Source organism: Streptococcus sp. KHUD_012, from assembly GCF_052588255.1.
In genome coordinates this window covers 1972698-2088040 of sequence record NZ_CP159355.1, presented here as the reverse complement: position 1 = coordinate 2088040, position 115343 = coordinate 1972698, and the positions used below count along the sequence as shown (strand labels likewise).

Sequence of the window (115343 nt, the reverse complement as noted above, 5' to 3'; positions counted from 1 at the left end):
ACAGATCCTGAAATCGCAGGGTATTCACGTCCGTCACGTGTAAAGAGTTTGAAGCGTTGGCTGCTAACGACCATCGGATTCCAACCTCCGATTGGGACAACACGGAAAGTTCCGTCAGCTTTGATTTCGCTGATCATAAAACCAACTTCGTCCATGTGGGCAGCTACTAAGATACGAGGAGCATCGGCTGCTGTTGAGTGTTTCACCCCAAAGATCCCACCGAGACCATCTGTCACGATTTCGTCCACATGAGGGGTCAATTGTTGGCGCAAATAATCCCGTACAGGAGCTTCATGACCTGAGATAGCAGGGATTTCAGTTACTTCTTTGATTTTAGAAAATAAATCAGTCATAGGTTACCTTCTTTCTGATGCTATTTTATCACTTTTTATACAAGGATGGTAGCGTTATTATGGAAATCAGTCCCAAAAAGCAGAGGGAGAGATCCAGCTTAGACCGTTGTCCCTCTGCTTATTTTGTGTTACAATAGGCACTATGAAAGCTAAAAAAATTATTTTGTCTAGTCTGGCTCTAGCAAGTGCAGGAGCTCTTGCGGCCGGTGTTTATAAAATTGCCAAAGATCAAAAGCGTCTTCGTACCCAAGAAGAATTGGTAGCAGAAGTACGGGAGCAAATGGAAGCCATGGGGACGATTGCGACTCTGTATGTGGAACTCTACGAGTCTAGTGAAGAGCGCTTAGTAGGTGGTGTCATTTTTGAAGATGAGCGCCATTACCGCTTTGTCTACGAGGACGGTCTCTTGCATTACGAAGAGGAAAAACTATGATTATACCGAGTTCTATAGAAGAAATTGCTTCATATGTAGAGCAAGATGGCAAGAAAGTGTTTGTCTTTTCAGCAGATTGGTGTGGGGATTGTCGTTACCTCAAGCCTTTTTTGCCGGAGATTGAGACTGAAAATCCTGAATTTACCTTTATCTTGATTGACCGAGATGCCTATATGGATCTGGCGAAAGTCTGGGATGTTTATGGGATCCCTAGTTTGGTTGTTCTGGAAAAGGATAAGGAAATCGGTCGGTTTGTCAATCGAGATCGGAAAACTAAAGCCCAGATTACAGCATTCTTAGCAGGATTAAAATAGGAGAAAATCATGATTGTAACATACAACAAAGAACAAGTCGGCGATGTCTTGATGCTGACCTTGAAAAATAGTGGAGATGCAAAGCTCGCGGTGGAGAGAAAAGGGAAAGTGGCACGCGTTTACCGTGAGGACAAGCAAGAAACCGTTGCCTGGAATATCTTTGATGCCTCATCTTTCTTCGCCATCGAAGGCAAGGGACAAGTCTTTTTGACAGATGAGCAAGTGGATCGTTTGAACCAAGAATTGGAAAAAGAAGGCTTCGCAGAACGTTTGGTCAATGATCGGGAACCAAAATTTGTGGTGGGAGAAATCCTTGAAATGGTAGCCCATCCAGATAGTGACCACTTGAATATCTGCCAAGTAGCAGTTGGACCAGATAAGACGGTTCAGATCGTAGCAGGAGCTCCAAATGCGCGAGTGGGTCTCAAGACCATTGTCGCTCTTCCAGGTGCCATGATGCCGGATGGTAGCTTGATTTTCCCAGGGGCCCTTCGTGGAGAAAAAAGTTATGGCATGATGTGCAGTCCGCGTGAATTGCACTTGCCAAATGCTCCTCAAAAACGAGGCATTATTGAATTGGATGATGCAGAAGTAGCAGGGACACCTTTTGATCCTGCTCGTCACTGGCATGAATAAAGAGAAGAATCTAGGATGTTTTGGATCCTAGATTTTTTTGATTTTGGTTTGTCACCTCCATTTTTTAAAATTTTTTCGAATAAATAGATAGGAGGTAAATGATGTATAATAAAGTTATTTTAATCGGTCGCCTGGTGGCGGCTCCAGAATTGCATAAGACCAGCACAGACAAATCCGTTGCCCGAGTGACCGTTGCGGTCAATCGTCGCTACAAGGACCAAAACGGGGAGCGAGAGACTGATTTTGTCAATGTCGTTGTCTGGGGGAAATTGGCTGAAACCATGGCTAGTTATGCCAGTAAAGGGAGCTTGATCTCTTTGGATGGAGAGATTCGGACACGCCGCTACGAGAAAAATGGGGTCATGCAGTATGTGACAGAGGTCCTCTGCCAAAGTTTTCAGTTGCTAGAGAGCCGCGCTCAGCGAGCGATGCGTGAAAATGGTGGAACGGGAGATTTAGCCGATATCATCTTAGAAGAGGAAGATCTTCCTTTTTAGAAACAAAAAAGAAAGCTGGTTCGTTTATAGACCAGCTTTTTTGATATTTGGTAGGGATTTCATTCGGGAACGACTCATTTAAAAATAAATCAAAAATATGCATCTGTACAATAAAAGCCAGCACTTTTCTTGAAAAAGTAGTAAAATAAAGTAATATATATTCAAAATTTTCAGAAAAGGAACGGAGTTTGAAGGGGAAAGAAGAAAGAAAAGAACGGTTGAAATGGCTGATAAAACGGGTTTTACTGGTGATTCCAGTGGCCTGCATCCTCTTGTGGATCTATGCCGTTTGTCAAACCAGTAGCATCAAGGATCAGACCAAGATCGGTGTCACCTATATGACCATGAACAATGAGTTCTATAAAAGTATTCATTCGGAAATTAGTCGGATTGCCGATGAGAAAGGGGCTCTTGTATCTGTCCGAGATCCAGAATTGGACGAAAAAAGGCAGAGCCAGCAGATCGATGATTTTTGCGCTCAAAAGGTAAATGTGATTGTGATTAATCCGGTCAAAGGGGATAGTCAGCCCATTTTAAGAGCTCTTAAAAAAGCTAGAAAACAAGGAATTAAGATTATTGCAGTTGATACCCAGCTCAAGCATTTTAAGCCGGATGCCAGCATTGTCTCTGATAACTACCAAGCAGGAGTCTTGATTGCGAAAGAGTTGATGAAACGCTCTTCAAATGCTCGTATTTTGCTCTTGGAGCATAAGGGGACTGTTTCGGCAGATACGCGGATACAGGGATTTAAGGATACCATCAAAGGACATGGCTCTTATCAGATCATCTCGGAACTAGAAACCAAGGGGCAGACGGAGATCGCTATGCCAGCTGTCCGTAAGTTCTTGCAGTCAGGGGGGAATGTCGATACACTAGTTGCCCTAAATGACCGCTCGGCTATAGGAGCTTTAGCGGCCATCAAGGAACAAGGAATCACCCATCCCATTGCGATCTATGGGATTGATGGCTCACCAGATATGAAAGCCTTGCTGCACTCGACCGATGATGTTGTAGGAACCGTTGCCCAGTCTCCGTTGAAGATGGGAGACCGCGTGATGGAGGTCATCCAAGATATGACGGCTGGGAAAAGCTACCAAAAAGAGATAACCATTCCGGTTCAAATGATGACAAAGGAAAACATCGATCACTTTGATGTGAATGGGTGGCAGTAATGAGAAAATTTAGAGGTGTGAGATACAGTTTGGCCATTCTGATGGTCGTGAATTTTATCGCTGTGATGCTCAACAGTATCATCTATCTTCAAGCAACCAACTATATCATTGCCCAACGGCAAGCTTCCCTATTAGTAGAACGCTTAGAGCGTATTCCTTTTGCGCCTTCTACAACTTTTTGGTTGTCTGCACTCTTATTTGCTGGGATTGCCTTGATCTCCATGAGTCGTTACCGGTCTCAAACGAGTCGATGGTCCATTTTTGATCAGTGGAACATTCTGGAGATCCTCCTGATGTTGCTCTTGATGTGGGTCCAAAATGTAGCTTATAACGGGCTCATTCTCTTGGTTTTTGCGGATATCTTCTATGGTTCTAAAGAGTTGAATACCAAGCGAGACCGCAGGTATTGGTTTGCGTTTATCCTAGTAAGTTTCTTGATGCTTCTTGTGACCAATTCAGACGTCTTTTCGCTTTTCTTTCCGATACCTTCTCTGGATGTCTATATTCATTTTTACCCCGCCTCTATTCGGATTCTGGCCTTTTTCTTAAAGAATTCCCTCTATGCCTTGAATATGGTGCTCTTCATTATTTCGCTTTTGTTCTATATTATGAATGTTCTTGCGGAAAACCACGAAGTAGAAGAAGAGTTGGCTATGGTTTCGAAGGTCAATACGGAGTTGAACAACTATATGGCCTTGTCTGAGAAGATTGCAGAGGATCGAGAGCGCAAGCGGATTGCTCGGGAGATTCACGATACCTTGGGACACGCGCTAACAGGGATCTCGGCCGGCTTAGATGCTGTTGGGGTCTTGATTGATATCGATCCCAATCGGGCAAAAGAGCAGGTAAAAAGTGTATCAGAAGTGGTTCGTGAAGGGATCCAGGATGTGAGAGGCTCTCTCAACCGCCTCCGTCCAGGTGCCCTTGAGGGACGAACCCTCAAAGATGCATTAGAAAAGATGATCCGCGAGTACCAGACGCTTTCCAACTTGCAGGTTGATTTACACTATGAATGGGTCGATGTCGATATGGACGTCATGATTGAAGATACGATCTTTCGTGTGATCCAAGAGTCTATGACCAATGCGGTTCGCCACGGTCATGCCAGTCAGATGAGCCTTCATTTTTTTGAGGATGAAGAAGATTACCTGATCGAGTTGCAGGACAATGGGGTTGGGTTTGAAACCTTGACCTATGGTTATGGGCTCAAGCAGATGATGGAACGCATTTCCATCCTAGGAGGACAGCTTCAATTTGAAAGCCGCGATGGATTTTTCACGCGCGTCAGTTTACCGAAATATAAAGAAGGGAGATAGAGATGGTGATAAAAGTAATGGTGGCAGATGACCAGGCCTTGATTCGAGAATCTCTGAAAATTATTTTGTCAGCCCACCCCGATATCGAAGTGGTGGCCACAGTGGAAGATGGGAATCACGTCTTATCTAGCATTCCACAGACACATCCTGACCTGATCTTAATGGATATTCGGATGCCAGGCATGGATGGGGTTTTGGCGACAAAAGAAGTCAAAGAGCACTATCCGGATATCAAAATTATTATTTTAACGACCTTTGACGATGATGAATTTATCTATAGTGCACTCAAGTATGGTGCTTCAGGTTATCTTTTAAAGGGAGCTTCGACAGAGGAACTCTATGAAGCGATTAAGGTGGTGTATCAAGGCGGAGCCATGATCAACCCGAATATCGCTAGTAAAGTCTTTCAAATTTTCTCACAAATGGCCAAAACCAACTTCTCTATTGCTGTGGATGAGGACAATGTCAAGGATTTGAGCACGACGGAATGGCGCATTATCCAAGAAGTCGGCTATGGGGAGTCCAATAAAGAAATTGCGGCCAAACTTTTCTTATCAGAAGGAACCGTGCGCAATTACTTATCAACGATTTTGGCGAAATTAAACCTACGAGATCGAACGCAATTAGCGATCTGGTCAGTCCAAACAGGAGTGACGAGACGTGATTTTTCTAAAGGAAATACAGAATGAAATTGAAGCGAAAGCATCTTTGTTGGGGGATCGGTCTCCTTGTTGTGCTCTGTACGAGCGCGGGTTTCTATTGGTGGAAACAGCAACCGACCGTACTCCATATCGGCGTTTATGCAGGTTCTAGCTGGGATGTGCCGACCAGTCAACGTTCCCATGCCTTGGATCGTGCGATTGAAAAATTTGAAAAGTCCCATCCCCACGTCCGTGTAGAGTATGAAAACGGGATTCCGCAGTCAGATTATTCAGACTGGCTCTCTGAAAAGATTGTCTCAGGAAAGACACCGGATGTCTTTATGGTCTCTGAGCAAGATCTTTCCTTATTAGCAGCGCGGGGCGTATTAGAAAAGTTAAACGGCTATATGGATCGAAAAGATCAAGCTGCCTTTTATCCCGTTGCCTTTGAATCCGGTGTCTATCTGGGGCAAACCTATGCCTTACCTTATGAAAGCAATCCGATTTTGATGTGTGTCAATAAAGATCTCTTGGATAAAGAAGGCATCGCGGTTCCCAAAGAAGGCTGGACCCTTGAAGAGTTCTATACGATTTGCAAGAAACTAACCAAAGATACCAATGGAGATGGGCAATTGGACCAATTTGGAAGCACAGAATACACCTGGAAAGAAGCCTTGGCGGCAAATGGAGGTCATCTCTTCCAAGGTGGCATGCTCAAGCTGACAGCTCCAGAAGTGAAAGAGTCTTTGACTTTTCTGCAAAAATTGGAAGATCTAAATAAAAATTACAAGGTGAGCTCTAAAGATTTTGACCAGGGGAAAGTCGCCTTCTATCCCATGACCTTGGCCCAATATCGGACCTATAAACCTTATCCCTACCACGTTTCAAAATATTCAAACTTCACCTGGACCTGTATCCCGATGCCTGCTAAGTCAAAAACGACCAAGGCAACCTTAGTCACGACGACTTCTTTTGCTATGTCAGCTCGGAGTTCTCATTCCAAGTTGGCTTGGGAATTGATGCAACTCTTAACAGAGGATCCAGAAATTCAACAAACCCTCTTTGCTCAATCCCAAGGGATCTCTGTCATGCCACAGGTCGTCAAGAGTCGCTCTAGTAAAGACCTTCTGCAGGTGGATGATTTTGGAACAGATTCCTTGACCAATCAGACCTTGAACCGCATCATGGAACAAGCTGTTGAAAGTAGTCCGAAAAATGTCTCAAAAGAGGTGTTAGAAAAGCTAGACTACTTGATTGGTAATGCCTTGCGCGATCAGGATGTCGAGAACCGCTTGCCTCAAATTCAGAGGGAGATTGAGAGTAGTCTACAGGTAGGAGTTTAGAGTAAAATAAGATGGCATTTTGTCAAGTGACAGATGTCATTTTTTTATTGCTAAATGTCATATTAGGAATGTGACATTTGACAATGTAAAAACGCTTTCAAATAATCTACAATAGAGTCAAATAAAGGAGGCGTAGAAAAATGAAATACCTCGTTTTGGTCAGTCATGGCGGACTGGCAGAAGGTCTAAAAACATCACTAGCCATGTTTGCTGGTGACAAGTTGGATCAGGTCATCGCAGTTGGACTCAAAGAAGGAAAATCGGTCGATGACTTCGCAGTTGATTTCAGAGAGAGCATTTCAGGATTGACAGCTGATGATTCTGTTTTGGTCTTGGCAGATATCGTAGGTGGTAGTCCATTAACCACTGCAGCCACGGTTCTAGAAGAAGCTGGAAAGCTCGATGGAGCCTTGATCCTTGGTGGGATGAACCTTACCATGGCCTTGACGGCAGTTGTGATGAAGGATGTGTTGGATGGAGACGATTTGTCAGCCACCATCTTATCAGAAGCACGATCTGCACTACAGCCTTTTGAAGTTTCAGCCACTGGTGCTGAAGAAGATGATGACGATATTTAATAGGGAGGTACCTTATGGTAGTAACATTTGTACGGATTGATGACCGCATGATTCACGGTCAGACAGTCACACGCTGGGCAAAGGAAAAACCATGTGATGGTTTGATTGCCGTAAACGATGCAGCAGCATCAAACAAGGTTTTGATTCAAGCTTACAAAGGCGCATCCGACAAGAAAACCTTTGTATGGACAAAGGAAGCCTTTAAAGAAAAATCAGCAAAAGTAACAGAATCAGATAGTCGTTACTTCTTGATCACCAAAAATCCAATCGATATGAAGGAAATTTTGGTCGACCAAGGGTTTGTCCCAGGTGATGTCAAAGAAATCATTGTTGGCCCTGCAAATGATCGTCCTGGAGCTGTGAAATTGGGGAATAACCAATCCATCACTCAGGAAGAAGCAGAAGCCTTCCAAGCCATTCAAGCAGCAGGCTACAAGGTGAAATTCCAATTGTTGCCAGATGTTTCCATCGGTTATTGGGATGATTTCAAATCAAAATTTGGTTTTTAAAACTAACAGTCTTATCTGTTAGGTAAATAAATTTACAAACAAAAGGAGCGTTTGTTATGACAATTTCATGGATTCAAGCAATCTTGCTTGGTATTTTCGCCAGCTTGTCTTCAATGCCTGGTATGGGAGGTTCCAGTATCGGGAACTATACACTCGGTCGTCCTTTGATCGGTGGGTTGATTTCAGGTTTAATTCTTGGAGATGTGACAACCGGTATTATGGTCGGGGTTGCCCTTCAAGTCGTTTATATCGCCTTGGTAACACCTGGTGGTACCGTATCTGCCGATGTGCGTGCCATCTCTTACATCGGTGTTCCTCTTGCTATCTTGTTTGTGCATGCTAATAACATCACAGATGAAGCTGGAATCGCCGCAGCTGCAGCTCCAATCGGTGCAGCCGTTGGGACAATCGGTACAGTTCTTTTCTACGGTACCGCTACTATGAACTTGGTTTGGCAACACATTGGTTGGAAAGCCGTTGAAGAAGGAAACTTCAAAAAACTCTACGCAGTTGACTGGGTTTACCCTTGGATCTCTCACTTCCTCTTCTCTTTCCTTCCAACAATGATTATCACCAAATACGGTGAAAACATGGTTGATTTGATGAAACAATACCTTCCTATGGATGGTTACTGGATGAAAGCCCTCTTTACAGTCGGTGCTCTTCTCCCATGTGTCGGTATTGCCATCTTGTTGAAACAAATTGTTACAGAAGCAACTGACTTCATTCCATTCTTTGTTGGATTTACCTTGGCAAAATCTCTCGGATTGAACTTGGTATCCAGTGCCGTTGTTTCATTAATCTTTGCAGTAATCTACTATGAACTTGAAGTGATCAAATCGATGAAAGCTGCTCCAGCCGGAGTGGTGGACCTAGACGATGATGAGGAGGATATTTAAAATGGCTGATAGAAAGAAAATTTCAAAGAAAACATTAGCAAAAGCATTCCATCATTGGTATTATGGTCATTTGACTTGTTTCTCTCAAGAACATATGCAAACCTTCGGGTACTTGACTTCTATGCTTCCAATCGTAGAAGAAATGTATGACACCAAAGAAGAACAAAAGGATGCTATGCAAACCTATACGGCCTTCTTCAACACTGAACCACAACTTGGATCTCTTGTTGTAGGGATCACAGCTGGTTTGGAAGAAGCGCGTGCAAACGGAGATGCAGTAGATGGCGAAACCATCAACGGTATGCGTGCCGGTTTGATGGGACCAATCGCTGGTATTGGTGACTCATTGGTCGTTGGTACCTTGATTCCAGTTCTCTTGGGGATTGCCCTTGGACTTTCTAAAGGTGGTAACGTCGCTGGTGCTCTCTTCTACATCGTCGTATGGAACCTCTTAGTCTACTTTGGTATGCGCTTTGCCTTCTTCAAAGGTTACCAATTAGGGGATAAAGCCGTTGAATTCCTTGTAGGACCAAAAGGACAAGCTCTTCGTAAAGCGATCAGCGTTGTCGGTGGTATGGTTATCGGTGCCGTAGCAGCTACTTGGGTATCTGTTACAACAGCCCTTCAATTCAAGAATGCTGAAGGAAAAGTCTTCTTGAACATCCAAGAAAAGATCGATGGTGTTTATCCAGGTCTCTTGACAGCAGCCTTCATCACTCTTTGCTGGTGGTTGATGTCTAAGAAAAAAATTTCACCAAACAAAGTCATGTTACTTCTCGTTGTAGTGGCTTTGATCGGTGTTGCCCTTGGTATCTTTGATCCACATCTTAAATACTAAGGAAAAGAAAAAACAAATTTGCTAGTAGGAGTTTTTGAGAATGAAGTGAATTGACCTCCTTTACTTGCACTTCATTCTCAATTTTTATCAGGAGGAATCCCATGGTTACAAAACAAGAACTTGTCAATGGATATGAAACAGAAATCAACTACCAACGCCACATGCTTGAAAACCTTGGTCGTTGGTTCAGCTTACTCTTTATCATTGCCAGTATTGGTGTGGTATTGATCTATCTCTTTCACAAAAGTTTCCTCCCACTCTTGATCCTCGGGATTTTACTAGCCTTGGTTGGAATTTTAGGCATGATTGTTTTTGGATATGGCATCTACCGCGGGCGGATCAATCTTCAAAAAGTGATCGATGATTTCAATCAAAAATTGACAATTTTAAATTGAAATTTTAGAAACATCTCATCTCTTTTTGAGGTGTTTTTTTCTTGACTATTTCTGACCAAGTGATACAATAGAAACATAAGTTAGCACTTGAGTATGAAGAGTGCTAAAAACACGTATGGAGGAATAAACATGTTAAAACCATTAGGAGACCGCGTGGTCTTAAAAATAGAAGAAAAAGAACAGACAGTTGGTGGCTTTGTCCTCGCAGGTGCGAGCAAGGCTGATACAAAAACAGCTGAAGTAGTGGCCGTTGGTGAGGGTGTGCGTACCCTAAGTGGTGAACTGATTGCCCCAGCTGTGAAAGCAGGAGATCAAGTTTTGGTTGAAAGCCATGCAGGAATTGAAGTTAAAGATGGGGAAGAAACCTACACCATCGTTGGAACATCAAACATTCTTGCAATTGTAGAGTAAGAGAAGAAAGAGGTAAGAGAAATGGCAAAGGATATTAAATTTTCATCAGATGCACGTTCTGCAATGGTTCGTGGTGTCGATGTCTTAGCAGATACAGTGAAAGTTACGTTGGGCCCTAAAGGACGCAATGTGGTTCTTGAAAAATCATTTGGTTCGCCTTTGATCACAAATGATGGGGTGACCATCGCCAAAGAAATCGAATTGGAAGACCATTTTGAAAATATGGGTGCCAAATTGGTATCAGAAGTGGCTTCTAAGACCAATGATATCGCAGGTGACGGTACAACGACTGCGACTGTTTTGACCCAAGCTATCGTTCGTGAAGGGATCAAAAACGTCACTGCAGGTGCTAACCCAATCGGCATCCGCCGTGGGATCGAGACTGCTGTTGCAACAGCAGTAGAAGCATTGAAAAACACTGCGATTCCAGTGTCCAGCAAGGAAGCCATTGCTCAAGTAGCTGCTGTGTCTTCGCGTTCTGAAAAAGTTGGTGAATATATCTCAGAAGCCATGGAAAAAGTTGGCAAAGATGGGGTCATCACCATTGAAGAGTCTCGTGGAATGGAAACCGAGCTTGAAGTGGTTGAAGGCATGCAGTTTGATCGTGGTTACCTCTCACAATACATGGTGACGGATAATGAAAAAATGGTAGCCGATCTTGAAAACCCATATATTTTGATTACTGACAAGAAGATCTCAAATATCCAAGAAATCTTGCCCTTGTTGGAAAGTATTCTTCAAAGCAACCGTCCGCTCTTGATCATCGCAGATGATGTGGATGGCGAAGCTCTTCCAACGCTTGTCTTGAACAAGATCCGTGGTACATTTAATGTTGTAGCTGTTAAGGCACCAGGATTTGGAGATCGCCGTAAAGCTATGCTAGAAGATATCGCCATCTTGACAGGTGGTACAGTCATTACAGATGATCTTGGTTTGGAATTGAAAGATGCAACCATTGAAGCACTTGGTCAAGCAGCTAAAGTTTCAGTTGATAAAGACAGTACCGTCATTGTCGAAGGTTCTGGTAACCCAGAAGCGATCGCTAACCGTGTGGCGGTCATCAAGTCACAAATCGAAACCACAACCTCTGAATTTGACCGTGAAAAATTACAAGAACGTTTGGCTAAATTGTCTGGTGGCGTTGCCGTAATCAAGGTTGGTGCTGCAACAGAAACAGAATTGAAAGAAATGAAACTCCGTATCGAAGATGCCCTTAATGCGACTCGCGCAGCCGTTGAAGAAGGGATCGTTGCCGGAGGTGGTACAGCTCTTGTCAATGTCATCTCTGCAGTCGCAGCCCTTGAATTAGAAGGGGATGAAGCAACAGGACGCAATATCGTTCTTCGTGCTTTGGAAGAGCCAGTGCGCCAAATTGCCCACAATGCCGGTTACGAAGGATCTATTGTGATTGATCGCTTGAAAAATGCCGAAGTCGGAACAGGTTTCAATGCTGCAACAGGTGAATGGGTGAATATGATTGATGCAGGAATCATCGACCCAGTTAAAGTGAGCCGTTCAGCCCTTCAAAACGCCGCTTCCGTAGCGAGTCTGATCTTGACGACCGAAGCAGTCGTAGCCAACAAACCAGAACCAGCAGCCCCAGCAGGACCAGGAATGGATCCAAGCATGATGGGTGGGATGATGTAACCTGATACCAATGATTGGTGCTAAAGCACCGAATCATTGGACGGTAGCCGCTATGTTGCGGCCTACCTAATCATCTTACTAGCTCAAAGGGAGGAAAATATCGTTCCTCCCTTTTCACGTCGTAACCCCTTGATTAATTGATCAGGTGCATTTATTGTTATGGCAAGCACCATGGTGCCTTGCCGAAGTGTCTTACTAGCTCAAAGGGAGGAAAGTATCGTTCCTCCCTTTTCACGTCGTAACTGTTACACGATTGAGGTTTTGCCTTTAATCATTTGACGCCAGCCGCTATGTTGCGGCCTACCTAATCATCTTACTAGCTCAAAGAGAGTGGGACAGAAATCGGTAATTCGTTAGAATTCGATTTCGTTGTCCCACCTCCGCACAGTTGAGTAGGGCTGTAAAAGCTGATGAAATCAGCGTAGTAAAGCCCACTCAACCACTGCGTCTTGCTCGGCAATCCAAAAATAATTGAGAGGCTAGGACTTTTGTCCCAGCCTCTTTTTATCGTGCTTTGGGATTTTTATTTGTTATGGAATAATATTTTTATTTTAAATTTTGTAACAGAAATGATAAATACTAATTAAAGAGGACTTGTGTAGATGCTTGGGAATCAAGCGTTTGTGATGTTTTCAGGCGGAGGAATATTTGCCAACAAATTGCAATACAAATTAACTGATTTTGTAATAATTCTAGTGTATACTAGTAAGAGTAGATCACAGGTCTACAATTGTTGCAAGGGGAGAACTTCCCACATACATGTCTATTGACAATAAAACTTGATCGTAATATCGCTGTTAGTAAAATGAGAGTTTGAACATAGCATAGATTTTATCGACCTTTTTCATATTAAAAAATATTTTTCAAATTCCCCTTGCGCAAGCTCTTCCGGATTCCTCCGGGAGAGTTTTTTTGTTAAGGAGAAAAGGTAGAAGGGCTATTAAGTCTCTTTTGAAAGAGTGGCTCAGCAGGCATCATTTATGGTAAAATAGAACATATTCGTAGAGGGGAAGGAGTGAGGACTTTGTTGAAGATTTTTGTGTTAGAAGATGAATGGATCCAACAATCGCGTATCGAAGCGGTCTTGCAGGAACTGATTACTCAGAAATCCTTGCAATGCAAAGCGCCAGAAGTGTTTGGGAAATCAAGCCAGTTGCTAGATGCTATCACAGAGAGAGGCGCTCATCACCTATTCTTTTTAGATATCGAGATTAAAGGTGAGGAGAAAAAGGGTCTGGAGATTGCAAAAGAGATTCGTAAGAAAGACCCCCATGCGACCATTGTCTTTGTCACCACTCACTCTGAATTCATGCCCATTACCTTTCAGTACAAAGTAGCCGCTTTGGATTTTGTCGATAAAACGCTGGGTGAGGAAGAGTTCAGAGAGAGAATCAGCTCAGCCATCGATTATACCTTGGAGCAAGCTGGGACCACGATTGCACAAGATGCTTTTACATTTGAGAGTGCGATGGCGCGTGTACAAGTTCCCTTTAATAAGATTTTGTATGTTGAAACGTCTCCAACTATTCACAAGGTTATTTTACACACCCAGGATGAGCGCTTGGAATTTTACGCTAGTATTGCCGATATCGAAAAAGCAGATCCCCGCTTGTATCGGTGCCACCGCTCCTTTGTGGTGAATCCGCAAAATATTACGAAGATTGATAAAGAAGCCAAGAAAGCTTTTTTTGAAAATGGGGACAATTGCTTGATCTCACGGACCAAGTACAGAGGCTTACTGGAAGCTTTGAAAAAATAGAAGGGAGAAAGAATTGCTGTTAGATATTCTAATGTCCTACCTAAAGTTCTTCGTCAGCATGCTGATCTATCGTCATATCAGTAGACAAGAGTTCACCTTGCGCTGGCTCTTTTTGTGCCCCTTCTTCTTTGCAATTATCTTTACCCTTGTGCCACCGGTAGGCTTTTTTGGCTATTTCTTAGTATTTATTGCCTATAGTTTCTATCGAAATCGTAACATACGACACCTTTTGAATATTTTTTACGGGCTCTACCCGGTTGTCATGGAGAGTCTCATTGGGCGCCTCCTAGCCTTTTATGTCTTTCCAATGCTAGGGATCGTACTTGTTCATGAGGCATCTGTCAGCTGGTATGATGCTCTACTTGAATTGCTGGTCTTTCCTGTTTATATAGGAATCACTAAATTGTTAAAACTAGATTTTACAGATCTAAAAGTAGGATTTCAGCGGCAGTATTTTAATCGTTTCTTACTCCCAATGGATCTTTCCATGTTTGTGTATTTGCTCAGTGTTGTAGGTCTGGTGGTTTTTGAGGATATTATTCCGCATGCAGATGCTTTGCGGAAACAGTTAAATAGTATTTATTTGATTTTGTTTTTTGTGATGCTCTTGTATTTCAATGCAGTGTCCAAAGAACGATTGAAACAAGAGATTCTGGAACAAAAAGATAGGCAACTGCAGGAGTTAGCCACCTATAGCCAACACGTCGAAATGCTCTACGGGGAGATTCGTGCCTTTCGTCATGATTACCTGAATATTTTAACCAGTCTCAAATTAAGTATTGAGCACGAAGACCTCAATGCGATCAGGGAAGTCTATGAGAATGTTCTTCGAGAGAGTGGCCAGCAATTTTACAATAGTAAGTTTGATATTGCCAAACTCAGTCACATCGAAAATCCAGCTGTAAAAAGTGTTCTGTCCGCAAAATTATTGGAAGCTCAAAATAAAGGGATTGGGATCTCTGTCGAGATCGATGAACCAGTTCGTGATTTATTCATCGAGGTTTTAGATTTCATCACCTTCTTATCCATCCTTTGTGACAATGCTATCGAAGCGAGTCTTGAATCAGAGGACCCCCAGCTGACTCTTGCCATGCTCCAGGAGGAAAACTCCCTCATCTTAATAGTTGAAAATAGTACAAAAGCTGAAAAAATAGATCTGGCGAGAATTTTTGAAAAGGGCTACTCGAGTAAAGGAGATGGCCGCGGTCTTGGCTTGTACAAGATCCAACAATTACTGGAAAAGTATCCCAAAACGACAGTGTCTACCAAGAGTTCAAACTACCGATTTACTCAGAGTCTGACCTTTTGGAAGGAATAATAGAAGAGAGAGTGGGACAGAAATCGGTAATTCGTTAGAATTCGATTTCGTCGTCCCACCTCCGCACAGTTGAGTAGGGCTGTAAAAGCTGATGAAATCAGCGTAGTAGAGCCCACTCAACCACTGCGTCTTGCTCGACAATCAAAAATAATTGAGAGGCTAGGACTTTTGTCCCAGCCTCTTTTTTGACCATTCACGACGATTTTCTGACCGATTCTGACAGAGAGCTACAAAGACTGTCCCTTTGAAGTATACTGTATACAAGATCAATAAGAAAAGAGGGATCGTATGTTTCAGGTAGCATCTATTACAAAATCATTTAAGGAGAAAGCTGTATTAAAGGGAGTGTCCTTTTCGATAGAAGAAGGAGACAAAATTGCCTTGCTGGGAAATAATGGGGCAGGTAAAAGCACCCTGTTCAATATTATCGCTGGACAGCTCCAGGCCGATTCGGGGACGATAAAGACTTCGCTTGATTTTCAAAGAGAAATTGGGATGATGCCTCAGGGGGATCTGCTCATCGAGGATCTAACCGTTGCTGAATTCGTCGAATTAAAAAGCCGGATGAATCAGCTGAAGCAGGCTGATATCAATGGACTCTTAGAAATGGTCGAATTAAGAGAATCAAGAGAGCAGATGGTGGGAAGTCTTTCCGGTGGTCAAAAGAGACGCTTGTCCTTGTTGTTAACTATTTTGAATCATCCAAAGTTGATTTTTTTAGATGAGCCAACGACTGGCATGGACTTGGAAGCAGTGGATAACTTTTGGAAACTACTGGAGCAGCAAGAGTTTACATCTGTTGTGGTGACCCATGATTTTAACCAAATCGATGCCTTTTTTACAAAAGTCCTGATTTTAAAAGATGGTCGAATTGCTGCCACAAAGACTGTTGAGGACATTCACCAGGCTGGTCAAACCATTGAGCAGTATTTCCGGGAAGAGATGAATAAAGGAGGGGAACAAGCATGAAAAAGATTCAATTAAAACAAGTTTTACGAAATAAGCGCTTTGTATTATTCACCATTATTTTACCCATAGGCTGGTATATCTTCTTTTATCAGCTTCAAAAAGGGGTTTCGCCAAGTATTTTATTAGGTATTGCCGTATTTATCGGGGTCATTGGCAATAGCCTTGCAACTTTTAGTAAGCGAATCGCCTCAGATATCGGGTTTTATTCTTTTGAATCCCACTTTACAAGCTATAGTGTCAAGAACTATTTATGGGATCAATCGATTGTACAACTGATTCTGAACAGCTTGATCTTTTTAGCGGTGCTAGTTGTTGCTGTCCTAGGTTTTCACTTTCCAGTGACGACTAGCCTGTTGGTACAATTTTTCCTCTTATCCTTGATGGGGATCTACTTTAGTGTGATTGGCTTTGTACTTGGGGTGAGGGTAGATGCCAAGACGATTGATACCATTGGCTTTCCTGTTATTATTTTAGCCGCCATGACCATTATTCCCTTTGATACGCTTGGCGCAAGTGGAGGATTTATGGACTTGGTTGGCAAGCTACAACGGGCTTTCCCAGGCTATTATTATACAAAGCTGATCCAAGATTTGACCGAGAAACAAACGATCGATGCCACCCAATTAGGACTCTTTGTTGCCGTATTTGGATTGAATTTGCTATTTTTCTATCTGCTCGTACCCAAAGGAAAAATGGGGAACTAAGAGCAGATAAAAAAGAGAGTGGGACAGAAATCAGTAATTCGTTAGAATTCGATTTCGTCGTCCCACCTCCGCACAGTTGAGTAGGGCTGTAAAAGCTGATGAAATCAGCGTAGTAGAGCCCACTCAACCACTGCGTCTTGCTAGACAATCCAAAGAAAAAGAGGCCAGGACTTTTGTCCCGGCCTCTTTTTCTTTGCTACAAAATGGTTATTTGGTATTCGTTCGTCAAGTGCTTGGAAAGATCTTGCTATTCTAAAGTTCTAATGGAGAGCTTTTTTATTACATGCTAATAGAAAAAATCAATGCCGTAGTTTTCTTTTAGATAGGTCGCTAACTCGGCTTTTTCTTCCTCTCTAAATCGACAGAGGCTAAGGGCGAGACGCAATTTCAAGGTGCTTGTATTGATGATGATGTTTGACTTAGAAATATCTTCTAGCTGGGTGACTTCTCTGAGGTTAAAATCTAAATAGCAAGCCTTGCTGTTGACATGATCAGGGTCGCTGACGTCCACTTCAACATACGATGCTCGCAACAATTCTTCTTTGGGAATGAAGATTTCTTTTGAGAAGAAGAGTCCGGGATAGACCTCAATACCTTCAAAGGTGAATTCAAAGGAGACTCTGTGGCTAGTCAGTCTTTTGATGCCTGCAATTGTTGCGTAGATAGCAGCGAAAAAGAGGACGGTTGGAATCACAGTGAGAAGATTTAGTTGAGAAAAGTCGATCAATCCATGTAAGAGAAGAAAGAAAATTTGAATGAATATAGCCGATGCAAAGAGTAGATAGCCACCACCGACATATTTTGAATAATAGATTTTCATTTTGGACTCCTTACATTTTAAATGCTATGAAAACTCGGAATTTCAAGTACCCTTATCATAGCGGATTCAGGCAAGAACTGTCAATTGTTTGGTAGGGTTCAAAGCTGGTTTTTATTTTAAATGGAATAACAATGGTGTAGAATGATTTAACTTCGTAAGCTACATTATAGTATATAAAAATATGAGCCAATGCTTTTGAAATAAGCAAAAAGCCTTGGTTTTCAAGGCTTTTTGTGCATAAAAAATGCCCCCTACAGGGCTCGAACCTGTGACCCATAGATTAAGAGTCTACTGCTCTACCAACTGAGCTAAGGAGGCAAATATAAAAAGCTGTATTGGTGCCGAAACTTCACGATTTGTATTGAACCCGCGCAATTAAGCAGGTGGGCAACTCGCTCTGACTTAGCTGCTTCCGCGTGAAACGGCCTGCATACTGCCAGAAGTCTTTTGTTTCCCTAATAATACAAAAAATAGTCGGTCAACACTTAAGTGTGAGTTCGTACACCACAGCGTTTCTATATGTATATGATACCACATTTTGGAAATATTTCAAGAAAAAATCTCATTTTTTTGAAACCGATGTCACTTTTTCTTGAATTGATCAATCTTCTCCTTGGTAGCTCCGAGAGCACGCTCGTACTTGCCGTTTTCATTGGGAATAAAGTAGGACGCGTGTTTGAGCTTGTCTGGCAGGTAGTCCTGCTTGACCCAGTTGCCGGGGTAGTTGTGGGGATATTTATAGTTTTGTGCATTTCCCAGTTCCTTGCTTCCAGCATAATGACCATCGCGGAGGTGGCGAGGAATGGGAAGGTTGCCAGATGTCCTCAGATCAGACAGGGCCTTGTCTATGGCAACATAGGCTGAGTTGGACTTAGGCGAAAGGGCTAGATCGATGACGATGTTGGCGATGAGAATGCGAGCCTCAGGGAAGCCGATGCGCTCAGCGGCTTGAAGGGCTGTTACGGTATGAATCTGCGCATCTGGATTGGCCAGACCGATATCCTCATAAGCGATGACAGTCAAGCGACGAGCGAGGCTGGGTAGATCTCCGGCTTCGATCAAACGAGCGGCGTAGTGGAGACTAGCATCGACATCCGAACCACGGATAGACTTTTGTAGGGCAGAGAGCACATCGTAGTGGCCGTCTCCATCTTTGTCCATGGTGATGTAGCTACGCTGGAGGCTGTTTTCCATGATCTCTAGCGTAATATGGCGAATCCCTTCTGCATTTTCAGAAGTTGACAACACCGCCAGATCGAGAGAATTAAAGGCAGAGCGAAGATCTCCATTGGTTGAGGTAGCGATGAAATCCAAAGCGTCCTCATCGAGCACGACTGGAAAGTCAAAGCCACGGTCGGGATCATCCAGCGCCGTTTTTAGAGCTTGCTTGACCTCCTCTGTCGTCAACGGTTCCAGCTCAAAGATTTGTACCCGGCTACGAATAGCGGGTGTGACAGAGAAAAAGGGATTTTCAGTCGTTGCACCGATCATGATGACCAGACCACTTTCGAGCAAAGGCAGGAGAAAATCTTGTTTAGTTTTATCGAGGCGATGGATCTCGTCCAAAAGCAGGACCAAGCCGCCAGAAAATTTGGCTTCCTCTGAGATTTCTTGTAGGCGTTTTTTACTGTCAACCGTTGCATTAAAAGTCCGAAAGGCATACTTGGTCGTTCCTGCGATCGCAGAAGCAATACTGGTCTTTCCGATCCCCGGAGGTCCATAGAGAATCATAGAGGACAGACGATTGGCCTCGACCATGCGACGAATGATTTTGCCTTCTCCAACCAGGTGCTGTTGACCGATGACTTGATCGATCGTCCGTGGTCGCATACGGAGTGCGAGATTGTCGGGCATTTCCTTCTCCTTTCTAGCTTTGTCTCCTTTCAAAGAGGCGGTTTTTATGGTAAGATTGTAGTAACTATTGTATCATATTCCGCTCTAAGAGTGGGAAATTAGAAAGAGGACGCTATGTCTAAATACGGATTTTTGGATGTTTTAGAAGAGGAGATGGACAAGGTTTTTCCTTTTGATTTTGAGATCAATTGGGATAAGAAAAACCATGCGGTAGAAGTGGCTTTTCTCTTGGAAGCGCAGAATACGGGAGGGGTTGCACTGGTTGATGAAGCTGGCGAAGAATCTGACGAGGATATCTTCTTTGAAGAAGCCGTGCTCTTCTACAATCCAGCCAAGTCTCATGTGGAGGAAGATGCCTATTTAACAGCGATTCCTTATGAGCCTAAAAAAGGCTTGTCTCGTGAGTTTCTAGCCTATTTTGCGACTTTCCTCCGAGATACAGCCGAGCTGGCCTTGGATGAGCTCATGGATTTCTTAGCAGACGAAGAAGCAGAGAGCTTTGAGATCGTCTGGAACCAAGAAGTTTTTGAAGAAGGCAAAGTTGGCCTAGATGAAAGCACCTTTTATCCTTATCCGAGATACTAGGAGGGAAAGCTCATGCTTGAGGATTGCTTAGAAGCACGATTCGAATTTACGGGTTGTAAAATTGCCTTGATTTGTGAGGGGCAAATTTTGACCATCTTGCGCGATGATAAAGAAACGATTCCTTACCCCAATATGTGGGACTTGCCAGGTGGTGGTCGGGAAGGAAATGAGACACCTTTTGAGTGTGTGGCGCGTGAGGTTTATGAGGAATTGAACATCCAACTGTCGAAAGATGACGTCATCTGGTCTGGGATCTATCCTGGCATCTTGGATGAGAAGAAACAGTTTGTTTTTCTAGTTGGCAATCTAGCCCAAGAAGAGTTTGATCGCATCGACTTTGGAGATGAGGGACAGGGCTATAAGTTAGTGAGCTTTGAAGAGTTTTTAACTTCAGATCGAGTTGTTCCCCAATTGCAAGAACGAGTACGTGATTATGTGGAGGAAAGTGTATGATAAGACTTGAGAAAGCAGGAGCAGAGGATTTAGAAACCATTATTGCCATTCAAAGAGCCAGTTTTAAGGCAGTTTATGAAAAATACCAGGATGAATATGATCCTTATCTGGAGGACCGTGAACGAATCAAATGGAAACTGGCAGAGCGTCCCAATAGCTATTACTACTTTGTAAAAAAAGATGAAGAAAACATCGGATTTTTACGAGTTCAGACCAATGAAGAGTTAACGGAAGCTTGGTTGGGGACCGCAGCGATTCTGCCTCCGTATCAGGGAAAAGGGTATGGATCTGAAGGATTGCGCTTGCTAGAAGAGGAATTTTCAACCGTTAGACAATGGGATTTGTGTACGGTGTTACAGGATGCAGGCATGGTCGCGTTCTACGAGAAGAATGGCTACCATCAAACCCATATCGAGCCTGAAAAAGAAGGCATGGATATGGTCTACATGAAAAAATTGATAGAGAAATAGAAAGGATGGTTCGGTTAAATTTCTAAACTGAACCCGCCCTAAACACTGTGCCAAAAAGATAAACTTCTCCTAGACACAAGTGTCTTCAGAGAGTTTCCTATTTTGGCTTTGTGTTTTACGGGCTTGGTATCTTAATGATGGAAACATGGCAAGAGTTAAAAGTTACAGTGAAGCGTGAGGGTGAGGAACTAGTCTCCAACCTCTTGATCGAGTTAGGTGCCCAAGGGGTCGCGATCGAAGATAGCATGGACTATGTGGGCAACGTGGACCGCTTCGGTGAGATTTTTCCTGATGTCGAGCAGCAAGAAGAAATCGTGGTGACCGCCTACTACCCGGAAACGGTTGATGTAGCAACAGTTGAAGCGGATTTGCAGGATCGCTTAGCAGAATTGACGGATTTTATGGATCTAGGAGAGGTCAAGATGGGCACGACTGCCTTGGCTGAGGAAGACTGGGCCGACAACTGGAAGAAATACTATGAACCAGCTCGCATCACTCATGACTTGACCATCGTGCCGTCATGGACGGACTATGAGGCGACTGCTGGAGAAAAGATTATCAAGCTGGATCCTGGTATGGCCTTTGGAACAGGAACTCACCCGACCACTAAGATGAGCCTCTTTGCCTTAGAGCAAGTCCTTCGTGGCGGGGAGACAGTGCTAGATGTGGGGACAGGATCAGGCGTCCTTTCTATTGCTAGCTCGCTTCTAGGTGCCAAGGAAATCTTCGCCTATGACTTGGATGATGTAGCAGTTCGCGTCGCTCAGGAAAATATTGAGCTCAATCCTGGTATGGAAAACATCCATGTGGCCCCAGGCGATTTGCTCAAGGGTGTGGAGATTGAGGCAGATGTCATCGTGGCTAACATCTTGGCGGATATCCTTATCCATCTGACAGATGATGCTTATCGATTGGTCAAGGACGAAGGTTACCTCATCATGAGTGGCATTATCAAGGACAAGTGGGACATGGTGCGTGAGTCGGCTGAATCGGCTGGATTTTTCCTTGAAACCCACATGATCCAAGGGGAATGGAATGCCTGTGTCTTCAAGAAGACCAAGGACGTCTCCGGTGTGATTGGAGGCTAGCATGCAGCAGTATTTTGTAAAAGGTTTGGCTAGCTCACCTGTCACCATCGAGGACAAGGAAACCAGCAAGCACATGTTTCAGGTCATGCGCTTAAAAGAAGATGATGGGGTGACTTTGGTCTTTGATGATGGGATCAAGCGCTTGGCGCGCGTGGTAAATGTAGAAGCTCGTCAATTGGAGCTGGTTGAAGAATTGGCTGACAATGTGGAACTACCCATCCAAGTGACCATCGCATCGGGCTTTCCCAAAGGAGACAAACTGGAGTTCATCACTCAGAAAGTGACGGAACTGGGTGCTAGCCAAATATGGGCCTTCCCTGCAGACTGGTCGGTTGCCAAATGGGATGGCAAAAAATTGGGTAAAAAGGTCGAAAAATTAGAAAAAATCGCTCTTGGAGCAGCCGAGCAAAGCAAGCGGAATCTGGTCCCAAGTATCACCCTTTTTGAGAAAAAATCTGACTTTCTAGCTCAACTCGATCAGTTTGACCGCATCGTGGTGGCTTATGAAGAGTCAGCTAAAGAGGGAGAAGCTGCTGCTCTCTTGCAAGCAGTTACTGGACTCGAGAAGGGAGCTAAATTGCTCTTTATCTTTGGACCAGAGGGTGGCCTCTCTCCTGCAGAAATTGAAAGTTTTACAGCTAAAGGAGCAGTCCTTGCAGGACTTGGGCCTCGCATCCTACGAGCAGAAACAGCACCACTCTATGCTCTCAGCGCCGTGAGTGTTGTTACAGAATTAATGAACTAACGAAGTGAAGGAATCGCTTCGTTATTTTTTTACAAAAAACTGTTACGAATGATGAAAGCAAGGTGGATCCCAGAATGATTTTCGAGAAGTATCCGTATATTAAAGTAGCTTCATTGGTTCCCATCTGCTTCTAAAAGTGTTAAAATAGTATCCAAGAAACTGGAGAAAATACATGCCGAAAGAAGAGAATTTAACAGGGGACCAAGTCGTTGCCCTTACAAAAAAATATTTATCACCTGAAGATGTTGCTTTTGTGCAAAAGGCTTTGGTCTATGCGGTTGATTGCCATAATGGACAATTCCGTCAGTCAGGTGAACCTTACATCATTCATCCTATTCAAGTAGCAGGAATCCTTGCTAAGCTAAAACTGGACGCTGTGACGGTCGCCTGTGGCTTTTTGCATGATGTCGTGGAGGATACGGATGCAACCTTAGATGATTTAGAGCGCGAATTTGGTCATGACGTGCGTGTGATCGTCGATGGGGTGACCAAGCTCGGGAAGGTCAAGTACAAGTCCCACGAAGAGCAGTTGGCTGAAAATCATCGCAAGATGCTCATGGCCATGTCTCAAGATATTCGTGTAATATTGGTCAAATTAGCAGACCGTTTGCATAATATGCGTACCCTCAAGCATTTACGCAAAGATAAGCAAGAACGCATTTCGCGTGAGACCATGGAGATCTATGCACCACTGGCCCATCGTCTCGGGATTTCCAGCGTTAAGTGGGAACTTGAGGATTTGTCCTTCCGTTATCTGAACGAAGTTGAATTCTACAAGATCTCCCATATGATGAAGGAAAAACGTCGCGAGCGAGAAGAGTTGGTCGAAGAGGTTGTCCACAAGATCGAGACCTATGCTGGGGAACGCCATCTGCATGGGAAAATTTATGGTCGACCAAAGCATATCTATTCGATCTATCGCAAAATGCAGGATAAGAAGAAACGCTTCGATGAAATCTATGACTTGATTGCCATCCGCTGTATCCTGGATACTCCAAGTGATGTTTATGCTATGCTAGGCTACATCCATGAGCTCTGGAAGCCAATGCCAGGGCGTTTTAAGGACTATATTGCCAACCGGAAGGCCAATGGCTATCAGTCCATCCATACGACTGTATACGGCCCTAAAGGACCGATTGAGTTCCAGATCCGAACCAAGGAAATGCACGAGGTTGCTGAGTATGGGGTTGCGGCTCACTGGGCCTATAAAAAAGGAATCAAGGGTCAAGTCAACAGCAAGGAATCGGCTATTGGGATGAACTGGATCAAGGAGATGATGGAACTCCAAGACCAGTCAGGCGATGCCAAAGAATTTGTTGAAAATGTAAAAGAAGATATCTTGGCAGAAGAAATTTACGTCTTCACACCAGATGGAACCGTGCGCTCGCTTCCGAAAGATTCTGGACCGATCGATTTTGCCTATGAAATCCACACCAAGGTTGGGGAAAAAGCGATTGGTGCTAAGGTCAATGGCCGGATGGTGCCCCTCAATACCAAACTTCGGACGGGAGATCAGGTGGAGATTATCACCAATGCCAACTCCTTTGGTCCGAGTCGTGACTGGCTGACCCTTGTTAAAACTAGCAAGGCGCGCAACAAGATTCGTCAGTTCTTTAAAAATCAAGACAAGGAATTATCTATTAACCGTGGTCGGGACCTCTTGATGGCCCAATTCCACGAGCATGACTTGGTAGCCAATAAGTTCATGGACAAAAAGCACATGGACAAAGTGCTACAAAAATCAAGTTACAAGACAGAAGAAGCCTTGTTTGCGGCGATTGGTTTTGGAGAGATTGGGGCTATTACCATCTTTAACCGCTTGACGGAGGATGAACGCCGGGAAGAAGAACGGGCTAAGGCACGTGCAGAAGCAGAAGAGCTAGTCAAAGGTGGCGAGGTCAAGGTTGAAAATAAAAAAGATACCTTGAAGGTCCGTCACGAAGGTGGCGTGGTTATCCAAGGCGCTTCTGGGCTCTTGATTCGGATTGCTAAGTGCTGTAACCCAGTTCCAGGTGATGAAATCGTCGGCTATATCACCAAAGGACGCGGTGTTGCGATTCACCGTCAGGACTGTATGAATCTCCGAGCTCAAGACAACTACGAGCAACGCTTGATTGATGTAGAATGGGAAGATAACAACACGACCAAAGACTATATCGCCCACATCGATATATACGGACTCAACCGTGCCGGACTTCTGAACGATGTACTACAAGTCCTCTCCAATACAGCTAAGATGGTCTCAACCGTCAATGCCCAACCAACCAAAGATATGAAATTTGCCAATATCCACATTTCCTTTGGAATTCCAAACTTGTCTATGTTGACAACGGTTGTGGATAAGATTAAGAGTGTGCCGGAGGTGTACTCTGTTAAGCGTACCAATGGCTAGTCTTCTGCGAAAATCGACTTCATACTGCGTTAGTTTCGACTGGCCTAACTACAGTTATGCCTGCGTCTCACTGCCTTGTCTGATGTCGATTTTCTTTGAAGAAGCTAGGATGTGCTCAGAACTCTTTTATTGCTTGGTTAGCTCGCCTTGCCGTACTTCAGTACTGTCTTCGTCTCGCTGCCCCGCACTAAAAGTAACTGAACAGCCTTTACTTTTCAGATAATATACCTGCGTCTCACTGCCTTGTCTGATGTCGATTTTCTTTTAAGGTCAGCAGTGAATGCTCAATAGATTTATAAAATAGGATAATAAAATGAAATTAGTAATTCAACGGGTCAAGAGTGCCTCGGTTTCCATTGATGGCCAAGTTTACAATGCGATCCAGCAAGGCTTGCTGCTCTTAGTGGGAGTAGGGCCTGAGGATGACCAGAAGGATTTGGAGTATGCAGTCCGCAAGGTATCGCAGATGCGTATTTTCTCAGATGAGGAAGATAAGATGAATCTTTCGGTCAAAGATATTCAAGGAGAAATCTTGTCGATCTCTCAATTTACCCTCTTTGCGGAGACAAAAAAAGGCAACCGTCCTGCTTTTATAGGGGCTGCCAAGCCAGATATGGCCAGTCAATTATATGATGCCTTTAATGATCAATTAGAAAAAGAAGTCCCTGTCAAACGAGGGATCTTTGGAGCCGATATGGCGATTGAATTGATCAATGATGGTCCGGTGACGATTTTACTAGATACAAAAAATCCATAAGTAAGAAAACATGCAGTCGGGTTAGACTGCATGTTTTTCGATATAGAGTTGTTGGGCGATCACTTGGTTGATAGAAATTTCTTGTTCATGGATAACTAAGTAATAGAGGCCTGTGTAGTCATCATACCGTTGAAACGCGATGGTATCACCAATTTGGAGATGGATCTGATCTAAGAATTTTAACAATTCATAGGTGTCATAGACTCTTTGCAGAATATACAGACCAGGCTCAGTCGTTTCACTGAGACGGTCTTGGTAGGCTTCGACAAGCCTTTCACCTTTCTTTGGAATTGTCCCACCATGAGGACAGGTCTTAGGATTTCCAAGCATGTGATCCAGCCGGTCGATGAAATGTTCAGAAACGGTATGCTCGAGAACTTCTGCCTCTTCATGGACTTCTTCAGTTGTGTAGCCAAGATTTTTCAGCAGAAATACTTCGATCAAGCGGTGCTTGCGGTAGAGATCAGAGACCAATTGCGAGCCCAGATCTGTTAGTAGATAGCCATGGGTCTTATTTTTCACCAAGAGACCCTCAGAGATCATGCGCTTAATCATCTCGGTCACAGCGGGTGGAGAGACCTGCATGCGACTGGCAATTTCTTTATTACTGATTTTTTCTACTTCTGTGCCAATTTCGTAAATGCACTTGAGGTAATCTTCTTTGTTTGGTGTCATGCTTTCCTCTTTTCTTCGCTCACTTCTAGTATATCAAAAAAATCCTCAAAAACGCTAGTGGAGTAATGAGAATTGTCTCAAGCTCCAAAAGATGGTAGTATAGTAGCATAGAAAGGACAGCATCATGAACAGACGGGAATTAGCGAGACTAGGCTGGAGAGAAAATAGTTTAGCCTATCTAGAGAAGCACTTGCAGGTATACAAAGATCCACAAGCCTACCAAGAACAATACCAGTCTGTCTTTTTCTTTGCCAGTCCTCTGTTTCAAAACATGTGGTTTCAAGAGATCAAGGATCTAACGGAAACTGCTGCCCAAGACTTGCTGAGGGGCGTCATGAAAATTCTCCTAATGCCAAGTGACCTGTCTGGAACTTGTGAAGAAACAGCCTTTCTTCTGAGTAGAATGGCTCCAGATTGTCCACCAGGTTCCGACTTTTGGACGGCTTTTTCACGCGTCGTGCAGGTCGCCTTTGAAAGGGATCCCTTGGCGGATCAGTCGGGAGACCAGCTCTTGAAACGCCAGGTTCACCAGTTGCGCTACCTACTTTCAAGTTACCAGGCACAATGGATTCGGACGCATGAGGCCAGAACTGGACAGACTGACGAGGAGGCCTTACAAGCTTACCTACAGGAGGCTAGAGCGGTCACGGTGGATGCTTATGCGGCTGCTCGTCTTCATAACAAGGTCTCCCTAAGGCCAGATGGTCACCTTCATTATCCATCAGGGGCCTCCCAACAAGTTAATTTCAAGGTCTTGTTAAATTTTCATACGGAGTATATCCTCGATCAAGCTGGGCATTTCCTCAATGAAGTCGATCCAGTAGAAGTTTCTGAAAATGGCATTGTCAATGGTGCCAGTTTTAACTACGGGTTGGCTAGGGGCCGGACCCATAAGGACTTAGATATTGACCCCGTCAAAGCGTGGGACCCAGCCTTTCGCAAGCAGGTCCTCTATCAGCAAGGTGTTCGCTATCTAGCTCCGAAGAATGACCGAGGAGAGCAAGGTTATTGGAGTCGAAAAGGAGTTTTTGCACAGGGAGGTAAGAGCTATAAGCAACAAGTGGCAAAGCGCGTGCGAAGCTTCCTACAAGGCATCCCTCGCTTACGCTGGCGGGTCCTCCTCCAAAATGGGCTCCATCGGATTTTATAGCAGACAAAAAGAGGTCTACGACCTCTTTTTATGTTTATCCAAGTGCTTTGACAGCTTCGATTGCAGCGTCATAATTGGGTTCGCTGTTGATGTTGTCTAGGTACTCAACGTAAGTCACCTTGTTGTCTGCATCTAAGACCAAGACAGCGCGCGCAAGCAAGTGCCATTCATTGATCAAGAGGCCATAAGCCTTCCCGAAGGAATGGTCGTAGTAGTCTGAGAGCATGATAGCATTGTCGAGTCCTTCAGCAGCGCACCATTTACCTTGAGCAAAAGGAAGGTCGACAGAGACCGTCAAGACGACAGTGTCTTCCAAGTCCGATAAGGTCTTGTTGAAGTGACGTGTTTGCATCGAACAGATCCCTGTGTCGATGGATGGGATGATGCTGAGGACTTTTTTCTTGCCAGCAAAATCAGCTAAAGATTTCTTCTCCAGAGCTGGAGTGATCAATGAAAAATCATGAGCCATTTCCCCTACTTGCAGTTGAGATCCGGTAAAGGTAACAGGGTTTCCTAAAAATGTTGTCATAGCAAAGACTCCTTTTTTCTTTTCATTGTACATCAATGAAGGGGGAAGGGCCACTGATTTGTTTAGAAATCTGAAGGGGCTACTGACTCAATCCTTCTGCGATCTTGTCTAAGTTCCATTTCATCATGCTGTAGTAGCTATCGCCCTTTTCTCCTTCTTTGGCAATGGAATCAGTGAAGATCTTTGCATAGATTGGGATGTCGGTATCTTTAGACACAGTTTTCATAGGACGTTCATCGACACTGGATTCAACAAAGAGGGCCGGCACCTTGGTTTGACGGAGCTTTTCTACCAGCGTTTTGATTTGGTCAGGTGTGCCTTCTTCTTCCGTATTGATTTCCCAGATATAGGCAGATGGGACGCCATAGGCTTTGGAGAAGTACTTGAAGCAGCCTTCGCTGGTTACGATCATCTTCTTGTCTGCTGGGATGTTATTGAATGCTTGCTTGGCTTCTTGGTCTAGCTTGTTGAGTTTTTCAGTGTAGGCTGCTAGATTTTTTTCGTAGAAGTCCTTATTTTTTGGATCTTTTGCGATTAATTGTTTGGCAATGTTTTTAGCGTAGATGATTCCATTTTCGAGATTGAGCCAAGCGTGAGGGTCTTCTTTTCCAGCTTGGTTTTGGCCTTCTAGGTAGATGACATCGACTCCCTCGCTAACTGCGAAATAGTCCTTGTTTTCTACTTTATTGGCATTTTTGACCAATTTAGTGAACCAAGCATTGCCACCGGTTTCAAGGTTGATCCCGTTGTAGAAGATCAGGTCTGCTTGCGAAGTTTTTTTGACATCTTCTGGTAGTGGTTCGTATTCGTGGGGATCTTTGCCGACGGGAACGATACTGTGCAGTTCGATCTTATCCCCAGCAATATTTTTGGTCATATCTGCAAGGATCGAATTGGTGGTGACCACTTTCAATTTACCAGAAGCTCCAGAAGAAGAACCCTTGCTACAGGCTAGAAGGCCAAATAAGAGCGCTACAAAGAGGGCGAGGACAGAAGCGATTTTTTTCATGTGTTTCTCCTTTAATGAGATGAAAGAGCGTGCTTGTTCTTTCTCTGCTTAGGAGCGATAAAAAAGCTGATGAGAAAGAAGACGGCAGAAGTGAGGACAATACAAGACCCAACGGCGATGTTCAAACTATAGCCAATAAAGAGTCCCAGAACGGATGCAAGAGCGCCTAGGCTAGAGGACAGGAGCATCATGGACCAGAGGCTATTGGCATAGAGATAGGCTGTCGCAGCAGGTGTGATGAGCATGGCGACGATGAGAATGGTTCCGACACTTTGCATAGCAGTAACAGAAACCAATGTCAAAAGCACCATAAGGAGGTAGTGGTAGACCTTGACCCGGACGCCCATGGATTGAGCCAAAACCGGATCAAATGAAGTGAGAAGCAAGGGGCGAAAAAGCAGGACAATCACCAGCAAGACTGACACCCCAACACCGATGGTCATCCACATATCTTGGTCTTGCACGGCCAGGATATTCCCAAAGAGGATGTGGAAGAGGTCGGTGGAACTTTTTGCGACTCCAATCAGAATGACTCCTAAGGCGAGGAAAGAAGAGAAGGTAATCCCAATAGCAGTGTCGCTCTTGATGATGGAGTTGCTCTTGATATAAGTGATAAGGATGGAAGCTAAAAGTCCAAAGACAATGGCGCCAATAAAGAAATTGATGCCCAGGATAAAAGACAGGGCCACCCCCGGAAGGACCGCGTGTGAGATGGCATCTCCCATGAGAGACATGCCTCGCAAAATGATAAAGCATCCAACAGCTCCAGCGACAATCCCGATGGCAAGAGCGGTAATGAGTGCATTTTGTAAGAAGTGGAATTGCTGTAATCCATCGATAAATTCTGTAATCATCCGACGCCACCTCCTATAAAGAGTTCATGCCCATAGGCTGCATGCAGATTCTCCTTGGTAAAGGTTTCCTCTGTTTTTCCAAAAGCGATCAGCTTGCGGTGAAGGAAGAGGACCTGGTCGAAATAAGCTGGGACCTTGCTAAGGTCGTGATGGACGATCAGGATGGTCTTGCCTTCTTTTTTCAAGGTCTGAAGGGTCTGCATGATAATGTCTTCGCTGACGGAGTCAATCCCTGCAAAGGGCTCATCCAAAAAGATGACCTCTGCTTCTTGGACCAAGCAGCGGGCGATTAGGACCCGTTGGAATTGCCCTCCTGAAAGCTGACCAATCTGGCGATCTGCTAGATCAAGAAGATTGACAAGTTTCAGGGCATTTTCCACCTTTTGGAGATCTTCTTTGCTTTTTCTCTTGAAGATAGAAAGATGGGGATAGAGACCCAGTGAGACACACTCCCGCACCGTGATGGGGAAGTGGAAATCAATTGCGGATTTCTGTTCGACGTAGGCCACTCGTTGAAGAGCTTGGCCGAGATCTTTTTGATCGAGCAGGACCTTTCCCGAATGAGGGAGAAGTCCTAGCATGGCCTTGATCAGGGTTGATTTTCCAGCTCCGTTGGGTCCAAGAATGCCTAGGATGGTTGGACCCTGGATGGTGAGGGAAAGATCCTCCAAGGCCAGTGTTTGCTGGTAAGCAACACTTAGATGTTCAATTTGAATCATGATTTTGCTCCTTTACTATTAATATACATAAATAAAAAAATTAAGTCAAGTTAATTTTTAAAATGATTTAGATTAACTTACTTGTAATCATTGAAAAAAGTTCCTATTTTTGATAAGGTTATTAGAAAAGAATGAAAGCGAGAAGATCATGGTACGTTTACAAGATGATTTTTATGATTACGTCAATGGGGAATGGGCTGAGACAGCTGTGATTCCTGATGACAAACCGTCAACTGGTGGTTTTATGGACTTGATCCAAGATATCGAAAACTTGATGTTGGATATCACTGGAAAATGGCAACGGGGAGAAGAGCTGCCTGAAGACAGCATTCTGCAAAACTTCGTCAAATACCACAAAATGGTGGCAGATTTTGATGCGCGAGAAGCAGCCGGTGTCGCTCCAGCTATGCCTTTGATCAATGAAATTAAGGCTCTGTCTTCTTTTGAAGACTATACCAGCAAGTTGGGTACCTATGAACTAGCTGGCAAACCAAATCTCATGCCATTTAGCGTGTCACCAGACTATATGAATGCTCAAATGAATGTCTTGTGGGGAGAAGCGCCGGCTCATATCTTGCCAGATACGACCTACTATGAAGAAGGCAACGAAAAAGGACCAGAATTGCTGGCTATCTGGCGCCAAATGATGGAAAAACTCTTACCTAAATTTGAATTCTCAGAGGCAGAAATCAAAGATATCCTGGATAAGGTCATTGCGTCGGATGCAGAATTGGCCAAATATATCTTGTCAAATGAAGAAAGATCCGAGTACAACAAACTCTACCATCCTTATGAGTGGGCAGATTTCAAGGCCTTGGTTCCAGAATTGCCACTCGATACTTTCTTTACAGAAGTGATCGGACAAACTCCGGATAAAATCATCGTTCCAGAAGAGCGTTTCTGGAAGGAATTCGCACCAACATTCTATTCAGCAGCCAACTGGGAAACTATTCATGCAAGATTGAAACTCGGTGCAGCCGTAGATTGGACTTTATTCTTGACCGAAGAAATCCGTGTCTTGGCTGGTGAATATAGTCGTACGATTGCAGGTGTTCCAGAACCTCGTCCAAAAGAAAAGGCGGCCTTGTCATTAGCAGAAGTACCATATAGCCAAGCGCTTGGACTCTGGTATGCGGGAGAAAAATTTTCACCAGAAGCAAAAGCAGATGTAGAGCATAAAGTAGCGACCATGATTGACGTCTACAAGGAGCGCTTAGAAAAAGCAGACTGGCTCGCTCCTGAAACTCGCGAAAAAGCCATTGTCAAACTTAATGTCATTACACCGCATATTGGCTACCCTGAAAAATTACCAGAAACATACGCCAAAAAGATCATCGACGAGAGCAAGACCTTGGTGGAAAATGCTCAAGCCCTTTACGAAATTTCCATTGCCCATACTTGGAGCAAGTGGAACCAACCGGTTGATCGAAGCGAATGGCACATGCCAGCCCATCTGGTCAATGCCTACTATGATCCGCAACAGAACCAAATCGTCTTCCCAGCAGCGATTTTACAAGCACCTTTCTATGACCTTCACCAATCATCATCAGCCAACTACGGCGGAATCGGTGCAGTCATTGCCCATGAAATCTCCCACGCCTTTGACACCAATGGAGCATCCTTTGACGAGCATGGTAGCTTGAAAGACTGGTGGAAACCAGAAGATTACGAAGCCTTTACCGCTCGGACTCAAAAAGTCATCGATCAGTTTGAAGGACAAGACTCTTACGGTGCCAAGATCAACGGGAAATTGACCGTTTCTGAAAACGTAGCAGACCTCGGTGGTATCGCTGCAGCCCTTGAAGCCGCTAAGAAAGAGGAAGATTTCTCAGCAGAAGAATTCTTCACCAACTTTGCTCGCATCTGGCGCATGAAAGCTCGGACAGAGTACATGCAACTCCTCGCAAGTGTCGATGTCCACGCACCAGGAAAACTCCGCACCAATGTCCAATTACCAAACTTTGACGAATTCTTTGAAACCTTTGATGTCAAAGAAGGCGACGGCATGTGGCGCGCACCAGAAGATCGTGTGATCATTTGGTAAATCAAGATACTAAGCCCGTAAAAAAAGCGAGAAGAAAATAGGAGATTGACCATGTGGGCCATGCCCACCAGGCAATCTCTCTTTTTCTCGACGGTCGTAAAAAAATAAAAATCCCCAAAGCCAAGTTTCAATCTACTGAAACTAGTTTTGGGGATTTTTGAGTGGATTAGAAATAACAGTGAATGTCATGATCTAAAAAAACTTGCTGGTAGTCATATAAATCTTCTGGATGCAGGGCTTTTATTCCTTCCATTTCATAGCGACGTCCTAAAAGCTTGTATTTGTTTTCTCCAAACTGGTGAAATGGGAGAAGTTGTACTTCATCGATGTTGAGAGAATTAAAAAGGGAAGCAAATTCTTCAGCATCAGTTAAAGAGTCATTGAAATTAGGAATGACTGGAATACGTAAAACGATTGTTTTGTTTTGAGCAAAGGCATAATGAATATTTTTAATAATCAGATGATTGTTGACTCCGACAACCTTCTTATGTTTAAGTGTATTGTAATGTTTAAGGTCTGTATAAATAAAATCAACATACTGAATAAGATCGACAAATTTCTCATGTTCAACAAAAGCTGTCGTTTCGATTGCAGTATGAAGTCCAACTTCTTTCGCAGCTTTTAAGATAGCTTTGGCAAATTCAAATTGAGCGAAGATTTCTCCACCAGACAGGGTAAGGCCACCACCAGATTCTTCGTAGAAGTCAACGTCTTTTAAGACATCATCTATGATCTCGGTAACTGTTTTTTCTTCTCCTGTGATGGTTTCCTTTTTAGTAACAGCATCCAACATTTTTTCAGGATTTGCACGCTGGGATTCAGGATTGGAGCACCATGGACAACGTAGGGGACATCCTTTTAAAAATACAGTAGTTCGGATTCCAGGGCCATCATGGATACTAAAGTGTTGGATATTAAAGATTATGCCGCGATTTTGTTCCATATTTTTGCTCTCCTATCAATCTAGTAAGTCCATTATACATTATTTAAGAAACTAATTCAATTACGAACGAAAGTTTATTTTGTTTTGAATTCACTCGAAAATTTGCTAAAATAGAGAAGAGGTAAAAACAATGCAACGTTTAGATGAAATATTGAAATTAGTATCGGAATTTGAAAAGATTGATGTTAATAGTTTGTCTGAGAAATTACAAGTCTCTAAAGTGACCATTCGAAAGGATTTGGACAAGCTAGAATCCAAAGGATTATTGCATAGAGAACACGGCTATGCTGTTTTAAATAGTGGAGATGATATCAATGTTCGACTGTCCTTTCAATATGATACCAAGAAAAGAATAGCCAGGGAAGCTGCTAAATTAATTAAGGATAACGACACGGTTTTGATTGAATCGGGCTCTACATGTGCCTTGCTAGCGGAAGAAATTTGCCAAACAAAAAAGAATGTCAAGATTGTGACAAATTCTTACTTTATTGCAGATTATATTCAGGAATATGATTCTTGTAAAATCATCCTACTTGGTGGTGAATTTCAAAAAGAATCGAGAGTGACTGTAGGTCCGCTTTTGAAAGAATTAATCCGCTCTTTTAGAGTTCCCTTTGCTTTTGTAGGGGTAGACGGATATGATGACGAACTTGGCTTTACTGGGAAAGATATGATGAGAAGTGAAGTTGTTCAAGCTATGTCCGATGTTTCTAAAGAAGTGATTGTCTTAACAGATTCAAGTAAATTTGGGAAATGTGGAACTGTCAGACGATTTGCACTTTCACAAGTTTCGAGAGTCATAACAGATAAGAATATATCTCAAGAAGCGAAAGAAAAACTTGAGGATTCACAAACAATTTTAACTTTAGTATAAGAAGGAGAAGCCAATTGAAAGATGAACGGAAAAAGTTACTTGCTAAATTAGCCTATCTATACTATGTTGAAGACAAAAGTCAATCGCAAATCGCAGCAGAAACTGGAATCTACCGTACAACTGTCAGCAGAATGCTAGCAGAGGCCAAGAAAGAGGGCGTAGTAAAAATTGAAATCGAAAACTTTGATACTCGCCTCTTCCATTTAGAAAATTATATCAAACAAAAATATGGCTTAAAAGCTATCGAGATTATACCGAATCTAGTTGATGAACCTCGAGAAAGCCTTGAAAAGCGACTGGCGCAAGCAAGTGCGGTCATGCTTCGTAATTTGATTGAAGATGGAATGACAGTCGGATTTTCATGGGGCAAGTCTCTCAGATTAATGGTAGAACAAGTTGGAACGAAGCGCTTGGATGGTGTACAGTTTTATCCCCTAGCTGGAGGTCCCAGTCATATTCATGCTCGCTACCATGTCAATACGCTGATCTACAGTATGGCGAGTAAATTTCATGGGGAATGTCATTTTATAAACGCGAGTGTCATTCAAGAAAATTCTGAGGTGACGGAAGGCATCTTATCTTCTAAGTATTTTGAGGATTTGAAAGCTAGTTGGCGTTGTTTGGATGTTGCGGCTGTAGGGATTGGTGGCTATGCAGATAGCAAGAATCCTCAGTGGTTTGATATGCTGACATCAAATGATTTTAAGAAATTGGAGTCAGAACATGCTGTAGGAGAAGTATGCTGTCGTTTCTTTGATCAAGAAGGTATCCCCGTTTATCCTGAATTACAGGAAAGAACAATATCTATCACATTGGAGGAATTGAGAGAGGTACCAAACACCATCTCTTTGGCCTACGGTGATCAGAAAGCAAAAGCACTTTTATCGGTTTTGAAAGCCAACTATATCAATCATTTAGTCACAGATGAAGCAACGATCTTAAAAGTCTTAGAATTAGATGGTGATCAGCAATTTACTAAAAAATAGGACAGCAGGAATGCAGTCCTTATTTTTTTGAGTTGAATAGCACAAATGTGCAAAAAACAAAAACAATAATCAAATGTTGTGATTTTTATTGACCGGCAAAAATATAAATGGTATATTGACAATAGAAAAAGCGCTTTCAGTAGATTGATAAAGGAGTGTAGTGCACATGGAAATAATTGTTGCAGACCAAATTATTATGGGATTGATTTTAAATGCGGGTGATGCTAAACAGCATATTTACCAAGCTTTATCATATGCTAAGGAGGGCGATTTTACATCTTCTGAAGACGAAATTGCGAAAGCAGATGCAGCATTGCTAGAAGCGCATAACTTGCAAACACAATTTTTAGCCCAGGAAGCAGGTGGGACAAAGACAGAGATTACAGCTTTGTTTGTGCACTCACAAGATCACTTAATGACTTCAATCACAGAGATTAACTTGATCAAAGAAATGATTGACTTACGTAAAGAACTTTCAGCGAAACAATAAGGAGGAAAAGAAGATGAAAATTGGATTGTTTTGTGCAGCAGGATTTTCAACAGGAATGTTGGTAAATAATATGAAGGTGGCGGCTAAGGAATTAGGGATTGATGCTGAAATCGATGCCTATTCTCAAGCGAAATTAGCAGATTTTGCTCCTGAAATCGATGTCGCTTTGTTGGGCCCTCAAGTAGCTTATACTTTGGATAAATCAAAAGCGATTTGTGAGGCAAACCATATTCCTATTGCTGTCATCCCTATGGCAGATTATGGGATGTTGGATGGTAAGAAAGTACTAAATCTAGCTCTAGAATTGCTAGGAGAAAAATAAGGAGGCTTCCCATGTCTAATTTTAATTCTCAGAAAATTATCGCTCCAATCATGCGGTTTGTAAACTTGAAAGGAATTATTGCTCTTAAAGATGGGATGTTAGCGATCCTTCCATTAACGGTAGTTGGTAGTTTGTTCCTGATTATTGGGCAATTACCATTTGAAGGCCTTAATCAGGCTATTGCTAGTGTATTTGGCGATACGTGGACAGAGCCATTTATGCAGGTTTATTCAGGAACATTCGCCATCATGGGCTTAATTTCGTGCTTCTCCATTGGTTATTCATATGCTAAAAACAGTGGAGTAGAACCCTTGCCAGCAGGAGTTTTGTCCCTATCTTCATACTTTATCTTGTTAAAATCTTCTTATGTACCAGCTAAGGGAGAACCAATTGGTGATGCCATTGCAAAAGTATGGTTTGGTGGTCAAGGGATTATCGGGGCTATTATTATAGGTCTGGTAGTTGGTGCGATTTATACTGTGTTTATCCAAAGACACATTGTTATTAAAATGCCAGAACAAGTACCTCAAGCCATTGCCAAACAATTTGAAGCGATGATTCCTGCTTTCGTGATTTTCTTACTATCAATGATTGTCTATATCGTATCAAAAGTAGTGACAAGTGGCGGTACTTTCATTGAAATGATCTATGATGTCATTCAGGTTCCTCTACAAGGTCTAACAGGATCACTTTACGGAGCGATTGGAATTGCCTTCTTTATTTCGTTCTTGTGGTGGTTTGGTGTGCACGGACAATCAGTTGTCAATGGTGTAGTAACAGCCTTACTACTTTCTAACCTGGATGCCAATAAATCAATGTTGGCAGCTGGGAAGCTATCCGTTGAAAATGGTGCTCACATTGTAACTCAACAATTCCTAGATAGTTTCCTTATTTTGTCTGGATCAGGTATAACCTTTGGTTTGGTTGTTGCTATGTTATTTGCTGCTAAGTCAAAACAATATAAGGCACTTGGGAAAGTTGCAGCTTTTCCTGCAATCTTCAATGTTAATGAACCCGTCGTATTTGGCTTCCCAATTGTAATGAACCCAGTGATGTTCCTTCCATTTATTATCGTTCCAATTTTAGCAGCGATAATTGTTTATACTTCAATTGCTATTGGGTTCATGCATCCATTCTCAGGTGTGACCCTTCCTTGGAGTACACCAGCCATTATTTCTGGATTTATGGTTGGAGGTTGGCAAGGTGCTTTCGTTCAAGTGCTGGTTCTCGCAACCTCGACTGTCGTATATTTCCCATTCTTCAAATTCCAAGATAATCTTGCCTATAACAACGAATTACAAGCTGAAAAATAGTGCGTTTATTAGGAATGCACAGATGTGCGACTAGAATAGAATTTATAGGTATTATCCATAATTCATTGAAATTCGTAAAATTTAATGCTACTATAGTTACGAAAGAAAACAAAATAATTTCAAAAGAAAGGTTTTGAAAAAATGAAACAAGTAGAAGTAGCAAGTACAAGCATTAAAACAGAATATTTTGGAAGCCTCACTGAACGCATGAATAAGTATCGTGAAGATGTCTTAAACAAGAAGCCTTATATCGACGCTGAACGTGCCGTTCTTGCAACTAAGGCATATGATCGTTATAAGGAACAACCAAATGTTCTTAAACGTGCCTATATGTTGAAAGAGATTCTTGAAAATATGACAATCTATATTGAGGATGAATCCATGATTGCTGGGAACCAAGCATCCTCTAATAAAGATGCTCCGATCTTCCCAGAATATACTTTAGAGTTCGTTCTGAAGGAATTGGATCTTTTTGAAAAGCGGGATGGTGACGTCTTCTATATTACGGAAGAAACGAAAGAGCAGCTCCGTAGTATCGCACCGTTCTGGGAAAATAATAACTTACGTGCAAGAGCTGGAGCTCTTCTACCTGAAGAAGTATCTGTCTATATGGAAACAGGATTCTTCGGTATGGAAGGGAAGATGAATTCAGGAGATGCCCACTTAGCAGTCAATTATCAAAAATTATTGCAATATGGCTTGAAAGGTTTTGAAGAAAGAGCTCGCCAAGCTAAAGCAGCCCTAGATCTAACGGATCCAGCTAGCATTGATAAGTACCATTTTTACGATTCTATCTTTATCGTAGTTGATGCTGTTAAGACCTATGCTCAACGATTTGTGGAACTTGCTAAACAACTTGCTGAAACAGCAACTCCTGAACGTAAGAAGGAATTGCTTGAAATTGCAGAGATTTGCTCAAAAGTTCCATACGAGCCTGCAAGTACATTTGCAGAGGCTGTTCAGTCTGTTTGGTTTATCCAATGTATTCTTCAGATTGAATCAAATGGACACTCACTTTCATATGGCCGTTTTGACCAATATATGTATCCATACGTTAAAGCTGATTTGGAAAGTGGACGGGAAACTGAAGAGAGTATTGTTGAACGCTTGACCAACCTTTGGATTAAGACTATTACAATTAACAAAGTACGTAGTCAAGCACATACCTTCTCATCTGCAGGTAGTCCGCTTTATCAAAACGTTACGATTGGTGGTCAAACGCGTGATAAGAAAGATGCCGTTAACCCATTGTCTTATTTAGTGTTGAAGTCTGTTGCTCAAACTCACCTTCCTCAACCAAACTTAACTGTTCGTTACCATGCTGGTTTGGATGCCCGCTTCATGAACGAATGTATTGAAGTTATGAAGCTCGGATTCGGTATGCCTGCTTTCAATAATGATGAGATCATTATTCCATCCTTTATTTCAAAAGGTGTTCTTGAAGAAGATGCTTATGATTACAGTGCAATTGGTTGTGTAGAAACAGCTGTTCCAGGTAAATGGGGATATCGCTGTACAGGTATGAGTTATATGAACTTCCCTAAAGTTTTGCTCATCACGATGAATGATGGAATCGATCCTGCTTCTGGCAAGCGATTTGCACCAAGCTTCGGTCATTTTAAAGACATGAAGAGCTTCGATGAATTGCAGACTGCTTGGGACAAGACTTTGCGCCACTTAACCCGCATGAGTGTGATCGTAGAAAACTCGATCGACCTATCTCTTGAAAGAGAAGTGCCAGATATCCTCTGTTCAGCTTTGACAGATGACTGTATTGGACGTGGAAAACACCTAAAAGAAGGTGGAGCTGTCTACGATTATATTTCGGGTCTACAAGTGGGTATTGCAAACTTATCCGATTCACTTGCAGCAATCAAGAAACTGGTATTCGAAGAAGGACGCTTAACGCCACAAGAGCTATGGCATGCTCTGGAAACCGATTACGAGGGCGAACGTGGAAAAGAAATCCAAGAGATGCTTATCCATGATGCACCGAAGTATGGAAACGATGATGACTATGCAGACAGCTTAGTTCGAGAAGCATACGATATTTATGTGGATGAAATTGCTAAATATCCAAATACTCGCTATGGACGTGGGCCAATCGGTGGTATCCGTTACTCAGGTACATCTTCTATTTCAGCCAATGTAGGACAAGGTCGTGGAACATTAGCTACTCCGGACGGTCGTAATGCTGGAACTCCACTAGCAGAAGGATGCTCTCCATCCCACAATATGGACCAACATGGCCCAACATCTGTTCTAAAATCTGTTTCCAAATTGCCAACAGATGAAATTGTTGGTGGTGTTTTACTGAACCAAAAAGTAAACCCACAAACTTTAGCCAAAGAAGAAGATAAATTAAAACTTATTGCTTTACTCCGTACGTTCTTTAATCGTCTACACGGATACCATATTCAATACAATGTGGTTTCTAGAGAAACGTTGTTAGATGCTCAAAAACATCCGGAAAAACACCGTGACTTAATTGTACGTGTTGCAGGCTACTCAGCTTTCTTCAATGTACTATCAAGAGCTACACAAGATGATATTATTGGACGGACAGAGCATACTCTATAGTAAAGAGGTATGTATATGGAATTTATGCTTGATACTTTAAATATAAATGAAATAAAAAAATGGGCTCGAGTGTTACCTCTTGCTGGGGTAACCTCTAACCCAACAATTGCCAAAAAAGAAGGAGAAATCGATTTCTTTAAACGGATTCATGAGGTTCGGGAGATCATTGGTGAAGCTCCTTCTATCCATGTGCAAGTTGTTGCGAAAGATTATGACGGTATTTTAAAAGATGCTGCGAAAATTCGACAAGAATGTGGCGGAAATGTTTTTATTAAAGTTCCGGTTACTCCTGAGGGGTTGGCAGCTATCAAAACATTAAAATCAGAAGGTTATAAAATTACTGCAACCGCAATTTATACTGTATTTCAAGGTCTTTTGGCTATTGAAGCAGGCGCAGATTACCTTGCTCCCTATTATAATCGAATGGAGAACTTGAATATTGATTCAGCACAGGTAATAGCACAATTGGCAGATTCAATCGAAAAAAATCAATCATCAAGCAAAATTCTAGCAGCATCCTTTAAGAATGTCGGTCAAGTCAATCGAGCATTCAAAGAAGGGGCACAAGCCATCACTGCTGGGGCTGATGTCTTTGAAGCGGCTTTTGGAATGCCGTCAATTGAAAAAGCGGTGAATGATTTTGCAAATGATTGGTCAGCTATTCATCATCAGAATATAATTTGATAAAGGAGGAGTATATGAGAAATTTTGCAAGTCCGTCACGTTACATTCAAGGGGAAAATGCCTTATTTGAAAATGCAAAACCTATTTTAGAACTGGGGAGTCATCCTGTATTACTATGCGACTCAGTAGTCTATGAAATCGTAGGAGAACGATTTGAAAAATATCTCCTTCGGTATGGATTTACAGTCTTGCCAGTCTTCTTTAATGGAGAAGCTTCTGATAACGAAATCAATCGTGTGGTTAGTTTGGCAGAAGAAAATGGCTGTGATTTGGTCATTGGACTTGGTGGAGGAAAGACCATCGATAGTGCGAAAGCTATTGCCGATCTTTTAAAATCACCAGTTGTGATTGCCCCTACCATTGCCTCTACAGATGCTCCCGTTTCCGCTTTGTCAGTTATCTACACGGATGAAGGTGCCTTTGCTCGCTATATTTTCTATTCTAAAAACCCAGAATTGGTCTTGGTGGATAGCAAAGTCATCTCTCAAGCACCAAAACGTTTGCTCGCTTCTGGAATCGCAGATGGATTAGCGACTTGGGTCGAAGCGCGTGCGGTAATGCAAGCCAATGGAAAAACCATGTTGGGTCAACGACAAACCTTAGCGGGTGTCGCCATTGCACAACGTTGTGAAGAAACCTTATTTGCTGATGGACTCCAAGCCATGGCTGCTTGTGAAGCCAAAGTCGTAACCCCTGCTCTTGAAAACATCATTGAAGCCAATACCCTTCTTAGTGGTATTGGGTTTGAAAGTGGTGGGTTAGCAGCTGCCCATGCCATCCATAATGGCTTTACAGCCCTTACTGGGGACATCCACCATTTGACTCACGGTGAAAAAGTAGCCTACGGAACGTTAGTTCAATTGTTCTTAGAAAACCGTCCTAAGGAAGAATTGAATAAATACATTCGTTTCTATCAACAAATCGGTATGCCAACCACTCTGAAAGAAATGCATCTTGAAACTGCAAGTTATGAAGATCTTCTCAAGGTTGGCCAACAGGCCACCATCGAAGGAGAAACCATCCATCAAATGCCATTTGAAGTGAAGGCTTCTGATATTGCCCAAGCCATCGTAGCAGTAGATGCCTACGTTCAAGGTTTGGCCTAAGATGGCTTTGTCGACAAACCAAGAACTCCCATACCTTATGGTAATGGGAGTTCTTTTCCTATTTTCTTCTTTTTGGATCGGTTTGTTTAAAGATCAGGTATAAAATTCCGGCAGGCAAGAAGCAGAAGAGCCACATAACATCGAGTCCCTTGCTTTTACTGCTAGAGGTCGTTGCTTTAGACTCACTGACGGCCACTCCCGGTTTAATGCTTGGAGATACCTGTTGCAAGCCGTTCTGGACGACTAGGCGGTTATTTTCTAGTTTTAGCGCTGGCTTCGTCCCCTTCTTAACGGTCGCATAGAAGTCTTGCTTCAAGTGAATTGTCTTCCCGTCGATGGTATGATCGCCTGCAGAGAGGATTTTTTTATACTGGTAGTCTGCGAACATTTTCTCAGCCAAGGTATTCCCGATTTGATTGCGGTAACTTTCGGCGATCTCGACATCGTAGTTTCCAACCCCCAAAATGACTTCGATAATCCGCTGTTTCCCCCGCTTGGTTGTCGCGGTGTAGTTGTAGTCAGCAGTCGGGCTGGATCCAGTTTTGAGTCCATCTGTTCCTTTAAGGGCGAACTTTCCACCTTCGAGGGAAGTATTGTAGTTATCATAGCTTTGCTCGTAGGGGGTACCTTCCATGATGGTAGTATGAGCTTGCTTGGTGTATTCCAACATTTCTGGCAGGTCGTTTACGATGTGATAAGCCAGAATAGACATGTCCCGCGCTGTAATTTCGTTATTGGCATTGACATCGTAGCGCTGAGGATTGTAGTAGCCCTGAAGGACCGAAATCATCGCCCCATTTGGATTGTGCCATTTGGTATGGCTCATCCCCATTTCTTGTGCGTACTGATTCATTAAGTCCAAAAACTTATCGGGATCATTGTCAGTGACGGCGTTGGCGAGCATAATCACGGCCGCACTAGAAGATGGAACAAAGAGCATCTTGATCAATTCAGATACCTTGTAGTCAACACCAGCTACAATAGGTGAGTTACTTAACAGATTGTTTTCTGAGATGGCTTGGTCTGCCTCTGTTGCTGTGACCACGGTATCATATTTGATCTTGCCTTCCTTAAGGGCCCGAAAGACCACATAGGCACTCATGAGTTTGGCCATGCTTCCGGAGTCCCGGACCGTGTCGATATTGTCTCCGTACAAAATGGCTCCAGTATTGGCGTCGATGACGATGTCAGCCTTAGGCTTGTAAAAATCGTCCAATACCAGTCCAGCATCAGCTGCGATTTTCATGACATCTTCTTGCTGGTAGATGTCATCCGCAAAAGCAGTGGAAATAGGGCCTAATGTCAAGACTCCTACAAGGAGGGACAAGAGGCTGCGTTTTAGTCGTTTGTGTAAATGTCTCACATAATTCATAGATTCCATTATATCATACAGGCCAGGGATTCAACTTGAAAAAATTTTAGAAAAAGTAGAAATTGAAAAAATAAAGGAAAAATAGAATAATTTCGCAGTAAAAGCGTTTACATTTCCCTAGAAAGTGCTATAATTTAAATTGAGTATAACATTTTTTACAATGAGGTGATTTATATGAACAAAGGGAAGGTACTCTTAGCTACCAGCGCTCTGCTTTTATCAGCTGGTGTACTGGCAGCCTGCTCAGGAGGGAAATCTAGTAGCTCTGGTGGTCAGACATTTAGCTATGTCTATACCCAGGATCCGGATACCTTAGACTACTCGATTTCCAATAAAAAATCGACTTCCGAGTTTACAGGAAATGCGATAGATGGCTTGTTGGAAGTGGACAAGTACGGGAACTTGATCCCATCGCTTGCTAAAGACTGGACTGTTTCCAAGGATGGCTTGACCTATACTTATAAACTCCGTAAAGGGGTCAAATGGATGACTTCTGAAGGGGAAGAATATGGAGAAGTCAAAGCCCAAGACTTTGTCACAGGCCTCAAACACGCGGCAGACAAGAAATCACAAGCGATTTACTTGGTCCAAAAATCTGTCAAAGGCTTGGATGATTATGTTTCAGGGAAGACATCTGATTTCTCAACTGTTGGAGTAAAGGCTATTGATGATTATACCGTTCAATATACCTTGAGCCAACCGGAAAGTTTCTGGAATTCTAAGACTACGATGGGGATCTTGATGCCGGTTAACGAAGAATTCCTGAAATCTAAAGGAGATGACTATGGTCAAGGAACTTCTCCATCTAGTATCCTCTACTGCGGTCCTTATTTGATCAAGTCCATCACTTCTAAATCTTCTGCGACCTTGGAAAAGAACCCAACATATTGGGATGCGGATAATGTCAAGATCAGTAAAGTCAAGTTGACCTATTATGATGGACAAGATTCAGAATCCTTGATCCGTGGATTTGATAAAGGCGACTATACGGTTGCCCGTGTCTTCCCAAGTGGCTCTAACTATAAGAGTGTAGAGAAGAAGCACAAAGACGATATCGTCTTTAGTGACCAAGGTTCCTCAACCTACAACCTTTCCTTCAACATTGACCGTCAGTCTTATGAAATTACAGCCAAGACCACAGATGCTCAAAAGACTTCAACTAAGAAAGCAATTTTAAATAAAGACTTCCGTCAAGCCATTATGTTTGCCTTCAACCGTAAGGCATATGTAGCTCAGGCGAACGGGGAAGCTGCTGCCAATAAGGTCATACGTAATACCTTTACGCCACCAAACTTTGTCCAAATCAATGGCCAACAATTTGGGGATGCAGTAGAAAAAGACTTGGAAGCTTATGGGGATGAATGGAAAGGGGTCTCTGTCGCAGATGGAAAAGATACCCTCTACAATCCAACCAAGGCCAAAGAAGAGTTTGCCAAAGCTAAGGCAGATTTGCAGGCTCAAGGAGTTGAATTCCCAATTCATTTGGACCTTCCAACTTCTTCAACTTATACAGAAGGAATCAAACAAGCCCAATCCTTCAAACAGTCGATCGAGTCAACTTTAGGAGCAGAAAATATTGTTATTGATCTGAAAATGATCTCAGATGATGACCTGCAACGGGTTACCTACTTTGCTGAAAATGCATCGCAACAAGACTGGGATTTGAACAATAACTTGGGTTGGGGACCAGACTATACGGACCCATCTTCTTACATTGATATCACTAGTGGTAAATCTGGCGAAAATGCCAATGCCTACTTTGGATTCGATGCTGGTACGGATAATGCGGCCGCAAAAGCAGCTGGTTTTGATGAATACGATCAATTGATCGAAGATGCGCACAATGAAACCAAAGATGTGAACAAGCGTTACGAAAAATATGCTGCCGCTCAAGCTTGGTTGACCGATAGTGCACTCTTGATTCCGATCCATTCAGATGGAGCTTCTCCAGGTGTTCGTAAGACTGTACCATACTCCGCAGCCTTTGCTTGGACAGGCCACAAGGGTCAATCCTTCAACTATAAATATTTGGAAGTTCAAGACAAGGTCGTATCGGCTAAAGACTACGACAAAGCGCGTGATCAATGGAAGAAAGAAAAAGAAAAATCCAATAAAAAAGCGCAAGAAGAACTTGAAAAGCATGTGAAATAGACTTTTCTTGAAGAAAACAGGAGAGACAGGTCCCGTATGGGACCTGTCTTTTTCTTTGTCTGAACCTTTAAAAATCGCCTAAAAATGGTATAATAGGAGCATCACGAAAATTGGAGAGACGCTATGAGTTTTTACAATCATAAAGAAATCGAGCCTAAGTGGCAAAAATACTGGGCTGACCATCACACTTTTAAGACAGGAACAGACGCTTCAAAACCTAAGTTTTATGCTTTGGACATGTTCCCTTACCCATCTGGAGCGGGTCTTCACGTAGGACACCCAGAAGGCTACACAGCGACTGATATCCTTAGCCGTTTCAAACGTGCCCAAGGTTACAATGTCCTTCACCCAATGGGATGGGATGCTTTTGGTTTGCCTGCAGAGCAATACGCTATGGATACAGGGAATGACCCAGCGGAATTCACAGCGGAAAACATCGCCAACTTCAAACGCCAAATCAATGCGCTTGGCTTCTCTTATGACTGGGACCGTGAAGTCAATACGACAGATCCGAACTACTACAAGTGGACGCAATGGATCTTCACCAAGCTTTACGAAAAAGGTTTAGCCTATGAAGCGGAAGTGCCAGTAAACTGGGTTGAGGAACTAGGAACAGCTATCGCCAACGAAGAAGTTCTTCCTGATGGAACCTCTGAGCGTGGGGGCTATCCAGTTGTCCGCAAACCAATGCGCCAATGGATGCTCAAAATCACTGCCTATGCGGAGCGCTTGCTGGCTGACTTGGATGACCTTGACTGGCCAGAGTCTATCAAGGACATGCAACGCAACTGGATTGGGAAATCAACTGGTGCCAATGTCACCTTCAAAGTAAAAGGAACAGACAAGGAATTCACCGTCTTTACGACACGTCCAGATACTCTTTTCGGTGCGACCTTCACTGTCTTAGCTCCTGAGCATGACTTGGTTGACGCTATTACAAGCCCAGAGCAGGCTCAAGCTGTGGCTGACTACAAACACCAAGCCAGCCTCAAATCAGACTTGGCTCGTACAGACCTTGCCAAGGAAAAAACAGGGGTTTGGACTGGTGCTTATGTTATCAACCCTGTCAATGGCAAAGAAATTCCAATCTGGATTGCCGACTATGTTCTTGCTAGCTACGGTACAGGTGCTGTTATGGCCGTACCTGCTCACGATGAGCGTGACTGGGAATTTGCTAAACAGTTTGGTCTTCCAATCGTAGAAGTCTTGGAAGGTGGCAATGTTGAAGAAGCTGCTTACACAGAAGATGGGCTTCACGTTAACTCTGACTTCTTGAACGGTCTCAACAAAGAAGAAGCGATTGCTAAAATCGTGGCTTGGCTAGAAGAAAAAGGCTTTGGTCAAGAAAAGGTTACCTACCGTCTCCGTGACTGGCTCTTTAGCCGTCAACGTTACTGGGGTGAACCAATCCCAATCATTCATTGGGAAGATGGAACTTCAACAGCTGTTCCAGAAAGTGAACTTCCACTTGTCTTGCCAGTAACCAAGGACATCCGCCCTTCAGGTACTGGTGAAAGCCCATTGGCCAACTTGACAGACTGGCTGGAAGTAACCCGCGAAGATGGCGTCAAAGGTCGTCGTGAAACCAATACCATGCCACAATGGGCCGGTTCAAGCTGGTACTACCTCCGCTATATCGATCCACACAACACTGAGAAATTGGCTGATGAGGACCTTCTCAAACAATGGTTGCCAGTCGATATCTATGTGGGTGGTGCAGAACACGCCGTGCTTCACTTGCTTTACGCTCGTTTCTGGCACAAATTCCTCTATGACCTTGGTGTTGTACCGACTAAAGAGCCATTCCAAAAACTCTTTAACCAAGGAATGATCTTGGGAACTAGCTACCGTGACCACCGTGGTGCCCTTGTGGCAACTGACAAGGTTGAAAAACGTGACGGTTCCTTCTTCCATGTAGAAACAGGGGAAGAGTTGGAGCAAGCACCAGCTAAGATGTCTAAATCTCTCAAGAACGTTGTCAATCCAGACGATGTGGTGGAACAATACGGTGCGGATACCCTTCGTGTCTATGAAATGTTCATGGGACCACTTGATGCTTCCATCGCTTGGTCTGAAGAAGGTCTGGAAGGAAGCCGTAAATTCCTCGACCGTGTTTACCGTTTGATCACTACCAAAGAAATCGTTGCGGAAAACAATGGCGCTCTTGACAAGGTTTATAACGAAACCGTTAAAGCTGTCACTGAGCAAATCGAGTCGATGAAATTCAACACAGCCATTGCTCAGCTCATGGTCTTTGTCAATGCGGCGAACAAGGAAGACAAACTCTATGTGGATTATGCCAAAGGCTTTATCCAATTGATCGCTCCATTTGCGCCTCACTTGGCAGAAGAACTCTGGCAAACAGTCGCAGCAACAGGCGAGTCTATCTCTTATGTGGCTTGGCCAACATGGGACGAAAGCAAATTGGTTGAAGACGAAATTGAAATCGTCGTTCAAATCAAAGGAAAAGTCCGTGCTAAACTCATGGTCGCGAAAGATCTTTCACGCGAAGAATTGCAAGAAGTCGCTCTAGCTGACGAAAAAGTCAAAGCAGAAATCGATGGCAAGGACATCGTGAAAGTGATTAGTGTCCCTAATAAACTTGTTAATATCGTTGTTAAATAACGAGTTTATTAGCCCTATCTGCCACCTTCAATAGTCCACTGGACTATTGAAGCCAACTAAATTGGTTAATATTGTTGTAAAATAAAAATGAATCCTTCAGAGTTCAGCTCTGGAGGATTTTTTAGGCTCAGCTTGACAATAAATAGTATTTTTGTTAATATCATTAACAAAAGAGAGGCGCTATGAATAAGAAAGAACTGTATAAGTTTAATAATCGTTTTAACAGCTTTGCTTTAGCTTTTGAACAGTTGAAAAAAGCTCAGCATAGGAACAGTATTGATAAATCAATCACTATTAATGAAGTCCATTTGATCGACCTGATAGGTCGCAATCAGCCTGTGAATCTAGTGAAATTATCTGAGTTACTTGAAGTATCTAGGAGTGCCATTACTCAGAGTGTTAGACGTTTAACCAAGAAAGACCTCGTTACTTTTGAATTTGCACCGGATAATGAAAAAAATAAATATCTGATATTATCCAAAAAAGGTGTTGAAGTTTTTAATATCCATAAAGAGCAGCAAGAACATATTGAAAAGGCCATTTTTTCAGTTTTAAGAAACTATAGTGAGGAGGATCTTCAAATGGTTATGAAACTGATGGATGATGTTGAACAGGTATGGCAAGAATTGCCGTGGTAAAAATCACGGTAATTTTAAAACTATATTGTTAATTATATTAACAAAAAGAGGAAGATATGAATATACAAATTGAACTGATCTCAGAGTCTGATTTAGCAGACGAATCTTTTAATATTGTCATCGATGGCTTAAAACCAAGAGAAACCTATCGAGTCGAAATGTATTTATCTGATTATTATTGTATCAATGCTCCTATGCTTTTAGCTCATAATGTTTTATGGAAATCAACAGCGACTTTTGTATCAGATAAGAATGGTATTATTGATATTTCACAAACTCCATCTTGTTCTGGCTCTTATGAAGATATTGCAACAATGGGGTTATTCTTTAATGCTAAGCCCTTGACCAATAGGAAAAAGAAACTTCCAAACTCTCTTTCTAAAATTCCCTTATTAGATCACTTTTTTGTGGAAATCAAAATTATACAAGGTAATACTGTCGTCGCAGAGAGAACTTTCACAAGACATTACATGAGTTTGCAAATTAGTCATCAAGATATTTACGGGAAACATTTTCAAGGGAGACTCTTTTATGATCAAAAGGCAATAAAAGCACCAGCATTGATTATTGTGAGCGGTAGTGAAGGAAGGATTGAAAAGGCACAGAATATAGCTCAGCTTCTATCTTCTAGAGGTTATATTTGCCTAGCAGTTGCCTACTTTGGTTTAGAGGGGTTGCCAAAACATTTGGAACGTATTCCTTTAGAGTGCCTTGTGGAAGCAAAGGATTATCTACGTCAGCATCATCAAGTAGATAGTGAAAGAATTGGAATCTATGGACGTTCTAAGGGAGCAGAGTTAGTTTTAGCTGAGGAGAACATTTTTAATGACGTTCAATGTTTGGTACTAAATTCACCCTCTGATGTGGTGTATGAAGGGATAAAAGGGAAATGGAACTCCCATACTTCTTCTTGGACGTATTTGCAAAAGGAACTTACCTATCAAAAGTTTCGACTGAGAGATTATCTGTTTAGCAAACTTTTTAGAAAACCTATCCCTAAAGATCGCTCTGCTAGGATAGACATTAGTAGACTCTCTTCGCCAATCTTATTGCTCGGAAGTACTGTTGATGAAATATGGGATGCCTCGTCAGCAATAGCCAATATTGTCTCACATTATAAAGGCCACCACATTACATTTAAAAAATATCATGAAATAGGTCACATGTTGACAGTGGCTTATCAACCCAATCATCGCTATCGAAAAGATTGGCGTTTATTGATGAAAGAGAGTAAGGATTCTTGGTTGGCTACGATTCATTTTTTTGATAGGCATTTGAAGAAGCAATAACATAAGATTATAAATATGCTATAATAGTCCCAACTAAGATAAAAACACAGTTCTGGTTGGTAGTCCAGACGTAGGCAAGCCTATCAGTAACCTTCCTCCTTGGTTGTCCATTCTTAGGGATAGATTTAAGGAGGTGCTGTCGTGGAAACAATTTCAATTGGATTGACAGTTTATTTTGAAGATGGATTTTGGCATGGTTTGTTCGAACAAGTGTATCGAGAAACTTATCAAGTTTGTCGTGTGACATTTGGTCAGGAGCCAAAAGATGATGAAATTCTAGAGATGTTACAGACTCAGTTTACTCATTTATCTTTTAGTCCAGAAGCTACAGTTAAGCAACATGTAAAAATCAAGAATCCTAAACGATTACAGCGAACTGTGAAGAAACAAGTAAAGAAGAAAATTTCTTCCAAGTCGAAAGAACTATTGCAGTCGCAGTATGAGGAAAGGAAAAAGATTTCAAAACATCAATCTAGTGTCCAAAAACAATTGCTCAAACAAGAGAAATTCGAACGCAAACAGCAAAAACGAAGAGACAAGCATAAAGGACATTAACCCTTATCTCTTTCATCAAAAAAGCTTCGGTAGGAAGAACCCTACCGAGGCTTTTTAACATGTCGAAAACGATTGTTGAATATCTGGATGATGTTCCCAATCAGCTCGATCGTAGCTGCCTGTAATGGTGTGTTCCTCTGAAAAAAGCAGAACCCGTTCCACAATCGGAGCGATTTGGTCGAAATGGTGGGAGGAAATCACAATTGTTTTTCCTGCTGTTTTGAGATCTTGGAGTAAGGCGATGATCAGCTTTTGGTATTTGGGGGAGAGGCCGTTAAAAGGCTCATCAAAAAGCAAGAGACTAGGATTCATAGTGAGGACACTGGCGATAGCGACTAGCTTCTTCTCCCCTCCGGAGAGATGGTAGGGAATGCGATCTCTCAGGTGTTCAATCTCTAAAAGAGCCAGTGTGTCATTGACGCGTTGGTCGATTTCAACTGCAGCTAAGCCGAGTTGACGTGGGCCAAAAGCGAGTTCATCATAGACGCTTGTGTTGAAGAGTTGCGTATCGCTATTTTGAAAAATAAGCCCCACCTGTTGAAATAACTGACCAGCACGATGGGGATCTTTTAAGAAAGTGTCATCTATCGTCCAATCCTTAAAGTGGTATTGACCAGAAGACAGGGGTAAAAGTCCAACCAGAATTTTGAAAAGTGTGGATTTTCCCGCTCCGTTTGGTCCCATCAAAGCGATCGTTTCTCCTTGCTTGATCTGTAGTTGGATATCGTGGATTCCAATCTCATCTGTGTAATGGTAATTTCCATCTTGAATGGTAATCATAAGCTATCCTTTCTAACGGAATAGAGTGGTGACGGCAATAAGGAAGACTAATTCCAGTAGTAAAAGGCCATCTTCTTTTTTCCAACAGAAGGGCTCTTTTTGTTTCCTGTCCATGCCATATCCTCTCAGCAACATGGCCTCGTAGACCTCTTTGGTATGGTTCTTTGTTGAGAGATACAAGAGACCCAGCAGAGAGCCAAAAAGATGGAGGCTCACTTTTTGACCAACGGTTCGAAGTTGGACACACTCGATTTGTTGGTGAAGGTGTTTTCCTAAAATATAACTATATTTTAGCGTAATATCAATGGTCTGGACAAAGGTCTTTGGGACATGCAACTGCCTTAGGGCATCCACCAGTTGGACGCTTGTGGTAGTGGCTAAGAAGAGAGAAATATTGAGAACAATGATCCCTGCACGTAACAAAAAGAGTCCACCATTTTGAAATCCTTGAAATAAGATACTCGGTAAAATCACAATGGCAGAGAAAAGAAGGACCTTGACGAGGACCTTAAACAGGTGAAGAAGGGCTTCTCCTGGAAGCATAGCAATGTGAAGTAGTAAGAGGATACCGAGGATCCAGAGCTGGATCGTATGGTGGGCTGTTGTAATGAGAATGGCTAGGGTTAAAAAGTAAACAAGCCGCATCCAAGAGGAAGTTTTGGCCTTGAATGCGGGTGTCGTTTGTTTCATTTTGCCAAGAAAATGGCGCAATGTGTGAAGGTTCATTTGTAAATAGTGATGGCTTTTGGATGCTTCTAGAGTCGTTTGCTCTTGAAGGAGCCAGTCAGGAAGTTTACGCATGAGAAGTTTTTGCTCCGTTTATTGATCGAATCATTTTGCTAATGATATAGAAAATGAGAACAGCTGTAATGGCTGATAGAATATAGCCAATCGCAATTTTAGTTCCAGGAATGGTGTAATCACTGAACAAGGCTTCAAAAGAAAATCCATTTTTGATACCAGCTGGGACTTTTCCCTTGAGCAAGGATCCTAATTCTTCAGAAGACCATTCTCCAAAAGCCGTTCCTTCTGCTAGGAGACCGAGAGGGCTCAAAACGATCAGACCCAAGAGGACCCAGCGGATTTTTTTGACAAATGAAGTCGTATTTTTGCTACTTGGTGTATACAATTCAGATGGGGCCACTTGTTTGACAAAGCGGTAAATCACATAGGTGAAGAAGGCTTCGACCCAGCCGGCGACCACAAGATGGGCAGCCATCATGGCAGGAATCGTGACTTCTAATCCATAAGGGTTGTAGAGGGGTTGTCCAGCTTCAGATGCAATTAAGGGTTGCAAGCCAAGTTCAATCCCTGTTAAGAGAGCTGCGGCGTTGATGGCAACATAGGAACCCACGATCACTCCAAGAGATTCATGATGGTGTTTGCGGAACCAACTGTAAATCCCATAGCCGATAAAAGGCATGGCAACGGCCATATTAAAGATATTGGCTCCAAGGGCTAGAATTCCTCCATCTCCAAATAAGAAGGCCTGGAGGATCAAGGCGACAGATAAGGCTAGGGAAGCTGCATAGGGACCAATCAGGATGGCCAGCAGGGCACCACCGACAGCGTGTGCCGTTGTCCCCCCTGGAACTGGAACATTAAACATCATTAACAAGAAGGATAAAGAGGCTGCGACGCCAAGCATAGGGGCCAACTCTTTATTTTCCTTTAATTGAACTTTGACTTTGGCAATGGATACGCCAATCGCAGGGGCAGCCGCTACAGCTAAGAGGGCACAACTTGCAGGACTCAAATAATTATCTGGGATATGCATCACAAATACTCCGATCTTTCTATCATACAGTTAACAGATTACCACATCGTAAAACCAAGTGTCGTTACAAAAGGAGTTTAACATTTGTTACTATTATAGCGAATTTTTGACCGTATTCCAAAGAAGTTTGTGTAAAAGGGGTAAAAAAGTCTGGTCATTTGGAGCTGTGCAAGAATCCTTTGAAGAGCCACTTGTCAAAAAAATACTATTTCTATATCGAAATAGTTGACAGATGTAATAAGCAATGGTACAATGACTTTGATATTTCGATATAGAAATAAAAAGGAGACAAAATGGACAAGATGCAAGGGGGCTATCAAGCTCTACAGATTCGTTTGTTAAACGGGCGTATCTTTCAAAAACTCTTGAGCAAGGAACCAGATGCTCAATACAGAAGTGAACAAGGAAAAATTTTAACGATTTTGTGGAAGCAAGAGTTGGGGTGCGCTACTGCGACAGATATCGCTCTTGCGACGGGGCTAGCTAATAATACATTGACCAGTATGGTTAAGAAATTGGAAGAACAAGGCTTGGTTACGATTCAACCTTGCACGCAAGATAAAAGGAAAAAATATATCTCTTTGACAGACCTCGGTTGGGCGCAAAAAGAAATTGGAGACCGTGTCAGCAAAGAGCTGGGAGAGATTTTTTATCAAGGATTTTCTGATCAAGAAATCCGAGAATTTGAAGCCTATCAAGAGCGGATAATCTCAAATCTAAAAGCTAAAGAGAGTGAATTATAGTAGAGGGGAAAATGCTTATGATTGGTATGACAGGTGTAACAGGAAAATTAGGTTCTTATGTAGCTGATCTCATAGATCAGAAAGGAATTGCTTCTATCCATCTGGCAAGAAGTCCAGAGCGGGCAACAGTCTACGCGTCAGCGGAAATTCGTAAGATGGTGTATGCCAATACTCCAGAGGTGATTGAGGCCTTAAAGGGTATCGATGTCTTATTGATGGTCTCTGCTCGGGAAAATCCAGAGCGTGTCAAAGAGCACAAGGACTTTTTAGATGCCGCAAAGCTAGCAGGAGTGCAACATATCGTTTATACCTCCTTTTATGGGGCAGATGAGAAGGCAACTTTTACCCTATCTCGAGATCATGCCCAGACGGAAGCCTATATCAAGGAATTAGGATTCACCTATACTTTTTTGAGAGACAATTTTTATTTGGATTTCTTGATTGATATTGCACTTGAAAATGGAGAGATTCGTGGTCCAGCAGGAAGTGGGAAGGTTTCAGCAGTTGCCCGTAAGGACACATCTAGTGTTGCAGCGGAGATTCTCTCACATGCTAAGAAATGGGAAAACCAAACCTTGAATCTAACAGGACCAGAGAACCTTTCCATGGAAGAAATCGTAGCGCTCCTCTCAAAAGAGAGCGGTAAAACCATCACGTATGTGGATGAATCAGTAGAAGAAGCTTATGAGTCACGGAAAAAATGGCCAGCACAAACATGGGAGTACGATGCCTGGGTCAGCACCTATACAGCGATTAAAGCTGGAGAACAAGCTGGGGTTTCTACAGATGTCGAAAAAGTCCTAGGGCATCCAGCAAGCAGCCTATTGGATATTCTAAGAGACAGAAAACTTATTGAGGAAAAATATGATTGAATACAAACATGTAGCCTTGCGCTATACAGAAAAGGATATTTTAAAAGATGTCAATCTCCGCATTGAAAATGGAGAATTTATGGTGCTAGTGGGTCCTTCAGGATCTGGAAAGACCACCATGCTCAAGATGGTCAATCGTCTCTTGGAGCCGACTGATGGCAATATCTATATGGATGGAAAACGTATCAAGGGCTATGATGAACGGGAGTTACGTCTCAGTACCGGCTATGTCCTTCAAGCCATTGCCCTATTTCCAAACTTGACGGTTTCGGAAAATATAGCTCTTATTCCTGAGATGAAGGGCTGGAGCAAGGAGCAAATCGCTTCTAAAACAGAAGAACTCTTGAACAAGGTAGGCCTGCCCCCTGCAGATTATGCCCATCGTTTACCAAGCGAGCTATCTGGTGGAGAGCAACAACGGATTGGCATTGTGCGAGCTATCATTGGGGAACCAAAGATTTTATTGATGGACGAACCTTTTTCAGCCTTGGATGCCATCTCCCGTAAGCAGTTGCAGGCTCTTACCAAAGAATTGCACAAAGAATTCGGCATGACGACCATCTTCGTAACCCATGATACGGACGAGGCCTTAAAATTAGGGGATCGGATTGCAGTGCTGCAAGAAGGAGAGATTGTACAGGTAGCGGATTCTGAGACCATTCTTGCCCAGCCAGCCAACGACTTTGTCGCAGATCTATTTGGAGGTGCTCACCATGTCTAAACTACTTGCAACCTTTCAAGAACGCTTTGGGGACTGGCTCGCTGCACTGGGGCAACATTTGCAACTGTCATTACTGACCTTGCTCCTTGCGATTTTTCTAGCTGTTCCTCTAGCTATTTATTTGAGTATCCACAAAAGAACAAGCAACTGGGTTTTACAGATAGCTGGGATCTTCCAGACCATTCCTTCCATGGCTCTTTTGGGCCTCTTCATTCCTATTATGGGAATCGGGACGCTTCCGGCCTTAACAGCTCTTGTCATCTATGCCATTTTCCCGATCCTTCAAAATACCATCACCGGTTTACAGGGGATTGATCCAAGCCTTGAAGAAGCAGGAATCGCCTTTGGGATGACCAAGTGGGAGCGACTCAAGAAGTTCGAGATTCCCTTGGCCATGCCCGTCATTATGTCTGGGATTCGCACGGCAGCTGTGATGATTATTGGGACAGCTACCCTAGCTGCCTTGATTGGAGCTGGGGGACTCGGTTCCTTTATCCTCCTAGGGATTGACCGCAATAATGCCAGTCTGATTTTGATCGGTGCCCTATCTTCTGCCTTCTTAGCCATCGCATTTAACCTTCTTCTCAAATGGATGGAAAAGGCCAAATTGCGGACCATCTTTGCAGCCTTTGCTGTGATGGTTATTGGATTAGGAGCTTCTTATACGCCAAGTCTTCTTCCCAAACCGAAAAAAGAAAATCTGGTCATTGCTGGGAAGTTGGGTCCTGAACCTGAAATTCTCGCCAATATGTATAAGATCTTGATCGAGAAAAATACGGATATGACAGTGACTGTCAAACCGAATTTTGGCAAGACCACCTTCCTCTATGAAGCTCTAAAAAAAGGGGATATCGCTATCTATCCAGAGTTTACAGGGACCGTGACCGAAAGTCTCCTCAAGCCAGCACCACAAGTCAGTCATGATCCAGAAGCAGTCTACAAAGCTGCTCGAGATGGGATCAAGCGACAAGACGACCTAGCCTTGCTCAAACCCATGGCTTATCAGAATACCTATGCTGTAGCAGTGCCTAAGAAGATTGCCCAAGAATATGGACTCAAGACCATTTCAGATTTGAAAAAGGTGGAAGGACAACTCAAGGCAGGCTTTACGCTTGAGTTTAACGACCGCGAAGACGGAAACAAGGGCTTGCAGAAGGTCTATGGTCTCCACTTACAAGTCTCCACCATGGAGCCAGCCCTTCGCTACCAGGCGATCCAGTCTGGGGATATTCAAATAACGGATGCCTACTCAACAGATGCTGAACTTGCTCGCTATGACCTGGTGGTCCTCGAAGATGACAAACAACTCTTCCCACCTTATCAAGGGGCGCCCCTCATGAAAGAAGCTCTTCTTAAGAAACATCCCGAATTGGAAGGTGTGCTTAATAAGCTAGCTGGTAAAATCACTGAAAGCCAGATGAGCCAGATGAACTACCAAGTCGGAGTAGAAGGCAAGCCTGCTGCTAAAGTAGCGCGTGACTTTTTGGTAAAAGAAGGGTTGATGAAAAATTAACAAACCATTCTCAAGTCTTTGCACTTGAGAATTTTTTAATAGAAAGCAATTTCATATCTTTTCAGCAAGCTTTTGGGTTAGAAGGGGAGACCTTCTCTTCAAAAAAACTCCATTGAGTCTGGCTTAAAATTGTGTTACAATAAGCCTTGAAAATGAATGAAAGTATATGGAAAAAGTATGAAAAAACGACCAGTAATTGGAATTACAGGAAATGAAAGACCCTTCCCGGATGATCCAGACGCGAATATGAGTTATGCGGCGACTGGTTTTGTCGAAGCGGTCAAAGAGGCAGGAGGGATTCCCTTGATCTTGCCAATTGGAGATGCAGCCTTGGCCAAAGACTACATATCGATGATTGATAAGCTCATCATTACCGGTGGGCAAAATGTCTTGCCCAAGTTTTATGGAGAAGAAATCACCATCGACAGTGAGTACTATCTCTTGAAACGCGATCTCTTTGAGTTGGCCTTGATTGAAGAAGCGCGTGCGGCTAAAAAAGCGATCTTTACCGTCTGCCGTGGGACCCAGCTCTATAATGTCGCTCTAGGGGGAACTCTGTATCAAGACATTGAACACCACTGGCAGGACAATCCAGGTCAGTACACCAGCCAAGAGTTGGTGACCAAGGATCAGACGATCCTGCAAGAGATCTATGGTAAGACCAGTCGCATCAATTCTTTTCATCATCAAAGTATTAAAGACTTGGCAGATGGTTTAGAAGTGATCGCGCGGGATCCTAAAGATGACGTCATAGAAGCCGTTCAATCCACAGATGAGAGTCGTTTCCTCGGCGTTCAGTGGCATCCGGAACTGCGTTTTGACAAGAGTCCAGCAGATCGCAAGCTCTTTGAATATGTCGTGACTCAATTGTAAAGAGGACCAGCTTCCTTAGGAATTTTTCCTAAGGGGCTTTTTCTTTAATCTGCGTAAGAAAGACTGTAAATTGTGCCTAGGTTTTGGGGGAGGATGCGCTACAATAGAGCTAGTAGAATGAGGAGGATTAGGACATGTATCAATTTCCAAAGGATTTTTTATGGGGGAGTTCGACCTCGGGCCCTCAAACAGAAGGGCGTCTAGCCCAGGATGGAAAGGGAGACAATCTCTGGGATTACTGGTATAGGATCGAGCCCAACCGCTTTTATCAAGGGCAAGGACCAGAGAAAACATCGACTTTTTATGAACACTGGGAAGAAGATCTGGACCTCTTGTTAGAAACCGGCCACACGGCCTTTCGAACCTCTATCCAGTGGTCACGTATTTTCCCAGAAGGACGAGGGGAAATCAATCAAGCAGGTGTTGATTTCTACCGCCGTGTCTTTGAAAAGATTAAAGAAAAAGGGATTCACCTTTTGGTCAACCTCTATCATTTTGATTTACCGATGGCTCTTCAAGAGCAAGGGGATGGTTGGGAAAATAAAGAAGCCGCCTATGCTTACCAGGAATATGCGCGTTTTTGTTTCAAGACCTATGGGGATCTGGTTGATCAGTGGATCACCTTTAATGAACCCATTGTCCCTGTGGAGTTTGGTTATTTTTATGATGCCCATTTTCCTCATAAGGTAGACGCAGTAGCAGCTGTAAAAGTAGCCTACCACACCCAGTTAGCAAGCTCTCTAGCGGTCAAGGCCTGTCACGAGGTGGATCCTAATTACCGTATCGGGATTGTTCTCAATTTGACACCAGCCTATCCTCGGAGCCAGCATCCAGCAGATGTGAAAGCTGCGCGTATTGCCGAGCTCTTTCAAGCCAAATCCTTCCTAGATCCATCTGTTCTTGGTCATTATCCTGAAGAATTAGTGGAGATCCTACGGGAGCGTGATCTCTTGTCGGATTATGATCCTTTTGAATTGCGCTTGATCGAGGAAAATACGGTGGATTACCTAGGGGTTAACTATTACCAACCACTTCGTGTGGCAGCTCCTCGTTATGCTCCAAATCCAGCTTCTCCCTTGCTCTTTGAGCAATTTTATGAACCCTATGTCATGCCAGGTCGCAAGATCAATCCCCACCGAGGTTGGGAAATCTATGAGCAAGGCTTGTATGACATTGCCCAGAATATCAAGGAAAACTATGGCAATATCGAGTGGATTCTGACCGAAAACGGGATGGGGGTTGAAGGAGAGGAAAAATTCCGAAAGGATGGCGTGATCCAAGACGACTACCGGATTGACTTTGTCAAAGACCATCTTCGTGAGCTCCACCGGGCTATTCAAGATGGTGCCAACTGTAAAGGCTATTTGATCTGGACCTTTATTGACTGCTGGTCATGGCTCAATGGCTACAAGAACCGCTATGGCTTAGTTGAGTTGGAGCTCGAAAGTCAAAAACGAACCCTCAAAAAATCTGGTCATTGGTTTAAAGAATTAAGCCAAGCCAATGGATTTGAGGACTAAATCGAGATCCGTAGCCCATCTTCAACTCGTATTGAGCCCCCTCGCATTGTCGTTTTAAAGCTTGGAGTCAAATAGTTCCCCAAACGGTTTGCCTCTTAATTATTCCGAATGTCTGAAACGATTATGTTTCAGGTATTTTTCTTACAGTGGAAATTTTCTAGATGACTTTGTCTCTAATCTTAACCCTAACTTAACTAGACCAATTTTCTTGAATTTCCTAGTTGACAAACTCGAAGAAGCATTGTATACTGACTCCGCTGGTTGCTTTTTGGTCAAATTAGACTAGACCAATTTTAAAGTAACTGAGAAATCGACCATGGGTCGTTTGACTAAGTAAAGGGGAAAGTATAGCAAGGCTATATCGTAAAAACTATGTGCGGAATCGTTGGTGTTGTAGGAAATACAAACGCTACTGATATTTTGATTCAAGGACTTGAAAAACTCGAATACCGAGGCTATGACTCTGCGGGTGTTTTCCTGGCTAGTGAAGGCAAGAGCCAATTGGTAAAGGCAGTTGGCCGTATTGCAGAATTGTCATCTAAGGCAGAAGGTGTCGAAGGGACAGCTGGGATTGGACATACCCGTTGGGCCACTCATGGAAAACCAACTGAGGACAATGCCCACCCACACCGCTCTGAAACAGGTCGCTTTGTTTTGGTCCACAATGGGGTGATTGAAAACTACCTTGAAATCAAGGAAGAATACCTAGCCGGTCACCATTTCAAGGGGCAAACAGATACAGAAATCGCAGCCCACTTGATCGGAAAATTTGCTGAAGAAGATGGCTTGTCTACGCTCGAAGCCTTCAAAAAAGCCCTCCACATCATCCGTGGGGCCTATGCTTTTGCTTTGATGGATGCGGAAGATCCAAGCACCATCTATGTGGCAAAAAATAAATCACCACTCTTGATCGGTCTTGGCGATGGTTACAATATGGTCTGTTCTGATGCCATGGCCATGATTCGTGAAACCAACCAATACATGGAAATCCATGACCAAGAGTTGGTCATTGTCAAGGCTGACAGCGTTGAAGTGCAAGACTATGATGGCAACGTCAAAGAACGGGCTAGCTACACGGCTGAACTCGACCTTTCTGATATTGGAAAAGGGACTTACCCATACTACATGCTCAAGGAAATCGATGAGCAACCAACTGTCATGCGTAAGTTGATCCAAGCCTATACAGATGAATCTGGTCAAGTAGTGGTAGACCCAGCTATTATCAAGGCTGTTCAAGAAGCAGACCGCATCTATATCCTTGCGGCTGGTACCTCTTACCATGCTGGATTTGCGTCTAAAAAAATGTTGGAAGAGTTGACAGATACCCCAGTAGAACTCGGTATTTCATCTGAGTGGGGCTATGGTATGCCACTTCTCAGCAAGAAACCACTCTTCATCTTTATCAGCCAATCTGGTGAAACAGCCGATAGCCGCCAAGTATTGGTCAAAGCCAATGAAATGGGCATTCCAAGCTTGACAGTGACCAATGTTCCAGGTTCAACTCTTTCACGTGAAGCAGACATGACCATGTTGCTCCATGCTGGTCCTGAAATTGCGGTAGCTTCTACTAAGGCTTATACGGCTCAAATCGCAGCCCTTGCCTTTCTGGCGAAAGCTGTTGGGGAAGCTAATGGCAATGAGAAGGCCATAGCTTTTGATTTGGTGCACGAATTGTCTATCGTTGCCCAATCGATCGAATCAACCCTTTCAGAAAAAGAAGTGATCGATGAAAAAGTTCGTGGCTTGTTGGAAACAACCCGCAATGCTTTCTATATCGGACGTGGTCAAGATTACTATGTTGCCATGGAAGCCAGTCTGAAATTAAAAGAAATTTCTTACATCCAATGTGAAGGCTTCGCTGCGGGTGAGTTGAAACACGGTACCATCGCTCTGATCGAAGAGGGTACACCGGTCATCGCCCTCTTGTCAGATCCAGTCCTAGCCAGCCACACACGTGGGAACATCCAAGAAGTGGCAGCACGTGGGGCACATGTTTTAACCATTGCAGAAGAAAATGTCGCTAAAGAGACAGATGATTTGGTCTTGACAGCGGTTCACCCTTACCTCTCTCCAATCTCAATGGTGGTGCCAACCCAATTGATTGCCTACTTTGCAACCCTTCATCGTGGGCTCGATGTTGATAAACCACGGAACCTTGCTAAGTCTGTAACCGTTGAATAAAATTATCTATATAGAAAAAAACATCCTCGTTAGGTTTTTCCTAGCGAGGATGTTTGCTTTATTTATCAAAACCTTGCAAGGCTTTGAGGCGTTCTTCTGTTTGTCCCTTGGCATCTAGTTTTTTACCTTGGTAAACAGCAGATTCCCATGATCCATACATTGGATTTGGGAAGATGATGAATTTTTCACCAAATTCTTTTTGCAATTCGTCCAATTTCTTGTCGCGATCAGCTTCAGAGGTCTTGGAAAAATCTGCAAAGTCAACCAGGTTGTCCCCGAAGAGCAAGACAAGATTGGTCTTTTCTTGTACAGCTTGGCGACGGCCTTCTTTTGATTTGACGCCATCTTCTAAGAACATGAGGTGGTCACGTCCTTGAACAGGAATGCCTTCTTTTTCAAGGTTCTTGATGGTATCATCTACTTGAGAGGTTGTACGGTCAGAAATGTAGTAGATTTGAACCCCGTTTTGATCCGCATATTGAAGAAAATCTTTGGCACCTGGCACCGCTTTTGCGGCTGCTTTTTTCACCCAAACATCCCAATCTTTAGGATTGAAGGCCGTACCATCTTTGACGTTTTGAACTTGGTAAGGGCTGTTGTCTAAAACAGTTTCGTCCAAATCCAAGACGATGGAATAAGGCTTATCAGAAGGAGTTTGGAGGATCTCTTTCAAACGGTCAGTAGCGACATTGTAGCCTTGTAAATACAAAGCCTTGGTTTCTGCTGCCTTTTGGTACCAGAGAACAGACATGGTATTTTCTTGTGAGCGCTGCTGATCATAGGTCATCGTCACCTGATTTTTAGTGCTACTTGCTTTTGTCTCTTGCGTTTTAGTGGTGTTGCTTCCACAACTCGTCAGTAAAATGACAGAAGCAAGAGCAGAAACGATGGTAAAGGTGGTTTTTGTTGTTTTCATAAACCGTACACTCCTTAAAATTATTCTATAAAAATTATACTCCTTTCAATCTTGCCTGACAAGAAAGAGAAGAAGGTGTCTAGGAATCGGTGAAAAGAAAAAAGAAGGAAAAACGCTGCTATGAAAGGTTTCTTCGCCTCAACATATGCTATTTTTTCCTTTAAAAGAAGGGATATAGTTTTCTGCTATAACCGGATCAAGAAAAGATCAAAGCATCCCTTTTCTTCTAAAATGAAACAATAAAGAAAGATACTCGCAAGTCCCTATTTTCAAGCACTTGCGTTTTTTTGATGCCTTTCTCAATAAAGAAATTTTAATGCCTTGATAGGGAAAATATATTAGTCAGCTACTTTTCGAGGTGATATCATGGTTACAAATTCCAGAAGGGAAGCAGTCAATCTTTCTTTTGGAGAAAAGATGAGGAGGATGTACAGTATGAGTAAAAAAGAATTGGTTCTTCGTGCCATTCGAGGCGAAACAGTAGAGCGAATCCCTGTAGGATTTTGGCTCCATTATGTGACCCAAGAAGAAAAAGAATTGGGTCTAGACAATCCGGCTGTAGTAGAAAAAAGTATTAAGGGCCACCAACACTATGTAGAAGAAATTTCACCTGATTTTGTCAAGATCATGAGTGATGGCTTCTTCCGCTATCCGAGTGCTCTTTATTCGAGAGAGATCAGATCGATCCGAGAATTGAAGGATATTCAACCGATTGGAGAGCATCATCCATGGATTGAAAAACAAATCGAGGTGGTCAAGGAAATTTGTTCTCATTTCCATGAAGAGATTGCTTCTTTCTACAATATCTTCTCGCCCATTTCTTATTTGAAACGCTGGTTCCGTACGGATCAATCTCGTGGAGACCAAGTGATTGCAGACTTTATCAAGGAAGATCCAGAAACTTTAGCTCATGTCCTTGACGTGATTGCAGGAGACATCGCTACTTTAAGTCGTCGCTTGATCCAAGAAGCAGGTATTGAAGGGATTTACTTTTCAACCCAGCAGATCCAAGATGAGCGTGTGACAGATGAAGAATACCGCAAGTTCATTGAGCCTAGCAGCATCGCTGTCCTAGAAGCAGCCAATGAAGCTGGAGGCATCAATATCCTTCATATTTGTGGTTTTGAAGGGGCCAGCAATGAAGTGGAGCTCTTCAAGGATTATCCAACTCAAGTCATTAACTGGGCGACCCATCATGAAGGCCTTAGCTTAGCCGCAGGTCGTAAACTTTTCGGTGATCGTGCCGTCTTGGGTGGCTTTGTCAATGGCAAGAAAGGTTTGCTCTACCAAGGGGAACGAGAAGCTATTGAGCAAGAAACGCGTCGCTTGGTGGCAGAAGCCGGAAGTCGTGGTTTGATCCTTGGAGCAGACTGTACCGTACCAGATGATTTCCAATTGGAACGCTTAGATTGGGTACGTCAAGCAGCAGTATTGTAAGAAGAAAGGAGAGGGAGATGAAAAAGATCAATGTATGGTGTGTCCTGGTAACCGTTTTGTTTTTGCTTCTCGGGCTTAGTAAAGCTACTCTAGCAAGCAGTCAAGGGAAAGCAAAAAAAGATCCAGATATGGCAAGACTGGAGAAAATTCCAGCCCATAGTCTCTCCCTCCTTCGCCCGTCTGATCTAGCAGGAATTCTTCTTCTCGAAGATCAGTGATAAAAAAAGATGAAGAGCTTGATAAAAAATATATATTAGTCAAGGTATCATTGAAGTGATAAGATAACAAACAAGAAAAGATAGAACGAGGTAAGAACATGTCATCAAAAAGAGAATTAGTGTTAAAAGCTTTTAAAGGAGAAGCAGTTGACCGTGTGCCAGTTGGATTTTGGCATCATTTTACAACAGAAGAAGAATGGTTGAAAGGATTTTCTAATCCGGAAATTATTGAAAAAAACCTCAATGGCCATAAAAACTTCCTTCACAAGGTCAAACCAGACTTTGTCAAACTCATGAGTGATGGTTACTTTGCTTATCCAAACCCAGCCATTCACAAAGGCCTTGAAAATATCTCTGACTTAGCAGGGATTGAACCACTCGGAGCAGATCATCCATGGATCACAGAGCAAGTAGAGCTGGTTAAAAAAATCCGTGCCGGTTTTGAAGAAGACATTGTGGCTATCTACAATATCTTTGCTCCGGTGACCTACTTCAAATGGTTGGTCGGAGAAGTTTCAGGAGGAGATGACTTGATCGCTAACTTTATCGATCAAGATGCAGCAACTCTTAAAAAAGTATTGGATACAATTGGCCAAGATATTGCAAGTTTGAGCCAACGAATCATTAAAGAAGCAGGAGCAGACGGGATCTACCTCAGTGTTCAAAGTATCCAAGATGCGCGGGTTACACAAGAAGTCTATAAAAACATTATTGCACCGAGTGAACTCCATGTCTTAGAGGCGGCCAATGAAGCCGGTGGCGTAAATATTCTTCATATCTGTGGCTACGAAGGAGCTCGCAATGATATCTATCTCTTCACAGACTACCCAGCCCAAGTCATTAACTGGGCAGTCGGACCAGAAGGAATCAGCCTAGCAGAAGGACGCGAAATCTTCGGTGGACGCACGGTTCTTGGTGGCTTTGAAAATGGTAAAAATGGTCTTCTTTACACAGGAGATAAGGCTGCGATCCAAGCAGAAACCAAACGCATCATCGCAGAAACCGGAACCACAGGTTTGGTCATCGGTGCCGATTGTACGATTCCAAGTGACATTGATGAAGAACGAATCGAATGGGTTCGTGAAGCTGCAGCAGAATAAGGAAAATAGAAAAGGGAGAACAGAGTATGAGTAAAAAAACATGGATTATCGGTGGGGTAGCAGTACTTGCCATTGCAGGTGCAACCATTCTTGGACGGAGCTTGAACCATGCAAACGACAGCAAAGGCTCAACAGGAACGAACAAGGTAACAACCTTGAAAGTAGCCCACACTCAAAACTATGTACCGTATGATTTCGTTGATGAAAAAGGAGAATCAGATGGCTATGAAGTAGCCGTTCTCAAAGCCATTGACGAAAAACTACCAGACTACAAGTTTGAGTACACTGGAACAAGTGATGACGATCTCTTAATCGGTCTAGAATCTGGTAAATACGATATCGGAACCAAAGGAGCTTGGTATACCGAAGAACGTGCTAAGAAATTTATCATTCCAAAAGAACCAATTGGAGCAAGTATCATCGGATTTACCGTACGGAAAGAAGATGCGAATAAATACAAGAACATCGATGACTTCGCTAAAGAAAAAGGAAAATTGGTTCCAATTTCACCACAAAATGCGCAGTGGAATGTTATTAAAGAATACAATGAAAAGCATAAGGACCAACAAATCGAATTAACAGCTGCGGAATCTTTCAAAGTCGCAGATGCCTATGCTTGGGTTCTTGAAGGACGTTACGATGCCTTCTTTGACATCAAACTTTCCTTTGAAAAAGCTGTCACAGATAAAGATGGTTCTTACCACCAATATGCGGACAAACTGAGCTGGTTTGCTTACAAAGGAATTCCAACTTACCCATTGATCCATAAGGATAAGAAAAACGAAAAATTTGCGGAAGAATACAGCAAGGCCATCAAAGAATTAGAAAAAGATGGCACACTTGCTAAATTGTCGAAAAAATATTTCGGTGAAGATGTCTTCAGTTATGTAGATAAAGAGAAATAAGATGGAACTGGGTGCGCATAGCCCCAGCTTCCTTATTTCTATACGGATACAGAAAGGAAAAGAAACATGGTCTCATACGACATTTCCAAGGTCTGGTCATTTCTTCCAACCTTGGTCCAAGCTCTGCCAGCGACCCTAGCTTTGATGGTGTTAACGACGGTTCTCGGTTCTGCATTTGGCTTGGTTTTGACCTGGGCACAAGTATCAGAAGATAAGGTAGGAGCAGGTCTGGCAAAAGGTTATGTCTTTACTTTGCGTTGTACCCCTCCGATTGTCTTGCTCTTTTTGGTCTTTTATGGACTTCCCCAATTTTTGAACTGGTGGTTGGGTATTGACATTGACGACTGGTCCAAGTTTGTCTTTGTCCTTGTTGCCATGTTTCTTCTCTTTGCCGCTATGATCTCTGAGGTCTTCAAGGCAGCCTATTTGGCCATTCCAAAAGGACAGATGGAAGCAGGCTTGAGTATCGGCTTGACGCCAGCTCAAACCATTTGGCGGATTGTCCTTCCCCAAGCCTTTCGCGTAGCTCTTCCAAATATGACGACTGCCATCTTGAACCTTATGCGCGATGCCGCTTTGGCTTATACCATTGGCTTTATCGATATCATGGGAGCAGGCAACAACTTGATCAGCCGCAATCTTGGGAATTATTCCCTCGAAACGTATACAGCTGTAGCAGTGATCTACTGGGGAATTGCCCTTGTGATCTCCTTCTCTGCTCAACTCCTTGAGAAACGACTCAGTGTAACAGAAAGGTAGCTTATGGATTTCAATTTTATTAGTAAAGCATTTCTAGCCACCTTGGGTGGTGTTCCAGTGACCCTTCTGATCATGGTCGTATCGATTCTCTTGAGTTTTCTTCCAGCCCTCTTTTTGGCACTCGGTCAGATTTATAAGGTCAAAGGTGTTCGCAGTTTCTCAGTGATTTACTTAGCTTTTATCCGCGCGACGCCTCCGATTCTCTTGATTCTCTTCTTTTATAGTCTCTTCCCCAGCCTCTTAAATAGCTTTTTTAAGAGTATTGGTAGTCACTTTAATGTCTTTGAGATCAATCCCATTTACTATGCCTTTATCATCTTTAGCTTGATGACAACGGGGAGTCTTGCTGAAATTCTACGGTCAGCCATTCTGACCGTTGATAAGGGCCAGCTAGAAGCAGCGCAAGCCATTGGTTTGACCAATCGTCAAGCCTACATCCGCATTGTTTTTCCACAAGCGCTTCGTGCGGCCCTGCCCAATCTGTGTAACCTGGTCATCAACTTGGTCAAGGGAACATCCCTTGTCTTTGTCATGACCATCAAGGATATTACTGCAATTGCCAAGGTCGAAGCCTCTTATGGCTATCAATATTTTGAATCCTATCTAGTGATTTTTATTCTTTATATTGTCATTTGTGGAGTGATTCAGTGGGGATTCAATCGCTTAGAAAAACGCCTGACACTCGCATAGAAGAAGGAGAAATAAGAAGATGTTAGAAGTAGAACACGTATCGAAAAAATTTAAGGACCACCAGGTCCTGGTAGATGTTAATCTCAAGGTCAACCAAGGGGATGTCGTCGTTATTTTGGGGCCATCTGGATCAGGAAAAACAACCTTCCTTCGCTGCCTCAATCACTTGGAAAAGGCGGATACAGGCCGTTTGACTTTGGGTGGAAAAGAGTATGACCTCTCAAAACTCAGCAAAAAAGAGATTCTAGAAATCCGCCAAAAGACAGCCTTTGTCTTCCAGCATTACAATCTCTTTGCCAACAAAACAGCGCTTGAAAATATCTTAGAAGGCCTGGTTGTAGCCCGTAAGATTCCAAAAGAAGAAGCCATCCAACGGGCAGAATCAGCCCTTGAAAAAGTTGGTCTCCTCGCTTACAAGGATTACTATCCTTCTCAATTGTCAGGGGGCCAGCAGCAACGGATCGGAATCGCGCGTGCCATCGCAGTGAAACCAGACGTGATCTTGCTGGACGAGCCGACTTCAGCGCTAGACCCAGAGTTGGTCGGTGACGTCTTAGATGTCATGAAGCAATTAGCCCAAGAAGGAGTGACCATGGTTGTCGTAACCCATGAGATGGGCTTTGCGCGTGATGTGGCCAACCACGTTATCTTTATGGATGGCGGACACATCATCGAAGAAAACGAACCGCATGAATTCTTCAACAGTCCAAAAGAAGAACGAACCAAACAATTTCTTTCACGGATTCTATCCGATGCCACTTATAGCGTCGAATACATGATTTAACAGGAGACACACCTATGTAGGGTGTGTTTTTTTGGTTCTGGAAAAAATTTTTAAAAATTGGGTCATTTTTTAAAAATCATTACGAATAATAAAAGTGAGAGGGAACATATGACTGATAAAAAACAACGATTAATGCTACTATTCTTACTGACTTTGTTTCTAGGAGGCTGCAGTCTTTTTACAGATAAAGCTGCTGAGAGAAGGGAAATGATTCAGATCGCAGAAAGCACGAAAATGGAGCGAGCGGTAAAACACTTGTTAATCAGTATCGATCCGAAAGCTTTCACTTCAGAAGGAGTCATTCACTCCTATACCCTGATAAAAGGTGAATTGGAATACAATCCAATGGGAGGGATGAATGTCACTCTCGTTATCAATGGCGATAAAAAGTTAACGATCGATACGACTGTTCAAATGGAAGATTCAGGACAGTTCGAAACAGGTAGTTACGGTATTTCAGCAAAATTAAGTGATCTGTTAAGTAAAGCAGAAGAGACTGGGAAATAAACTCATTTAGGTAAATACCCCTAATATAGGAAAATAGAAACATTTCTGAATCAAAGCTGGTATGTTACATTAATAGCTAGTGCTTGTAACGATTTGGCAATATTTTTTAACAAAAGTAACATTTCAGGTATGAATAGAATTTTGTATAATAAATTCTAAGAAACCTGAAGAAAGAATGGGAAGAAGATGAAAAAAAGTAAATTAATTGTGTTAATAATGGTAGTATTTAGCCTGAGCTTAGGAGGTTGTAGCTTTTTTAATGGACAATCTGCCAAGAAACAAGAAATGATTCAAATTGCAGAGAGTAAGAAAGCAAAAGATGTGATTGAAAATTTATTAAGACAAGAAGATCCAAACGCATTTACAGATAAAGGAGTTATAAAAAGTTACAAGATAAATGAAAATTCATTGAAGTATAATCCAATGGGAGGATTAATAATAAAAGTTATAATCAATGATGATAATAACCTAACAATTACAACAACTTTAACAGAGGAATCAGATGGCAAATTTGAACAAAATGGTTATGTCATCTCAGGAGAATTATCAGATGAATTAAGAGGTAAATAATGGCTTTTGATAAATCATTTTCAGATGAAATAAAGAAAGAAATTGCGTATAAAGAGTATGAGATAGAAAGCTATAATCAAGATGTACGATTGAAAACTGGAGAATACATTGGCAATGTCGCTCACATCTATGATAATGTAAATGACAATGAGGAGCAGGTCTTCGTTCTTACTAACAATGGTCAAGGCGAAAAACAAAAAGCAGTCCCTTATACTGCTTCAGATGAAGAACGTGCCCAAATACATGACGTGACTGTCTTGATGAAGGGATCTGAAACTGAAATAAGTACACAAAAATTACTCCATGATACATATACGGATTGGGTAAAGACAGATTTGCCAGCAGCTTCCAATATTTTGAACCCTGGTGGTGCGAGCGAGTATGCAACAGAATATGCGAAGAATTATGCGCGTGATAAGGCTAAGGATAGTTTTAATAATTTTGTAGAAGCTTTTGAAGATGCGGTTGTTCCTAATTCTGTTATACTTCCGCCGGAGGCCACGCCCTTAGGTAGGTTTATGAAAAAAGCGCTGGACAATCCTGTCAGCAATTTCGTACAGGAAAAAGCATCAGATGTGGTCGGCTTTTTTGCAGAAAGAACAGCCGAAGAACAGGTTAAATTTCCTGCTTTAGTGGGAGCTGCTTTTTTAAAAAAATACAATGATGAAAACGGGACTTTCCCGCCTCCGCAGTTTAAAGATGCTGCAGCTCATTTGAAAGAGGTGATTCGAAAATATCCCAATGCCAAGATTGATCTATACGGTCACTCTCTGGGTTCTATGAATATTCAGTATGCGCTTGCCTGTTTGACGGAAGAGGAAGCTTCTCATATTGGGACCGTACACCTATATAATGGCCCTAATGCCTATCCTATCCTAACACCCGAGCAAAAAGCGCGTATAGATGCGCTGAAGTACAAAATCTACAACCACATTGACCATAAAGATTTGGTTAGCTTGGGCTATCAGGATTCTGGAAGCAAGGAATCCAGTGGGATTGTCAAGCACCTCAAAACTAATGATTTAAAAAATACTGGCCTGCAACATATGATGCATGGTTATATCTATGATAAGAATGGAAATTTGGTTCTTGAAAAGGGAACGGAAGCCATCACTCGCAAGGAAATCATTGAAGAGCGGATGAAGGTTTACTATCGCCTAAAAGATAAATTACAAAAAACAGGTGGTGGACTGAGCTCAAGTGAACGGATTTATCTTGATGCTTTGCAGGCGCGCTTGGCTTCTGATGAGCTGATTCGAGTAGTGGATGAAGGGCTGGAGCAAGCTCAGAAATCTAAGGCACAACTGGATACAGATTTAGAAGCTTTGGAGAAAGTATTACATACCGTTCCGAAAGGCTTCATTCTCAATCTTGCGGAAGTAGAAGAGGCCTATGCACAGGCTGGTGCAACAAAGCAAACAGTTGTCACTGAAGTAAGAGAAAGATTCGACAACCGTTTGGCTGCATATCAGTCCTTATCAAATGAATTTCATGCTTTAAACGAGCAAGTGAATGCAGGAATTGAGCTCTTAAAAGCAAAAGACCAAAAAATAGCAGGAGAAATGAACCAGTGGGAACAACTAGCTTATTAATTTCATCTACTCTTTCGAAAAAGGAAAAGAAACTAGATCACTTGGAAAGAGAGTTTCACAAAGCGCGCTTGAAGCTAGATGAAAAGCGTTGCCTAGTGGAAAGAAAACAGCAGCTCTTCACCCAGATGCTGGAAGAAGAGTATGCGATGGCAGCTTCCTTCTTACAAGAGCAGGAGGTTGATGTCAGTTGTGAATGGGAGTCCCTCCATCGCTGTATCGAAGAGTATGATCTCGAAGCTAGAGAAGCTGCACATGTAGTCTTAAAACAGATCGAAATCGAGGAAGAGAATTTATGGCAATCCTACCGGAAAGATAGATACCAACTGGAAGAGGAGTTTGCACAAGATAAAGTTTCATAGTATAGAAGAGGAGGAAGTATGGGTGATAGTCCAGTCAAAGATTTCTTTGATTTAGATATGAAAGATAAGATGAGGATCATCGAAAGCCGAAAGAAACTTGAAAAAGATTTAATCCGTGTTGTCTATGCGCCCGTTTTATTGACCTGCAAGGCAGGAGTTGAGAAACGTTACAATGATGGCTTGACTGCGATTACAACAGTAGCCGAAGAAGACGTCCAGGTAGTTGGAAAACAACTGGATCAGTCCATGGTGGGGCAATTTGCTAAAAATGTACAGACAGTTATTCAAGAAAAAGCTGGGAAATTTAAATCTATCTAGCCAAGAACTTCTATTTAAAATGGAATCTGGAGTGACTCCAGATTTTTTTAATAAATTTTAAAAATTATGTAAAAAAGTGTTGACAAAGAAATCAGTCTGCGTTATAATAATTTATGTAAACAAAAAGAGGTTGGGAAAACCTACTGGTTTACAAGATCAATAGTGGAAAGGAGATGGTGATATGCTATTTCCAGAATTAAGACAACTAATTGATAAAAGGAAAAATAGAAACTGTTAGCCTGTAGGGCTATTATTAAACAAATGAATTAAAATTATGTAAACAATTAAACAGCAGCCAATTGGTCTGCTAATTTTCAAGAATGAATTAAAATTATGTAAATTAGAGGTATACAATATGAATAACAACTTTAACAATATGGATGATCTTTTCAATCAACTAATGGGAAACATGGGTGGTTTTCGTTCTGAAAGCCGTCGCTACATGATCAACGGTCGTGAAGTGACACCTGAAGAATTTGCTATTTACCGCCAAACTGGTCAACTTCCAAATGAAGGAAGCGAGCAAGTGCAACACCATCAAGGTAAAGGAATGAAACAAGATGGGATCCTTGCGAAGCTCGGCCGCAACTTGACTGAAGAAGCCCGTGAAGGAAAATTGGATCCGGTCATCGGACGTAATAAAGAAATTCAAGAAACGGCTGAAATCTTGTCTCGTCGTACCAAGAACAACCCGGTCCTTGTAGGGGATGCCGGTGTTGGTAAAACAGCAGTTGTAGAAGGTTTGGCACAAGCTATTGTGAACGGGGATGTTCCAGCTGCTATCAAGAACAAAGAAATCATCTCGATTGATATTTCTGGTCTAGAAGCTGGTACGCAATACCGTGGTAGCTTTGAAGAAAATATTCAAAATCTGATCCAAGAAGTCAAAGCTATGGGAAATGTCATTCTCTTCTTTGATGAAATCCATCAAATCCTTGGTGCAGGTAGCACAGGTGATGGTCAAGGCTCTAAAGGTCTTGCGGATATCATCAAACCTGCTCTTTCACGTGGGGAATTGACAGTCATTGGGGCAACTACTCAAGATGAATACCGTAACACCATCTTGAAGAATGCAGCTCTTGCTCGTCGTTTCAACGAAGTGAAAGTCAATGCTCCATCATCTGAAGATACTTTCAAGATTCTTCAAGGGATCCGTGATCTTTATGAAAAACACCACAATGTCATCTTGCCAGATGAAGTTTTGAAAGCAGCGGTTGATTATTCGATCCAATACATTCCACAACGTAGCTTGCCTGATAAGGCTATTGACTTGGTCGATGTGACAGCTGCTCACTTGGCAGCCCAACATCCAGTAACAGATGTCCATGCTGTGGAACATGAAATTGAAGAAGAAAAAACCAAACAAGAAGAAGCTGCGGCTAAAGAAGATTACGAAGCAGCTTTGAAAGCAAAAGTTCGTATCGAAGAACTTGAAAAGAAAATTGAAAACCATACGGAAGATCATAAAGTAACAGCAACAATCAACGATGTGGCTGAATCAGTAGAACGGATGACGGGTATTCCAGTGTCTCAAATGGGTGCAACTGATATTGAACGTTTGAAAGATATGGGTCACCGTTTGCAAACTAAGGTTATCGGTCAAGATAAAGCTGTTGAAGCAGTGGCACGTGCTATCCGTCGGAACCGTGCAGGATTTGACGAAGGGAACCGTCCAATCGGTAGCTTCCTCTTTGTAGGTCCTACTGGTGTCGGTAAGACTGAGTTGGCTAAACAATTGGCTCTTGATATGTTCGGAACCAAAGATGCTATCATCCGTTTGGATATGTCAGAATACAGCGACCGCACAGCCGTTTCTAAATTGATTGGTACAACAGCTGGTTATGTTGGTTACGATGATAACAGCAATACCTTGACAGAACGTGTTCGCCGTAACCCTTACTCAATCGTCCTTCTTGACGAAATTGAAAAGGCAGATCCTCAAGTGATCACCCTTCTCCTTCAAGTCTTGGATGATGGTCGTTTGACAGATGGTCAAGGGAACACGGTCAACTTCAAGAACACTGTGATTATCGCCACTTCAAACGCTGGCTTTGGTTACGAAGCCAACTTGACAGAAGATGCGGATAAACCAGAACTCATGGATCGTTTGAAACCTTACTTCCGTCCAGAATTCTTGAACCGTTTCAACGCTGTCATTGAATTCTCACACTTGAGCAAGGAAGATCTTTCTAAGATTGTTGATTTGATGTTGGTAGATGTCAATAAGACCCTTTCTAAGAAAGAAATCGACTTGGCAGTGAGCGATGCAGCTAAAGAATACATGACTGAAGAAGGTTATGATGAAGTGATGGGTGTTCGTCCACTCCGTCGGGTAGTTGAACAACAAATCCGTGACAAAGTCACAGACTTCCACTTGGATAACTTGGATGCCAAACATCTCGAAGCAGACATGGAAGATGGTGTCCTTGTGATCAGAGAAAAAGACACAAAGAAGGAAGAAAACGCTGATAAACAAGCAGATTAAGGCGAATTAGTTTGTGAAAAATAGAGACTGCTATCATATAGCAGTCTTTATTTTTTCTTCCCACCTGGGGGAAATTATTCGCCGTATAAGGCCAAAATCCTCCTATTTGAGCTAAAAAAACATCAATAATTAGTGAAATTAATCCAATTTGAGCAAAATTATTAATAAATAAAGAAAATAAGTATATAATCTATACAAGAATAAAATTTGAGGAATGGAAGTAAGATGAGCAATACAATTGATATCTACTCAACTCCCGAATACAGAAAAGTGGAAGCCGTTGTTCAACTGATGGTTGACGGTCGCTTGACGAGCTATCGTGTCGCAACTGAAACAAACATCAGCAAAATGAGCTTGGCGACTTTGACGAAGGGAACGAGTAAAATCAAAAATATTACCTATCAAACGGCATTGGCCTTGATTGATTGGTATGATGAGAATCATGAAAAGTATGGCATTACGATTGACTAGTCAGTAGCCCACTTTTCGTGGTTTTTTTCTTTTTCATCAAAACTTGCCTCTTCTCTGAGACTGGAGTCTGATTTTACTTGAAGAGGATGGGAAAACTTGAAAAGACGGGCGAAATTTGATATAGTATAGCATATATGAAAATTAAAGGAGAAACATATGCAAGGCGGAAGTTTGCTAATTATGCTCGTTCTTATGGTCGGTTTGATGTACTTCATGAGCCGTAGCCAAAAGAAACAGTATCAAAAACGGATGGAAAGTTTGAATAAACTTCAAAAAGGAAATGAAGTCATCACGATTGGTGGCTTGTACGGAACCATCGATGAAGTCGATACAGATCGCAAGACCGTTGTCTTGGATGTTGATGGTATCTACCTGACCTTTGAATTGGGAGCGATCAAAACAGTTCTTCCTGTATCAGAAGGAATCTCAGCTACTGCTACAGAAGGCGCTAGCTCAGATGCCGATTCAGCCATCGAAGAATAATCATCAAAGAAGAGGCAAAGGCCTCTTTTTTGGTGGGCAAATAGGACGACGTGATGAAGGAAAGTCCTGCTGGTTCAAAAAAGAGGCCAGAGTCCCTATTTTATGGGGATTTATGGTATAATGAAGCGATAAATATTGAAATAGGTAGAAAAACATGTTTCGTTTTAAGAAAAAAGAAAAAATCGAGATACCTTTAGAAGTCCCGAAACACATTGGGATCATTATGGATGGCAATGGTCGATGGGCGAAAAAGCGGATGCAACCGCGCGTCTTCGGTCATAAGGCAGGGATGGAAGCTCTCCAAGAAGTGACGATTGCAGCAAAAAATATGGGGGTTCAGGTCCTGACTGTCTATGCCTTTTCGACCGAAAACTGGACACGCCCTGAAGATGAAGTCAAGTTCATCATGCACTTGCCGGTTGAGTTTTATGGTCGTTTCGTCCCCGAATTGCATCGCAATAATGTCAAGATTCAAATGATCGGTGATACCAAGAAATTACCAAAAGAAACGCTGGAGGCTTTGGAAAGAGCAGAAGCGATGACCCATCTCAATACAGGCTTGATCCTGAATTTCGCGCTCAATTATGGTGGACGTGCTGAGATCACCCAGGCCGTGAAGCAGATCGCCCAAGAAGTCTTGGATGCGAAGTTTAGCCCAGAAGATATCACAGAAGAGATGATCGCTGATTCTCTCTATACCGAGAGTTTGCCACGTGTCCTAAGGGATCCGGATTTGATTATTCGTACCAGCGGAGAGATCCGTTTGAGTAATTTCCTTCCTTGGCAGGCTGCTTACAGTGAGTTGTATTTCACAGATGTGATGTGGCCAGATTTTGGAGAGGAAGCACTACGAAGTGCCATAGTAGAATATAGCCATCGCCATCGGAGATTTGGTGGTGTTTAGGAGAAGATGATGACGAAAGATTTACAAAAACGTGTGATTTTTGGAGGAATTGCCCTGCTCTTTTTCATTCCAACAGTAATGGTTGGAGGGGTGTTCTTCCAGATTGTGATTGGCTTGATCGCCATGCTAGGGGTTCATGAATTGCTCAAGATGAAGGGGCTTGAGACAGCGACCTTTGAAGGAGCGCTGGCCATGTTAGCGGCCTTCGTCCTGACGTTGCCGATCGAGGACTACCTCCCTTACCTTCCAGCAGATGGCAATATGATTGCTTATGGTTTGGTTGTCTTGATTCTCATGGGAACAACTGTTCTTGCTCAGAATTACAATTATGAAGATGTGGTCTATCCCATTGCGTCTAGCTTTTATGTTGGACTTGGTTTCCATTCCTTAGTAGATGCGCGAATTGCTGGTATTGATAAGGTCTTATTGGCCCTCTTTATTGTCTGGGCTACGGATTCAGGTGCTTATCTGGTAGGAAGTCGGTTTGGGAAACGCAAGCTCATGCCTGCGGTTTCTCCTAATAAAACGATTGAAGGCAGTCTTGGGGGAATCTTGTCTGCAGTTGCGGTAACTGTGATCTATATGATCGTGGATCGCTCTGTGGCAGGTGGACATGGTTTTCTTGCTATGATCTTCTTTACCATCCTCTTTAGTATTGCAGGTCAGTTTGGAGATCTGGTAGAGAGCGCGATTAAACGCCATTTCGGTGTGAAAGATTCTGGGAAATTTATTCCGGGACATGGTGGTGTTCTAGACCGCTTTGATAGTTTGATTTTTGTCTTTCCCTTGATGCATTTCTTGGGCTTGTTCTAAGACAGAAGAGATAGAAAGGAAACCACGTATAGAACGATGCAATTTATTGCCTTTATTGTTATTTTTGGAGTGATCGTTCTCGTTCACGAGTTTGGTCATTTCTATTTTGCAAAAAAATCGGGCATCCTGGTGCGGGAATTCTCGATTGGGATGGGTCCAAAGATCTTTGCCCATATTGGTCAAGATGGAACAGCTTATACCATTCGCATTCTACCTTTAGGTGGCTATGTGCGTATGGCTGGCTGGGGTGAGGACACAACTGAGATTAAAACCGGAACGCCTGTCAGCTTGACGCTAAATGAGGCTGGTAAGGTCGTCCGGATCAATCTTTCAGGAAAGAATCTGGATCAGACAGCCCTTCCCATGAATGTTACCCAGTTTGACTTTGAAGATAAATTAGAAATAACGGGCTTGGTTCTCGATGAGACCAAGACTTATGATGTCGATCATGATGCGACTATTGTTGAGGAAGATGGGACAGAAGTGCGGATTGCGCCGAGAGATGTTCAGTATCAGAATGCCAGCATTTGGGGACGGTTGATCACCAACTTTGCGGGTCCTATGAACAACTTTATCCTCAGTATTGTCGTCTATTCACTCTTAGCCTTTATGCGCGGTGGTGCGATTGATTACTACAGCAACAATGTTCAGGTGGCACCCGATGGGGCGCTAGCTAAGGTTGGTGTTAAAAGCAATGTTCAGATCCTTCAAGTCAATAACGATACCGTTAGCAACTGGGATGAGCTGACAGATGCTGTCGAGAAAGCAACCAAGGACAGCAAGACGGCTCCTGAATTGACCCTGAAAGTCAAGACAGACGGCCAAGAAAAAGAAGTCAAAGTGAAGCCAACCAAGTCAGGGAATCGTTACTATTTGGGTGTGACAAACGGCCTCAAGACAGGTTTTGTGGATAAACTCTTGTCTGGTTTTACAGATACCTGGAATACAGCGACACGGATTTTGGGAGCTTTGAAAGATATCATTTTCCACTTTAGTCTCAATAAACTAGGTGGACCGGTTGCCATCTACAATGCCAGCTCACAAGCTGCTCAATTAGGGATTCCGGCAGTCTTATCTCTTATGGCTATGCTCTCTATTAATATTGGGATCTTCAATCTAATCCCGATTCCCGCTTTGGATGGAGGAAAAATCTTGATCAATTTGATCGAGGTCGTCCGGAGAAAGCCACTGAAACAAGAAGTAGAAACCTATATGACGCTTGCAGGTGTAGCTGTAATGGTTATTTTGATGATTGCTGTCACCTGGAATGATATTATGAAATTATTTTTGAAATAGAAAAGGATATTGTCCATGAAACAAAGTAAAATGTTGATTCCAACGCTTCGCGAAATGCCAAGCGATGCCCAAGTCATTAGCCATGCTTTGATGTTGCGTGCAGGTTATGTTCGCCAAGTATCAGCGGGGGTCTATTCTTATCTGCCCTTAGCAAATCGAGTAATTGAAAAAGCAAAAGGCATCATGCGCCAAGAATTCGAAAAAATTGGAGCAGTAGAAATGCTTGCTCCAGCCCTTTTGAGTGCGGATCTCTGGCGTGAATCTGGTCGTTACGAAACTTACGGGGAAGATCTTTATAAGTTGAAAAACCGTGAAGGCTCTGACTTTATCTTAGGTCCAACTCACGAAGAAACCTTTACCGCTATTGTGCGCGACTCAGTAAAATCTTACAAACAATTGCCGTTGAATCTTTACCAAATTCAACCAAAATACCGTGATGAAAAACGCCCGCGGAACGGTCTTCTTCGGACCCGTGAGTTCATCATGAAAGACGGTTATAGCTTCCATGCTAACTATGATAGCTTGGATGTTACTTATGATGAGTACAAGGCAGCTTATGAGCGAATCTTCACCCGCAGTGGCATCGACTACAAAGCTATCATCGGTGATGGTGGTGCTATGGGCGGAAAAGATAGCCAAGAGTTTATGGCTGTTACGCCTGCTCGTACGGACTTGGACCGTTGGGTTGTTTTAGACAAATCAGTAGCTTCCTTTGATGAGATCCCAGCAGAAGTCCAAGAAGAAATCAAAGCAGAATTGCTCAAATGGATGGTCTCTGGTGAAGATACCATTGCCTATTCAAGTGAATCAACCTATGCTGCGAACTTGGAAATGGCTACTAACGAATACAAGCCAAGTAACCGTGTCGTAGCGGAAGAAGAAGTGAAGCGCGTGGAAACACCAGGTGTCAAATCGATTGATGAAGTAGCTGCATTCTTGAATGTTCCAGAAGAAGCTACTATCAAGACTTTGGTTTACATTGCAGATGGTGAGCCTGTTGTTGCCCTTCTCGTAGGTAATGATCAGCTCAATGAAGTGAAGTTGAAAAACCACCTCGGCGCAGATTTCTTTGAACCTGCAACCGAAGTGGAAGTGAAAGAATTATTAGGAGCAGATTTTGGCTCTCTCGGTCCAGTAGATCTTCCTGAAAATGTTAAGATTGTCGCAGACCGCAAGGTCCAAGACAGCCGCAATGCAGTAGTCGGTGCCAATGAAACAGGCTACCACTTGACTGGTGTCAACCCAGGACGTGACTTTACTGCAGAATACGTCGATATCCGTGAAGTTCGTGAAGGCGAAATCTCACCAGATGGGAAAGGGGTCTTGAACTTTGCACGTGGGATCGAAATCGGTCACATTTTCAAACTCGGCACACGCTACTCCGCTAGCATGGGAGCAGATGTCTTGGACGAAAACGGTCGTGCGGTTCCAATCATCATGGGCTGCTACGGAATCGGTGTCAGCCGTCTTCTTTCAGCCGTTATGGAGCAACATGCTCGCCTCTTTGTCAATAAGACTCCAAAAGGGGAATACCGTTACGCTTGGGGAATTAACTTCCCTAAAGAATTGGCGCCATTTGATGTGCATTTGATTCCAGTCAATGTCAAGGATGAAGCGAGCCTTGCTTTGACCGATCGGATCGAAGAAGCCTTGGTGAATAAAGGCTACGAAGTCTTGGTGGATGACCGAAATGAACGCGCTGGTGTCAAATTCAGTGATAGTGATTTGATTGGGCTTCCAATCCGTGTAACAGTTGGTAAAAAAGCAGCAGAAGGTATCGTAGAAGTGAAAATAAAAGCAACAGGAGATACCATCGAAGTTCATGCGGACAATCTCCTTGAAACCCTTTCAATCTTGAACAAATAAGAAAAAGCTTTCTGAGCTCTCACCAGTGTGGTGATGAAACTCAGGAAGCTCTATTTATTTTTCTTCTTTGAGGCCTTGATCTTTGAAATAGGTAAAGAGATCTTGAGGTTTGCCATTGAGGTATTTCTTGAACTCAGCTGTTTCTTCCTCCCCTTGATCCCCGTAGATGGAAGCAAACTCATCTTTCTTGATTTTTGAGAAGTCAGCTTGTAAGACCTTGGCATAGGATTGTTTATCTTTCGAAATTTGAATGCGGAAGCTAAGACCAGGCTTGCCATTTAAGCTTTTATAGATATCGCTATGTTCTAATTCTTCTTGGTAGATTTCCTTTAACTCGGAAAGATCCATGTCTTGCAAATCTGAGGAAATGGGTTCAAAACTAAGAAAAGTAAAAGAGACAATTTCATCTTTTTTGTAGCCGATTTGAATTTTGTTTTGGTGGTGATCGCCGAGGTCACTAACAAAGGTCTTGTTTTGGACTTGCTCCTTTTTGGTTTGAGTGGCCTCTTGCTTGGAAGAAGCGTTAGTAGTCCCTTTGCCTTGTTGGCCTTGGCTACAAGCGGTAAGAGCTAGTAGACAGACAGAGACAAGTAGAAATTTTTTCATATATACTCCTTATAGGTTAATGGTGTTCGATCTTGTATGAAACAAGTTTTGAACAGGTTTCATTATACCATAAAAGTTTTAAAAATGAAAAAATATACAAAAATCATCAAAGATTGTATCTAAAATAACCTAAAATCAACATTTTTTATCTATGTGTCGAGTTAATATAACAGGACAGAGTGTCTTCTTTTCTTATCAGAAATAATACTAGTTGGAGACTACTGGGGCAAGGAATTTCAGATATATGTTACGTTTGTATAACAAATTATTTCAAAAATGTAACAAAGTTACAATATTTTATCAGTTGGGGCTCAAAACTTGACTTTCTCGCAATATTTCATTAAGATATCTTTAAGTAAATAATACAAATAGGGAGTGAAAAGGTAAATATACAGTTTTTTGGATTTTTACTAATTCGTACTAAATGTATTGTTTATGAAAAAAATATTAGGGTATCAGCCCAAAAGGAGAAACATATGGCTCAAATTAAATTAACTCCGGAAGAACTACGTCAATCAGCACAACGCTATTCACAAGGTTCTCAAGAAATCGATCAAATCCTTAACACTTTGACTCATGAACAACAAGTCATCGACGCAAACTGGGATGGATCTGCATTTGATAGCTTTGAAGCACAATTCAACGAATTGTCTCCAAAAATCAAACAATTCGCTCAATTGTTGGAAGACATCAACGCTCAATTGATCAAAGTTGCTGATATCGTTGAACAAACTGACCAAGATATCGCTGCACAAATCCACTAAGATAGTCTTGGAGGTGATCTTACTTCTTGTAGGTAGATCACCCTTTTGTCTTTTGATATATAGAAAATAGGGGTTAGATTCTTAATTCCTAACCCCTATTTTGTATCTATGAATTAGAAAAAGGAAAAGGTATAGAAGTGAAAAAGAAAAAATGGTTAAAATACATCGGTCAGAGTGCAGTTGTGCTCCTTTTGATGGGATCTGTAGTGGGTCTTTATACGACGGTTCAAAAGGACCAAAAGCAAAACGAAGCCAAGACCGTACAAACGACAGAAAACACCAAGCTTAATATTGCGGTTGTCAATGAAGACAAAGCGGTCAAACTGAATGATAAAGAATACAACCTTGGGGCTAGCTATGTAAAGAATATCGAACGGGATAATTCGCAAAACTGGTCTGTACTCCCTCGTGGAGCCGCTGAGTCAGGGCTTGCAGATGGCAAGTACCAGTTGATGATTGTCATTCCAAGTGACTTCTCAGAGAAGGTCTTGGAAGTGAATGCGGTTAATGCAGAGAAGACCACGGTGACGTATAAGGTCAATGCGGCTGGAAATTCTCAGGTTGAAAACGAGGCCAATAAAGTCGCTAAAGATATCGTTTCAGACTTGAATAGCCAGTTGGTTGATATGTATATGGTCAGCATTTTGAGCAACCTTTATACAGCTCAGAAGAACGTGGAAACAAGTAACAAAATTCAATCTACCAACATTGGTTCATACCGAAGCAACTTGCTGGATTCGGCTTTAGATTCGAAGAATATCTTTCCAAGTCTCTATAGCTTGTCTACGTCTTCTGTCGAGTCGAACAATGCTTTGAAGACAGTCCTTGAGTCTTATACACAGGCTTTTGATCAATTGACCCAATCTCAGGATCAGTACGGTCAAAACTTCGACACATTGATCAAACAACGCTCTGAGGACAAGATCAGCCATGAAGAGTTCATGAACCAGCTGATGTCTATGAACCAGTCTGTTGTCAGTGAAAAGACCCAAGAGTTGTATAAGAATCTACAACAAAACCAAGAAGCAATTACCAAACAATTGAGTCAACCAACTGAAACAGAAGGAGATGCTTCAGGTACCAAGACTTATGCAGGCTTGACAAAAGATGTGAATGATCGTGTGGCAGACCTCGAAAAAGGGATCAAGGCAGAACGCGACAAATTAGATGAGCACGAAAAGAACATCGAGTCTTCTGTAAAAGCGAAGATCCTTGACTACTATGGTCTAAATGAAGGAGACAAAGTCACTCTTCGTACCTTGCTTGGAAAGCCAAAAATCGAAACTATCAGCAAGGCTCGAGATAAAGCGGATGATGACATTCGTCAAGCAATTGAAAAACTTCCGTCTTTAGATCCTGCTAGTCTTAATCTGAATAAGTATGGGAATCTCAACGCAGCGATTGATTTTGATAGTGCTTTTGCTGGAACGAAGGGGCAAGCAAAAGGGAACGCAGATGACTTGAAACGATTGGCTGCTGAAGTGGATGCTAAATTAACGGCAGTTGCGAATGTTCTCAATGCTAAATCTGGAAAACAAAAAGTTAGCATTCAAGTACCTGCAGGAGTTAAGGTTGATACCTGGACCTATGATGGACAGACTTATGCAGGCAGTGGTGAGCAGGAAGTCGAACTGAAAGATGGCAAACAAATTCAAATTCACCTTGTTGAAGATGGAGGAGCTATGCCAAGCGCGATTGATGTTGAAGTCCTTGTGAATGGAGTTTCTTCAACCAGTGTGACTGTATCTGCAGAAGACTTGAAAACAGCTGTCGCTAACTATGCATCGAAAGCTAGTGAAATCGCCCTGGATTATCAACGCGCGGGAGCATTGATCGATGCTTACTATCCAAAAGATGACAAGGGAGATCGTCATTCGCTCTATGATCCGATCGAAGATATGGATTTGACAAATGCTTTGGTCGATGTCGTGAAGGCTGCCGTTTCAAGTAACATGAAGGACTACCGTAAGAGTATTGAAACGGATGAATCTGGGGATGCAACGAAGAGTGTGAAAGCCCAGTTAGATGGTACCCTTAAACAGTTGCAAGACTTGGGACCACAATTGCAGGCAAATCTTCAAGCAATCGAAAACACCAACAAGGATCTAACCCAAAATATCAACGATCAATTGAAGCAGTATGCAGACCTTCAAAGACGCCTAGAAGAGATCTCAAAAGCGCAGGAAACAGTGACACAGGCTCAAACCAAGACCGATGCAGATTTGTCAGCTCTTGGTTCTGAATACACGTCATTATTGAGCTCGACAGAAGGCGTTAAGAGCTCATCTCGTAGCAATGTAGAAGCTGCTAACTCTACCAATGAAATCTTTAGCCAATTGAACAAAGAATTGGAAAAAGCCCAAGGCAATACAGAGAAATTGTCTAGCAATGCAGAGAGCTTGATGGGTGAATTCGACAAGGAATTGTCTGAAAATGGGAACTTCGTCGAAGCCTTCCGTAAGGTCTTCAACAATGCCTATGAAAACGGAGTGCCGAATGAAGTCTTGCTCGACTTCTTGTCAAATCCAGTTGCAGAGAAATCTTCTTCTGTGAAAGCGACTATCAACGTCTACCGTCCATTTATCTGGATCTTTATGTTGGAAGTCTTGAGTCTCTTTACAGCTTATCTCTTTGCGACTCAACCAATCATTCGCAAGGTTAAGGATCGTTTCAAATTGGATCGTTTGCAAGAATCAGATCTCTTGTCTGTCGGTGTCCTTGTGGGACTTTCTCTCATCCTTGGACTGGTGATCGGAATGATTTCAAGTATTCAACTCTCTGTTGGTCGTGAATATGTACCTTCATGGGTGTTCTTAGCGGTTCTAGCAAGCTTTGTCTTGGTACAACTACAATACCTTCTTTTGAAACACTTCCGTGTGATTGGAATGGGACTGGCCTTCTTCATGTTGATCAGCTATGTCTACCTATCAAGCGCGATCGGAACGACCGCGACCTTGTCAGGCCTTCCAGCACTGGTGAAAAATGTTAACCTCCTTTCTATTTTAGAAGGACAGTTTGCGGGTTACTTTGATGGACAAACAGCCGGTATCGGCGTCTTCTTCGGATTGTTGGTCTTCTTCGGACTTTTGGCGGTTGCCAATATCTTCATTCCTAAGAAGTTTACTCAAACAAAGGAAATTGAATCAAGCTTATGAAAAAAATGATGTATCTTCTCTTTGTCTTAAGTCTCTTGCCAGCGGTTGTTGTTTCTGCAGATGATTTTATTGATAATCGTCTGCAGGTCAACAACTCACGTCTTGAGACAGAGCAGGAAAAGACACTTGGGGGCCAATTGGATGCGACTGAGTCTCTTTTCAATGAGAAGGATCAGAAAAAATTAGCAGATGAAAAACGCAAGCAAGAGAAACAATTGACCGATTCAGACGGCCAGTTGTTTTCTGCTATAAGGGGAAAGAAAAAAACGGGGCCTGAAGCGGACCTGTTCCAGCCTGAAAATCAAAAATTATCTAAATTCGAGTCCAATGTGGAGGACAATTCGGCCAGCTTGTCGGATTTTATTCCAGCCTTGCAAATGCTGGCTTGGAGTGCTCTTCTCTTTGGGATTGCTGGCTATATTTCCTATCGAATCTATAGAAAAGAGGCCTAAATGGACCAACATATCAATGTCACCTTCCGTATGAATGGTGCAAGCCATGACCTCCGAATCCCAACGCGGATGGAGGTGCGACGCTTGATTCGGGAATTGGATCAGATCTTTGGGTCTGCCATGGAGCCTAGAAGCAAGTATCAGTTGCGCGTGGTAAATAAAGGCATCTTGCTGGATGAAGGCAAGGTGGTACAGGAGTATCCGATCACGAGTGGTGATCTGATCGAGATTGAGGAGTGGTAAGGTGAAAGAAGAACAATTTACACTGGAAGAACAAGTCTTCCGTTTTGAAAAAGAAGAAACGAGCTGGCGGCTGGACCTTAAGCGTTCAGAAGTGGATAGCCAGGATTTACGCAATTTATGGATTTTGGATCTCCATCATCCCTTGTTTTTAGAGCAAAGCATGACAGCGGATCAAGACCAGATTCATCTGACCTATCAGACAGACGCGCTAGGCTTGAGTGCAGAAGAAATCCAGGCATTACCGGTTTCAGACCGTCTGCGTCTAGCTATCAATGTCTTGGATTTGGCGCCAGCCTTGGAGCTTCCGGTGACCTTTATGTTGCATCCTATCAATTTGTTTGTGACCAAGGATGCGCAAGTCAAGATCGCTTATCGCGGGGTGCCGGGAATGATGGTGCCACGCAAGTGGGATCAGGTTGAATTCTTGCGGCAGGCCAAGTGCTATGCGGTCACTCTTTTTGGGGACTGGGATTTCATGGAGCTCTATCAAGGCACACTTGAATTAGAAGATCTGCCTGATTTCTTGGTAGAAATCCGTGATGCTGCTAGCTTAGAAGAGATGAAAGCTCTCTTAGAGAAAGCCTACCAAGAACGCAAGGAAGAGGAAGAAAAGACCTTGACCTTGGTTTCAAGTCGTCAACACCGAATCTTTAAGTTGGCAACGGTTTGGCTTTCAGCTGTAGTGACCCTCTTACTCTTGCCCTTGATTTATTTGGTCTTTTTCCAAGCACCCTTTAAAGAAAAGTTGCTTCAAGCGGATACAGCCTATCTCAAGGTAGACTACACTGGTGTGATCGATGAGTTGGAGGGAGTAGCTCCAAGCAGTCTTCCAACGACACAGAAATATGAGTTGGCGACGTCTTACTTGCAAGGCTTGAATTTCTCGGAGGACCAAAAGAAGGTCATCCTTAACAATGTTACGCTCAAGTCAGATAGCCTCTATCTCCACTACTGGATCTATATCGGACGTCATGACTTTACCCAAGCGCTGGATACAGCCAAGCGGATCGACGATTCAGACTTGATTATCTATGCCCTTCGTAAAGAAATCAAGGCGACACGTGATAGCGAAAAACTCTCTGGTGAACAGCGCGAGAAGAAACTCTCTGAGCTTGAGGGCGAATACAAGAAATACTGGGATGCCCGCTCTAAACTCTTGGAAGCAGAGACAGATGAAACCAAATCTTCCACTAGCAGCTCAACAACAGCTTCATCTACAGAAGGCTCCTCAACAGAAAGTTCGTCTTCTACAACTGCAAGCTCGACTGAGTCTAGCGACCACAAGGAGTAGTCTATGAAAAAACGTATCATACTCTATAAAAAAGGTTTTCGCTATGAGCTAGCGCTAGAAGAGGGAAAGACAGCCACCGTATCGAATCAAGAAACAGCTCAGTTGACCCTGGCTTCGCAAGAAAATCCCCTTCATTTCCAATGGAGTCAAGGAGAAATCTTCTACCAGTATGGTGAAGACAAGGGCGTGCTTGAAAATAGCAAGATTCTTGGGGATGTAGTCTGCTACTTGGCGACAGGAGAAGTCCATACTTATGAACTGTTAGACAAGGAAGAAATCCTCGTAGCAGATGAAAAGGGTGCGGATGTGCGCTTGCACTATCCAGTACGCTTTCTCCTTGTGAAAAAAGAGCAGACCTGGACTTGCCAGCTCTTATCTGGAAAACTCTACCATAACCATAAACTCGTCAGTGAAGCGACTTTTCCACTGGCCTTTGGGGATGAGCTTGCTATTGGAGATGTGACCTTTAAGCTCTATCCAGAAGAATTTGGCGTGGAAGGGGCTGTCGAAGTGAGTCCTTATCTAGTGCCACGTTTGCATTCACGCTATGACTTCTACAAGGACTATCCAGAGTACCACCGGTCTCCGCGGATTATCTACCGGAGTTCGGAAGACAAGATCTTGATCAATCCTCCAGGTGCAGAGCCTCAAAAGCCATCAGATGAACTCTTGAAGTTGATCATGCCACCCCTCATCATGGTTGGGGTGACCCTCTTGATCACCATTTTCCAACCGCGGGGGCTCTATATCATCGCGACGGTATCCATGTCTGTGGTCAGTGTGATCTTTTCGGTCCAAGGCTTCTTCAAGAATCGTAAGAAATACAAAGAAGATAAGAAAGAGCGCGTGGAGCTCTACCATCTCTATCTCAAGGACAAGGCCAAGGACTTGGAACAGCTCTCTCGTAAGCAACGAGAAGGCATGTTTTACCATTTTCCAGCGATCGAAGACTTGACCAAGATGGTCAAACGCTATGACTCGCGGATCTACGAAAAAACACCGCTCCATTTTGACTTTTTGGCCTATCGTTTGGGCTTGGGCAAGGTTCCAACCAGCTATGAGCTCAAATATGGTCAGGAAGAGCGCAGTGGGAAGAAAGATGCCTTGGAAGAAGAAGGCTATGCCCTGTTCCAAGCTCATCAAAAAATCGACAATCTTCCGATTGTAGCCAGCCTTAATCGGGGACCTGTAGGGTACGTCGGTCCTCGTCCTATCGTGCTAGAGCAGTTGCAACTCCTGGTTGCCCAATTAGCTGTCTTTCACTCTTACCATGATCTGACCATTATTCCGATCATTCCAGAAGAGGAAAAAGAAAGCTGGGATTGGATGCGCTGGTTGCCTCATGCGACTCTGCAAGATATGAATGTCCGTAGCTTTGTCTACAATCAGCGGACACGCGATCAGGTCTTGAACAGTCTCAACCAAATCCTCAAACTCCGCAAGGCGCAAAAAGAAGAAGAAAAAGCCAATGATACCAAGATCTTCCACCCTCATTATGTGGTCCTCATCACTGATGAAACCTTGATTTTGGACCATGTCATCATGGAGTTCTTCCGTGAGGATCCGACAGAGCTCGGTTGCTCCATCATCTATGTGGCAGACGTACTCTCATCTCTTTCTGAAAATATCCAAACGGTTATCTCTATCAAGGACCGCAACCAAGGGCAATTGCTCTTGCAAGAAGGGGTTCTTCGGGAGCTTGACTTCCAATTGGATCACTTCCCTGAAGGTTATGACAAGGAAGCCATCTCGCGTGGCCTTGCCCCACTGAAACATATCCAACAGCTCAAGAGCTCAATTCCGGACTCGGTGACCTTCCTTGAAATGTACCAGGCAGAAACTTTCAATGACCTCAAGGTCTTGAGTCGGTGGGAGAGCCATGCCCCTTACCAAAGTTTGGCCGTGCCGATCGGTCTGCGCGGGAAGGACGATTTGGTCTACCTCAATCTCCATGAAAAAGCCCATGGACCACACGGTTTGATCGCAGGGACAACCGGTTCTGGTAAGTCTGAAACCATTCAGTCTTACATCTTGAGCCTTGCCGTCAACTTCCATCCACATGATGTGGCTTTCCTCCTTATCGACTACAAGGGTGGGGGAATGGCCAACCTCTTTAAGGATCTGCCTCACTTGCTGGGGACCATCACCAACTTGGATGGTGCCCAGTCCATGCGGGCCCTGGCCTCTATCAATGCGGAGATCCATCGTCGGGAACGCCTCTTTGGTCAATATGGGGTTAACCATATCAACCAATACCAAAAGAAATTTAAACTCGGTGAAGCGACAGAACCGCTTCCTCACCTCTTCTTGATTAGTGATGAGTTCGCCGAACTCAAGGTCAACCAACCAGACTTCATCAAGGAGTTGGTCTCTATCGCGCGTGTCGGGCGTTCCCTTGGGGTACACTTGATCCTTGCGACGCAAAAACCTTCTGGGGTCGTGGATGACCAGATCTGGTCTAACTCCCGTTTCAAGCTAGCCCTCAAGGTGGCAGACCGTGGCGACTCCATGGAGATGCTGCGGACGGCAGATGCGGCTGAGATCACTCAGACCGGTCGTGCCTACCTCCAAGTCGGGAACAACGAAGTCTATGAACTCTTCCAAACTGCTTGGTCAGGAGCAGACTACCAGCCTGAGAAGGATCAGCTAGGGATCGAAGACCATACCATCTACTTGATCAATGAACTGGGCCAATACGAAGTTCTCAACCAAGACCTTTCTGGTCTTGATATGGCAGAAGAAATCAAGGAAGTGCCGACAGAACTGGATGTCATCGTGCAGGAAATCAACCACTTGCACCAACAAGAAGGCATCGCAGCTGTGGCCCAACCATGGTTGCCACCGCTCAAAGAGCGGATCACGCTGGATGAGTTGGACAAGGTCGTGCCGATCGAGGCTTGGCAAAAACGGACAGCTCCAAGTGTCCTGATCGGGGTTGCCGATATCCCGCAAGCGCAAAAGCAAGAAGCAGTCGCTATCGATCTGTCAAAAGATGGGAATATCCTCCTTTACGGAAGTCCAGGTACAGGAAAGACCACTTTCCTTCAGACAGCCGCAATGGATCTAGCTCGCAAGCAGAGCCCAGAAAATCTGACCATGTACCTGCTGGATTTCGGAACCAATGGTCTAGCGCCCTTGACTCAATTACCACATGTGGCCGATAGCCTCTTGCTCGATCAGACGGAGAAAATCCAGAAATTCATCCGGATCATCAACCGCGAGTTGGATCGCCGTAAGAAGCTCCTCTCCGAGCATGGGGTCGGAACCATCGCCCTCTACCGTGAAGTAACCGGTAAGCAAGAGCCAACCATGGTCATCCTCATGGATAGCTATGAGTCTATGAAGGACGAGCCCTATGAAACAGACCTCTTCAAGCTCTTCATGCGGATCTCTCGTGAAGGTCTCAGCATCGGTGTGCACTTGATCATCACAGCTAGCCGTCAGAACAACCTACGGGCTCAGCTCTATTCAAACTTTAAGCACCAGCTGACCTTGCCACAAAATGATATCTCTGAAGTTCGCGGGATCGTGGGAGCAACCCCACTGGCGTCTACGATGGAAGACATCAAGGGACGCGCCCTCATGAAACGTGACGAAGTCGATGTCGTCCAGTTCGCCTTACCAGTCGCGGGGGACAATGATATCCAAATCATCAACAACCTCCGCGATCAAGTCCAAAGCCTCAAAGAGATGTGGACAGGCCGCACCCCAGCAGGCATTCCAATGGTGCCAGATGAGTTGACAGAAGCAGCCTTCTATGGACGTGAGGATGTAGCAGTCTTGCTGGATCAAGGAAAAGTGCCACTCGGATTGGATCTGGAACAAGTTCAACCGTTAAGTTGGGACTTAATTAAAGGAAATCTTCTGTATATTTTTGAACAAGAATGGCAAAAAATCAATATTATAAATACTATGTTGTTAAATTTCGAAAAGCTTCATTTTGATTCTATTCTTTTGACTACTTCGAAAACTCAAAAACAATATCGTATTTCAAAAGAAATTGGTTCGCTTTTGATAAGGAAGAATACTATAGAAGAGATATATGATCTAATCAGTGAAAATGTTGATTTAGATGAAGTACTTCCTAAACCGATGGTAATAATTTGGGATGAAATTGGAGAGTTGATTCAGGAAAATGAAATATTATCTGATAAAATACTATATATTATGACGAATGGACCTAAAGTTAAAGTATATAGCTTCATTACAACTCTCCCAATGTTATCTAATAGTCTAAATGTTGTTTCAAAATTCATTAAGCAATTAAAATATGCTGTTGTTGAGTTACGATTAAATGATCAGAAAATTATAAGTGTTTCGAATGTGAAATATTCGGAACCTGCTTTGAAAAAGTCAGTTGCTTATATGGTTGATGGAAATCATTATCAGGCTATGAAAGTAATTAAAGGAGTTAACAATGAGTAAACTGGATAAATTAGTTGTGCAAACTCAAAAGTGTAAAACAGATAGAATATATATTACCTTAGGGTATAATTTTGGTTTTTCACTATTTCTTTATGAAGTAGAAAAAAAACTTATAAATATTAATCCTGCTGCAATTGTGTTGCTAGCTTACTACAAACAAGAATATGCAAGAACTCAGCTACAGAAAAATATAGAAGTGACTGTTAATCCAGGCAATACTTTATTTTCCTTTGTTTCCACTTCATCAACACTTCTCAGTAGTTTGGATATATTACTTAAGGTAATAGATTTTGTTCCAAAAGGAGATTTTCAGCAGATTAAAACTGAATTTATTCAACAATACAAGAGTTCATATGTCAAAAATCAAACTTCATTAAATTTAACATTACTTGAGTTTATAGCTCAGAATAAGAGATTTAATAAAGATGAGTTTAATAGATTTATTGAAGAGTTGTCTAAAGAAGATGTGGAATTGGCTCAAAAGTATTTATTTAAAGGGATGGAATTTTGTGTTCATGCATTAGGGGAAATTAATGAGAGCGTAGAAAGCAAAATGAGGAAAAAAATAGTAGATTTTGATAATGAATCTTATACAAAATCTGTTTTTATTCCTTTATCATCTCGTGATATAATTCCACAGAAACTCTTATATAAGTCAAAAACTCTATCTAGATTTCTGTTGATTCATACAAATCCAGATCATATCAATCATTTAGAGGATATCTTATTTACATATCAATTACTTAATGAAATTTTTAGCAAAAATTTGCCTCAAATCATTATTGACAGTGCGGATATGGGAATGATACTACCAAATATTTCCTTAATAATGATTAAGAATTATCTAAACAAGGAAGATATTTCAAATTATATTGGCAAAGTAAAAGAACAATTTATTTATTTGTTGACACAAAAGCCAAAATTATTTTCAGAGATGTTTGTAATATTGTGGTTATCTGGTATTAATTATATCCATTACTACGAGATGCTGGAGAGTAAATCAGTTGAAGAATATCAGAAAGTAATTGAAATCGTATTAGGAAACAGCACATTCTGTAGTGTAGAAAGAGGAGAATAAAATAATGGTACAATTTTTAATTAATCCAGAAACATTAAAAAAAGAAATCAACTCTTTGAAAAAAGCAAAAGATGCCATATCTACTAAATTAGAATTAGACACTGTTGGTTTAGAATTGCAAACGATTGATAAACTAAAGGAAGTTGAAACTGAATTTAATAAAGTTATTGATATCTATAAAAAACTATTAGAACAAGATATCCAAAATTTAGAGGTTATCATTGCTGAATGGATGAAAGTTGATGCAAAATATGCAGGTCAAAATGCTTGGACTCGGTTTAAACAGGATTTTTGGAAGTGATATAGGATAAAGGAATTAAAGTATGAAACTAAGTAACTCTAAAGTATCGTTAATTGAATCAAAAATATCAAGTACTTATTCAGAAGTGGAGAATCAATTATATCAAGTTTATAAGGCTCTACAGATTTTAACGCAAACAAATAGCTTCAAAGGACAAGGTGCGGAAGCTGTAAAATCATTTATGAAATCAAACAGTTTAAATATGACTTATCTAATAGTTGAAGCTGTTAAAAAATTGGATGACAGCGTTAAACAAGTAAAATCAGGTTTTCTGGATTTCGAATCAGAGGAAACTGGTAAGATTTATGACAAAAAAGTAGATCAAGAAATAACAGAAATCAATAAAATAGCAATCAATACAGCAGAATTAGTGTCAGATTTAAAAACATGGGAGAATAAGGCAGATGAATTTATTACCGTAGAAAATTCTAGGACGGACGAGCTTGCTTTAGCATTCGATAGTATAAAACAAATGCTAGAAAATGTAAATAAAGATTTTGCCGAAAAAGATCAAGAGTTGTGTCAGATAGTAGGTGTTTTAACAGAAACCTTTGGTGGGCTTAATAATTCAATGTCTCAGGTGATGGACCATTATGTTCTACCTTCAGGTAGGTATGATGACTCCAAATTTGGTAGCTTAACAGGAGAAGAATGGTATATTCAGGGAACAGAGTCGGTCTTTAAGAAAAAATTTATAGAAGATCCTTTTATCTATAAGGCAGGTAATGTGGCTGTAGCTGAAACACAATATGCAATAGGTTATGCTAATGATCTTTATGCTTATGCTGGTGGTGATTTCCTTTCTGCAAATGGTACAATGAGTGTGCAAGACGGAGAATTGCATGCACAAGGCAAAGCTAGAGTTGCTGGTGGAGAACTTCATGCCAAAGCCGGTGATCTCGTTAACGTTTCAGGAACAGTAGATGTTCTTGCAGCTTCTACAGATAATAGACTTGGTAAGAACGGAATAATTTTATCAGCTGATGTAACGACTGCTAGAGCAAAGGTAGATACTAATGTAGGTTTACTGAATGCTAATGCAACTGCATATGGGCCTCAAGCAAGTGGTACAATAGCACGATACAGTAGTGAGGAAAAAACACAAATTGGATTTTCTGGTAAAGCATCTGTTGGGGGAGTTAATTATAGTGCAAATATCGGTGGCTTAGCGGTCAAATATAAAGCAGATGGTGCTGAAAAATCAGAAAACTTAATTGGTATTGGTGGGGGAGTCAGTGCTAAAGGTGGTGTTGATGCAACATTAATGTACACGAGTGAAAAGGTAAAGGATATTAATGATAGAATAAGTATATATTCTAATAAGCTTGAAATAGGAGCTACACTTGGTTTAGGTTTCTCTTTGAATGTTTCAGTTCCAAGTGTTAAAATTAAATTGTGGTAATAAATCTATTTTAAAATGAAAGAAAAGAAAATGAAAAAACTAATTATTATAGTATGCTTGATACTGACTCTGACTGCGTGTAGTGTTTCTAGTAAGAATGAAAATAATACAAAAAATCAAGATATTAGTAGTCAAAAAAAAGACATATCACTTATTGTCCCTCCAACAAATGAAGGATATTCAAAGGAGTTAATTGATTATGTTCGTGAAATTATAAGAAAAAATCCATCAATTGGTGAGGATGGAAAATTAAGTATGAATTACACAGATGCTACTTATACAATTAATGAACGAGAATATGCAGTATTTGTATTATTGAATCGAAGTCAACATGTAATTGACCAGAGTATAAATTTCAAATTGAACTGGTCATATGATGGACAGGTACTCTTTGAAAACCAGGAAATATTATATAATCACACTAAAAGAGGTGATTTAGATATGAATTGTGCAGCATTAATGATGATAGAGATAACACCTGCACAAAAACAAATAATTGATAGTATGAAAGATCCAAATAAAATGAAATTAGAAATTTTAGTTTCAAAAGGTTAAAAAGGAGAGGATAATGGAAAAAAATATTATTAATTTTAATAAACCAAATATTGAAGATGGCTATTCTCCTGAGTTAATAAATTATGTTGATAGACTTATTACAAAGCATCCATTGATTGGTGTTGAAGGAAAAGTTAGTCTGAATTATACAGGGGCAACATATACTTTTGATGGGAAAGAGTATGCGGTATTTTTACTAATTAATCGAACTTCTGTAACTATTAATAATAGTTTCGGATTGTATCTTAATTGGCAATACGATGGCTTCAGCGTGTATGATAATCAACCTATTTTTTATAATCATGAAAGTAGAGGTGATTTAGAAAGTAATCACGCAGTGCTAATGATGTTAGAGATTTCTTCCGAACAAAAGAAAATAGTTGATCGGATGGAAGATCCTCAGAAAATGGACATTGAATTAAGAGTTTATAAATAGTGAAAAACTCTAAAATGAATATGATTATTAAAAGGATGGGTAATTTATGACAAAACAAAGCCAGTTAGCGTCGCTAAGATCTCAAGCAGCTGCGATATGCCATCAGAAAGCAGATTATCAAGCAAAGATTAGGGAAATAAAAGAAATTTATAACCATTTACAGAAAATTAAGGGTCGTTATAGAACTGAAAAAAAATCTCTAAATAAATTAAAGAATGAAAATAGTGATGAGTGGACGGGAAATCTATATAAGACTCAATTTAATCAACCTGTAAGTAGCGTTATAAGTAATGAACTTAATACCACAATTAAAGCTATTGATAGAGATATGGATCGTCTAATTGATAAAATGAATGAATATGAGAATAAGATTTTTGAATGTGATGGTTTGCTTGGACAAATAGAAATATGGATTAATAATTTAGCTGGAACAATTGAGAAATGGTTCAATTAAATTGAGCGAATAAGGAGGTAATTATGCCTAAAAAAATATTATTTATAATTATAGGAATAATAACTCTGATATTTTTGATATTATTTTTGATTTTTTATTACTTATATCGTCGTGATATAAATATAAAAATTCAATCAACTTCGAAAGTTGAGGGAATTGTAGTGTCATATGATTCTAGAAATGAAGTTCCTGTATCTTTACCGATTGTTGAATATTCAGTGAATGGAATTAAATATAAAAAAAAATATGATTACTCTTATTTTATAGACATATCAACTGAATCTAAGCAATCAAATGTTTTTGATATAAAATACGTTCATGGAACGGGACAAAATTTGGATTTAAAAACCATTTTTCCAATCGGTTCCAGTATGATAGTATATTATAATCCTAAAAATCCTGAAATTGGCTTTGTTGAGAGATTCGCTGGATTGGACGGATATTATAATATTGCTATAAAAGTAACAATAGTGGTATATTTGTTAATCACATCTTTATTATTATATCTTTTAATTTTCAAATAGTTATAATTAATTTTCATTTAAGATACGTCATATGTGAACTACATTTATTCGGCTCTTTGTCAACTGTAGTGGGTTGATAAAAAGTTACAACCTGGAGAGAACCGAATTGGTTCTCTCTTTTTTGAATTTCAATGCAATATGTAGATTAGTCTTTTAGTTTCTTATAGTGTAGAAAATGTTGATGTTTTTGCTCAGTTGATGAACACTCCTAATGTTGCAAATAAAAACAATTGCTCACTGACAGTTGCTTTTCTATGAATTTTAAGACTTCATTTTAATCTCTTATATTTTGTGGCTCTTCCGATGTCTTCTCGCTGGATTTCGCCTCTGGCTACTAATTTTATTAGTGAGCCTTAAACAGAACTGATGCTGAGGGATGAGCAGAGTTCAAGGATGCCTTGCTTGGTGAATCGTCCTAGTTTTTGTTGGGTTGCTTTTCGGACGAGTTCCAGGGCAGGAAGTTTTTCTTCGATGTTGGTAAATCGCTCTTCGAAGGCTTTGTAGGCTGCAAGGATGGTTCCTAGCAGATATTTCATAAAAGGTAGTACGTCCTCTTTTTCTTCATGCCAATGGTGTCCTGCCTTTCTAAAAGATTCATAATATGTTGCTTTGTTTTGGGCGATTAATGCTTCTAAGGAGATATATTTCTCTACATAGAAGCCACTTCGATATAATAATAGGGTCGTTAATAACCGACTCATTCTCTCATTTCCATCGTTAAAGTGGTGGATGAATAAGAAATCATGGATAAAAATAGGGATAGCAATCAGAGGTTCCACTTCAAAATTCCCTAGTATGCGATTGTATTCATGGCAGATCTTGTCCAAAGTTTCAGGCGTTTCGAAAGGTGCCAGCGGTGTAAATAGGACTTCCGTATGACCATCTAGTTACGAACTTGCTCTTCAAATTAATTTTCGGTATGATAATAAGGAATGATGTATAAATAATGAATGAGGAGTGACCGATGTCTAAAGAGACTTATTTACAGCTGAAAAAAGAATTTTGGATGCGTTTTGCTTTTAATGTGGGGATTGCGGGGATCGGTCTTGTGCTATTGATCGTTATGATTCTCAATCAATCGCGCTATATTCCCTACTTGCTCGTGGTCATGGGGATGATTTCCTTGATGAACCAAGTCTTGGTCATGCCAACCAAGACCAAGAAAGATGCCTGTGAGAAAGAGCATCCGGAGTGGAAGGACTTGTCGGTCAAAGGCGTCAAGGTTGATTCTCAGGAACAGCCAAAACGCTATGGGGTGAGCCTGATTGCGTTGATCGTGGTCATCGGGGCTTTCTTTGCCATGTATCGTCCGACCCTCCAAGCGCAAAAAGAGCAAGAGGAGAAAGTGGAAATCCGGCAGAAGTTGCAGCCTGCTATGGAGGACATCCAAAAGCAAAAGCAAGAACAAAGCTCAAGAGAAGCTGTCCAGTCGCAGATGAAGGATCTGCTTCGGACACCAAGCTCCAGCTCAGAAACAGAGGCGACAAGTGGAGAGTGATCAGGATTGTCTGCTGTTGACCAATCATCGAGAAATCACCGCTAGTTCGGTGATTTTTTTGTCTTCACTTCTCCCTCGAATTAATCCTTAAATTGTGATAAAATAAGGGTTACGAATGTTTTTAAATGGTCTGTTTTTACTTAGGAAGTAGGCCACTCAAAAGCGAGCAAAAGAATCAAGATCAAGGGAGAAACAATGTCCAACACCTTTGAAATTTTAATGGATCAGCTGGATATGCCGCTGGAGATGCGATCTTCCAGTGCCTTTTTGCATGCGGAGATTCAAGAAGTCGTGGTGCACAAGGTTAGTCGGGTCTGGGAGTTCCGCTTTGCTTTTGCGGAAGTCTTGCCGATTGCTTTGTTTAAGGAATTGCGCCAGCGCTTGAAGGATGAATTTTCAAAGACAGGAAACCAGGCGACTTTTACCATCCAAGTGGCCAATCAGGATTTTTCTGCGGATTTATTGCAGGCCTACTACCGGGAAGTTTTTGAGGAAGGTCCTTGTGCTAGTCAAGGCTTTAAGGGGCTCTACCAAGACTTGCAGGTGCGTACGGAAGGGCAGGAATTGATCATCTCTGGGCCTTCTTCGGTTGATACGGAGCATTTTCGTAAGAACCATTTGCCCAACCTTGCCAAGCAGTTGGAATCCTTTGGTTTTCCGCATTTCACCTGTCGGGTGGAGTCTGATGAGGAGTTGACAGAGCAAGAAGTGGCGCGCTTTGAGGAGGAAAATGAAAAGATCTTCCAAGCGGCCAATGAAGAGACCTTGCGGGCTATGGAATCCTTGGCTCAAATGGCTCCGCCACCAGCTGTTGAAGAAAAGCCTGCCTTTGACTTCAAGGCTAAGAAGGCGGCGGCTAAACCTAAGCTAGACAAGGCTGAGATCACTCCGATGATCGAGATCACAACAGAAGAGAACCGGATTGTCTTTGAGGGTGTGGTCTTTGACGTGGAGCACAAGGTGACACGGACCGGTCGGGTCTTGATCAGCTTTAAGATGACCGACTATACCTCGAGTTTTTCCCTTCAGAAATGGGTTAAAAATGAGGAAGAAGCCCAGAAGTTTGACATGATCAAGAAGAACAGCTGGCTCCGGGTGCGGGGAAATATCGAAATGAACAATTTCACGCGCGACTTGACTATGAATGTCCAAGACATCCAGGAAGTCGTGCATTATACCCGCAAGGACCTGATGCCAGAAGGTGAGCGCCGGGTGGAATTCCACGCCCATACCAATATGTCGACTATGGATGCCCTGCCGGAAGTCGAAGAGCTGATTGCCAAGGCAGCTGAGTGGGGGCATAAGGCGGTGGCCATCACCGACCATGGGAATGTGCAGAGCTTCCCGCATGGCTTTAAAGCAGCCAAGAAAGCTGGGATCCAGCTGATCTATGGGATGGAAGCCAATATTGTAGAGGACAAGGTGCCCATCACCTATAACGAGGTGGATCTGGACCTCAATGAAGCGACTTATGTGGTCTTTGACGTGGAAACGACGGGACTTTCAGCCATTTACAATGACTTGATCCAGGTCGCTGCTTCTAAGATGTACAAGGGCAATGTCATTGAGGAGTTTGACGAGTTTATCGATCCGGGCCATCCTCTGTCCGCCTTTACGACCCAATTGACAGGGATCACTAATGAGCATGTCCGGGGGGCTAAGCCCTTGGTGCAGGTCTTGAAGGAATTTCAGGCCTTCTGTGAGGGAACGGTTCTCGTTGCCCACAATGCTACCTTTGACGTGGGCTTCATGAATGCCAACTATGAGCGTCATGGCCTTCCGAAGATCACCCAGCCAGTCATCGATACCCTGGAATTTGCCCGCAACCTCTATCCAGATTTTAAACGGCATGGCTTGGGGCCATTGACCAAGCGCTTTGGGGTAGGCTTGGAGCACCATCACATGGCCAACTACGATGCGGAAGCGACGGGGCGCCTGCTCTTTATCTTCATCAAAGATGTCGCTGAAAAGCACGGAGTGACCAATCTTAAGGACTTGAATATTGATTTGATCGATGAGAATTCTTATAAGAAGGCGCGGGTCAAGCATGCGACTCTCTATGTCAAGAATCAGACTGGCCTTAAGAATATGTTTAAACTGGTCTCTCTTTCTGGGACCAAGTATTTCGAAGGAGTCCCACGGATTCCCAAGACCGTGCTGGACGCCCACCGCGAGGGCTTGATCCTCGGATCAGCCTGCTCAGAAGGGGAAGTCTTTGATGCGGTCATGTCGCAAGGGGTGGATGCGGCGGTCGAAGTGGCCAAGTACTACGACTTTATCGAGGTTATGCCACCGGCTATCTACGCACCTCTCATTGCCAAGGAGCAGGTCAAGGACATGGAGGAGCTCCAGACCATTATCAAGAGCTTGATTGAAGTAGGAGATCGCCTCGGCAAGCCTGTTCTCGCGACAGGTAATGTCCACTATCTGGAGCCGGAAGATGAGATCTATCGGGAGATCATTGTCCGTAGTCTTGGTCAAGGAGCCATGATCAACCGGACCATCGGACACGGAGAAGATGCCCAGCCAGCGCCACTGCCAAAAGCGCATTTTAGAACCACCAATGAAATGCTGGACGAATTTGCCTTTTTGGGAGAAGACTTGGCGCGCAAGATTGTTATTGAAAACACCAATGCACTCGCAGAGACCTTTGAGCCGGTCGAAGTGGTCAAGGGGGACCTCTATACGCCATTTATCGACAAGGCCGAAGAAACGGTTGCGGAATTGACCTATAAGCGGGCCTTTGAGATCTATGGTAATCCACTTCCTGATATTGTCGATCTGCGGATTGAAAAGGAATTAACCTCTATCTTGGGGAATGGCTTTGCCGTGATTTATCTGGCATCGCAAATGCTGGTGCATCGTTCCAATGAGCGGGGCTACCTGGTTGGGTCGCGTGGATCCGTTGGGTCCAGCTTTGTGGCGACCATGATTGGGATTACCGAGGTCAATCCGCTTTCGCCTCACTATGTCTGCAGTCAGTGCCAGTACAGTGAATTCATCACAGATGGTTCTTATGGATCTGGTTTTGATATGCCGGACAAGGATTGTCCAAACTGTGGCCACAAGCTCAGCAAAAATGGGCAGGATATTCCTTTTGAAACCTTCCTCGGTTTCGATGGGGACAAGGTACCCGATATCGATTTGAACTTCTCCGGGGAAGACCAGCCGAGTGCCCACTTGGATGTCCGCGATATCTTTGGGGAAGAATATGCCTTCCGGGCAGGAACGGTAGGTACGGTCGCAGCTAAGACTGCCTACGGTTTTGTCAAGGGTTATGAGCGGGACTATGGCAAGTACTACCGGGATGCCGAGGTCGAGCGCTTGGCTCTTGGTGCAGCTGGGGTCAAACGGACGACCGGTCAGCACCCGGGGGGAATCGTTGTTATTCCAAACTATATGGATGTCTATGACTTTACTCCGGTCCAGTATCCGGCAGACGATGTGACAGCTGAATGGCAGACCACTCACTTTAACTTCCACGATATCGATGAGAACGTCCTCAAGCTCGATGTCCTGGGACATGATGATCCGACCATGATTCGCAAGCTCCAAGACTTGTCAGGTATTGATCCAAATGATATCCCTATGGATGATCCAGGGGTCATGGCTCTCTTTTCTGGGACGGAAGTGCTAGGGGTGACAGCTGAGCAGATCGGAACGCCGACAGGAATGTTGGGGATTCCAGAGTTTGGGACCAACTTTGTTCGGGGCATGGTCGAAGAAACCCATCCGACGACCTTCGCGGAGCTCTTGCAGCTCTCTGGTCTGTCTCACGGTACCGACGTGTGGTTGGGAAATGCCCAAGATTTGATCAAGGCGGGCATTGCCGATCTATCGACCGTTATCGGGTGTCGGGACGACATCATGGTGTATCTCATGCACGCGGGGCTCAAGCCTAAGATGGCCTTTACCATCATGGAGCGCGTGCGGAAAGGCATGTGGCTCAAGATCTCAGAAGAAGAGCGCAATGGCTACATCCAAGCCATGAAGGAAAACAATGTCCCTGAATGGTACATCGAGTCCTGTGGGAAGATCAAGTACATGTTCCCTAAAGCCCATGCGGCGGCCTATGTTATGATGGCCCTTCGTGTGGCCTACTTTAAGGTGCATCATCCACTTTATTACTACTGTGCTTACTTCTCGATTCGGGCTAAGGCCTTTGACATCAAGACCATGGGAGCAGGCCTTGAGGCCGTGAAAGCTCGGATGAAGGAAATCGCTGAGAAACGTAAGAACAACGAAGCTTCCAATGTGGAGATTGATCTCTACACTACCCTTGAGATTGTCAATGAGATGTGGGAGCGGGGCTTCAAGTTTGGCAAGCTAGACCTCTATCGCAGTCAGGCGACAGAATTCTTGATCGATGGGGATACCCTGATTCCGCCATTTGTCGCTATGGATGGTCTGGGAGAGAACGTTGCCAAGCAAATCGTGCGGGCGCGTGAAGAAGGAGAATTCCTCTCAAAGACCGAGCTCCGGAAGCGTGGCGGTGTTTCGTCTACCCTGGTTGAAAAGATGGATGAGATGGGCATTCTTGGCAATATGCCAGAGGATAACCAGTTGAGCCTCTTTGATGATTTGTTCTAGAAACAAAGGAGGAGAACATGAAGTTAGAAATTTTTGCAGAAGACAAACCAGCTGAAAAAGTCTTTGAGTACAAGCTAGAAGTGGCAGACCATGTGCTGCTCCTTTCCACCGCCATGATCTCAGGAGCGATTGCTCTAGCCGGCTTATTTTCAGCCTTGAAAGATTAACTGATAGCCTCTATTTTCCTTTTGAAAATAGAGGTTTTTCAGTCCTTTCAGATCTGATAAGTGTTTTCTTTGGCACTAGATTGTGTTACAATTTTTAGTGACAAGTGTTTGTAACAAGGAAACAGAAAAAATGAAACAGAGGAAAAGCGCGTGGCAAGATATTTAGTAGGGCCTTACAATAATAGTTGGAACTTTATGGATGCGCTTGAAAAAGCGCAGGATGGTGATACCATCGAGTTTGAAAATGGGTATGTCTTTCAATGGCCGACAAATAAAGTGATCGAGATCGACAAGAACCTTCATTTTGTGGGGCATGTGGTCCCAAATCCAAATGGCAATGGGCGCATGTTTAACAACACGATTGAGGCTTCCTTCCGATTTGTAGAGGGAGCTCAGGTGACATTTGAAGATCTGTGGTTTAAAGTTGGTGGGAATTACACTACCTTGCTCTTATGGAATAGCTCAGATATCATCTGTAAACAGGTCTATTTTGAAGCAACCACTCCAACAAATAATGAATTTTTTATCTATATGGATACGCATTCGAAGTTGACACTGGAAGGAGTCGGGATGAAGGTTCCGGAAAAACACCAAAGTGCCATCGGTATGTCCGCTTCGGAATTGTCTATTCGCAATTCAACGATTTTTTCTAAGATTGATCTGTCAGAAGGATCTAAATTGACCTTAGAAAATGTCCATATTGAAATATTTGGGAATAATACGATCCATGCCAAGGACTCAGAAGTGATCGCAAAAAATTCAACGATTACAGGCGGGGATCTGGAAAAGGATTTTCCACCAGTTTGGTTGAGAAATGTCATCTGGGAGTCTGAAAACTGTAAAATTGAGCTGCCTACTGGAACTGGAGTCTGTCTTGACAATAATGTTCAATTCAATTCGGATTCGGATCGTATAACCTCCATCAATTCATTTAATAGTATGATCCGAGCTCACCAGGCTACATTTACAGAATTTTTATGCGTCTATGAAGAATCCTTTGCTTCCCTGACTGGAGAAACAACCTTCTTGAATGAGAATACTCAAACCATTTCATTTGGAGTTTTTGATGATGGTGTGCTGATGGCTGAGCATATGATTTGTCATAAGATTGCGGCTCCTAATATACGGCTTCAAGGTGGAGCCTTTGTGAAGGTGGGCACCGTGACCTATAGGCAGGGCGATGCGCGTGATCTGACCAAGGAAATCGAGGATGACTGTGACTATCTTGTTGGCAGAGAAGTGGCCAAGGGCAATGCGCAAGTCGTTCCTACGGGACAGACGACGGATGCAACGGTGGCTACAACCACCGCAAGAGACTCTGGACCAGAGAAGAAACAAGATGCTCTTCAAGAACTCAATAGCCTGATTGGTCTTGAAAAAGTCAAACATGAGATCAAGAAAATGATCAACATGGTGGAATTTAACAAGAAACGAATCGCCAGTGGTAAGGCTCCTGAAAAGCAAACCTTGCATGCGGCCTTTATGGGAAATCCTGGTACAGGGAAAACCACTGTGGCCCGTCTGTTGGGACAGGTTCTCTTTGATGCGGGTGTCCTCTCAGGGGAAGAATTCCGTTTCGTGGAAGCAACGGAGTCCGATCTGATTTCTTCGAATATTGGAGGAACGGCTGAACAGACCCAAGCCCTGCTTGAAAAAGCGCGTGGGGGTATCCTCTTTATTGATGAAGCCTATAGCTTGGATAAAAAGGACAGCGGTGCGGACTTTGGGATCGAAGCGATCAATACCATCCTCAAATTTATGGAGGACAATCGTGACGACATCATGATTATCTTTGCCGGCTATACCAAGGAAATGGAGGAGTTCTTAAAGACCAATCCAGGCCTTCGTTCTCGGGTGCCAAATAATTTCATCTTTGAAGATTTCACAGGAGATGAGATTGTCCAACTAGGTGAAATGATCCTAAGCAAAGGAGACTACAAACTCGAAGACCGGGATTACTATGCGCGGCATGTTAAGCGGGCTTATGATGGCTCGCTAGATAAGAGCAATGGTCGCTGGATCCGTAACCTGGATGAGCAATTGACCAAGACCATGGCAGATCGGGTGGTGGCTCAAGGTTCTGACGATATTGAGACCATCCTCAATAGCGATATCGATGCTGTTCTTAACCAAGGCAAGTATCAAGCAGGAGCCGACAAGGAAGAAGATGGAATGGCTGCCCTCAACCGTTTGGTTGGAATTGCTAAGGTGAAAGAGCAAGTCGAACAATTCGTAGCCATGGCTGAGTTCAATCAAAAACGGGCTGAACAAGGTGGCATCGTTGAAGATACGACCTTGCACTCTCTCTTTCTCGGAAATCCTGGTACAGGAAAGACCACCGTGGCCCGCATTTTGGGCAATATCCTCTTCCAAAAAGGGGTTATCAAGCAGAAGAAATTCATCGAAGTTTCGCGGAGCAATCTGGTTGGAGGCTACCAAGGTCAAACAGCCTTGAAGACGCGTGAAGTTTTGGAGAGTGCACTGGGTGGAGTCCTCTTTATCGATGAGGCCTACACGCTCTATACCGGTTTAAATGATGATTTTGGGAAGGAAGCCTTGGACGAAGTCCTCAAATTTATGGAGGACCACCGCCGCGATATCGTTATTATCTTTGCTGGTTACACGAAAGAGATGCACGACTTCTTGCAGGTCAATTCAGGTCTGCAAAGCCGGATCCCGACTACATTTGATTTTGAAGACTACAGCCCAGATGAGATCGTTGAGATCGGTCTGTTGGGACTGCGTAAGCAAGGCTACCAAGTCAATGAAGCTCTTTATGGAGAGATTGTGAAAGGGAATTATATGCGTGCCAATGACCATAGTAATGGTCGCTGGGTTCGCAATCTCAATGAAAAACTCTTGCGCCAAGTATCAACTCGGGTAACCCGTGAAGGTAGTACAGACTACAATTCCATTTTGGATCAAGATTTGGAAGCCTTGAGAGAGAATAACAGTTCTGAACAACCCCATACCGTGGATGATCAAGGCTATGTTCTTCCTTAAGCTAGAAGGGGCAAGAAAAAGGAGGCTGGGATAAAAGTCCTAGCCTCTCAATTATTTTTGGATTGTCGAGCAAGACGCAGTGGTTGAGTGGGCTCTACTACGCTGATTTCATCAGCTTTTACAGCCCTACTCAACTGTGCGGAGGTGGGACGACGAAATCGAATTCTAACGAATTATCGATTTCTGTCCCACTCTCTTTTTGCATGGACTTATGGTATACTAGGAGGAGATCATTCACTTATGAAGGAGAAAAAAATGGTTTTACCAAATTTTAAAGAAAACTTAGAAAAATACGCAAAATTGTTGGTGGCGAACGGCATCAACGTGCAACCTGGTCATACCTTGGTCTTGAACATTGATGTGGAACAAAGAGAATTGGCTCACTTGATTGTGAAGGAAGCCTATGCCTTGGGTGCGCACGAAGTCATTGTCCAATGGGCAGATGACTTCACTACCCGGGAAAAATTCCTCCATACACCGATGGATCGCTTGGACAATGTACCTGACTATAAGATTGCAGAGATGAACTACCTCTTGGAACACAAAGCGAGTCGTCTTGGTGTCCGTTCTTCTGATCCAGGTGCCTTAAATGGTGTCGATGCAGAGAAATTGTCTGCCTCTGCCAAGGCTTTGGGCATGGCCATGAAACCAATGCGCATCGCCACTCAATCCAACAAGGTCAGCTGGACAGTGGCTGCAGCAGCAGGACTAGAATGGGCGAAAAAAGTGTTCCCAAATGCGGCGAGCGACGAAGAAGCAGTGGATCTCCTGTGGGATCAAATCTTCAAGACCTGCCGGGTGTACGAAGAAGATCCAGTTAAGGCTTGGGAAAAGCATGCAGCTATTCTCAAGAGCAAGGCAGATACACTTAATAAAGAACAATTCTCAGCCCTTCATTACACAGCACCAGGCACTGATTTGACTCTTGGCTTGCCGAAAAACCACGTCTGGGAATCTGCTGGAGCCATCAATGCCCAAGGCGAAAACTTCTTGCCAAACATGCCGACAGAAGAGGTCTTCACAGCTCCTGACTTCCGTCGTGCTGAAGGTTATGTCACTTCCACAAAACCGCTTAGCTACAATGGGAACATCATCGAAGGCATCAAAGTGACCTTTGAAAATGGAGAAATTGTGGATATTACAGCAGAAAAGGGTGATCAAGTCATGAAAGATTTGGTCTTCAAAAACAAGGGAGCGCGTGCCTTGGGTGAATGCGCCCTCGTACCAGACCCAAGCCCAATTTCCCAATCAGGCATTACCTTCTTTAACACCCTCTTTGATGAAAATGCCTCTAACCACTTGGCCATCGGGGCAGCCTATGCCACCAGCGTAGAAGGGGGCGCAGAATTCACAGAAGAAGAACTCGAAGCAGCCGGCCTCAACCGCTCAGACGTCCACGTCGACTTCATGATCGGTTCAAGCCAAATGGATATCGACGGCATCCGAGAAGACGGCACCCGCGTCCCAGTCTTCCGCAACGGAGATTGGGCAATATAGGGAGCAAAACAGAAATCAGTAACTCGAAGAGTTTGATTTCGTAGTTTTGCCCCCGCACAGTTGATTAGGAAGTACGAGTACCGCAGGTAGGAGTAGTTCCAATCAACCACTGCGCCAAGAGACAGAAATCGGTAGACGCAGTCTCGATTTCTACCTCGCTTTTCGATTTTAAGGCTCGGGCAAAAAAGGTCCGCAGGACCTTTTTAGTACCCCTTCCCAGTTGATGAGGAAGGTCCTTGCTTCGCAATCCCTATCTGCCACCTCAAAACAGTGTTTTGAGCTATCAACCACTGCGCCAAAAAATAATAGAGTAAAAAGTATCCAACTGTTAAGAGTTGGATACTTTTTTAGTCAAAACTTGATCATCAAAGTAAAATCAGGTATGATGGAAGGTATGTTCTTTTATGAATAAATAAGATAATTATGACTGTCTAAGAATAAAATAGTATAGAAAGTAAGATCAATCTATGTTTAAACCAGCAAAAATCGATCGTTTGCCGAAAATGAATTTTCGATATCGTTTGTTAAAAGTAGAGAATGAATGGTATTTAATGGACGTCGATCGGCCAATTATCATCATCTATTTTCTTCCGTGGTTTGTTTATTTTATCCCTCATAAAGGTTATCAGCTAACAGAGGATGAAGTAGAAACAATAGCTCCGAAAGTTCTTAAAAGAGATAAGAACATACTTTCAATTCAGACTAAAGCAGGGATTTCAACACTTGGTGCTGGTTCCTTAGCAGTTTTACTAGGTAGAGCTTTCCCGATAGAGGATTATTTATATTTTACTTCCCATCTACTGAATCTAGTGCTAATGATCCTTGTTCTAATCATTGCTTTTGGAATTCGCATTTGGATCAGTATTGGGAAAAAAGAGTCTGTCATAAAGCCTTTCAAGAAAGCTAAAAAAATGTATTGTCGCCCAGTAAGATTTAGGTTACTACTAAAAAATCTTCTATTAGTAACATTGGCTTTATTTCTTTCAGCTGTATCATTTTGCTTTGTTCTGAGTACCAGTAAACCCAATCTAATTCTTCATGTGGCCTTATTTGCTTTTTCATTGGTTTTTTTATCACATGGTAATTTATTATTATATGCTTCAGGCGAGGATTATAAGGCAAAAATTAAAAAATAGGAAAAAGTGTAAATGTCAAGAAAGGATGATCTATGTTTAAACCAGCAAAAATCGAACGGTTGCCGAAAATGAACTTTCGCTATCATTTATTAAAAGTTGACGGAGAGTGGTATTTGATGGAAGTCGATCGGCCGATTATCATCACCTATTTTCTGCCATGGTTTGTTTATTTGATTCCTCATAAAGCCTATCAGCTGACAGAGGATGAAGTAGAAGTCCTAGCTCCAAAAGTGTTTGAGAGGGATAAGCATCATCAGAGTTTAGTGAATAACAAAATTTGGAAGACCTCGCTTGGTATAGGTGTAACCTCCATGCTATTAGCAAGGGCATTTCCAATAGAAAAATACCTCAATTTTACCTCTCACTTGCTTAATCTATCCTTGATGATGTTGATTTTAATTTTTGTAGTGGGACTTCGGATTTGGATGGGTAGAGGGGAAGGGATGCAGGAAATTGTGGCAGATAAAACACCTCGAAAAGTGTATTGCTTTCCTGAATATATAAAAAACATACTATTACCTTTAATATATGTAACTTTTCTTATAGTCATGTTCATTGCAGTATGTTATGCAATTTTAATAAACTTTGAGCCCAATTTTATAATACATTTTGGTCTATTAATCTCATCATTTCTGTTTTTTATCTCTGGGAATTTAATTTTTTATTCCCCAATTATCTCTTTCAAAGCTAAAGTCAAGTAGATCCAGTCAAGTGAAATTCAGAAGCAAGAGCAACATCCATCTGCTTTTGGATCTTAAAAGAATTTTTTAGAAAGGAGTATGTCATGAAAAACGAAAAGAAAGTCGATATTGAGCAGGCGAACAAAGTCTACTTTAAAAGTTTAGCCAATACACGTGCTTCAGCATCGATGATGCTTATTTCCTTTGCGGGTGTATTTGTATTGTTAATAGAAATACTTAGTTTTTATAGTTACTACGATAAAATTGTGGGAGTTAATCCGTTCAGCAATTGGTTCTTTGATATCCTCGTCTCGTATTGCCTTTATCTTATAATCGTATTTTTTATCCCATTAATTGGTAAGTTTGCATATAGAAGGCAAGTATTGTCAACGACTCTGCTATTATTGACCTATATAGGGATGTTTTTATCGCTCCAAGTCATGGGCTTGCTCATCATTGTTTCTGCTCTGGCAAATAAAGAATTTGAGGTAGGTTTCCCGAAATATGGCTTCATCGTCATTCCTTTTCTTGTGATTTGTACCTTATTGGGCTTTATTTATCATTATTTTTGGCTTAAGAAGCAGTTAAAGATTGGCTTTTCACCAACTAGAACCCTGGGAAATTATTTCGCAAAATCAAGTAGTTACAGTAGCAATGCCCTAATGATCATCTTCGTCTGCTCCATGATAGGAGCGGCCCTTACTGGCTATTTTGGAGTGGTGCTAGGAGTATCCGTAAGCATACTGTTCAGTTACGCCTTTACTCAGTTGCTGACAGAAGTGGGCTACCTCTTGTATTTGAAAACAAAAAGCAAGGAATACTGGGAGGATGAACCTGAGGATAATCCGACGCTGTGGGATTTACTATGGAATTGGTTGAAAGGCTTCAGTCTGAAAAAAGCTAAACTTCGTATTCCGTTAGAAATAGTGAGCTATCTATTGATAATTGTAGCACTTGATCATTTAGGATATGCTGATGCAAAGGTAAGACGACCAATCTGGTTGGTGTGGTTTGTCAGAATGATTACCCTAGGAATCGTCTTGGACTTCTTCATTAGCATAGCGCGTACCATCATGCGCAAGTTTTCGAATAAAAGGCAAGACAAAAAATAACAAAAAAATACCTGACCGAGAGCTTTCTCAGTTAGGTATTTTTGTCGGTTACGCCCTTTGTATCTTATTCTAATATCAAAAGGCCTTCTTTGATTTCAAATGGGTTGTTTGGGTTGATGCGGTCATAGAACATGATGCCGTTGGTGTGGTCGATTTCATGTTGAACGACAATGGAGTTGTAGCCTTTGAGTTTGATGCGTTTCTTTTCCCCATCTTTTGTGAAATACTCAACCGTCACGCGGGCATGACGAACCACATAGCCTGGGACGTTGCGGTCTACAGAGAGACAGCCTTCCCCGTCGCCAAGAGCTGCATCTTGAACAGAATGGGCGACAACCTTTGGATTGTACATGACTTCTTGAAGGCTATAGGCTTCTTTTGGTGGGTTGCCATCGGCATCTTCTGGATTGGGAACCAAAACAGCGATGATTCGTTTAGAGATATCCAACTGTGGTGCTGCGAGTCCCACTCCTCCACGGAGGCCAAGTTTTTCAGCCATAACAGGGTCTTGAGAATGGTGCAAGAATTGCATCATTTTTTCACCCAGGATAATTTCCTGATCAGACAAAGGGAAGGTCACATCTTCTGCAACAGCTCGAAGTGTTGGATTTCCTTCGCGGATAATGTCATCCATATCAATCAAATGGGACGCTCTTGTAACTTTTTCAATTGCTTTCATCGTTTTACTCTCACTTTCTTTCTACCCTCCATGATAACACAAAAGAGCCTAAAATTAAAGTTATCTGTCGATGGTTTCCGCATGTTTGATGGACAAATCACTCATCATTTTGGGATCTAAAATCGTATAGACTCGCCCTTCTCTTTGGACTAAGCCCTCTTCGATCATCTGCTTGATGACGCGGCTAAGGTGGCGGTAGCTGATCCCAAAATGCAGGGCCAGCTGATTCATCTTGGGTTTGAGGGTCCCATTTTCATCGCAATGTTCCAGAAAATGCGTAGCGAGGCGTTCCTTGACCGAATAATGAAAGTTGGCAGGAGCCAAATAGTTGATCTGGTGCAATTTCTCAGCCAAGGTCTTGGCCGTAGAGCGTAAAAAGGTTGGATCAAGCAGGAGGCGCTTCTTAAAGTGCTGGGCTGGGAGCTGGACGACTAGTGAGTCTTGGTCTGCAATGACCGATGTGATACAGACCCGATCGAGCAGGAGCTCAATTTCTCCTAACAGTCCAGGTTTTTCTTGGATTTCAAGGATGGTGTCGCTGCCGTTTTCAAGACTATGGACGATCTTGAGCCGGCCTTTGAGAAAATAAGGAATGACATCTTGGTCAGAACCCTGGCGGCAGATATACTCTCCAGCCTGATAGAGAACGAGATCCAGCTGACTAAGACAGTCACCTGGAAAGATCTGATCCAATTGGTAGTCAGTGATGATCTCCATGAGTTTCGTAGATGGGGAAATTTTTTTCATCTTAATCTCCTAAAATAGGACAAATGTCCTATTTTTCTCTTTCTAAATTGATTATACTAGGATTCTATTGAAAATACTAGTTTGAATCTTTTCTAAAAAAAACTAGTAAAGTCAAATGTTACCAGTAAAGTGTAGGAAATAAAAAAATGAAAAAAACAATGGAAAGAATCAGTCTCTTGAGCTTGTCGCTCATGCTGATCTCATCTTTTTCAATTACAGCCGGTTTGCCAGCTATGAAGTCCTATTTCAGCCAATTCGGATATTCAGCAGGACAGGTGGAACTCTTGGTTTCCCTGCCGGCCTTTGCGGTTGTGGTCATGCTCTTTTTAAATAGCCTGATCGAGCGGTGGATGAGTGAGCGCCAGATGATTGTCGCAGGGCTCTTGCTCTTTTCAACTAGCGGCCTTGTGCCTTTGGTCGTGCAGGACTATCCTCTCATCTTTCTGAGTCGTTTTCTCTTTGGTTTGGGGACAGGAATGATCAATGCCAAGGCTATTTCGATTATCAGTGAACGCTACTCAGGCAATGACAAGACTCGGATGCTGGGCTATCGGGGGTCTGCTGAAGTGGTGGGTTCTGCCATCTTGACTTTTATGGTGGGACAACTCTTACCCCTAGGCTGGCCAGCGATCTTTGCTGTATATGGAGGTGGTTACTTGATTTTACTCCTCTATATCCTTTTTGTCCCCTATCCTAAGGGGAAAAAACAGGCTAGCTTGAAGGAGAAAAAGAAAGGTTCCGCACGCCTTCGCTCCCCTCAATGGCGTTTTAGTCTGATGCTAGCCGTGATTGCTGGTATCATCATTTGTTTCAATTCCATCATTAGCCTGCGCGTGCCGGATATCATTGTTGACGCTCGTATGGGAACAGCGACAACAGCTGGAACAGTCCTAAGTCTGATGCAATTGACAGGGATTGTAGCGGGAGTGGGCTTTGCTAGTTTGACACATGTTTTCAAAAAGAACTTGCTCATGATCATGTGCTTTGGTTTCGGTCTAGCGTTAGCCTTGATTGGCTTGTCTGGACAGCTGTGGAGCCTGGTTCTAGGAACCCTCTTGGCAGGATTTACCTACAGTACAGGAGTAACCAGTATCTTCTATCACTTATCTGAAAAAATTCCGACTAATCTTCTGAATCTTGCGACCTCGCTTGTCTTGATTGGCTGCAATCTTGGATCAGCCGTCTCTTCTTTCTTCATCCAGTTGGTGACGCCACTAGCTCCTTCCAATCATCTGCTCTTTGTCTGGATTGGTGCTTTGATGCTCCTAACAGGAGTCTTCGCCTCACAATTACTAGCACGAACGAAATGATTGAAAAATCATTTCGTTTTTTTAATTCAATCTATTGCATCCTGTCACTAGCTCGTGTTATTATAGGAGGAGTGTGAAAAAAAGAATAGTTTAAAGGAAAAAATAATGAAAAGAATCATGGAGAAAGTGAGTATTCTTGCGCTTTCATTTATATTGACGACTTCGTTTTCGATTTCGAGTGCGCAGTCGGCCATGTTTGCCTATTACAAGGAAATTCCTCACAGCATGATTGAGCTCTTGGTCTCGCTTCCTTCTGCAGGGATCATGGTTTCACTCATTTTCAATAAATGGATTGGGCGACTATTTTCAGAGCGTCAGATGATTGTGATAGGCCTAGTCGCTTACGCTCTATGTGGCTTTATTCCCTTAATCAGTCCAGCTTATCCGGTTGTCTTTTTGTCTCGGATTATTTTCGGGATGGCGGTTGGCTTACTCAATGTTTCTGCCATTGCCATTATCAGTGAGCGCTATAAAGGAAAAGAACGTGTCCAAACACTTGGCATTCGTGGCTCTGCAGAAGTTGTCGGGACAGCAGTTCTGACCTTTGGGGTTAGCCTTTTGATCCGCTTTGGCTGGCAGGCTGCCTTTCTCGTCTATGGAATCAGTATTCCTATCTTGCTCTTGTATCTCTTATTTGTCCCTTATGGTTCGAAAACAGTGGATGCAGAGGAGAAACATCGGAATGATCAAATGACAGCTAGTCAATGGCGGACAGCGCTTGGCCTAGCAGTCGTCGCGGCGTCAATCGTCTTGTCTAATGTCATGATAACCATCCGGATTCCAAGTGTAGTGGAGCAAGTTGGTCATGGCACTGCCCAAACTGCAGGGCTTATTTTAGCAGCTATGCAATTTGTCGGAATCCTTGCAGGATTAGCCTTCTCCCCATTAACCCAGCTCTTCCGCGATCGCTTGTTGGTAGTTTCGGGAGTGGCCTATGGCTTGACCCAAATGTTGATCGGGGTTTCTACCAATCTCTGGATGCTCGCCATTGTGACCATCCTTGCAGGCTTCGCCTACAGTGTAGCTCTTACAACTGTTTATAATGTCTTATCTGATCAGATGCCAGCTGGAGTATTAAGTCAGGCAACATCCATTGCGGTGTTGGGGTGTAGTGCAGGTTCGATCGCAACGACCTTTGTTCTCAGCCTCTTAGGAACTGTCTCCTCAACTCCTGCCTTTATTTTTGGATTTTCTGGTATCCTCATGATCCTGATTTCCTTTTTTAGCCTTTGGATTGTGCGAAAGAGCGGGAAGACATCATGCGGCTAGATAAATTTTTAGTGGATTGTGGCGTGGGGAGTAGGACCGAGGTCAAGCAGCTTCTCAAGCAAAATAAAATCGCAGTGAATGGAAAAAAAGAGACAGCAGGGAAGCTACAGATTGATCCAGACAAGGATCAGGTGACCTTTATGGGGGAAAATCTGGTCCATGAAACCTTTGTGTACTATCTGCTTCATAAACCAGCTGGAGTCATCTCAGCGACTGAGGATGATCATCACCAAACTGTCTTGGATCTATTGGATGAGACAGCCCGTCACAAGGAAGTCTTTCCTGTCGGGCGCCTAGATATCGATACCCATGGCTTGCTCCTTTTGACCAATAATGGTAAGCTCGCCCATGCCATGCTGTCGCCGAAGAAGCATGTGTCGAAGGTCTACCGTGCCCAGGTGGCTGGGATCATGGATGAGGCAGATGTGGCCCGTTTTGAAGCAGGCATTGCCCTCAAAGATTTCACGACTTTGCCTGCGAGATTGCAGATCTTAGAGGTGGATGAGGCCAGCGCCAGTTCCTATGTCGAAATTGAAATTGCTGAAGGAAAATTCCATCAGGTCAAGCGCATGGTCGCTGCCTGTGGCAAGGAAGTGGTGGATTTAGAGCGGATCTCGATGGGTCCTCTAACGCTAGATTCCACTCTTCAATTGGGAGAATGGCGGAGACTCCATCCTTCTGAACTCAAGTCCCTAGAGGTATTCGGAGTTCCCTTATAAGCAAAAAACCAAGAGGCTGGGACAAAAGTCCTAGCCTCTCAATTGTCTTTGGATTGTCGAGCAAGACGCAGTGGTTGAGTGGCCTCTACTACGCTGATTTCATCAGCTTTTATAGCCCTACTCAACTGTGCGGAGGTGGGACGACGAAATCGAATTCTAACGAATGACCGATTTCTGTCCCACTCTCTATTTTTTTGTATCAAAAAAATGTACTTAAAATACAAAAAAGCATATATAATAGCTTGTCTTCTCAAAGTAAATCGATTATAATGAAAAAAGATGGGTTGTGTATAAAATCACAATATGTAGTGATAATTTTTCGACTCACATACCTTATCTAGTAAACGTAGAAAAAGGAGAAAAATCGTTTATGAAAAAGTGGCTCTATTCTGTTGTGACAACAGTTGCCCTATTTTTACTAGCGGCTTTAGGATTTGCCAAACCCAATAGTCCAGCTAAAGTCCATGCAGATACGATCAATGATGTTGTGACATCTGTAAACATCTCGAAATCAACTGGTGGAGCGATTACAGATCCACTCGGTGTTTGGGAGAGTTTTCAAGTTGAAGCAAACTTTGTGTTGCCAAATGGTCGTGTAAAAAAGGGAGATCAGACCGTTATCCAACTTGGAGATGACTTTAAGGTCTTTGAAACGGACACCATTGACCTGCTGGATCCAAGCGGTCAAAAAGTTGCGACAGCAACAGTAGATGATCAAAGAAAAGTCATCACCGTAACCTATACGGACTATCCTGAAAGAATGGCCAATGTGACAGGGAAACTGCGTTTCTTTGCGCGTGTAGACCACCAAGTCGTCAAAGGACAAAAGACACTTGATTTTACTCTTACGATCGATAAGAAAGTGATTTCAGGTGGGAATATCGATTACAAAGGGGTCAATCCAGGTGAGAATCCTCCTACTCCAGAAGTCTTTAGCAAGTGGGGGTGGACCAACTCAGATGATAAATTAAAATTGACCTATACCTTGAATAT

General features: G+C 42.7%; 110 protein-coding genes, 1 tRNA gene, 1 other RNA gene and 1 pseudogene (2 of these 113 cut by a window edge). 92 read left to right on the top strand and 21 right to left on the bottom strand.

Annotation, left to right across the window (positions count from 1 at the left end; genetic code table 11):
- A protein-coding gene (pepA, locus tag ABVF55_RS10160; protein WP_014712788.1) for a glutamyl aminopeptidase crosses the window boundary here: on the bottom strand, window positions 1-353 show its 5' portion. The gene continues 712 nt to the left of window position 1, outside the view; only the first 353 of its 1065 coding nucleotides appear in the window; the start codon lies at window positions 351-353; its stop codon lies off the left edge, out of view.
- 142 nt (window positions 354-495) lie between these two features.
- Here pepA and ABVF55_RS10155 point away from each other — a divergent pair, with 142 nt between their 5' ends.
- The 19 genes from ABVF55_RS10155 to ABVF55_RS10065 all read left to right on the top strand — a co-directional run bounded on the left by ABVF55_RS10155 (window position 496) and on the right by ABVF55_RS10065 (window position 16732).
- Window positions 496-786: a DUF4651 domain-containing protein gene (locus ABVF55_RS10155; RefSeq protein ID WP_045759005.1), complete on the top strand. Its 291-nt coding sequence runs from the start codon at window positions 496-498 to the stop codon at window positions 784-786.
- Window positions 783-1100: a thioredoxin family protein gene (locus ABVF55_RS10150; protein WP_070661098.1), complete on the top strand. Its 318-nt coding sequence runs from the start codon at window positions 783-785 to the stop codon at window positions 1098-1100. The genes ABVF55_RS10155 and ABVF55_RS10150 overlap by 4 nt, the downstream gene beginning before the upstream one ends.
- Window positions 1101-1109: 9 nt before the next feature.
- Complete coding sequence (gene ytpR / locus ABVF55_RS10145) at window positions 1110-1736, top strand: YtpR family tRNA-binding protein (RefSeq protein ID WP_003013664.1); 627 nt, start codon at window positions 1110-1112, stop codon at window positions 1734-1736.
- A gap of 101 nt (window positions 1737-1837) precedes the next feature.
- On the top strand, window positions 1838-2233 hold the full coding sequence (locus ABVF55_RS10140; RefSeq protein WP_003004675.1) for a single-stranded DNA-binding protein: 396 nt from the start codon (window positions 1838-1840) through the stop codon (window positions 2231-2233).
- Window positions 2234-2421: 188 nt separating this feature from the next.
- Window positions 2422-3405: a substrate-binding domain-containing protein gene (locus tag ABVF55_RS10135; RefSeq protein WP_049492166.1), complete on the top strand. Its 984-nt coding sequence runs from the start codon at window positions 2422-2424 to the stop codon at window positions 3403-3405.
- Window positions 3405-4721 (top strand): sensor histidine kinase, encoded by a 1317-nt coding sequence (locus tag ABVF55_RS10130; protein ID WP_247923532.1) that lies wholly within the window; start codon window positions 3405-3407, stop codon window positions 4719-4721. The genes ABVF55_RS10135 and ABVF55_RS10130 overlap by 1 nt, the downstream gene beginning before the upstream one ends.
- 5 nt (window positions 4722-4726) lie before the next feature.
- Window positions 4727-5410, top strand: coding sequence for a response regulator transcription factor (locus ABVF55_RS10125; RefSeq protein ID WP_037585171.1), 684 nt, complete (start codon window positions 4727-4729; stop codon window positions 5408-5410).
- A complete protein-coding gene (locus ABVF55_RS10120) occupies window positions 5407-6705 on the top strand; it encodes an ABC transporter substrate-binding protein (protein WP_320909530.1) in 1299 nt (432 codons plus the stop codon). Before ABVF55_RS10125 ends, ABVF55_RS10120 begins: the two co-directional genes overlap by 4 nt.
- A 140-nt stretch (window positions 6706-6845) precedes the next feature.
- A complete protein-coding gene (locus tag ABVF55_RS10115; protein ID WP_227038491.1) occupies window positions 6846-7283 on the top strand; it encodes a PTS sugar transporter subunit IIA in 438 nt (145 codons plus the stop codon).
- A gap of 14 nt (window positions 7284-7297) precedes the next feature.
- Window positions 7298-7792: a PTS system mannose/fructose/N-acetylgalactosamine-transporter subunit IIB gene (locus tag ABVF55_RS10110; protein WP_000261775.1), complete on the top strand. Its 495-nt coding sequence runs from the start codon at window positions 7298-7300 to the stop codon at window positions 7790-7792.
- Window positions 7793-7848: 56 nt separating this feature from the next.
- Window positions 7849-8691 (top strand): PTS mannose/fructose/sorbose/N-acetylgalactosamine transporter subunit IIC, encoded by an 843-nt coding sequence (locus tag ABVF55_RS10105; RefSeq protein WP_014712796.1) that lies wholly within the window; start codon window positions 7849-7851, stop codon window positions 8689-8691.
- The gene (locus ABVF55_RS10100; protein ID WP_173018936.1) at window positions 8675-9529 is read left to right on the top strand and encodes a PTS system mannose/fructose/sorbose family transporter subunit IID; all 855 of its coding nucleotides are present in this window, start codon (window positions 8675-8677) and stop codon (window positions 9527-9529) included. Before ABVF55_RS10105 ends, ABVF55_RS10100 begins: the two co-directional genes overlap by 17 nt.
- 101 nt (window positions 9530-9630) lie before the next feature.
- On the top strand, window positions 9631-9924 hold the full coding sequence (locus ABVF55_RS10095) for a hypothetical protein (protein WP_003013750.1): 294 nt from the start codon (window positions 9631-9633) through the stop codon (window positions 9922-9924).
- A 129-nt stretch (window positions 9925-10053) separates the two neighbouring features.
- A complete protein-coding gene (groES, locus tag ABVF55_RS10090) occupies window positions 10054-10335 on the top strand; it encodes a co-chaperone GroES (protein WP_445285303.1) in 282 nt (93 codons plus the stop codon).
- Window positions 10336-10356: 21 nt separating this feature from the next.
- On the top strand, window positions 10357-11982 hold the full coding sequence (gene groL / locus ABVF55_RS10085; RefSeq protein ID WP_445285302.1) for a chaperonin GroEL: 1626 nt from the start codon (window positions 10357-10359) through the stop codon (window positions 11980-11982).
- 1024 nt (window positions 11983-13006) lie between these two features.
- A complete protein-coding gene (locus tag ABVF55_RS10080) occupies window positions 13007-13741 on the top strand; it encodes a response regulator transcription factor (protein ID WP_445285301.1) in 735 nt (244 codons plus the stop codon).
- A gap of 31 nt (window positions 13742-13772) precedes the next feature.
- On the top strand, window positions 13773-15059 hold the full coding sequence (locus ABVF55_RS10075; RefSeq protein WP_445285300.1) for a sensor histidine kinase: 1287 nt from the start codon (window positions 13773-13775) through the stop codon (window positions 15057-15059).
- 288 nt (window positions 15060-15347) lie between these two features.
- A complete protein-coding gene (locus tag ABVF55_RS10070; RefSeq protein ID WP_445285299.1) occupies window positions 15348-16028 on the top strand; it encodes an ABC transporter ATP-binding protein in 681 nt (226 codons plus the stop codon).
- Window positions 16025-16732 carry an ABC transporter gene (locus ABVF55_RS10065; protein WP_156672047.1) on the top strand — a complete coding sequence of 236 codons (708 nt, stop codon included), beginning with the start codon at window positions 16025-16027 and terminating at the stop codon, window positions 16730-16732. The genes ABVF55_RS10070 and ABVF55_RS10065 overlap by 4 nt, the downstream gene beginning before the upstream one ends.
- Window positions 16733-17018: 286 nt before the next feature.
- On the opposite strand, the gene ABVF55_RS10060 is transcribed toward ABVF55_RS10065, so the two are convergent.
- From ABVF55_RS10060 to ABVF55_RS10045, 4 genes are all read right to left on the bottom strand, one after another.
- Window positions 17019-17552, bottom strand: a complete 534-nt coding sequence (locus tag ABVF55_RS10060; RefSeq protein ID WP_049474411.1) for a hypothetical protein — start codon at window positions 17550-17552, stop codon at window positions 17019-17021.
- Between the two features lie 245 nt (window positions 17553-17797).
- Window positions 17798-17870: transfer RNA gene (locus ABVF55_RS10055), tRNA-Lys, on the bottom strand.
- Between the two features lie 5 nt (window positions 17871-17875).
- A non-coding RNA gene (gene ssrS, locus ABVF55_RS10050) (6S RNA) lies at window positions 17876-18068 on the bottom strand.
- Window positions 18069-18134: 66 nt separating this feature from the next.
- The gene (locus ABVF55_RS10045; protein ID WP_445285298.1) at window positions 18135-19406 is read right to left on the bottom strand and encodes a replication-associated recombination protein A; all 1272 of its coding nucleotides are present in this window, start codon (window positions 19404-19406) and stop codon (window positions 18135-18137) included.
- 114 nt (window positions 19407-19520) lie between these two features.
- Here ABVF55_RS10045 and ABVF55_RS10040 point away from each other — a divergent pair, with 114 nt between their 5' ends.
- From ABVF55_RS10040 to dtd, 7 genes are all read left to right on the top strand, one after another.
- Window positions 19521-19991, top strand: a complete 471-nt coding sequence (locus ABVF55_RS10040; RefSeq protein WP_155125043.1) for a DUF3013 family protein — start codon at window positions 19521-19523, stop codon at window positions 19989-19991.
- A 12-nt stretch (window positions 19992-20003) separates the two neighbouring features.
- On the top strand, window positions 20004-20444 hold the full coding sequence (locus tag ABVF55_RS10035; protein ID WP_320909523.1) for an NUDIX hydrolase: 441 nt from the start codon (window positions 20004-20006) through the stop codon (window positions 20442-20444).
- A complete protein-coding gene (locus ABVF55_RS10030; RefSeq protein WP_320909522.1) occupies window positions 20441-20914 on the top strand; it encodes a GNAT family N-acetyltransferase in 474 nt (157 codons plus the stop codon). The genes ABVF55_RS10035 and ABVF55_RS10030 overlap by 4 nt, the downstream gene beginning before the upstream one ends.
- Window positions 20915-21051: 137 nt before the next feature.
- Window positions 21052-22002, top strand: coding sequence for a 50S ribosomal protein L11 methyltransferase (gene prmA / locus ABVF55_RS10025; RefSeq protein WP_320910009.1), 951 nt, complete (start codon window positions 21052-21054; stop codon window positions 22000-22002).
- A 1-nt stretch (window position 22003) separates the two neighbouring features.
- A complete protein-coding gene (locus tag ABVF55_RS10020; RefSeq protein ID WP_320909521.1) occupies window positions 22004-22747 on the top strand; it encodes a 16S rRNA (uracil(1498)-N(3))-methyltransferase in 744 nt (247 codons plus the stop codon).
- A gap of 172 nt (window positions 22748-22919) precedes the next feature.
- Window positions 22920-25139, top strand: a complete 2220-nt coding sequence (locus ABVF55_RS10015; RefSeq protein ID WP_003013723.1) for a RelA/SpoT family protein — start codon at window positions 22920-22922, stop codon at window positions 25137-25139.
- Between the two features lie 313 nt (window positions 25140-25452).
- On the top strand, window positions 25453-25896 hold the full coding sequence (dtd, locus tag ABVF55_RS10010; protein WP_049473116.1) for a D-aminoacyl-tRNA deacylase: 444 nt from the start codon (window positions 25453-25455) through the stop codon (window positions 25894-25896).
- Window positions 25897-25917: 21 nt separating this feature from the next.
- Here the strand turns inward: dtd and ABVF55_RS10005 are convergent, their stop codons facing one another.
- A complete protein-coding gene (locus ABVF55_RS10005; protein ID WP_445285297.1) occupies window positions 25918-26571 on the bottom strand; it encodes a metal-dependent transcriptional regulator in 654 nt (217 codons plus the stop codon).
- 124 nt (window positions 26572-26695) lie between these two features.
- Between ABVF55_RS10005 and ABVF55_RS10000 the strand changes: the two genes are divergently transcribed.
- On the top strand, window positions 26696-27721 hold the full coding sequence (locus ABVF55_RS10000) for a DUF3114 domain-containing protein (protein WP_445285296.1): 1026 nt from the start codon (window positions 26696-26698) through the stop codon (window positions 27719-27721).
- A 34-nt stretch (window positions 27722-27755) separates the two neighbouring features.
- Here the strand turns inward: ABVF55_RS10000 and tpx are convergent, their stop codons facing one another.
- The 4 genes from tpx to ABVF55_RS09980 form a co-directional block, all read right to left on the bottom strand.
- On the bottom strand, window positions 27756-28250 hold the full coding sequence (gene tpx / locus ABVF55_RS09995) for a thiol peroxidase (protein WP_371585277.1): 495 nt from the start codon (window positions 28248-28250) through the stop codon (window positions 27756-27758).
- Between the two features lie 79 nt (window positions 28251-28329).
- On the bottom strand, window positions 28330-29259 hold the full coding sequence (gene fimA / locus ABVF55_RS09990) for a metal ABC transporter substrate-binding lipoprotein/fibrin-binding adhesin FimA (protein ID WP_320909518.1): 930 nt from the start codon (window positions 29257-29259) through the stop codon (window positions 28330-28332).
- Between the two features lie 11 nt (window positions 29260-29270).
- Window positions 29271-30113 carry a metal ABC transporter permease subunit gene (locus ABVF55_RS09985; protein ID WP_445285295.1) on the bottom strand — a complete coding sequence of 281 codons (843 nt, stop codon included), beginning with the start codon at window positions 30111-30113 and terminating at the stop codon, window positions 29271-29273.
- Window positions 30110-30832, bottom strand: a complete 723-nt coding sequence (locus tag ABVF55_RS09980) for a metal ABC transporter ATP-binding protein (RefSeq protein ID WP_445285294.1) — start codon at window positions 30830-30832, stop codon at window positions 30110-30112. The genes ABVF55_RS09985 and ABVF55_RS09980 overlap by 4 nt, the downstream gene beginning before the upstream one ends.
- Before the next feature lie 148 nt (window positions 30833-30980).
- Between ABVF55_RS09980 and ABVF55_RS09975 the strand changes: the two genes are divergently transcribed.
- On the top strand, window positions 30981-32876 hold the full coding sequence (locus ABVF55_RS09975; protein ID WP_155200304.1) for a M13 family metallopeptidase: 1896 nt from the start codon (window positions 30981-30983) through the stop codon (window positions 32874-32876).
- Window positions 32877-33042: 166 nt separating this feature from the next.
- Here the strand turns inward: ABVF55_RS09975 and ABVF55_RS09970 are convergent, their stop codons facing one another.
- Complete coding sequence (locus tag ABVF55_RS09970) at window positions 33043-33819, bottom strand: glycyl-radical enzyme activating protein (protein ID WP_048691616.1); 777 nt, start codon at window positions 33817-33819, stop codon at window positions 33043-33045.
- A 130-nt stretch (window positions 33820-33949) separates the two neighbouring features.
- Here ABVF55_RS09970 and ABVF55_RS09965 point away from each other — a divergent pair, with 130 nt between their 5' ends.
- From ABVF55_RS09965 to ABVF55_RS09930, 8 genes are all read left to right on the top strand, one after another.
- Window positions 33950-34693, top strand: coding sequence for a DeoR/GlpR family DNA-binding transcription regulator (locus ABVF55_RS09965; protein ID WP_048717589.1), 744 nt, complete (start codon window positions 33950-33952; stop codon window positions 34691-34693).
- Between the two features lie 14 nt (window positions 34694-34707).
- Window positions 34708-35679, top strand: a complete 972-nt coding sequence (locus tag ABVF55_RS09960; RefSeq protein WP_049486456.1) for a sugar-binding transcriptional regulator — start codon at window positions 34708-34710, stop codon at window positions 35677-35679.
- 166 nt (window positions 35680-35845) lie between these two features.
- On the top strand, window positions 35846-36169 hold the full coding sequence (locus ABVF55_RS09955) for a PTS lactose/cellobiose transporter subunit IIA (protein ID WP_049486455.1): 324 nt from the start codon (window positions 35846-35848) through the stop codon (window positions 36167-36169).
- Window positions 36170-36182: 13 nt separating this feature from the next.
- A complete protein-coding gene (locus ABVF55_RS09950; protein ID WP_013904534.1) occupies window positions 36183-36491 on the top strand; it encodes a PTS sugar transporter subunit IIB in 309 nt (102 codons plus the stop codon).
- Window positions 36492-36502: 11 nt separating this feature from the next.
- Complete coding sequence (locus ABVF55_RS09945) at window positions 36503-37804, top strand: PTS sugar transporter subunit IIC (protein ID WP_049486454.1); 1302 nt, start codon at window positions 36503-36505, stop codon at window positions 37802-37804.
- A gap of 141 nt (window positions 37805-37945) precedes the next feature.
- Window positions 37946-40384, top strand: coding sequence for a glycyl radical protein (locus ABVF55_RS09940; protein WP_023027619.1), 2439 nt, complete (start codon window positions 37946-37948; stop codon window positions 40382-40384).
- Between the two features lie 15 nt (window positions 40385-40399).
- Window positions 40400-41068, top strand: a complete 669-nt coding sequence (locus tag ABVF55_RS09935; protein WP_049486453.1) for a fructose-6-phosphate aldolase — start codon at window positions 40400-40402, stop codon at window positions 41066-41068.
- A gap of 14 nt (window positions 41069-41082) precedes the next feature.
- Window positions 41083-42174, top strand: a complete 1092-nt coding sequence (locus tag ABVF55_RS09930; protein WP_118228543.1) for a glycerol dehydrogenase — start codon at window positions 41083-41085, stop codon at window positions 42172-42174.
- A 58-nt stretch (window positions 42175-42232) separates the two neighbouring features.
- On the opposite strand, the gene ABVF55_RS09925 is transcribed toward ABVF55_RS09930, so the two are convergent.
- A complete protein-coding gene (locus tag ABVF55_RS09925; protein ID WP_118228544.1) occupies window positions 42233-43555 on the bottom strand; it encodes a DUF1958 domain-containing protein in 1323 nt (440 codons plus the stop codon).
- Between the two features lie 165 nt (window positions 43556-43720).
- On the opposite strand from ABVF55_RS09925, the gene ABVF55_RS09920 reads away from it, so the two are divergent.
- The 5 genes from ABVF55_RS09920 to ABVF55_RS09900 all read left to right on the top strand — a co-directional run bounded on the left by ABVF55_RS09920 (window position 43721) and on the right by ABVF55_RS09900 (window position 50804).
- A complete protein-coding gene (locus tag ABVF55_RS09920) occupies window positions 43721-45697 on the top strand; it encodes a peptide ABC transporter substrate-binding protein (RefSeq protein WP_070505340.1) in 1977 nt (658 codons plus the stop codon).
- A 123-nt stretch (window positions 45698-45820) separates the two neighbouring features.
- Complete coding sequence (gene leuS, locus ABVF55_RS09915) at window positions 45821-48322, top strand: leucine--tRNA ligase (protein WP_445285293.1); 2502 nt, start codon at window positions 45821-45823, stop codon at window positions 48320-48322.
- Between the two features lie 182 nt (window positions 48323-48504).
- On the top strand, window positions 48505-48960 hold the full coding sequence (locus tag ABVF55_RS09910) for a MarR family winged helix-turn-helix transcriptional regulator (protein WP_060933554.1): 456 nt from the start codon (window positions 48505-48507) through the stop codon (window positions 48958-48960).
- Window positions 48961-49016: 56 nt separating this feature from the next.
- Complete coding sequence (locus ABVF55_RS09905; protein ID WP_302991227.1) at window positions 49017-50249, top strand: acyl-CoA thioesterase/BAAT N-terminal domain-containing protein; 1233 nt, start codon at window positions 49017-49019, stop codon at window positions 50247-50249.
- A gap of 141 nt (window positions 50250-50390) precedes the next feature.
- Window positions 50391-50804, top strand: a complete 414-nt coding sequence (locus ABVF55_RS09900) for a YjdF family protein (RefSeq protein ID WP_201037009.1) — start codon at window positions 50391-50393, stop codon at window positions 50802-50804.
- Between the two features lie 54 nt (window positions 50805-50858).
- On the opposite strand, the gene ABVF55_RS09895 is transcribed toward ABVF55_RS09900, so the two are convergent.
- The 3 genes from ABVF55_RS09895 to cbiM are packed head-to-tail and all read right to left on the bottom strand — an operon-like array spanning window position 50859 to window position 53361.
- The gene (locus ABVF55_RS09895) at window positions 50859-51584 is read right to left on the bottom strand and encodes an energy-coupling factor ABC transporter ATP-binding protein (protein WP_201037007.1); all 726 of its coding nucleotides are present in this window, start codon (window positions 51582-51584) and stop codon (window positions 50859-50861) included.
- 12 nt (window positions 51585-51596) lie between these two features.
- Window positions 51597-52385, bottom strand: coding sequence for an energy-coupling factor transporter transmembrane component T (locus tag ABVF55_RS09890; protein ID WP_201037005.1), 789 nt, complete (start codon window positions 52383-52385; stop codon window positions 51597-51599).
- Window positions 52378-53361: a cobalt transporter CbiM gene (cbiM, locus tag ABVF55_RS09885; protein WP_201037004.1), complete on the bottom strand. Its 984-nt coding sequence runs from the start codon at window positions 53359-53361 to the stop codon at window positions 52378-52380. Before cbiM ends, ABVF55_RS09890 begins: the two co-directional genes overlap by 8 nt.
- Before the next feature lie 293 nt (window positions 53362-53654).
- Between cbiM and ABVF55_RS09880 the strand changes: the two genes are divergently transcribed.
- The 7 genes from ABVF55_RS09880 (at window position 53655) to glmS (ending at window position 61784) form a co-directional block, all read left to right on the top strand.
- A complete protein-coding gene (locus ABVF55_RS09880) occupies window positions 53655-54104 on the top strand; it encodes a MarR family winged helix-turn-helix transcriptional regulator (protein WP_201037002.1) in 450 nt (149 codons plus the stop codon).
- A gap of 17 nt (window positions 54105-54121) precedes the next feature.
- Window positions 54122-54976 (top strand): SDR family oxidoreductase, encoded by an 855-nt coding sequence (locus ABVF55_RS09875; RefSeq protein WP_445285292.1) that lies wholly within the window; start codon window positions 54122-54124, stop codon window positions 54974-54976.
- Window positions 54969-55697 (top strand): ABC transporter ATP-binding protein, encoded by a 729-nt coding sequence (locus ABVF55_RS09870; protein WP_201036998.1) that lies wholly within the window; start codon window positions 54969-54971, stop codon window positions 55695-55697. Before ABVF55_RS09875 ends, ABVF55_RS09870 begins: the two co-directional genes overlap by 8 nt.
- Window positions 55690-57210: an ABC transporter permease/substrate-binding protein gene (locus tag ABVF55_RS09865; RefSeq protein ID WP_445285291.1), complete on the top strand. Its 1521-nt coding sequence runs from the start codon at window positions 55690-55692 to the stop codon at window positions 57208-57210. The genes ABVF55_RS09870 and ABVF55_RS09865 overlap by 8 nt, the downstream gene beginning before the upstream one ends.
- A 177-nt stretch (window positions 57211-57387) precedes the next feature.
- Complete coding sequence (locus ABVF55_RS09860; protein ID WP_445285290.1) at window positions 57388-58083, top strand: gamma-glutamyl-gamma-aminobutyrate hydrolase family protein; 696 nt, start codon at window positions 57388-57390, stop codon at window positions 58081-58083.
- Between the two features lie 134 nt (window positions 58084-58217).
- The gene (locus ABVF55_RS09855; RefSeq protein ID WP_445285289.1) at window positions 58218-59603 is read left to right on the top strand and encodes a glycoside hydrolase family 1 protein; all 1386 of its coding nucleotides are present in this window, start codon (window positions 58218-58220) and stop codon (window positions 59601-59603) included.
- A gap of 372 nt (window positions 59604-59975) precedes the next feature.
- Complete coding sequence (glmS, locus tag ABVF55_RS09850) at window positions 59976-61784, top strand: glutamine--fructose-6-phosphate transaminase (isomerizing) (protein ID WP_445285288.1); 1809 nt, start codon at window positions 59976-59978, stop codon at window positions 61782-61784.
- 58 nt (window positions 61785-61842) lie between these two features.
- On the opposite strand, the gene ABVF55_RS09845 is transcribed toward glmS, so the two are convergent.
- Window positions 61843-62700: a 5'-nucleotidase, lipoprotein e(P4) family gene (locus ABVF55_RS09845; protein WP_003004374.1), complete on the bottom strand. Its 858-nt coding sequence runs from the start codon at window positions 62698-62700 to the stop codon at window positions 61843-61845.
- Window positions 62701-63126: 426 nt separating this feature from the next.
- On the opposite strand from ABVF55_RS09845, the gene ABVF55_RS09840 reads away from it, so the two are divergent.
- From ABVF55_RS09840 to ABVF55_RS09750, 19 genes are all read left to right on the top strand, one after another.
- Window positions 63127-64137 carry a uroporphyrinogen decarboxylase family protein gene (locus ABVF55_RS09840; protein WP_374938307.1) on the top strand — a complete coding sequence of 337 codons (1011 nt, stop codon included), beginning with the start codon at window positions 63127-63129 and terminating at the stop codon, window positions 64135-64137.
- Between the two features lie 17 nt (window positions 64138-64154).
- Window positions 64155-64355, top strand: coding sequence for a hypothetical protein (locus ABVF55_RS09835; protein ID WP_118095941.1), 201 nt, complete (start codon window positions 64155-64157; stop codon window positions 64353-64355).
- A gap of 98 nt (window positions 64356-64453) precedes the next feature.
- On the top strand, window positions 64454-65455 hold the full coding sequence (locus ABVF55_RS09830) for a uroporphyrinogen decarboxylase family protein (protein WP_023919547.1): 1002 nt from the start codon (window positions 64454-64456) through the stop codon (window positions 65453-65455).
- Between the two features lie 26 nt (window positions 65456-65481).
- Window positions 65482-66360: a transporter substrate-binding domain-containing protein gene (locus ABVF55_RS09825; protein WP_118095940.1), complete on the top strand. Its 879-nt coding sequence runs from the start codon at window positions 65482-65484 to the stop codon at window positions 66358-66360.
- Window positions 66361-66426: 66 nt separating this feature from the next.
- Window positions 66427-67119, top strand: coding sequence for an amino acid ABC transporter permease (locus tag ABVF55_RS09820; protein WP_118095939.1), 693 nt, complete (start codon window positions 66427-66429; stop codon window positions 67117-67119).
- A gap of 3 nt (window positions 67120-67122) precedes the next feature.
- A complete protein-coding gene (locus tag ABVF55_RS09815; RefSeq protein WP_118095938.1) occupies window positions 67123-67809 on the top strand; it encodes an amino acid ABC transporter permease in 687 nt (228 codons plus the stop codon).
- A gap of 19 nt (window positions 67810-67828) precedes the next feature.
- A complete protein-coding gene (locus tag ABVF55_RS09810; RefSeq protein ID WP_003004189.1) occupies window positions 67829-68593 on the top strand; it encodes an amino acid ABC transporter ATP-binding protein in 765 nt (254 codons plus the stop codon).
- A 108-nt stretch (window positions 68594-68701) separates the two neighbouring features.
- Window positions 68702-69100 (top strand): DUF1310 family protein, encoded by a 399-nt coding sequence (locus ABVF55_RS09805; protein ID WP_118095937.1) that lies wholly within the window; start codon window positions 68702-68704, stop codon window positions 69098-69100.
- 186 nt (window positions 69101-69286) lie between these two features.
- Window positions 69287-69670, top strand: coding sequence for a DUF1310 family protein (locus ABVF55_RS09800; RefSeq protein ID WP_118095936.1), 384 nt, complete (start codon window positions 69287-69289; stop codon window positions 69668-69670).
- Entirely contained in the window at window positions 69670-71262 is a 1593-nt protein-coding gene (locus tag ABVF55_RS09795; RefSeq protein WP_445285287.1) for a hypothetical protein, read from the top strand. The genes ABVF55_RS09800 and ABVF55_RS09795 overlap by 1 nt, the downstream gene beginning before the upstream one ends.
- A complete protein-coding gene (locus tag ABVF55_RS09790) occupies window positions 71241-71621 on the top strand; it encodes a type III secretion protein (protein WP_070674758.1) in 381 nt (126 codons plus the stop codon). Before ABVF55_RS09795 ends, ABVF55_RS09790 begins: the two co-directional genes overlap by 22 nt.
- Before the next feature lie 18 nt (window positions 71622-71639).
- Entirely contained in the window at window positions 71640-71939 is a 300-nt protein-coding gene (locus ABVF55_RS09785) for a hypothetical protein (protein ID WP_049523162.1), read from the top strand.
- A 355-nt stretch (window positions 71940-72294) separates the two neighbouring features.
- Window positions 72295-74424, top strand: a complete 2130-nt coding sequence (locus ABVF55_RS09780) for an AAA family ATPase (protein WP_445285286.1) — start codon at window positions 72295-72297, stop codon at window positions 74422-74424.
- A 225-nt stretch (window positions 74425-74649) separates the two neighbouring features.
- Entirely contained in the window at window positions 74650-74895 is a 246-nt protein-coding gene (locus tag ABVF55_RS09775) for a hypothetical protein (protein WP_003009969.1), read from the top strand.
- A 156-nt stretch (window positions 74896-75051) separates the two neighbouring features.
- On the top strand, window positions 75052-75378 hold the full coding sequence (gene yajC, locus ABVF55_RS09770) for a preprotein translocase subunit YajC (protein ID WP_445285285.1): 327 nt from the start codon (window positions 75052-75054) through the stop codon (window positions 75376-75378).
- Window positions 75379-75532: 154 nt separating this feature from the next.
- The gene (locus tag ABVF55_RS09765; RefSeq protein ID WP_118095933.1) at window positions 75533-76282 is read left to right on the top strand and encodes an isoprenyl transferase; all 750 of its coding nucleotides are present in this window, start codon (window positions 75533-75535) and stop codon (window positions 76280-76282) included.
- Between the two features lie 9 nt (window positions 76283-76291).
- Window positions 76292-77095 carry a phosphatidate cytidylyltransferase gene (locus ABVF55_RS09760; protein ID WP_023919527.1) on the top strand — a complete coding sequence of 268 codons (804 nt, stop codon included), beginning with the start codon at window positions 76292-76294 and terminating at the stop codon, window positions 77093-77095.
- 36 nt (window positions 77096-77131) lie between these two features.
- Window positions 77132-78391, top strand: coding sequence for an RIP metalloprotease RseP (rseP, locus tag ABVF55_RS09755; RefSeq protein ID WP_021154371.1), 1260 nt, complete (start codon window positions 77132-77134; stop codon window positions 78389-78391).
- Between the two features lie 15 nt (window positions 78392-78406).
- On the top strand, window positions 78407-80257 hold the full coding sequence (locus ABVF55_RS09750; RefSeq protein WP_118095932.1) for a proline--tRNA ligase: 1851 nt from the start codon (window positions 78407-78409) through the stop codon (window positions 80255-80257).
- A gap of 54 nt (window positions 80258-80311) precedes the next feature.
- Here ABVF55_RS09750 and ABVF55_RS09745 read toward each other — a convergent pair whose 3' ends face one another.
- Entirely contained in the window at window positions 80312-80863 is a 552-nt protein-coding gene (locus tag ABVF55_RS09745) for a hypothetical protein (RefSeq protein WP_118095931.1), read from the bottom strand.
- Window positions 80864-81339: 476 nt separating this feature from the next.
- Here ABVF55_RS09745 and ABVF55_RS09740 point away from each other — a divergent pair, with 476 nt between their 5' ends.
- From ABVF55_RS09740 to ABVF55_RS09680, 13 genes are all read left to right on the top strand, one after another.
- Window positions 81340-81627 (top strand): WXG100 family type VII secretion target, encoded by a 288-nt coding sequence (locus ABVF55_RS09740; protein ID WP_003009979.1) that lies wholly within the window; start codon window positions 81340-81342, stop codon window positions 81625-81627.
- 131 nt (window positions 81628-81758) lie between these two features.
- Window positions 81759-84782 carry a type VII secretion protein EsaA gene (esaA, locus tag ABVF55_RS09735; protein WP_247923564.1) on the top strand — a complete coding sequence of 1008 codons (3024 nt, stop codon included), beginning with the start codon at window positions 81759-81761 and terminating at the stop codon, window positions 84780-84782.
- A complete protein-coding gene (gene essA, locus ABVF55_RS09730; protein ID WP_118095929.1) occupies window positions 84779-85234 on the top strand; it encodes a type VII secretion protein EssA in 456 nt (151 codons plus the stop codon). The genes esaA and essA overlap by 4 nt, the downstream gene beginning before the upstream one ends.
- The gene (locus ABVF55_RS09725) at window positions 85235-85477 is read left to right on the top strand and encodes an EsaB/YukD family protein (RefSeq protein ID WP_003013697.1); all 243 of its coding nucleotides are present in this window, start codon (window positions 85235-85237) and stop codon (window positions 85475-85477) included.
- 1 nt (window position 85478) lies between these two features.
- Window positions 85479-86768 carry a type VII secretion protein EssB gene (essB, locus tag ABVF55_RS09720; protein ID WP_118095928.1) on the top strand — a complete coding sequence of 430 codons (1290 nt, stop codon included), beginning with the start codon at window positions 85479-85481 and terminating at the stop codon, window positions 86766-86768.
- 3 nt (window positions 86769-86771) lie between these two features.
- Window positions 86772-91193, top strand: a complete 4422-nt coding sequence (essC, locus tag ABVF55_RS09715) for a type VII secretion protein EssC (protein ID WP_118095927.1) — start codon at window positions 86772-86774, stop codon at window positions 91191-91193.
- Window positions 91186-92271, top strand: coding sequence for a hypothetical protein (locus ABVF55_RS09710; RefSeq protein ID WP_118095926.1), 1086 nt, complete (start codon window positions 91186-91188; stop codon window positions 92269-92271). The genes essC and ABVF55_RS09710 overlap by 8 nt, the downstream gene beginning before the upstream one ends.
- A gap of 4 nt (window positions 92272-92275) precedes the next feature.
- Window positions 92276-92572 carry a DUF5344 family protein gene (locus ABVF55_RS09705; protein WP_118095925.1) on the top strand — a complete coding sequence of 99 codons (297 nt, stop codon included), beginning with the start codon at window positions 92276-92278 and terminating at the stop codon, window positions 92570-92572.
- A gap of 22 nt (window positions 92573-92594) precedes the next feature.
- Window positions 92595-93974, top strand: a complete 1380-nt coding sequence (locus tag ABVF55_RS09700) for a T7SS effector LXG polymorphic toxin (protein WP_118095924.1) — start codon at window positions 92595-92597, stop codon at window positions 93972-93974.
- Window positions 93975-94004: 30 nt separating this feature from the next.
- On the top strand, window positions 94005-94529 hold the full coding sequence (locus ABVF55_RS09695) for a hypothetical protein (RefSeq protein ID WP_118095923.1): 525 nt from the start codon (window positions 94005-94007) through the stop codon (window positions 94527-94529).
- A gap of 13 nt (window positions 94530-94542) precedes the next feature.
- Window positions 94543-94965: a hypothetical protein gene (locus ABVF55_RS09690; RefSeq protein WP_118095922.1), complete on the top strand. Its 423-nt coding sequence runs from the start codon at window positions 94543-94545 to the stop codon at window positions 94963-94965.
- A gap of 46 nt (window positions 94966-95011) precedes the next feature.
- Entirely contained in the window at window positions 95012-95419 is a 408-nt protein-coding gene (locus ABVF55_RS09685) for a DUF5082 family protein (protein WP_118095921.1), read from the top strand.
- A gap of 23 nt (window positions 95420-95442) precedes the next feature.
- Complete coding sequence (locus ABVF55_RS09680; RefSeq protein WP_118095920.1) at window positions 95443-95943, top strand: DUF3592 domain-containing protein; 501 nt, start codon at window positions 95443-95445, stop codon at window positions 95941-95943.
- Window positions 95944-96296: 353 nt separating this feature from the next.
- Here the strand turns inward: ABVF55_RS09680 and ABVF55_RS09675 are convergent, their stop codons facing one another.
- Together ABVF55_RS09675 and ABVF55_RS09670 are read right to left on the bottom strand one after the other, a co-directional pair.
- Window positions 96297-96644, bottom strand: a complete 348-nt coding sequence (locus ABVF55_RS09675) for a hypothetical protein (RefSeq protein WP_238676506.1) — start codon at window positions 96642-96644, stop codon at window positions 96297-96299.
- A 30-nt stretch (window positions 96645-96674) separates the two neighbouring features.
- A pseudogene (locus tag ABVF55_RS09670) lies at window positions 96675-96770 on the bottom strand (Fic family protein); the annotation flags it as partial.
- Window positions 96771-96907: 137 nt separating this feature from the next.
- Between ABVF55_RS09670 and ABVF55_RS09665 the strand changes: the two are divergent.
- The 8 genes from ABVF55_RS09665 to ABVF55_RS09630 all read left to right on the top strand — a co-directional run bounded on the left by ABVF55_RS09665 (window position 96908) and on the right by ABVF55_RS09630 (window position 109626).
- Entirely contained in the window at window positions 96908-97441 is a 534-nt protein-coding gene (locus tag ABVF55_RS09665) for a hypothetical protein (protein ID WP_118095919.1), read from the top strand.
- 195 nt (window positions 97442-97636) lie between these two features.
- Window positions 97637-102031, top strand: coding sequence for a PolC-type DNA polymerase III (locus tag ABVF55_RS09660; RefSeq protein WP_118095918.1), 4395 nt, complete (start codon window positions 97637-97639; stop codon window positions 102029-102031).
- Between the two features lie 17 nt (window positions 102032-102048).
- A complete protein-coding gene (locus tag ABVF55_RS09655; protein WP_118095917.1) occupies window positions 102049-102198 on the top strand; it encodes a hypothetical protein in 150 nt (49 codons plus the stop codon).
- Window positions 102199-102348: 150 nt separating this feature from the next.
- Window positions 102349-105201 (top strand): AAA family ATPase, encoded by a 2853-nt coding sequence (locus tag ABVF55_RS09650; RefSeq protein ID WP_118095916.1) that lies wholly within the window; start codon window positions 102349-102351, stop codon window positions 105199-105201.
- Window positions 105202-105456: 255 nt separating this feature from the next.
- Window positions 105457-106698, top strand: coding sequence for an aminopeptidase (locus ABVF55_RS09645; RefSeq protein ID WP_445285284.1), 1242 nt, complete (start codon window positions 105457-105459; stop codon window positions 106696-106698).
- A 467-nt stretch (window positions 106699-107165) separates the two neighbouring features.
- Window positions 107166-107834, top strand: coding sequence for a DUF443 family protein (locus tag ABVF55_RS09640; RefSeq protein WP_118095915.1), 669 nt, complete (start codon window positions 107166-107168; stop codon window positions 107832-107834).
- 32 nt (window positions 107835-107866) lie between these two features.
- The gene (locus tag ABVF55_RS09635) at window positions 107867-108535 is read left to right on the top strand and encodes a DUF443 family protein (protein WP_118095914.1); all 669 of its coding nucleotides are present in this window, start codon (window positions 107867-107869) and stop codon (window positions 108533-108535) included.
- A gap of 83 nt (window positions 108536-108618) precedes the next feature.
- Entirely contained in the window at window positions 108619-109626 is a 1008-nt protein-coding gene (locus ABVF55_RS09630; protein ID WP_118095913.1) for a hypothetical protein, read from the top strand.
- 64 nt (window positions 109627-109690) lie between these two features.
- Here the strand turns inward: ABVF55_RS09630 and def are convergent, their stop codons facing one another.
- A complete protein-coding gene (gene def / locus ABVF55_RS09625; RefSeq protein ID WP_003004253.1) occupies window positions 109691-110305 on the bottom strand; it encodes a peptide deformylase in 615 nt (204 codons plus the stop codon).
- 60 nt (window positions 110306-110365) lie between these two features.
- Entirely contained in the window at window positions 110366-111052 is a 687-nt protein-coding gene (locus ABVF55_RS09620) for a cyclic nucleotide-binding domain-containing protein (RefSeq protein ID WP_118095912.1), read from the bottom strand.
- Window positions 111053-111198: 146 nt separating this feature from the next.
- Here ABVF55_RS09620 and ABVF55_RS09615 point away from each other — a divergent pair, with 146 nt between their 5' ends.
- The 4 genes from ABVF55_RS09615 to ABVF55_RS09600 form a co-directional block, all read left to right on the top strand.
- On the top strand, window positions 111199-112362 hold the full coding sequence (locus ABVF55_RS09615; protein ID WP_118095911.1) for an MFS transporter: 1164 nt from the start codon (window positions 111199-111201) through the stop codon (window positions 112360-112362).
- A gap of 105 nt (window positions 112363-112467) precedes the next feature.
- Window positions 112468-113631, top strand: a complete 1164-nt coding sequence (locus tag ABVF55_RS09610; RefSeq protein WP_021154395.1) for an MFS transporter — start codon at window positions 112468-112470, stop codon at window positions 113629-113631.
- Window positions 113622-114350, top strand: coding sequence for a pseudouridine synthase (locus ABVF55_RS09605; protein ID WP_134974603.1), 729 nt, complete (start codon window positions 113622-113624; stop codon window positions 114348-114350). The genes ABVF55_RS09610 and ABVF55_RS09605 overlap by 10 nt, the downstream gene beginning before the upstream one ends.
- Window positions 114351-114720: 370 nt before the next feature.
- Window positions 114721-115343 carry the 5' end (the start) of a Cna B-type domain-containing protein gene (locus ABVF55_RS09600; protein WP_445285283.1) on the top strand. Its footprint extends 2065 nt past the window's final position, so 623 of the gene's 2688 nt are visible here — the first part of the coding sequence; its start codon is at window positions 114721-114723; its stop codon lies beyond the right edge, outside the window.

What these genes read in the sequence shown, in the direction of transcription:
- ABVF55_RS09765 (WP_118095933.1), top strand. Translation starts at nt 75,533, where the DNA reads ATGTTTCGTTTTAAGAAAAAAGAAAAAATCGAGATACCTTTAGAAGTC.
- ABVF55_RS09675 (WP_238676506.1), bottom strand. Translation starts at nt 96,644, where the DNA reads ATGAGTCGGTTATTAACGACCCTATTATTATATCGAAGTGGCTTCTAT.
- ABVF55_RS09820 (WP_118095939.1), top strand. Translation starts at nt 66,427, where the DNA reads ATGGTCTCATACGACATTTCCAAGGTCTGGTCATTTCTTCCAACCTTG.
- prmA (WP_320910009.1), top strand. Translation starts at nt 21,052, where the DNA reads ATGGAAACATGGCAAGAGTTAAAAGTTACAGTGAAGCGTGAGGGTGAG.
- ABVF55_RS09695 (WP_118095923.1), top strand. Translation starts at nt 94,005, where the DNA reads ATGAAAAAACTAATTATTATAGTATGCTTGATACTGACTCTGACTGCG.
- ABVF55_RS09940 (WP_023027619.1), top strand. Translation starts at nt 37,946, where the DNA reads ATGAAACAAGTAGAAGTAGCAAGTACAAGCATTAAAACAGAATATTTT.
- ABVF55_RS09700 (WP_118095924.1), top strand. Translation starts at nt 92,595, where the DNA reads ATGAAACTAAGTAACTCTAAAGTATCGTTAATTGAATCAAAAATATCA.
- ABVF55_RS09845 (WP_003004374.1), bottom strand. Translation starts at nt 62,700, where the DNA reads ATGAAAACAACAAAAACCACCTTTACCATCGTTTCTGCTCTTGCTTCT.
- ABVF55_RS09640 (WP_118095915.1), top strand. Translation starts at nt 107,166, where the DNA reads ATGTTTAAACCAGCAAAAATCGATCGTTTGCCGAAAATGAATTTTCGA.
- ABVF55_RS10070 (WP_445285299.1), top strand. Translation starts at nt 15,348, where the DNA reads ATGTTTCAGGTAGCATCTATTACAAAATCATTTAAGGAGAAAGCTGTA.
- groL (WP_445285302.1), top strand. Translation starts at nt 10,357, where the DNA reads ATGGCAAAGGATATTAAATTTTCATCAGATGCACGTTCTGCAATGGTT.
- def (WP_003004253.1), bottom strand. Translation starts at nt 110,305, where the DNA reads ATGAAAGCAATTGAAAAAGTTACAAGAGCGTCCCATTTGATTGATATG.
- ABVF55_RS10075 (WP_445285300.1), top strand. Translation starts at nt 13,773, where the DNA reads ATGTCCTACCTAAAGTTCTTCGTCAGCATGCTGATCTATCGTCATATC.
- ABVF55_RS10155 (WP_045759005.1), top strand. Translation starts at nt 496, where the DNA reads ATGAAAGCTAAAAAAATTATTTTGTCTAGTCTGGCTCTAGCAAGTGCA.
- ABVF55_RS09945 (WP_049486454.1), top strand. Translation starts at nt 36,503, where the DNA reads ATGTCTAATTTTAATTCTCAGAAAATTATCGCTCCAATCATGCGGTTT.
- ABVF55_RS09740 (WP_003009979.1), top strand. Translation starts at nt 81,340, where the DNA reads ATGGCTCAAATTAAATTAACTCCGGAAGAACTACGTCAATCAGCACAA.
- ABVF55_RS09780 (WP_445285286.1), top strand. Translation starts at nt 72,295, where the DNA reads ATGAATAACAACTTTAACAATATGGATGATCTTTTCAATCAACTAATG.
- ABVF55_RS09875 (WP_445285292.1), top strand. Translation starts at nt 54,122, where the DNA reads ATGATTGGTATGACAGGTGTAACAGGAAAATTAGGTTCTTATGTAGCT.
- ABVF55_RS09645 (WP_445285284.1), top strand. Translation starts at nt 105,457, where the DNA reads ATGGTTTTACCAAATTTTAAAGAAAACTTAGAAAAATACGCAAAATTG.
- ABVF55_RS10140 (WP_003004675.1), top strand. Translation starts at nt 1,838, where the DNA reads ATGTATAATAAAGTTATTTTAATCGGTCGCCTGGTGGCGGCTCCAGAA.
- ABVF55_RS09760 (WP_023919527.1), top strand. Translation starts at nt 76,292, where the DNA reads ATGACGAAAGATTTACAAAAACGTGTGATTTTTGGAGGAATTGCCCTG.
- ABVF55_RS09750 (WP_118095932.1), top strand. Translation starts at nt 78,407, where the DNA reads ATGAAACAAAGTAAAATGTTGATTCCAACGCTTCGCGAAATGCCAAGC.
- glmS (WP_445285288.1), top strand. Translation starts at nt 59,976, where the DNA reads ATGTGCGGAATCGTTGGTGTTGTAGGAAATACAAACGCTACTGATATT.
- ABVF55_RS09855 (WP_445285289.1), top strand. Translation starts at nt 58,218, where the DNA reads ATGTATCAATTTCCAAAGGATTTTTTATGGGGGAGTTCGACCTCGGGC.
- ABVF55_RS09965 (WP_048717589.1), top strand. Translation starts at nt 33,950, where the DNA reads ATGCAACGTTTAGATGAAATATTGAAATTAGTATCGGAATTTGAAAAG.
- ABVF55_RS09865 (WP_445285291.1), top strand. Translation starts at nt 55,690, where the DNA reads ATGTCTAAACTACTTGCAACCTTTCAAGAACGCTTTGGGGACTGGCTC.
- ABVF55_RS09970 (WP_048691616.1), bottom strand. Translation starts at nt 33,819, where the DNA reads ATGGAACAAAATCGCGGCATAATCTTTAATATCCAACACTTTAGTATC.
- ABVF55_RS10060 (WP_049474411.1), bottom strand. Translation starts at nt 17,552, where the DNA reads ATGAAAATCTATTATTCAAAATATGTCGGTGGTGGCTATCTACTCTTT.
- ABVF55_RS09705 (WP_118095925.1), top strand. Translation starts at nt 92,276, where the DNA reads ATGGTACAATTTTTAATTAATCCAGAAACATTAAAAAAAGAAATCAAC.
- ABVF55_RS09680 (WP_118095920.1), top strand. Translation starts at nt 95,443, where the DNA reads ATGCCTAAAAAAATATTATTTATAATTATAGGAATAATAACTCTGATA.
- ABVF55_RS10100 (WP_173018936.1), top strand. Translation starts at nt 8,675, where the DNA reads ATGAGGAGGATATTTAAAATGGCTGATAGAAAGAAAATTTCAAAGAAA.
- ABVF55_RS10150 (WP_070661098.1), top strand. Translation starts at nt 783, where the DNA reads ATGATTATACCGAGTTCTATAGAAGAAATTGCTTCATATGTAGAGCAA.
- ABVF55_RS09930 (WP_118228543.1), top strand. Translation starts at nt 41,083, where the DNA reads ATGAGAAATTTTGCAAGTCCGTCACGTTACATTCAAGGGGAAAATGCC.
- ABVF55_RS10045 (WP_445285298.1), bottom strand. Translation starts at nt 19,406, where the DNA reads ATGCCCGACAATCTCGCACTCCGTATGCGACCACGGACGATCGATCAA.
- ABVF55_RS10020 (WP_320909521.1), top strand. Translation starts at nt 22,004, where the DNA reads ATGCAGCAGTATTTTGTAAAAGGTTTGGCTAGCTCACCTGTCACCATC.
- leuS (WP_445285293.1), top strand. Translation starts at nt 45,821, where the DNA reads ATGAGTTTTTACAATCATAAAGAAATCGAGCCTAAGTGGCAAAAATAC.
- ABVF55_RS09950 (WP_013904534.1), top strand. Translation starts at nt 36,183, where the DNA reads ATGAAAATTGGATTGTTTTGTGCAGCAGGATTTTCAACAGGAATGTTG.
- ABVF55_RS09775 (WP_003009969.1), top strand. Translation starts at nt 74,650, where the DNA reads ATGAGCAATACAATTGATATCTACTCAACTCCCGAATACAGAAAAGTG.
- ABVF55_RS09690 (WP_118095922.1), top strand. Translation starts at nt 94,543, where the DNA reads ATGGAAAAAAATATTATTAATTTTAATAAACCAAATATTGAAGATGGC.
- ABVF55_RS09655 (WP_118095917.1), top strand. Translation starts at nt 102,049, where the DNA reads ATGAAGTTAGAAATTTTTGCAGAAGACAAACCAGCTGAAAAAGTCTTT.
- ABVF55_RS09615 (WP_118095911.1), top strand. Translation starts at nt 111,199, where the DNA reads ATGAAAAAAACAATGGAAAGAATCAGTCTCTTGAGCTTGTCGCTCATG.
- cbiM (WP_201037004.1), bottom strand. Translation starts at nt 53,361, where the DNA reads ATGCATATCCCAGATAATTATTTGAGTCCTGCAAGTTGTGCCCTCTTA.
- ABVF55_RS10005 (WP_445285297.1), bottom strand. Translation starts at nt 26,571, where the DNA reads ATGACACCAAACAAAGAAGATTACCTCAAGTGCATTTACGAAATTGGC.
- ABVF55_RS09605 (WP_134974603.1), top strand. Translation starts at nt 113,622, where the DNA reads ATGCGGCTAGATAAATTTTTAGTGGATTGTGGCGTGGGGAGTAGGACC.
- ABVF55_RS09975 (WP_155200304.1), top strand. Translation starts at nt 30,981, where the DNA reads ATGGTACGTTTACAAGATGATTTTTATGATTACGTCAATGGGGAATGG.
- ABVF55_RS09795 (WP_445285287.1), top strand. Translation starts at nt 69,670, where the DNA reads ATGGCTTTTGATAAATCATTTTCAGATGAAATAAAGAAAGAAATTGCG.
- ABVF55_RS09830 (WP_023919547.1), top strand. Translation starts at nt 64,454, where the DNA reads ATGTCATCAAAAAGAGAATTAGTGTTAAAAGCTTTTAAAGGAGAAGCA.
- ABVF55_RS09685 (WP_118095921.1), top strand. Translation starts at nt 95,012, where the DNA reads ATGACAAAACAAAGCCAGTTAGCGTCGCTAAGATCTCAAGCAGCTGCG.
- ABVF55_RS10015 (WP_003013723.1), top strand. Translation starts at nt 22,920, where the DNA reads ATGCCGAAAGAAGAGAATTTAACAGGGGACCAAGTCGTTGCCCTTACA.
- ABVF55_RS09980 (WP_445285294.1), bottom strand. Translation starts at nt 30,832, where the DNA reads ATGATTCAAATTGAACATCTAAGTGTTGCTTACCAGCAAACACTGGCC.
- ABVF55_RS09660 (WP_118095918.1), top strand. Translation starts at nt 97,637, where the DNA reads ATGTCCAACACCTTTGAAATTTTAATGGATCAGCTGGATATGCCGCTG.
- ABVF55_RS10110 (WP_000261775.1), top strand. Translation starts at nt 7,298, where the DNA reads ATGGTAGTAACATTTGTACGGATTGATGACCGCATGATTCACGGTCAG.
- rseP (WP_021154371.1), top strand. Translation starts at nt 77,132, where the DNA reads ATGCAATTTATTGCCTTTATTGTTATTTTTGGAGTGATCGTTCTCGTT.
- ABVF55_RS09635 (WP_118095914.1), top strand. Translation starts at nt 107,867, where the DNA reads ATGTTTAAACCAGCAAAAATCGAACGGTTGCCGAAAATGAACTTTCGC.
- ABVF55_RS09810 (WP_003004189.1), top strand. Translation starts at nt 67,829, where the DNA reads ATGTTAGAAGTAGAACACGTATCGAAAAAATTTAAGGACCACCAGGTC.
- ABVF55_RS09610 (WP_021154395.1), top strand. Translation starts at nt 112,468, where the DNA reads ATGAAAAGAATCATGGAGAAAGTGAGTATTCTTGCGCTTTCATTTATA.
- ABVF55_RS09920 (WP_070505340.1), top strand. Translation starts at nt 43,721, where the DNA reads ATGAACAAAGGGAAGGTACTCTTAGCTACCAGCGCTCTGCTTTTATCA.
- ABVF55_RS09815 (WP_118095938.1), top strand. Translation starts at nt 67,123, where the DNA reads ATGGATTTCAATTTTATTAGTAAAGCATTTCTAGCCACCTTGGGTGGT.
- ABVF55_RS09725 (WP_003013697.1), top strand. Translation starts at nt 85,235, where the DNA reads ATGGACCAACATATCAATGTCACCTTCCGTATGAATGGTGCAAGCCAT.
- dtd (WP_049473116.1), top strand. Translation starts at nt 25,453, where the DNA reads ATGAAATTAGTAATTCAACGGGTCAAGAGTGCCTCGGTTTCCATTGAT.
- ABVF55_RS09620 (WP_118095912.1), bottom strand. Translation starts at nt 111,052, where the DNA reads ATGAAAAAAATTTCCCCATCTACGAAACTCATGGAGATCATCACTGAC.
- ABVF55_RS10120 (WP_320909530.1), top strand. Translation starts at nt 5,407, where the DNA reads ATGAAATTGAAGCGAAAGCATCTTTGTTGGGGGATCGGTCTCCTTGTT.
- ABVF55_RS10130 (WP_247923532.1), top strand. Translation starts at nt 3,405, where the DNA reads ATGAGAAAATTTAGAGGTGTGAGATACAGTTTGGCCATTCTGATGGTC.
- ABVF55_RS09905 (WP_302991227.1), top strand. Translation starts at nt 49,017, where the DNA reads ATGAATATACAAATTGAACTGATCTCAGAGTCTGATTTAGCAGACGAA.
- ABVF55_RS09840 (WP_374938307.1), top strand. Translation starts at nt 63,127, where the DNA reads ATGTACAGTATGAGTAAAAAAGAATTGGTTCTTCGTGCCATTCGAGGC.
- tpx (WP_371585277.1), bottom strand. Translation starts at nt 28,250, where the DNA reads ATGACAACATTTTTAGGAAACCCTGTTACCTTTACCGGATCTCAACTG.
- ABVF55_RS09745 (WP_118095931.1), bottom strand. Translation starts at nt 80,863, where the DNA reads ATGAAAAAATTTCTACTTGTCTCTGTCTGTCTACTAGCTCTTACCGCT.
- yajC (WP_445285285.1), top strand. Translation starts at nt 75,052, where the DNA reads ATGCAAGGCGGAAGTTTGCTAATTATGCTCGTTCTTATGGTCGGTTTG.
- fimA (WP_320909518.1), bottom strand. Translation starts at nt 29,259, where the DNA reads ATGAAAAAAATCGCTTCTGTCCTCGCCCTCTTTGTAGCGCTCTTATTT.
- essC (WP_118095927.1), top strand. Translation starts at nt 86,772, where the DNA reads ATGAAAAAACGTATCATACTCTATAAAAAAGGTTTTCGCTATGAGCTA.
- ABVF55_RS09955 (WP_049486455.1), top strand. Translation starts at nt 35,846, where the DNA reads ATGGAAATAATTGTTGCAGACCAAATTATTATGGGATTGATTTTAAAT.
- ABVF55_RS10065 (WP_156672047.1), top strand. Translation starts at nt 16,025, where the DNA reads ATGAAAAAGATTCAATTAAAACAAGTTTTACGAAATAAGCGCTTTGTA.
- ABVF55_RS09895 (WP_201037007.1), bottom strand. Translation starts at nt 51,584, where the DNA reads ATGATTACCATTCAAGATGGAAATTACCATTACACAGATGAGATTGGA.
- ABVF55_RS09800 (WP_118095936.1), top strand. Translation starts at nt 69,287, where the DNA reads ATGAAAAAAAGTAAATTAATTGTGTTAATAATGGTAGTATTTAGCCTG.
- ABVF55_RS10095 (WP_003013750.1), top strand. Translation starts at nt 9,631, where the DNA reads ATGGTTACAAAACAAGAACTTGTCAATGGATATGAAACAGAAATCAAC.
- ABVF55_RS09880 (WP_201037002.1), top strand. Translation starts at nt 53,655, where the DNA reads ATGGACAAGATGCAAGGGGGCTATCAAGCTCTACAGATTCGTTTGTTA.
- ABVF55_RS09630 (WP_118095913.1), top strand. Translation starts at nt 108,619, where the DNA reads ATGAAAAACGAAAAGAAAGTCGATATTGAGCAGGCGAACAAAGTCTAC.
- ABVF55_RS09860 (WP_445285290.1), top strand. Translation starts at nt 57,388, where the DNA reads ATGAAAAAACGACCAGTAATTGGAATTACAGGAAATGAAAGACCCTTC.
- ABVF55_RS10040 (WP_155125043.1), top strand. Translation starts at nt 19,521, where the DNA reads ATGTCTAAATACGGATTTTTGGATGTTTTAGAAGAGGAGATGGACAAG.
- ABVF55_RS09925 (WP_118228544.1), bottom strand. Translation starts at nt 43,555, where the DNA reads ATGGAATCTATGAATTATGTGAGACATTTACACAAACGACTAAAACGC.
- ytpR (WP_003013664.1), top strand. Translation starts at nt 1,110, where the DNA reads ATGATTGTAACATACAACAAAGAACAAGTCGGCGATGTCTTGATGCTG.
- ABVF55_RS09890 (WP_201037005.1), bottom strand. Translation starts at nt 52,385, where the DNA reads ATGCGTAAACTTCCTGACTGGCTCCTTCAAGAGCAAACGACTCTAGAA.
- ABVF55_RS10030 (WP_320909522.1), top strand. Translation starts at nt 20,441, where the DNA reads ATGATAAGACTTGAGAAAGCAGGAGCAGAGGATTTAGAAACCATTATT.
- ABVF55_RS09985 (WP_445285295.1), bottom strand. Translation starts at nt 30,113, where the DNA reads ATGATTACAGAATTTATCGATGGATTACAGCAATTCCACTTCTTACAA.
- essA (WP_118095929.1), top strand. Translation starts at nt 84,779, where the DNA reads ATGAAAAAAATGATGTATCTTCTCTTTGTCTTAAGTCTCTTGCCAGCG.
- ABVF55_RS09785 (WP_049523162.1), top strand. Translation starts at nt 71,640, where the DNA reads ATGGGTGATAGTCCAGTCAAAGATTTCTTTGATTTAGATATGAAAGAT.
- ABVF55_RS09805 (WP_118095937.1), top strand. Translation starts at nt 68,702, where the DNA reads ATGACTGATAAAAAACAACGATTAATGCTACTATTCTTACTGACTTTG.
- ABVF55_RS10035 (WP_320909523.1), top strand. Translation starts at nt 20,004, where the DNA reads ATGCTTGAGGATTGCTTAGAAGCACGATTCGAATTTACGGGTTGTAAA.
- ABVF55_RS09665 (WP_118095919.1), top strand. Translation starts at nt 96,908, where the DNA reads ATGTCTAAAGAGACTTATTTACAGCTGAAAAAAGAATTTTGGATGCGT.
- ABVF55_RS10000 (WP_445285296.1), top strand. Translation starts at nt 26,696, where the DNA reads ATGAACAGACGGGAATTAGCGAGACTAGGCTGGAGAGAAAATAGTTTA.
- ABVF55_RS10115 (WP_227038491.1), top strand. Translation starts at nt 6,846, where the DNA reads ATGAAATACCTCGTTTTGGTCAGTCATGGCGGACTGGCAGAAGGTCTA.
- ABVF55_RS09910 (WP_060933554.1), top strand. Translation starts at nt 48,505, where the DNA reads ATGAATAAGAAAGAACTGTATAAGTTTAATAATCGTTTTAACAGCTTT.
- ABVF55_RS09825 (WP_118095940.1), top strand. Translation starts at nt 65,482, where the DNA reads ATGAGTAAAAAAACATGGATTATCGGTGGGGTAGCAGTACTTGCCATT.
- ABVF55_RS09870 (WP_201036998.1), top strand. Translation starts at nt 54,969, where the DNA reads ATGATTGAATACAAACATGTAGCCTTGCGCTATACAGAAAAGGATATT.
- ABVF55_RS09935 (WP_049486453.1), top strand. Translation starts at nt 40,400, where the DNA reads ATGGAATTTATGCTTGATACTTTAAATATAAATGAAATAAAAAAATGG.
- ABVF55_RS09835 (WP_118095941.1), top strand. Translation starts at nt 64,155, where the DNA reads ATGAAAAAGATCAATGTATGGTGTGTCCTGGTAACCGTTTTGTTTTTG.
- ABVF55_RS09710 (WP_118095926.1), top strand. Translation starts at nt 91,186, where the DNA reads ATGAGTAAACTGGATAAATTAGTTGTGCAAACTCAAAAGTGTAAAACA.
- ABVF55_RS10105 (WP_014712796.1), top strand. Translation starts at nt 7,849, where the DNA reads ATGACAATTTCATGGATTCAAGCAATCTTGCTTGGTATTTTCGCCAGC.
- groES (WP_445285303.1), top strand. Translation starts at nt 10,054, where the DNA reads ATGTTAAAACCATTAGGAGACCGCGTGGTCTTAAAAATAGAAGAAAAA.